The organism is Chryseobacterium sp. (assembly GCF_045629545.1).
In the GTDB taxonomy this organism is placed as follows: domain Bacteria; phylum Bacteroidota; class Bacteroidia; order Flavobacteriales; family Weeksellaceae; genus Chryseobacterium.
In genome coordinates, this window is record NZ_JAZQRK010000001.1 from 1 (window position 1) to 81855 (window position 81855).

Annotated in this window: 76 protein-coding genes, 1 tRNA gene and 1 pseudogene; 48 read left to right on the forward strand and 30 right to left on the reverse strand. The window is 33.4% G+C overall.

The annotated features are described in order from the left end of the window. Nucleotides 1-391: 391 nt before the first annotated feature. A complete protein-coding gene (locus ACKI42_RS00005; RefSeq protein ID WP_407401143.1) occupies nucleotides 392-652 on the reverse strand; it encodes a hypothetical protein in 261 nt (86 codons plus the stop codon). 119 nt (nucleotides 653-771) lie between these two features. Between ACKI42_RS00005 and ACKI42_RS00010 the strand changes: the two genes are divergently transcribed. The 3 genes and pseudogenes from ACKI42_RS00010 to tssD form a co-directional block, all read left to right on the forward strand. Then, nucleotides 772-1539 (forward strand): IS982 family transposase, encoded by a 768-nt coding sequence (locus tag ACKI42_RS00010; RefSeq protein WP_407401145.1) that lies wholly within the window; start codon nucleotides 772-774, stop codon nucleotides 1537-1539. A gap of 330 nt (nucleotides 1540-1869) precedes the next feature. Beyond that, nucleotides 1870-2523, forward strand: a complete 654-nt coding sequence (locus tag ACKI42_RS00015; RefSeq protein ID WP_407401147.1) for a ComF family protein — start codon at nucleotides 1870-1872, stop codon at nucleotides 2521-2523. Nucleotides 2524-2725: 202 nt separating this feature from the next. Further along, nucleotides 2726-3103, forward strand: a pseudogene (tssD, locus tag ACKI42_RS00020) (type VI secretion system tube protein TssD); the annotation flags it as partial. An 88-nt stretch (nucleotides 3104-3191) separates the two neighbouring features. On the opposite strand, the gene upp reads toward tssD, so the two are convergent. After that, on the reverse strand, nucleotides 3192-3842 hold the full coding sequence (gene upp / locus ACKI42_RS00025) for a uracil phosphoribosyltransferase (RefSeq protein ID WP_407401149.1): 651 nt from the start codon (nucleotides 3840-3842) through the stop codon (nucleotides 3192-3194). Between the two features lie 79 nt (nucleotides 3843-3921). Then, nucleotides 3922-5232 (reverse strand): ribosome biogenesis GTPase Der, encoded by a 1311-nt coding sequence (der, locus tag ACKI42_RS00030; protein ID WP_407401151.1) that lies wholly within the window; start codon nucleotides 5230-5232, stop codon nucleotides 3922-3924. Between the two features lie 236 nt (nucleotides 5233-5468). On the opposite strand from der, the gene ACKI42_RS00035 reads away from it, so the two are divergent. From ACKI42_RS00035 to murA, 3 genes are all read left to right on the forward strand, one after another. Further along, complete coding sequence (locus ACKI42_RS00035; protein ID WP_407401153.1) at nucleotides 5469-5927, forward strand: heme-binding domain-containing protein; 459 nt, start codon at nucleotides 5469-5471, stop codon at nucleotides 5925-5927. 145 nt (nucleotides 5928-6072) lie between these two features. After that, a complete protein-coding gene (locus tag ACKI42_RS00040) occupies nucleotides 6073-6726 on the forward strand; it encodes a DUF4290 domain-containing protein (protein ID WP_407401155.1) in 654 nt (217 codons plus the stop codon). Continuing rightward, nucleotides 6726-8033 (forward strand): UDP-N-acetylglucosamine 1-carboxyvinyltransferase, encoded by a 1308-nt coding sequence (gene murA / locus ACKI42_RS00045; RefSeq protein WP_407401157.1) that lies wholly within the window; start codon nucleotides 6726-6728, stop codon nucleotides 8031-8033. The genes ACKI42_RS00040 and murA overlap by 1 nt, the downstream gene beginning before the upstream one ends. An 89-nt stretch (nucleotides 8034-8122) precedes the next feature. Here murA and ACKI42_RS00050 read toward each other — a convergent pair whose 3' ends face one another. From ACKI42_RS00050 to ACKI42_RS00070, 5 genes are all read right to left on the reverse strand, one after another. Further along, a complete protein-coding gene (locus ACKI42_RS00050) occupies nucleotides 8123-10120 on the reverse strand; it encodes a DUF2207 domain-containing protein (RefSeq protein ID WP_407401159.1) in 1998 nt (665 codons plus the stop codon). Between the two features lie 3 nt (nucleotides 10121-10123). Next, complete coding sequence (locus ACKI42_RS00055; protein ID WP_407401161.1) at nucleotides 10124-10678, reverse strand: LemA family protein; 555 nt, start codon at nucleotides 10676-10678, stop codon at nucleotides 10124-10126. A 104-nt stretch (nucleotides 10679-10782) separates the two neighbouring features. Further along, nucleotides 10783-11088 (reverse strand): cysteine methyltransferase, encoded by a 306-nt coding sequence (locus ACKI42_RS00060; protein WP_407401163.1) that lies wholly within the window; start codon nucleotides 11086-11088, stop codon nucleotides 10783-10785. Between the two features lie 311 nt (nucleotides 11089-11399). After that, nucleotides 11400-12047, reverse strand: a complete 648-nt coding sequence (locus ACKI42_RS00065; protein WP_407401165.1) for a YiiX/YebB-like N1pC/P60 family cysteine hydrolase — start codon at nucleotides 12045-12047, stop codon at nucleotides 11400-11402. After that, the gene (locus tag ACKI42_RS00070; protein WP_407401167.1) at nucleotides 12025-12480 is read right to left on the reverse strand and encodes a DUF1801 domain-containing protein; all 456 of its coding nucleotides are present in this window, start codon (nucleotides 12478-12480) and stop codon (nucleotides 12025-12027) included. The genes ACKI42_RS00065 and ACKI42_RS00070 overlap by 23 nt, the downstream gene beginning before the upstream one ends. Nucleotides 12481-12601: 121 nt before the next feature. Here ACKI42_RS00070 and ACKI42_RS00075 point away from each other — a divergent pair, with 121 nt between their 5' ends. From ACKI42_RS00075 to ACKI42_RS00090, 4 genes are all read left to right on the forward strand, one after another. Then, nucleotides 12602-13807: a pyridoxal phosphate-dependent aminotransferase gene (locus ACKI42_RS00075; RefSeq protein WP_407401169.1), complete on the forward strand. Its 1206-nt coding sequence runs from the start codon at nucleotides 12602-12604 to the stop codon at nucleotides 13805-13807. 11 nt (nucleotides 13808-13818) lie between these two features. Next, on the forward strand, nucleotides 13819-14298 hold the full coding sequence (locus tag ACKI42_RS00080; RefSeq protein ID WP_407401171.1) for a hypothetical protein: 480 nt from the start codon (nucleotides 13819-13821) through the stop codon (nucleotides 14296-14298). A 75-nt stretch (nucleotides 14299-14373) separates the two neighbouring features. Next, nucleotides 14374-15393, forward strand: coding sequence for a UDP-N-acetylmuramate dehydrogenase (gene murB / locus ACKI42_RS00085; RefSeq protein ID WP_407401287.1), 1020 nt, complete (start codon nucleotides 14374-14376; stop codon nucleotides 15391-15393). Nucleotides 15394-15408: 15 nt separating this feature from the next. Further along, the gene (locus ACKI42_RS00090) at nucleotides 15409-15972 is read left to right on the forward strand and encodes a hypothetical protein (protein WP_407401173.1); all 564 of its coding nucleotides are present in this window, start codon (nucleotides 15409-15411) and stop codon (nucleotides 15970-15972) included. Nucleotides 15973-16054: 82 nt separating this feature from the next. Here ACKI42_RS00090 and ACKI42_RS00095 read toward each other — a convergent pair whose 3' ends face one another. Next, a complete protein-coding gene (locus ACKI42_RS00095; RefSeq protein WP_407401176.1) occupies nucleotides 16055-16498 on the reverse strand; it encodes a VanZ family protein in 444 nt (147 codons plus the stop codon). A 55-nt stretch (nucleotides 16499-16553) separates the two neighbouring features. On the opposite strand from ACKI42_RS00095, the gene lnt reads away from it, so the two are divergent. The 8 genes from lnt (at nucleotide 16554) to ACKI42_RS00135 (ending at nucleotide 23109) form a co-directional block, all read left to right on the forward strand. Continuing rightward, nucleotides 16554-18194: an apolipoprotein N-acyltransferase gene (lnt, locus tag ACKI42_RS00100; protein WP_407401178.1), complete on the forward strand. Its 1641-nt coding sequence runs from the start codon at nucleotides 16554-16556 to the stop codon at nucleotides 18192-18194. A gap of 204 nt (nucleotides 18195-18398) precedes the next feature. Continuing rightward, nucleotides 18399-18641: a 50S ribosomal protein L28 gene (gene rpmB / locus ACKI42_RS00105; protein WP_407401180.1), complete on the forward strand. Its 243-nt coding sequence runs from the start codon at nucleotides 18399-18401 to the stop codon at nucleotides 18639-18641. A 3-nt stretch (nucleotides 18642-18644) separates the two neighbouring features. After that, nucleotides 18645-18827, forward strand: coding sequence for a 50S ribosomal protein L33 (gene rpmG, locus ACKI42_RS00110; RefSeq protein WP_407401182.1), 183 nt, complete (start codon nucleotides 18645-18647; stop codon nucleotides 18825-18827). Between the two features lie 20 nt (nucleotides 18828-18847). Continuing rightward, the gene (locus ACKI42_RS00115) at nucleotides 18848-19000 is read left to right on the forward strand and encodes a DUF4295 family protein (protein ID WP_407401184.1); all 153 of its coding nucleotides are present in this window, start codon (nucleotides 18848-18850) and stop codon (nucleotides 18998-19000) included. 237 nt (nucleotides 19001-19237) lie between these two features. Further along, nucleotides 19238-21208 carry a CshA/CshB family fibrillar adhesin-related protein gene (locus tag ACKI42_RS00120; RefSeq protein WP_407401186.1) on the forward strand — a complete coding sequence of 657 codons (1971 nt, stop codon included), beginning with the start codon at nucleotides 19238-19240 and terminating at the stop codon, nucleotides 21206-21208. Between the two features lie 5 nt (nucleotides 21209-21213). Then, nucleotides 21214-21771, forward strand: coding sequence for a hypothetical protein (locus ACKI42_RS00125; RefSeq protein ID WP_407401188.1), 558 nt, complete (start codon nucleotides 21214-21216; stop codon nucleotides 21769-21771). 71 nt (nucleotides 21772-21842) lie between these two features. Next, nucleotides 21843-22796 carry a signal recognition particle-docking protein FtsY gene (ftsY, locus tag ACKI42_RS00130; protein ID WP_407401190.1) on the forward strand — a complete coding sequence of 318 codons (954 nt, stop codon included), beginning with the start codon at nucleotides 21843-21845 and terminating at the stop codon, nucleotides 22794-22796. A gap of 55 nt (nucleotides 22797-22851) precedes the next feature. Next, nucleotides 22852-23109 carry a GlsB/YeaQ/YmgE family stress response membrane protein gene (locus tag ACKI42_RS00135; protein WP_407401192.1) on the forward strand — a complete coding sequence of 86 codons (258 nt, stop codon included), beginning with the start codon at nucleotides 22852-22854 and terminating at the stop codon, nucleotides 23107-23109. Nucleotides 23110-23201: 92 nt separating this feature from the next. Here ACKI42_RS00135 and sppA read toward each other — a convergent pair whose 3' ends face one another. Further along, nucleotides 23202-24956: a signal peptide peptidase SppA gene (gene sppA, locus ACKI42_RS00140; RefSeq protein WP_407401195.1), complete on the reverse strand. Its 1755-nt coding sequence runs from the start codon at nucleotides 24954-24956 to the stop codon at nucleotides 23202-23204. Between the two features lie 20 nt (nucleotides 24957-24976). Between sppA and folK the strand changes: the two genes are divergently transcribed. From folK to fmt, 5 genes are all read left to right on the forward strand, one after another. Next, a complete protein-coding gene (gene folK / locus ACKI42_RS00145) occupies nucleotides 24977-25399 on the forward strand; it encodes a 2-amino-4-hydroxy-6-hydroxymethyldihydropteridine diphosphokinase (RefSeq protein WP_407401197.1) in 423 nt (140 codons plus the stop codon). Nucleotides 25400-25410: 11 nt separating this feature from the next. Beyond that, nucleotides 25411-26496, forward strand: coding sequence for an OmpA family protein (locus ACKI42_RS00150; RefSeq protein WP_407401199.1), 1086 nt, complete (start codon nucleotides 25411-25413; stop codon nucleotides 26494-26496). A 39-nt stretch (nucleotides 26497-26535) separates the two neighbouring features. Further along, nucleotides 26536-27990, forward strand: coding sequence for an OmpA family protein (locus ACKI42_RS00155; protein ID WP_407401201.1), 1455 nt, complete (start codon nucleotides 26536-26538; stop codon nucleotides 27988-27990). Nucleotides 27991-28067: 77 nt separating this feature from the next. Beyond that, the gene (locus ACKI42_RS00160) at nucleotides 28068-29969 is read left to right on the forward strand and encodes an ATP-dependent DNA helicase RecQ (protein WP_407401203.1); all 1902 of its coding nucleotides are present in this window, start codon (nucleotides 28068-28070) and stop codon (nucleotides 29967-29969) included. A gap of 59 nt (nucleotides 29970-30028) precedes the next feature. Continuing rightward, the gene (gene fmt / locus ACKI42_RS00165) at nucleotides 30029-30976 is read left to right on the forward strand and encodes a methionyl-tRNA formyltransferase (protein WP_407401205.1); all 948 of its coding nucleotides are present in this window, start codon (nucleotides 30029-30031) and stop codon (nucleotides 30974-30976) included. 77 nt (nucleotides 30977-31053) lie between these two features. On the opposite strand, the gene ribB is transcribed toward fmt, so the two are convergent. The 3 genes from ribB to ACKI42_RS00180 form a co-directional block, all read right to left on the reverse strand. Then, complete coding sequence (gene ribB, locus ACKI42_RS00170) at nucleotides 31054-32175, reverse strand: 3,4-dihydroxy-2-butanone-4-phosphate synthase (RefSeq protein ID WP_407401207.1); 1122 nt, start codon at nucleotides 32173-32175, stop codon at nucleotides 31054-31056. A gap of 66 nt (nucleotides 32176-32241) precedes the next feature. After that, nucleotides 32242-33246 carry an LLM class flavin-dependent oxidoreductase gene (locus ACKI42_RS00175; RefSeq protein ID WP_407401209.1) on the reverse strand — a complete coding sequence of 335 codons (1005 nt, stop codon included), beginning with the start codon at nucleotides 33244-33246 and terminating at the stop codon, nucleotides 32242-32244. A gap of 245 nt (nucleotides 33247-33491) precedes the next feature. After that, the gene (locus ACKI42_RS00180) at nucleotides 33492-35615 is read right to left on the reverse strand and encodes a helix-turn-helix domain-containing protein (RefSeq protein WP_407401289.1); all 2124 of its coding nucleotides are present in this window, start codon (nucleotides 35613-35615) and stop codon (nucleotides 33492-33494) included. Nucleotides 35616-35679: 64 nt separating this feature from the next. On the opposite strand from ACKI42_RS00180, the gene ACKI42_RS00185 reads away from it, so the two are divergent. Further along, nucleotides 35680-36123, forward strand: a complete 444-nt coding sequence (locus tag ACKI42_RS00185) for a hypothetical protein (RefSeq protein WP_407401211.1) — start codon at nucleotides 35680-35682, stop codon at nucleotides 36121-36123. 23 nt (nucleotides 36124-36146) lie between these two features. Here the strand turns inward: ACKI42_RS00185 and ACKI42_RS00190 are convergent, their stop codons facing one another. Beyond that, the gene (locus ACKI42_RS00190) at nucleotides 36147-36662 is read right to left on the reverse strand and encodes a gamma carbonic anhydrase family protein (RefSeq protein WP_407401213.1); all 516 of its coding nucleotides are present in this window, start codon (nucleotides 36660-36662) and stop codon (nucleotides 36147-36149) included. Nucleotides 36663-36814: 152 nt separating this feature from the next. Between ACKI42_RS00190 and ACKI42_RS00195 the strand changes: the two genes are divergently transcribed. Together ACKI42_RS00195 and hemH are read left to right on the forward strand one after the other, a co-directional pair. Continuing rightward, complete coding sequence (locus ACKI42_RS00195; protein WP_407401215.1) at nucleotides 36815-37693, forward strand: NifU family protein; 879 nt, start codon at nucleotides 36815-36817, stop codon at nucleotides 37691-37693. 176 nt (nucleotides 37694-37869) lie between these two features. Beyond that, on the forward strand, nucleotides 37870-38898 hold the full coding sequence (hemH, locus tag ACKI42_RS00200) for a ferrochelatase (protein ID WP_407401217.1): 1029 nt from the start codon (nucleotides 37870-37872) through the stop codon (nucleotides 38896-38898). Nucleotides 38899-38973: 75 nt separating this feature from the next. Here the strand turns inward: hemH and ACKI42_RS00205 are convergent, their stop codons facing one another. Then, nucleotides 38974-40185: a DUF5103 domain-containing protein gene (locus ACKI42_RS00205; protein ID WP_407401219.1), complete on the reverse strand. Its 1212-nt coding sequence runs from the start codon at nucleotides 40183-40185 to the stop codon at nucleotides 38974-38976. 72 nt (nucleotides 40186-40257) lie between these two features. Between ACKI42_RS00205 and ACKI42_RS00210 the strand changes: the two genes are divergently transcribed. Beyond that, nucleotides 40258-40896, forward strand: coding sequence for an MBL fold metallo-hydrolase (locus ACKI42_RS00210; protein ID WP_407401221.1), 639 nt, complete (start codon nucleotides 40258-40260; stop codon nucleotides 40894-40896). A 783-nt stretch (nucleotides 40897-41679) separates the two neighbouring features. Here the strand turns inward: ACKI42_RS00210 and ACKI42_RS00215 are convergent. Both ACKI42_RS00215 and miaA read right to left on the reverse strand, forming a co-directional pair. Next, nucleotides 41680-42237, reverse strand: coding sequence for a thioredoxin family protein (locus ACKI42_RS00215; protein WP_407401223.1), 558 nt, complete (start codon nucleotides 42235-42237; stop codon nucleotides 41680-41682). Between the two features lie 63 nt (nucleotides 42238-42300). Then, on the reverse strand, nucleotides 42301-43221 hold the full coding sequence (miaA, locus tag ACKI42_RS00220; protein WP_407401225.1) for a tRNA (adenosine(37)-N6)-dimethylallyltransferase MiaA: 921 nt from the start codon (nucleotides 43219-43221) through the stop codon (nucleotides 42301-42303). 95 nt (nucleotides 43222-43316) lie between these two features. Between miaA and ACKI42_RS00225 the strand changes: the two genes are divergently transcribed. The 4 genes from ACKI42_RS00225 to folB all read left to right on the forward strand — a co-directional run bounded on the left by ACKI42_RS00225 (nucleotide 43317) and on the right by folB (nucleotide 46452). Beyond that, nucleotides 43317-44174, forward strand: coding sequence for a YicC family protein (locus ACKI42_RS00225; protein WP_407401227.1), 858 nt, complete (start codon nucleotides 43317-43319; stop codon nucleotides 44172-44174). 77 nt (nucleotides 44175-44251) lie between these two features. After that, the gene (gmk, locus tag ACKI42_RS00230) at nucleotides 44252-44821 is read left to right on the forward strand and encodes a guanylate kinase (RefSeq protein ID WP_407401229.1); all 570 of its coding nucleotides are present in this window, start codon (nucleotides 44252-44254) and stop codon (nucleotides 44819-44821) included. 53 nt (nucleotides 44822-44874) lie between these two features. Beyond that, nucleotides 44875-45894 (forward strand): quinolinate synthase NadA, encoded by a 1020-nt coding sequence (gene nadA / locus ACKI42_RS00235; protein ID WP_407401231.1) that lies wholly within the window; start codon nucleotides 44875-44877, stop codon nucleotides 45892-45894. A gap of 198 nt (nucleotides 45895-46092) precedes the next feature. After that, nucleotides 46093-46452: a dihydroneopterin aldolase gene (gene folB / locus ACKI42_RS00240; protein ID WP_407401291.1), complete on the forward strand. Its 360-nt coding sequence runs from the start codon at nucleotides 46093-46095 to the stop codon at nucleotides 46450-46452. 5 nt (nucleotides 46453-46457) lie between these two features. Here folB and ACKI42_RS00245 read toward each other — a convergent pair whose 3' ends face one another. Genes ACKI42_RS00245 through ACKI42_RS00255 form a run of 3 tightly spaced genes read right to left on the reverse strand, consistent with a single transcriptional unit; the run spans nucleotide 46458 to nucleotide 48790 of the window. Then, nucleotides 46458-47234: a hypothetical protein gene (locus ACKI42_RS00245; protein ID WP_407401233.1), complete on the reverse strand. Its 777-nt coding sequence runs from the start codon at nucleotides 47232-47234 to the stop codon at nucleotides 46458-46460. 2 nt (nucleotides 47235-47236) lie between these two features. Further along, a complete protein-coding gene (locus tag ACKI42_RS00250) occupies nucleotides 47237-47995 on the reverse strand; it encodes a hypothetical protein (RefSeq protein ID WP_407401235.1) in 759 nt (252 codons plus the stop codon). A 3-nt stretch (nucleotides 47996-47998) separates the two neighbouring features. Continuing rightward, the gene (locus tag ACKI42_RS00255) at nucleotides 47999-48790 is read right to left on the reverse strand and encodes a hypothetical protein (RefSeq protein WP_407401237.1); all 792 of its coding nucleotides are present in this window, start codon (nucleotides 48788-48790) and stop codon (nucleotides 47999-48001) included. A gap of 172 nt (nucleotides 48791-48962) precedes the next feature. Here ACKI42_RS00255 and ACKI42_RS00260 point away from each other — a divergent pair, with 172 nt between their 5' ends. Continuing rightward, complete coding sequence (locus ACKI42_RS00260) at nucleotides 48963-50324, forward strand: DUF4403 family protein (RefSeq protein ID WP_407401239.1); 1362 nt, start codon at nucleotides 48963-48965, stop codon at nucleotides 50322-50324. Nucleotides 50325-50471: 147 nt separating this feature from the next. Beyond that, nucleotides 50472-50542: transfer RNA gene (locus ACKI42_RS00265), tRNA-Cys, on the forward strand. Nucleotides 50543-50612: 70 nt separating this feature from the next. On the opposite strand, the gene ACKI42_RS00270 is transcribed toward ACKI42_RS00265, so the two are convergent. Genes ACKI42_RS00270 through ACKI42_RS00280 form a run of 3 tightly spaced genes read right to left on the reverse strand, consistent with a single transcriptional unit; the run spans nucleotide 50613 to nucleotide 52468 of the window. Beyond that, nucleotides 50613-50870 carry a hypothetical protein gene (locus ACKI42_RS00270; RefSeq protein ID WP_407401241.1) on the reverse strand — a complete coding sequence of 86 codons (258 nt, stop codon included), beginning with the start codon at nucleotides 50868-50870 and terminating at the stop codon, nucleotides 50613-50615. Between the two features lie 60 nt (nucleotides 50871-50930). Beyond that, a complete protein-coding gene (locus ACKI42_RS00275) occupies nucleotides 50931-51917 on the reverse strand; it encodes an SDR family NAD(P)-dependent oxidoreductase (protein WP_407401243.1) in 987 nt (328 codons plus the stop codon). Between the two features lie 35 nt (nucleotides 51918-51952). Next, a complete protein-coding gene (locus ACKI42_RS00280) occupies nucleotides 51953-52468 on the reverse strand; it encodes a pyridoxamine 5'-phosphate oxidase family protein (protein ID WP_407401245.1) in 516 nt (171 codons plus the stop codon). 312 nt (nucleotides 52469-52780) lie between these two features. Between ACKI42_RS00280 and ACKI42_RS00285 the strand changes: the two genes are divergently transcribed. From ACKI42_RS00285 to ACKI42_RS00330, 10 genes are all read left to right on the forward strand, one after another. Beyond that, nucleotides 52781-53329 carry a YMGG-like glycine zipper-containing protein gene (locus tag ACKI42_RS00285; RefSeq protein WP_407401247.1) on the forward strand — a complete coding sequence of 183 codons (549 nt, stop codon included), beginning with the start codon at nucleotides 52781-52783 and terminating at the stop codon, nucleotides 53327-53329. Between the two features lie 62 nt (nucleotides 53330-53391). Beyond that, entirely contained in the window at nucleotides 53392-55032 is a 1641-nt protein-coding gene (locus ACKI42_RS00290) for an LIC_10190 family membrane protein (RefSeq protein WP_407401249.1), read from the forward strand. A gap of 47 nt (nucleotides 55033-55079) precedes the next feature. Further along, on the forward strand, nucleotides 55080-56150 hold the full coding sequence (gene aroC, locus ACKI42_RS00295) for a chorismate synthase (protein WP_407401251.1): 1071 nt from the start codon (nucleotides 55080-55082) through the stop codon (nucleotides 56148-56150). Nucleotides 56151-56204: 54 nt separating this feature from the next. Next, complete coding sequence (locus ACKI42_RS00300; protein WP_407401253.1) at nucleotides 56205-56768, forward strand: thioredoxin family protein; 564 nt, start codon at nucleotides 56205-56207, stop codon at nucleotides 56766-56768. Next, nucleotides 56765-57304 carry a TlpA family protein disulfide reductase gene (locus ACKI42_RS00305; protein ID WP_407401255.1) on the forward strand — a complete coding sequence of 180 codons (540 nt, stop codon included), beginning with the start codon at nucleotides 56765-56767 and terminating at the stop codon, nucleotides 57302-57304. Before ACKI42_RS00300 ends, ACKI42_RS00305 begins: the two co-directional genes overlap by 4 nt. 88 nt (nucleotides 57305-57392) lie before the next feature. Further along, nucleotides 57393-57740, forward strand: coding sequence for a YkvA family protein (locus ACKI42_RS00310; protein WP_407401257.1), 348 nt, complete (start codon nucleotides 57393-57395; stop codon nucleotides 57738-57740). A 114-nt stretch (nucleotides 57741-57854) separates the two neighbouring features. Beyond that, entirely contained in the window at nucleotides 57855-59213 is a 1359-nt protein-coding gene (gene pyrF, locus ACKI42_RS00315) for an orotidine-5'-phosphate decarboxylase (RefSeq protein ID WP_407401259.1), read from the forward strand. A 74-nt stretch (nucleotides 59214-59287) separates the two neighbouring features. After that, nucleotides 59288-62107 carry an aminopeptidase gene (locus tag ACKI42_RS00320; RefSeq protein ID WP_407401261.1) on the forward strand — a complete coding sequence of 940 codons (2820 nt, stop codon included), beginning with the start codon at nucleotides 59288-59290 and terminating at the stop codon, nucleotides 62105-62107. A 213-nt stretch (nucleotides 62108-62320) separates the two neighbouring features. Further along, nucleotides 62321-65506, forward strand: a complete 3186-nt coding sequence (locus ACKI42_RS00325) for a hypothetical protein (protein ID WP_407401263.1) — start codon at nucleotides 62321-62323, stop codon at nucleotides 65504-65506. 108 nt (nucleotides 65507-65614) lie between these two features. Continuing rightward, nucleotides 65615-66922 carry a M48 family metalloprotease gene (locus ACKI42_RS00330; protein ID WP_407401265.1) on the forward strand — a complete coding sequence of 436 codons (1308 nt, stop codon included), beginning with the start codon at nucleotides 65615-65617 and terminating at the stop codon, nucleotides 66920-66922. 22 nt (nucleotides 66923-66944) lie between these two features. On the opposite strand, the gene ACKI42_RS00335 is transcribed toward ACKI42_RS00330, so the two are convergent. Beyond that, complete coding sequence (locus tag ACKI42_RS00335) at nucleotides 66945-68480, reverse strand: hypothetical protein (RefSeq protein ID WP_407401267.1); 1536 nt, start codon at nucleotides 68478-68480, stop codon at nucleotides 66945-66947. Between the two features lie 242 nt (nucleotides 68481-68722). On the opposite strand from ACKI42_RS00335, the gene dusB reads away from it, so the two are divergent. Then, nucleotides 68723-69718 carry a tRNA dihydrouridine synthase DusB gene (dusB, locus tag ACKI42_RS00340; protein ID WP_407401269.1) on the forward strand — a complete coding sequence of 332 codons (996 nt, stop codon included), beginning with the start codon at nucleotides 68723-68725 and terminating at the stop codon, nucleotides 69716-69718. A 50-nt stretch (nucleotides 69719-69768) separates the two neighbouring features. Here the strand turns inward: dusB and deoC are convergent, their stop codons facing one another. The 5 genes from deoC to ACKI42_RS00365 form a co-directional block, all read right to left on the reverse strand. Then, on the reverse strand, nucleotides 69769-70515 hold the full coding sequence (deoC, locus tag ACKI42_RS00345) for a deoxyribose-phosphate aldolase (RefSeq protein WP_407401293.1): 747 nt from the start codon (nucleotides 70513-70515) through the stop codon (nucleotides 69769-69771). A 1-nt stretch (nucleotide 70516) separates the two neighbouring features. Next, nucleotides 70517-70987, reverse strand: coding sequence for an Lrp/AsnC ligand binding domain-containing protein (locus ACKI42_RS00350; protein WP_407401271.1), 471 nt, complete (start codon nucleotides 70985-70987; stop codon nucleotides 70517-70519). 19 nt (nucleotides 70988-71006) lie between these two features. Continuing rightward, nucleotides 71007-71951 (reverse strand): endonuclease, encoded by a 945-nt coding sequence (locus ACKI42_RS00355; protein ID WP_407401273.1) that lies wholly within the window; start codon nucleotides 71949-71951, stop codon nucleotides 71007-71009. 400 nt (nucleotides 71952-72351) lie between these two features. Further along, nucleotides 72352-73026 carry a tRNA (guanosine(37)-N1)-methyltransferase TrmD gene (gene trmD, locus ACKI42_RS00360; protein WP_407401275.1) on the reverse strand — a complete coding sequence of 225 codons (675 nt, stop codon included), beginning with the start codon at nucleotides 73024-73026 and terminating at the stop codon, nucleotides 72352-72354. Then, nucleotides 73023-74285: an NAD(P)/FAD-dependent oxidoreductase gene (locus tag ACKI42_RS00365; protein ID WP_407401277.1), complete on the reverse strand. Its 1263-nt coding sequence runs from the start codon at nucleotides 74283-74285 to the stop codon at nucleotides 73023-73025. Before ACKI42_RS00365 ends, trmD begins: the two co-directional genes overlap by 4 nt. A gap of 64 nt (nucleotides 74286-74349) precedes the next feature. Here ACKI42_RS00365 and ACKI42_RS00370 point away from each other — a divergent pair, with 64 nt between their 5' ends. Together ACKI42_RS00370 and ACKI42_RS00375 are read left to right on the forward strand one after the other, a co-directional pair. Further along, nucleotides 74350-75213, forward strand: a complete 864-nt coding sequence (locus ACKI42_RS00370) for a glycoside hydrolase family 25 protein (RefSeq protein ID WP_407401279.1) — start codon at nucleotides 74350-74352, stop codon at nucleotides 75211-75213. Between the two features lie 220 nt (nucleotides 75214-75433). Further along, nucleotides 75434-77323: an ABC-F family ATP-binding cassette domain-containing protein gene (locus ACKI42_RS00375; RefSeq protein WP_407401281.1), complete on the forward strand. Its 1890-nt coding sequence runs from the start codon at nucleotides 75434-75436 to the stop codon at nucleotides 77321-77323. A gap of 81 nt (nucleotides 77324-77404) precedes the next feature. Here ACKI42_RS00375 and ACKI42_RS00380 read toward each other — a convergent pair whose 3' ends face one another. After that, complete coding sequence (locus tag ACKI42_RS00380) at nucleotides 77405-78460, reverse strand: Gfo/Idh/MocA family oxidoreductase (RefSeq protein ID WP_407401295.1); 1056 nt, start codon at nucleotides 78458-78460, stop codon at nucleotides 77405-77407. A 260-nt stretch (nucleotides 78461-78720) separates the two neighbouring features. On the opposite strand from ACKI42_RS00380, the gene ACKI42_RS00385 reads away from it, so the two are divergent. Together ACKI42_RS00385 and ACKI42_RS00390 are read left to right on the forward strand one after the other, a co-directional pair. After that, complete coding sequence (locus tag ACKI42_RS00385) at nucleotides 78721-80946, forward strand: TonB-dependent siderophore receptor (RefSeq protein ID WP_407401283.1); 2226 nt, start codon at nucleotides 78721-78723, stop codon at nucleotides 80944-80946. Nucleotides 80947-81232: 286 nt separating this feature from the next. Next, on the forward strand, nucleotides 81233-81826 hold the full coding sequence (locus ACKI42_RS00390; RefSeq protein WP_407401285.1) for a hypothetical protein: 594 nt from the start codon (nucleotides 81233-81235) through the stop codon (nucleotides 81824-81826). Nucleotides 81827-81855 lie beyond the last annotated feature (29 nt).

Here is an 81855-nt window from a genome sequence, read left to right on the forward strand (position 1 = left end):
TAATTTACTGTAAATCAGAAAGTAAAAATGGATACAAAAGTTTAAATTCGGATTTTGAAGTTTTTATTGTTAGAATGTCTTTAAACCTCAAAGGGAATAAAGGGCTTATTTGGAATGAGAAGTTTTCGACACCTAAGTCATATAAAAAATAATTCTATGTTGGAGGAAGAGATCAGAAGTTTGGGAAATCTGAGATTTCCTGAAGGTTTAGAAAGCTACTTTCTTGTAACAATATACTTAAGATGACTTTTGTTGACTTCAAAAGGGACGAAAGAGGTTATTTCAATGGATAGTTTTAGACACATTAGTCATTTGAGATGTGTGATTCTATGTTCGAAGAAGAACACAGAAGTTTTGGAAATCTGGGATTTCCTGGATCTTGATATTATTATTAAAACTTAAAAGTTTTGAAAACCTTTGAGGTTTGGATATTTTCTAGAATTTGGTGTGGGTAAGCAATAGCCCGGATTGAACGGCTTGTTTGACTTCGTCCAATCACTTCGGCAGATTTGAGCTCTTTTTGTGGCGAGGATTTGCCGTGGACACAAAAAAGCGAGTAGTGAAAGCCGGAAATGGCTATGAAATTGGTTGATGGATGTCGTAAGATAGTAATTGGTGATTGGGCAAAATTGGCAGGGTCAAAGTTTTTCATCTGATCTTATGTTTACCTGAGTTCGGGATAAAAAATGAGATATAATTTGTAAAGAATAGCAATAATTCGTATATTTAAGTTTCTGTCATTCAAATATTTAAACGATTTATTGCTATGAATTGAAAGACCAAATTATAAATACTTTTTTACAAATTGATGATTTTTATAAAGAGTTTGATGCACAAATTAAAAAATTAAAGCTTGATGCTTTAGGAGACAACAAGAGGAGAAGGAACAGAAATTCAAAGATGCTTGATTCTGAAATTATCACAAGCATAATAGGTTTTCATTTGGGAGCTCACAAAACGTTTAAGCATTATTACAAAGAAATAGTTTGTGGGTATAGGAAAAATCTGTTTCCAAACAGTCTTTCCTACAACAGGTTTATCGAACTTCAACAAAGATGTTTTGATGTTTTTGCCATATTTTTAAAAGAAAAATGTCTGGGAAAATGCACAGGAATAAGCTTTATGGATAGTACAACTTTGAAAGTTTGCAGAAACCAAAGAATATATAATCATAAAGTTTTCAAAGGTCTGTCAGAACGCGGAAAATCCTCAATGGGCTGGTTTTACGGTTTCAAACTGCATTTGGTATGCAATGAAGAGGGAGAACTTTTATCTTTCTATGTGACAAAAGGAAATGTGGATGATCGAAATCCAACACACGTTAAGAAGATGACCAAGCAACTGTATGGGAAATTGTTTGCCGATAAAGGATACCATTCAAAAGCCCTGTGGGAGATGCTTTTTGCAGATGGAATTCAATTATTTACAAAGCTAAGAAAGAATATAAAAAATCATACTATGAATATGGAAAACGAGATTTTGCTCAGAAAAAGAGCCATCATTGAAACCATAAATGATGAATTGAAGAATCACTGTTAGGTTGAACACACCTGACATCGCAGTGTGAACAATTTTATAATGAATATTTTGGGAGGGCTGACAGCATACTGTTTATTTCCAAAAAATCCGTCACTTAATTGGAAAAAAGTAAATGACGATCAATTATTTTTAAATTTTGCTTAAACCGAACTCAGGTTTTGTTAAGTACTCAAAAGGATTTTCCATTAGAATAGTTAAACCCCATGAGATAAAAATTATGGCCTATATATAAGGACTGCTATTAAATAGCATGTGATTCTAATAAATAATATTTATTGATAAACCTATTTTGATCTTTATACACTATATTAGTCTGTAAATATAAGTATTATGTTTCTCGATCTATTTTTCCCCAATCGTTGTCTGCACTGCAACCGTATAATTGATGCGAAACTTATTGTTTGTGGAGTTTGTTTTGAGCAAATTCATTTTACGCATTTTGACTTTTCTGGTGAAAATGATCTTAAAAAAAAATGTAAACTTTTGTTTCCTGTGGAAAATGCTTATGCACTGATGAAATTTGAAAAAGAAAATCTAAGCAGAAAAATTATTCATGAGTTAAAATATAGAAGCAGAGAAATTGTTGGGAAAATATTATCAGAATGGACTATTGAGAGATTGAATTTTGGAACAGACAAACCTGATTTGATTGTTACAGTACCCTTGCATCCAAAAAAGCACAAAGAAAGAGGCTACAACCAACTTCATCTTTTTGCCAACGAAATAGCCAATTATTACAGAATCCCTATAGATCATGATTTGGTTGCCAGAAATAGATATAGTAAAGCACAGGCCTTAAGAGACAAAGTACAAAGATTAGGGAAAGAAAACACTTTTTCTCTAACCAAAGATATTTCGGGGAAACATATCTTGCTGATAGATGATGTCTTTACCACAGGAAACACACTAGCTACAATTGCCTGGGAATTGCTTTTTGATGAGAGTAATAAAATAAGCATTTTGGTTATGGCGGTAGATGAATAAAATTTCACACATCTAAAAATACAAAGGATTTATTTCTCTTTTTATACTGAAAGTAGTAATACTACAAGAAATCGTAATACTACTACAAAATTTGAAATAACTACGAAAATGTTTCACGGTAGCCACTAACGCTTCTATCTTTGCTAAACAAATACTATTATAATCACAAAATATTAATTTAAAATAAAAAGATTATGGCAGCAAATTCAATGGAAGTGAAGGGCAAAAATTACTAAAGCTAAATTATAGTGTATCTAGATCTACAGACGTTTCTGGACGTGTAGCTTCTGATCCCTCTAACGCAATTATTAAATTAACAATAGAAGCAACTGAGAAATCTGAAATCTTAGAAAGTCTATTGAACGGTAAATATAAGCCAACAACGGGTGAAATAACCTTCAACAAATCTCATGAAGAAGGAACTTTGATTACCCTAAATTGGGAAAACGGATACGTTATCCAGCACGAAGTTGACTTTGATGCAGTAGACCAAAATTCTGTGCTGATCAATTTTATCGTGTGTGCAGAAAAAATAAATTATGGTAATGCAGCTTACGAAGGAATTTGGCCTAGTGCATAATTTATGATATCACATACTATACAATTTAATATTATTTTCATTAGCGTTTTTCATAATAAACTAATTACTGTCAGAGATAATTTTGAAATTATCTCTGAAGTTTTTCCCCATAACTAAGATCTCCAGCATCCCCCAAACCGGGCGTAATATACCCTTTGGAAGTCAGCTGATCATCTATAGCACCCACCCAAATTTTGGCATTGGGATATGCTTTTTCTATCACTTCTATTCCTTGTTTTGACGCAATAGCCACTACCACGTGAAGTTGAGAAGGATTACCATTAGTAAGCAAATCTTTTATGGCTTCTATTAAAGAGGCGCCAGTTGCGAGCATTGGATCTGCAACAATAAGCGGTCTGCCTTCTATATTTGGGCAAGTAAGATAATCTTGCTTTATAGAAAAATAATCGTTAGCATCATGTTTTCTGTATGCCGCAACAAAACCACAATCTGCATGATCCAGATAATTAAGAATTCCTTGAAACAGAGGAACGCCAGCTCTAAGAATCGTTGTAATAACTGGCTGTACAGCTATTTCTTGAACTTTGATGGTATCTAAAGGAGTCTGAATTTCTATTTCCTTTTGTTCTAAACCTTTACTAATTTCAAAAGCGGCAATTTCGCCTATACGTTCCATATTTCTACGAAATCTCATTCGATCGTTTTGAACCTCTACATTTCGTAGTTCGTTGATCCATGTATTTACTAATGAAAATTGTTTTGATAATTCTACGGTCATCTTGTTGAATAACTTTTAATAAAATTAGGTGATATAAACAAATCCCTCTTAGACTAAATCTAAAAGGGATCGGTATTTTTTATTTTTGTCTGAAATAAATTTCAATAGGAACTCCGGTGAACCCGAATTCTTTTCTCAATTGGTTTTCTGTAAATCTTTTGTAACCTTCTTTCACGTATTGAGGCAAGTTGCAGAAAAACACAAATTGAGGAGAAGGCGTAGGAAGCTGTACACAATATTTAATTTTAATGTATTTCCCTTTGATAGCTGGCGGCGGAGTACGCTCGAAGATAGGAAGCATCACTTCATTTAATTTTGAAGTTTTGATTTTCTTTTTACGATCTTCGTAAACAACCATTGCCATATCTACGGCTTTCAGAATTCTCTGTTTTGTAAGTGCAGAAACAAAAAGAATAGGAATATCGCTAAACTGACCAATTTTTGCTCTAATAGATTGTTCGAAATCTCTAATCGTGTTGGTTTCTTTATCTTCGATCAGATCCCACTTGTTCACTACAATGACAATTCCTTTTCTATTTTTCTGCGCAAGACCAAAGATATTCATATCTTGAGATTCCCAACCTAATGTAGCATCTACCATGATGATAACAACGTCTGAAAATTCTATAGAACGGATAGATCTCATTACAGAGTAAAATTCTAGATCCTCGTTTACTTTAGATTTACGACGCATACCTGCAGTATCTACCAAAACAAACTCGTGTCCAAATTTGTTGTACAAAGTTTGGATACTATCTCTTGTGGTGCCTGCTACATCTGTCACAATGTTTCTATCTGCATCTAATAATGCATTGGTAAGTGTAGATTTCCCCACATTGGGTCTACCTGCAATGGTAATTTTTGGCAAACCTTCGAAAGGGTCATTATATTCTGTATTAGGAAAATCTCCCACTACAGCATCTAATATTTCTCCTGTACCAGAACCTGTAGCTGATGATAAGGTGTAATATTTTTCTATACCCAATTGGTAAAATTCGGTAGCTGCCAATTCTTCTTTATTGGTATCTACTTTATTGACAACAATATAAACTTTTTTGTTTGATCTTCTCAGCAATTCGTAGATTTCATGGTCTGTATCGGTAAGGCCTTCGTCCACGTTCATCATGAAGATAATAGAAGTAGCCTCATCTATAGCCAACTGTACTTGTTTACGGATTTCTTGTTCGAAAACATCATCTGTACCTACATCATATCCACCTGTATCAATAACAGTGAAGTCTACCCCATTCCAATCAGATTTTCCATAATGACGGTCTCTGGTAACACCTGCAGTAGAATCCACAATGGCTTCTCTTCTCTCTAAAAGACGATTAAAAAGTGTGGATTTCCCAACATTGGGACGTCCAACAATAGCAACAATATTTGACATAAAAATGTTTAATAATCCTTCGACAAAGCTTAGGATAAGATTATCAATGGGTTACTCCAACCATTGGAGCCCAATTTTTTGCAAAGGTACGGCTTTATTCTTTACTATAAAGAAATGATTTTTGGTAACCTTTTATTCTTAGGTTTAAATTATAATAAAATTTTTCATAAATTTAGTCAATCAATACGTTTTAAAGTAAAATAGACTCAAGTTATTAATTTTATTGTATTTGTATTATGAAAAAGTTTTTAGTTGTGCTATTAGTGGCATTTATAATTATCCAGTTTTTCCCTATTGATAAATCCAACCCCCCAATAGACAAAGGGATGGATTTTTTATCTATAAAAAATACGCCAGAACCTATTGCAAAAATCATAACTACTTCCTGTTATGATTGCCATTCTAATGAATCTAAATATCCTTGGTATTCTAATATTGCGCCTGCCTCCTGGCTTCTCCAAAACCATATTAAAGAGGGAAGAAAACACCTTAATTTTTCTACTTTTGCGATGTACGAACCAAAACGACAGATTAAAAAGATGGAAGAATGTGTGGAGATGATAGAAAAAAATGAAATGCCCTTAGAATCCTATTTTATCGGTCATCAGGATGCAAAAATAACAGAGGTACAGAGGCAAGACTTAATAAAGTATTTCAAGAGATCAATAGAAGATACAGAAATTAAAATGAGATAAATAACGTCTATATCAGTACTGTAACTATATTTATCTATGCTTGCTCCTATATTTTGTTCTTTCAAAATTATAAATTTTTATTAAAATATCACAAACCCTAAAGTTTTTTAATCGTTTTTTTTATTAATCCATATATTTGCAGACTATGGAATACAATACCCAAAAAACTCAGCTTAATATGCCAGAATATGGCAGAATTATACAAGAATTGGTTGAGCGTTGCAAAAAGCTTTCTACAAAAGAAGAGAGAAACGAAATGGCAATGGCGATTATCGATTTTATGGGACAAAGAAACCCACAACTAAGAGACGAAGACAATTATAAACATAAACTTTGGGACCATCTATATATCTTATCCAATCATGATTTGGATATAGACCCTACTTACCCTTTCCCGACAAAAGAAGAATTGGCAGAAAAACCAAAGAAAATGGATTACCCAAAACTTCAAGGTGATTTCAAATTTTACGGAAAAAGTATTCTTCAATTGATAGAGAAAGCAATAGAACTTGAGCCGGGTGATGAAAAAGAAGCCCTGATAGAAGTTATTGCTAATAATATGAAGAAGTCTTACAATGTTTATAATAAAGAACATGTAACGGACGATGTAATCTTTCGTCATCTAAAGACTTTGTCTGAAAACAGACTAGATCTTACCAATATTGAGAGTTTGGAAAAAAGCAAAATCTATTACGCAACTGCCAATAGAAATAACGCTAATAGAAACCTCAACCAAAATAGAAATCAAACAAATAAAAAAAGATTTAATAATAACAACAATAACCAGAATAGAAGATAATGAATGGTACATTTCAAATAAGAGGAGGAAAAAGACTGCATGGTGAAATCACTCCACAAGGTGCGAAAAATGAAGCTTTACAAATCTTATGCGCAGTATTATTAACAGATGAGGAGGTTAGAATAAAAAATATACCAGACATCCATGACGTCAACAGACTGATTGAAATCTTGGGGGATTTTGGAGTTAAAGTAACCAAAAATGCTCATGGCGATTTTACTTTCAGATCAGACAATGTAAATTTTGATTATATAAAATCTAATGAGTTCAAAAAAGACGGAGCAAAACTAAGAGGATCTATCATGCTGATGGGTCCAATGTTGGCAAGATATGGTGAGGCTTATATGCCAACACCTGGAGGCGACAAAATTGGAAGAAGAAGATTGGATACCCACTTTCAAGGATTAGTAGAACTTGGAGCCGAGTTTAAATATGATGAGGAAGAATATTTCTATTCTTTAAAAGCCAAAGAACTAAACGGAAAATTTATCCTTTTGGAAGAAGCTTCCGTTACTGGTACAGCCAACATTATTATGGCTGCTGTATTGGCGAAAGGTAAAACAAGAATCTACAACGCTGCTTGCGAACCCTACTTGCAACAACTTTGCAAAATGCTGAATAGAATGGGTGCGCAGATTTCGGGTATAGGATCTAATCTTGTAACAATAGAAGGAGTAAAGCACCTTGGAGGAACCGAGCATACAATGCTACCCGATATGGTAGAAATTGGATCTTGGATTGGTCTTGCTGCAATGACGAAATCTGAAATCACGATAAAAAATGTGAATTGGAACCAGCTAGGTGTAATCCCAAATACATTCAGAAAATTAGGAATTCAGCTAGAGCAAAGTGGTGATGATATCTATATTCCTTCTCAAGAGAGCTACAAAATTCAGAAATTTATAGATGGATCTATCCTTACAGTTTCAGATGCTCCTTGGCCAGGATTTACTCCAGATTTATTATCCATCATTTTGGTAGTAGCTACACAAGCAAAAGGAAGTTTATTAGTTCATCAAAAAATGTTCGAATCTAGATTATTTTTCGTTGATAAATTGATCGATATGGGTGCACAAATTATCCTATGTGATCCGCACAGAGCTACTGTTATTGGGATGAACCAAGAAAGTCCGCTAAGAGGTACTACTATGGTTTCTCCGGACATTAGAGCAGGAAATGCATTGCTTATTGCTGCTTTATCTGCAGAAGGAAAATCTATAATTCATAATATCGAACAAATAGATAGAGGATACGAAAACATTGATGGTAGACTAAAAGCCATTGGTGCTGATATCGAAAGAATTTAATTTAATTCAATTTAAATATAAAAAAATAGCGTTCAGGAAATTTCCCGAACGCTATTTTTATTGAGTGTTAAACCTCAGCGAAGAACGAATTACCATCCGCCGCCGCCTCCACCTCCACCACCACCGCCAGAAGAACCTCCGCCGCTAGAGCCCGAACTTCCGCTACCACCACTAGAAGAGCTAGATGAACTAGAAGGTTCTGTAGATGCATTGGATAAAGAATCTGTAAGCGAAGAATTGAGAGAACTTCCTAATGAAGATACATTCATCATTCCGCCCATATACCAACCTGTATTATAATCCATAGAGCTGTTTTGAAGCAGAGAAGCAAATCTTTCTCCCCAAATTTTGTCCACACCCAAAACAATGGCGTAAGGCAAATACTGCTCAAACAACTGAGGCGTAAAATTGGGTGGATTGTGGAATTTCAATTGTTCGTTTTCTGCTGCTCCCATATACATTTTGAAACCCTCTATCAAAGATTTTATTCTTAGTTTTTCTTCAGAAGGTCTTTTGATAAGGTAACTGTATATTACAAGAATAATACTTGATGTTATTAGAAACAGATAACAACATTTGAAGTTGGTGTCTACATCAGAATTAAAGCTAAACAAGAAAACAGGTAGAATAAAACTCAGTAGAAAACTTCCTATGAAAAAGCCAATAAATATGGTAATACATCCTACTTTGAACTTTTTACTCTTCGCATTTCTCATGATAGAAACTGCAATTGTTGTTAGTAGAGATACTGCCGCTAATAAAATAAGTCCTAGAAATACTTTTCCTATCTCATCTATATTGATCAGTAAGCTTCCCAAAAGTCCAACTAAATACAATCCAATTATTATGAATGCAGGTTTTGTAATTTTAACCAAATTGTTACCTTCCTTTAAAATTGGATTATAATTTCTCAACAAATCAGTTTCGAAATGACTCATCGCGCTTTCTATTCTACTATTATAACTTCCAGTGATAGTTACAACACTTTTTTTAGCAAAAAAATCATCAAAAAATGCAAGCTCTTCGGTTGCTAAAGTAGAATCTGAATTTTTAAGTTTAATTAATTTAAATATTTTATTTCTACCAATTCCAAAAATACCAGAATCTTGACTTTCTTCAATTCTTAAATACCCTTTAATCGCCAAATTGACGATGGAAGAAGTAACAAAATTACTTTGCAGTCTATCATGATGCAAATATCCCAATGCAGCTGGTGAAAGATTTTCTGGTACATTAAATTGTGGATACACAGTTGGCTTTTCTGGATCTACTCCATATTTTCTCCACTGACTATATAAGAAAGTTAACAATCCGAGAAATGCTGCTCCAAGAAAACATAAAATACCATATTTCTCCAGCATATTAGGCGGTGGTGGTGGCAAAAATACTCCTTTGTTGAAACCTGCAGCAATGGTAAGACCTTCATGGCTTCCCAATCCTTTTGCTTCCCAATACATCGTATGAGAATCTATAGACTTCGAGGTGCAATTTTTCTCTGTGCTTCCGAAAACTCCGGTATAACAAGAGTTTTGAATAATTGTTGCATCATTGGGAAGTGTAACTTGTGCAGAAATACTATCTATCGGGAAATCCCAATCTGTACCACTTACATTCCAATAAAATTCATCATAATTATCAAAAAATCCTATCTGCTTGGTTGTTGTGTACTTTATTTCGTAGTCATATACATTAGGCTCCAAAAAAATATCTTTGTCCCCAACATAAATCTTCAAAAAAAGGTTATCATCTTCTGTTTTATAAGGCTCCGTTTGTCCGTTCTTCAATACAGAAACGATTTTGTACTTGGCTTTAAGCTTTTTACCATTGATATTTAGCTTTAGAGGTAAAGATCTGAAAATCCCTCTCTTGATCTCATTACCATTAGCATATACTTTTATCTTCTCGGTAACAGTTACCAAGCCTTCTTTATCTATTACAATATCCGAATGGAAATTGTAGATTTTCTCGCTCTTGGTTTCCTGATAATCTTCTGCACTTACCGCGATGGTTTGATCTGCATAGTCGGTATCCTGAGCATGAAATAACGTAATCTGAAATAGAAACGCCAATATAAATTGCCATTTCATCCTTTAAAATTTTACAGTAGGAAATACTCTTTCTGCAACATTATCCAACTCGAAGAATTTTTGTTTTTCGAACTTGAATAAATTAGCAAAAATATTACTCGGGAAAGATTCTACTAATGTATTATTATCCCTAACTGTGCCGTTGTAATATCTTCTAGATTTTTCTATATCACCTTCTATTGAGGTAAGCTCGGCTTGTAATTGCTGGAAATTACTATTTGCTTTCAAATCTGGATACTGTTCGGCTACAGCAAATAGATTCATCATGGCTTGGTTTAAATTTTTCTCTGCCACTTCTTTGCCTTCCATCGTATTAGCTCCCAATGCTTGAGATCTAGCATTGATCACACCTTCTAGCGTAGATTTTTCATGTGTGGCGTAGCCCTTTACTGTTTCTACTAAATTGGGAATAAGGTCGTGACGCTTTTTCAGCATTACATCAATACTACTCCACGCTTCCTGAACAAGATTTTTTAGTTTTACAAGCTTATTATATATCGAAACTCCATACAGTATTGCGATTACAAAAAGGCCAACGATAATAATTGGTACGAACATAATTTGGTGTTTTTAATTTGTTTAAAAATAAGTTTTTTGGAATATATAAACGTAAAAAAAACGCTCAAATAATTGAGCGTCTTAAAAATATACAGTTTTACAAATCAAAAGTACTTCCTACACGTGTATTCCACCGTAGTATTTAGTAATTTATTTTTATTTAAGAAAAATTCCAATTGGCTATATTCTTCTGCCGTAACTTTTAGATACAACTGAAAAGAACCGAAATTTGCGCCATTTTTATACTCCACATTTGCACAAAGCACCTTATAATTGATACCCATTTGGATATGAATGCAATCTAAAAGATTTTCGAATTTCATTTTTCCATTAAGTTCTATTTCTATTACGAGTTCTTTTTTGATAGATGGTAAATTGCTTTGCAAAAATTGCGCGGTTGGCGTCGTCATAACTTCTTTTTTTGGGGTTAACTTCTCAAGTACATGAGCAGAAATTTTATTTAATTTCAAACAAATGTATTACAAATTATTAGTCTACCAAATTAGTAGACTATTATTTTTTGAAAAAAGTTTTTGGTGATGATGCTTTAAAAACCGCAAAAGTCTCAAAAGCTTTGTATAAAATTATAGCAGAATTAAATATTACAAAACATTATTTTAACTCCTCAAATCATTATTTTCAGAGATTTTCTTTGCAACTTTTATTGTTAAAATCAAACTAAATCTCCTGTATTAAATAAAAAAGAAGCTGTTACACTTCCTTATAATTCTTTTATTCGAAGTAAATTTTCCGAAGACGCCAATCCGTTTGGATTACAACCCAACTCACCTTCTGGTACAGCCAAATTTTTCTCTTTATAAAATTTTGCCCAAAAATTGTTTGTAATTCCTGTTTTTGGATCTTTAAATGTCATCGGTTCAAGCGTAAAAACTCCAAATTCTCTAAAAGCCCTTTCTATAAAATCTGAACAATAATAACTGTTATCATCCAAAATATAATTAAAATTGTAAGGCTTTCCCAACATACTTTCCGCATTTTGTAATGCTTTAGCAATATTTTTCTGATATGCTGATTTCAATCTGTAGACTACAATTTTCTGACCTTCAGCTTTTTGTTGAAACATAAAATCTTCTAACTTTTGTTTTTGAGAGCCACCTTTTGGTGCAGCGTGTAATATATATTGCGTTTTCCCTTCTTTCTTTAGAATTCCGATATGATCGAAAGCTGCCCTCTCACTTTTTTGTGTAACATCGTTTATCGCACCCGATAATCCTGTACTATTAGCAGTTACGAATAATAAATCTCCGTTCTTCAGATCATTGTTTATCGAATTTTTGCAACTGAAAAGTACTAGACCGATTACAATCAGAATATTTGGGATAAAACTATTTTTTATAATTGATTTCATATAAATTGATCCATTCTTCTACAGTCATTTTTTCACTCAGCTCGGCAATCAAATCAAAAGGAATATCTTCCATTTTTTTGAAACGGACACAAGATTTTCCAATATCCAATTTTTTCTTAGAATGTTTCGGAAACTCCTCTACAAACCAATCTAGCAATTCCTTTTTTGCATACAATCCCATATGATACAACGCGACAAAGTTTTTTTGAGAAGCCAAATTTATAAAAGGCAAAGCAGAACCTGGCGTACAATGATAACCTGCAGGATAAGTAGAAAGCGGCACTGCCCAACCTACCATACCAAAACTTACATTACTCTGGAAACCTGGTGGCAAATGAGCATCAATTGTTTGAAATAATTTCAGAAAAGATTCTTGTCTATCTTCTGGTATTTGCGAGATATAATCTTCTATAGAAGTGGATTTTATTTGCATAGAATTCAGTTTGAATTGAGTTTCTAAAGTAACAATTTTTAATATTATCCTTATACAAAATCTTTATAATTTCATTATTGACGAATTAAATACTATTTTTGTCATACAAATTTTAAAAACAATGCCAAATATCTCCAACAGAGCACAGAAAATGCCCGCTTCGCCGGTAAGAAAACTCGTTCCTTTTGCCATAAAAGCAAAACAAAGAGGAATGAAAGTATATCACCTGAACATCGGTCAGCCAGATATTGAAACTCCAGAAACGGCTCTTACAGCCTTAAAAAACATTGATTTAAAAGTACTAGAATATTCTCTTTCTGAAGGTAATATAGAATACAGAAAGGCACTTACAGAGTATTACCACACGCTAGATTTTACAGATCTTACGCCAGATAATTTCATTGTAACCAATGGTGGTTCTGAAGCGTTGAATTTCGCAATCTCTACTTTGTGTGATGATGGGGACGAAGTTATTATTCCAGAGCCTTATTATGCTAATTATAATGGTTTTACAAGTACCTTCAATGTAAATGTAGTAGCTGTGCCTTCTACTATTGATACTGGTTTTGCACTTCCTCCAATAGAAGATTTCGAAAAGAAAATCACTGCAAAAACAAGAGCTATAGTTATTTGTAACCCAGGAAATCCTACTGGTTACTTGTACACAAAAGAAGAACTTCAAAAATTAGCAGAAATTGCTCTTAAATATGATATCGTAGTTATTTCTGACGAAGTATACAGAGAATATGTATATGATGGAAAACAACAAGTTTCTATGTTGGCTTTCCCAGAACTAAGCGAAAACTGTATTATCATCGATTCTGAATCTAAGCGTTACTCTATGTGCGGTATCAGAATTGGATGTATGATTACTCGTTCTAAAAAAATACACGATGCTGCGATGCTTTTTGCACAAGCTAGGCTGAGTCCAGTATTATTAGGACAAATTGCAGCAACTGCAGCGCACCAAAACGATGGAGCTTACATACGCGCTGTAAGAGAAGAATATACACACCGTAGAAATGTTTTGGTAGATCTACTGAATGCTATACCAGGCGTTATCTGCCCAAAACCTAAAGGTGCTTTCTATTGTGTAGCAGAACTTCCTGTAGACGATACAGAAATTTTCGCACAATGGTTATTAGAAAAATACTCACTGAACAACGAGACCATTATGGTGGCGCCAGCTGGAGGTTTCTATAGCAACCCAGAATTGGGTAAAAAGCAAGTAAGAATTGCATACGTTCTTAAAGAAGAAGATTTAAGAAAAAGTGCAGCCATCTTAAAAGATGCTTTAGAAAAATATAAATTAGAATTTAATCTTTAATTTCTAAACTCATGTCAGCAATAAAAACAAGTATTTTGAAAGGTCTATTTTTAATGTTTTTATTGCTGACTTTTTTTTCTTGTTCTAAAGAAGAAAAAACTACTTCAAAAGCCGACCAAAAAGGTCCTGAAACCATTACTTTTATTGGGATGTCAACGGTTGGAGGAAGACTAGGAAATTACAATATCATTAAAATCACCCAAGATTCTATACATGTAGAAAAAGGGAATTCAAATCCTAAAAATCATAAGGAATTACACCAAGCACTACAGCCAAAAGATTGGCAAAAACTTACTTCCTCTTTCCTCATCGAAGATCTAAATCACATAAAAAGCTCTGAAAGCATACAAGCTATCGACGGAATGGATGAGACTTTTCAGATAAAAACTTCTAGAAAATCTCACGTTTATGTGAACACCTATAATGACTCCATACATTATCCACAATTCGAAAAATTTAAAATGAATTTAAATAAAATAATTCCACAATAATTTTATTCATAATTTGTCTGTATATTTCTATTCTTTTATAAAAAAGAAAATCTAAATTCAATATCGTTTTTTAACATCATTATGCTAAATAATTTTTCTCTTCTACCGTACAATACATTTGGTGTAGAAGCTACTACTACCTATTTTGCTGAGGCAAATACTGTGGAAGAATTGATACAAATTCTTACTACTTCAACTTCTCAAAAGCTTAAAATTTTATTTTTGGGTGGCGGAAGTAATATTTTGTTGACGGAGAATTTTGATGGATTGGCAATTAAATTAAATTTAAAAGGAATTTCTGAATTCAATATAAATGATAATGAAGTGTTAATCTCTGCTATGGCAGGGGAAAACTGGCATGAATTTGTACAATATTGCTTGGATAAAAACTATGGCGGACTAGAAAACCTTTCTCTTATTCCAGGAAATGTAGGAACTTGCCCAATACAGAATATTGGAGCGTACGGAACGGAAATAAAAGATCATTTCGTGTCGTGCAAAGCGCTGAATTTGGAAACATTGGAGATAGAAGATTTCGATCTAGAACGTTGCAAATTTGGATATAGAGATTCTATTTTCAAACAAGAGGGAAAAGGTAAGTATGTCATTATAGAGGTTACTTTTAAACTAACTACAAAAGATCATGCAATAAAATCTGAATATGGTGCTATACAATCTGAATTGGAAAATTTGGGCATTTCAAATCCAACTATTCAGGAGATTTCTAAAGCGGTAATCAACATTAGACATAGCAAACTTCCAGATCCTAAAAAAATAGGGAATGCAGGAAGCTTTTTTAAAAATCCTTCCATTCCGTTAGCACAATTTGAAGAATTAAAACGTACATTTGAAACTATACCAGGATATCCAAATGCAGAATATGTAAAAGTACCTGCAGGATGGTTGATAGAACAATGCGGCTGGAAAGGTAAACAAATAGGTAATGTTGCCACCCACGCTCTGCAAGCATTAGTTATCATCAATGCTTCTGGAAATGCTTCTGGAAAGGAAATATTTGATTTTTCTACGCTGATTATAGACTCAGTACAAGAAAAATTCGGGATAGAACTAGAAAGGGAAGTTAATATTTTATAAAAAAAATTAAATAACATGGGAAAAAAATTGTCAGAAAAAGATTTCAAAAGACTCATTCAATTGCATATTGACAAAAAAAATTACGTGAAAATTTTCCTTACTGAGGAAAGTCCTGAAGAAAGTGCTTCTGGTATAATCGTAAAGTTTTCTGATCAGTATGTAATGCTACAGGAAGTGTATGATTTTATGCTTGTTGGATTTAGAATTTTACCTTACGAGAGGATTTCTTCCATTCGATATAATGATAACGAGAAGGTTCACAAAAAAATACTTTCCGAAGAAGGATTGCTTTCTTTTAATCATAAAGTGATAGATTCTACATCACTAAAGAGCTCTGAAAAATTGTTCAAATCTTTACAAGAACAAAATTTTCATTGTATTATAGAAAGTGCTGATAAAAAACACGATTTTTTCACAATAGGAGAAATTACTAAGGTAAAAAATAAATCTGTGATGATTCATAACTATGATTCCACCGGAAAGCTAGATAATGAGCCTTGCAAAATCCCATATAAAGAGATTGAATTTATTAGTTTTAATGATAATTATTCTACTGTATTTAGAAAATATATTAAGTAAACTAATACTACTCTATTTTCACTCTTTGAATAAGCCTAGACAAATAATATAATTTTGTCTAGGCATTTTTGTTACAATAATTTTAATAAGAAGTATTGGGATTTTTATAGACAAATCTTTTCAACTTCACTTCTAATAGAATACATATATGAAACCCTATATAAACCCCAAAAGTGTTGATTATAATATCATCAATATCAAAAACACCCATTCGGCTAAAATATTGTAGTGCCTCTAAAATCGTAATTACAGATATAAAATTGAAAATGAGATATTTCAGGTTTCTGCATTTAGGCAAGATCCATCCTAAAAATCCATAAGGAATAAACATAACCAAATTTGCGAACACGATAAATAATGCTTCTGACACGTAATTGGCTTCTCTAATAAATTTTAAGGTAGAAAAAACAGGCACAATCCTTACAATATTATGCTCGTACTGCGATCTTTCCATCCCAACGAACATAAAATAAAGCATAGTTACCGTGTATGGTAATATTGCATATTTGAAAATGGACTTTAACATAGTTTGCAAAGTTATTCATTTCAAATACATTAAATTTGTGTCATAAATAAATTTAATGAAATACATATTACTTTCGCTCATTTCTGCGGTGTTATTATCGCTATCGTGGCCCACTTATGGCATTCCGTTTTTTATTTTCGTAGCACTTGTTCCTCTTTTAATGATGGAACACGAAATATCGAAATTTACTAAATACAAAAGAAAAGGGTGGATTATCTTTGGGTTATCCTATCTATGTTTTGTGATATGGAATATTGTGACCACAGGATGGTTGTATGGTGCAAAAAATCCTGATGGAAGTCACTCCTTGATGGCAGTTGTTTTTCCCGTGTTGGTGAATTCATTATTATATTCTTTAGTCTTCCAATGCTACCATTGGTACAAAAATGCACAAGGCACTTATTGGGGACTGGCATTTTTTGTAGCTATTTGGATGAGTTTTGAAAAGTTTCATCTCAATTGGGAATTTACTTGGCCATGGCTTAATCTAGGAAATGCATTCGCAGATTATCCGAGAATAATACAATGGTATGATACGTTAGGAGCAACGGGAGGTAGTTTTTGGATTTTAATTATTAATGTATTTATTTTCTATACGATTAGAACTTGGGAAGCAGGTAGAAAACGCAATGCTCTGATTAGAAATTCTTCCATTGTAGCATTACTTATTATCTTGCCTATGATGATTTCTTTGATTAGCTACAATAATTTCAACGAAAAGTCTGTTGGCGAAGTGGGTGTGCTATTACTACAGCCCGATCTAGATCCGTATGCTGAAAAATATGCTAAGGATAGTATTACTATACAAAACGAATTGCTTACGCTTGCAAATCAACATAGCCAAGGTAAGATAGATTATTATATTGCTCCAGAGACGGCATTACCCGGTAGAGGTTCTATTTCCGAAACGGCATTTGAGAAAAGTTTTTTAATGAATAATGTAAAATCATTTTTAGGAAAACATCCTCAATCTGTCTTTGCTACTGGTATATCTTCTCACCGGTTTTATTTGGATTCTAATCACCTTCCTAAAGAGGCTTACCAAATAAACCAAGAAATCTGGGTAGAAAATTATAATTCGGCAGTACAGATAGTACCCAACCAAAAGGTAGAAGTTTACCACAAAGGTAAACTAGTTCCTGGTGTAGAAATATTTCCTTACATGAGTGTTTTAAAACCTTTATTAGGAGATGCTATGCTCAATCTTGGAGGATCTGTAGTTTCATTAGGTACAGATAAAGAGAGAGTATCATTTTCTAATCCTTATAATAAAGGAAAAATGGCACCCATTATCTGTTACGAAAGTATCTATGGAGAATTTGTAACGGAATATGTGAAGAAAGGAGCTAATTTTCTTGCCATCATGACCAACGATTCTTGGTGGGGCGTATCACAAGGTCACCAACAACTTTTATCTTATGCAAAATTGAGAGCGATAGAAACACGTAGAGAAATAGCTAGAGCAGCTAATAGTGGGATCTCGGCTCATATTGATGCTAGAGGAGATATTGTAGAAGATACGATCTACGGAGACAAAACTGCTCTATACGCAAAAGTGAAATTGTATGATACCCAGACTTTCTATGTGAAATCTGGAGATCTGCTTACCCGATTTTCAATATTTGCTTTGGGATTTTTAATCGCTTATTTTTTTATTAAAAGAATACAAAACAGATTAGATAAAAATAAAAAGTAATTAACAATAAAATAGAGCGTTATCCTATTTAGGAATTATGAAAGGAGTAAAAGGGTTTCTAAGAGATTCTGAAGTCAATCTCTTGCCATTCAACATCAAGATACAGAAAGTTTTATTCTAAATATTTTCATAAAAACTTGTCTATATAAAAAATAATCCTTTATTTTGCAACCTCAAATATTATACAAATAAGAACATCGAGATATGTCAAGAATTTGCCAAATAACAGGAAAGCGTGCAATGGTTGGTAACAACGTTTCTCACGCTAATAACAAAACGAAGCGTCGTTTTGAAATTAACTTATTGGAGAAGAAATTTTACCTTCCAGAGCAAGATAAGCACGTAAAGTTAAAAGTTTCAGCTCATGGATTGAGAATAATTAACAAGATTGGGATCGAAGAGGCGATTGAAAGAGCCACTAGAAACGGATTGATTAAAAAGAACTAAATCATGGCAAAAAAAGGAAACAGAGTTCAAGTAATTCTTGAATGCACAGAACACAGAGAGAGCGGGCTAGCAGGAATGTCAAGATACATTTCTACTAAAAATAAAAAGAACACTACAGAGAGATTGGAGCTTAAGAAGTACAATCCAGTTCTTAAAAAAGTGACTTTACACAAAGAAATCAAGTAATTTATAAAATATAATTTACCATGGCAAAAAAAGTAGTAGCAACCCTACAAAGCGGACAGTCTAAAAAAATGACTAAAGTTGTGAAAATGGTGAAGTCATCTAAATCAGATGCTTACATTTTCGAAGAAAAAGTAATGAATGCAGACGAAGTGGATGTTTATTTGAAAAAATAATTCCCAACTTTATTTACAATATCAAACTACTCATTATTTGAGTAGTTTTTTTTATTTTAACTATATATAATTTTCGAAAATATTGATACTTACTAATCGTATTATAGTCAGCATCAGTTAACTATAGTTTAAAAACGTATTATGATTGATTATTTTTGCGTTATGAAATTATCGAATCATTTAAAATTTTTATGTATCACATTGTTGTATGGATTTGGTATATTGAATAGTCAGACCGTGTCTCTCGCACAACCTCAAGCTCTCAAAGCAACTACAGGTGAAGGTCTTCATAAAAATAAAATCTGGTGGATAAATTGGGATATTAATAATAATCTACAATCTGGAGATAACCTTACAAACGGCGTAGTTTCTACATTTGTTTCTCCCGCAGGCATCATCTATACTATTACGTTATCTAATATTAAGATTTTTACAAGTTCGGGCGTAGAGGTTATATCGGGAACGAATAAAGTTTTTAATTCTGCGAAAAGTGATAGCTATTTCTTAAATAATTTTCCTTTTGGATATGGTGGGTTTCCTCTTGCTGGAACGCCTAGTGCCCAGCAAAACGTTATAAGTTTATCTAATTTGGGTTCTTTCGGTGGTGGTGGAAACAGAGTGACTTTTCGAGTGACTGTTCAAGCCAGAGATCCCACAGGAATAGTGGGTAATTCTTCGGGTATCGTAATTGGAGGCACAGAATCTTTGGGAAGTCAGAGCGAATGGTATACTCTAACTACGCCATCAGGTAAAGTAAGACTGATCGATAAATATATTTACGATAATAATTGGGCTGATTTTGATATTAAGCTACATACTTCTAACGTTGGCAAAACCATAAAAGCTTCTAGAAATACAACGATTTCTGGTGATGCAAAAGGTGATGTAATGCTATTTGCAGAGGATGTACCATTTGTAGATATAGAAGTAAAAGGTGGCGGAGGACAGCATATTGCTGTGGGTTTTCTGGAAGAATTAGATTATTCAGATGCGCCATCTTCTTACGGCAATGCTTATCATACATTTGAAAATAAATTCTCTGGTGGTATATTTTCTGATGGAGATATCATCATTAACAAATTTACTTCAAACAAGCAAGATGCAGCAGCATCTAATGGGCAAATATCCAAAATTTCTATTCCTACATTAAGACTAGGTGCTGAGATTGATTCTGAAGAACAACCTACTCTTCCAATAGTTGGTAGTGAGCCAAATACTGATGATAATAAAAATATAGATGATGAAGATGCTTTACCAAACACTACTGTAGGTGTGAACGGCTATTTTGCAATTCCCTACGTTAATATTTCCCCTTTAGTATCTTATTTAACAATGTGGATTGATAAAAATAGAAACGGAGTTTTTGATGATAACGAAAAGATACAAAAAGTAATTCCGCCCAATAAAACTGGTAAAGCGATAATGGATATTACCAATCTTACTATCCCAATTGGCAATAACTACTATACAAGATTAAGATATAGCAGTAAGGCAAATCTGCATCCCACAGGCTATGCGCGAGATGGTGAAGTAGAAGATCATTTCATAAATATTGTAAATAACCAATTCAATATTCTTGGAAATGTATATCTAGACAGCGATTCTAATATTCCCAATGGAGATCCTTATTATCAAGTAAATGTAGAATTATATAATGCTGCAGGTACTACTCTGCTACAATCTGCGCAAACAAACTATGATGGAGCCTATATTTTTTCTGGTTTGTCTTCTGGTAATTATGTTGTAAAAGTTGTACTTCCTACTTCTCCTTCATTACAACACGTTTCATCTACTGATGCTACTCCACTAAATGGGCTGACAATAGTGAATGTAAACAATAATAATTATTTAAATAACAATTTTGGAGTTTACTTTTCTTTATGTTACAAAAATGCAAATACATCAACTGTGGGGAACCTACCAACAACCTTAGGGGTTACATCATTAGGCAGAGCGGGAAAAGAATCGGGCAATTGGCCAATGGTAAGAAATGGGGGGTGGATAGCTTTAGAATCAAAAACTAAGGGCTTTGTACTCAACAGAGTGGCAGCAAACTATAATTTGCCTTTAGATTACGGGCAAATACCTATCGTCACCAATCCTGTAAAAGGAATGCTGGTGTATGACACCACAAATAATTGCCTTAAATTTTATGATGGCGTTTCTTGGAAGTGTATCTCTGAACAAACCTGTCCCACTGTAAATTAATAAAAATGAAAACATACTTTTTAATAATATTATTATCAATTAGCAGCTTAGTAGTAAAAGCTCAGGTTGCTATAGGAAAAACAAGTACGTCTTCTCCTTCAGCATCTTTAGAATTCGGTTATACTCCTAATGATGTTACCAAACAAAGAGGAATTATTTTACCTTGGACTAATGCATCAAATACGCTTATAAACGTAGTACCTGGAACTATGATATTTGATTCTTCTGATAAAAAAATTAAATATTATAAAGGCACAGATGACCCCAATTCTATTGCAACTTGGGTAGACCTCACTATTAATGGAGATGGTACAGTAGATAAAAGCCTACAAGACAACCTCACCGAATCTGCTGTTGCTAAAGTATCAATAGGCGAGAAAACAAATACAGAAGGTATTTTAGTTTTAGAAGACAACAATAAGGCAATGGTATTACCTATGGTAGACAAATATTCGAGTGTGGTAAATCCTACCGCCGGAATGATGGTATATGATATGGCTAATAATATGATTTGCTTTTTCAACGGAACTGCCTGGACTTTCTGGAAAACGAGTAATACATAAAAAAAGAATATATTTAGCCTCTATTTTGTATCTTTGTTCAGATAATAGCAAGTTAAATCTCGGAATTTCAAATGAGTTGGTTCAAAAATATATTCAAAAAAGAAGAAAAGGAAACTTTAGACAAAGGTTTAGAAAAATCGAGTCATGGGTTCTTTGAAAAAATGACGAAAGCCGTAGTTGGCAAAAGCAAGGTAGATGATGAAGTATTAGATGACCTAGAAGAGATCCTTATTGCATCTGATGTTGGTGCTTCTACTACTATTAAAATTATACAAAGAATAGAAGAACGTGTAGCAAAGGACAAATATGTAAATATAGCTGAACTAGATCGTATTCTGCGCGAAGAAATCTCAGGCTTGTTACTAGAAAATCCACATGCTAGTACTGGGAACATAGATGTTACCAAAAAACCCTACGTTATTATGGTAGTGGGTGTAAATGGTGTAGGAAAAACTACCACAATTGGAAAATTGGCTCACCAGTTCAAATCTGAAGGTAAAAAAGTAGTTTTGGGAGCGGGTGATACATTCCGAGCTGCAGCCGTAGATCAACTTACCATATGGAGCGAGCGTGTGGGTGTAACCATAGTAAAACAGGAAATGGGCTCGGATCCTGCCTCTGTAGCTTTCGATACTGTGCAAAGTGCGGTAGCGCAAGATGCCGATGTTGTTATTATAGATACTGCAGGAAGACTTCACAATAAAATCAATTTGATGAATGAGCTTTCTAAAATTAAAAGAGTGATGCAAAAAGTTTTACCTGATGCACCCCATGAAATCTTATTAGTTTTAGATGGTTCTACAGGACAAAATGCTTTCGAACAAGCAAAACAGTTCACCGCGGCAACAGAAGTTAATGCTTTAGCAATCACCAAGTTAGATGGCACTGCAAAAGGTGGTGTAGTGATTGGAATATCAGATCAGTTTCAGATTCCGGTAAAATATATTGGTGTAGGTGAGAAAATGACCGACCTACAATTATTTAATGGTACAGAATTTGTAGATTCTTTTTTCAAGAAAAGGTGATTTTTATCATATTCTTGAAAATCAATCAAATTCATTAATATTAAATTTTAAAACTATGGGAATTTTAACTTGGATCGTATTTGGTCTTATCGCAGGAGCAATTGCAAAAATGATTATGCCTGGAACACAAGGTGGAGGATGGCTTATTACAATTATTTTGGGTATAATAGGAGCCTTCGTCGGAGGACTTATTGGTACTTATCTTTTAGGTTGGGGAGATGTAAACGGATTTAACTTCCGAAGCATGTTACTAGCTATTGGTGGTGCTTTAGTTGTTTTATGGGTATACGGAATGGCCTCTAGGAAGAGTTAAGAAAAGAATTTACTCAACAAGAAACATAAATAATCCGGGTTTGAATTTCAAATCCGGATTATTTTTTTTTAAATGACTTTAGATCTAAAAATTTAGTTGATGTTAATTTGAAAAGGCATTACCATTTTCACTTCAGATTTCAACTTCTCATCGGTGATTTGTTCTAGAACTTCATAGTTAGCCTTCCCAATTTTATTTTTAATTATTCGGGTAGATATTGCATCTTCATTGAAATCTTGAAATAACTGCTCAAACGTAGACATTTTTTTAGGATAAGAATTTACGCTATAAGATGTAAGACCTGCCTTCTGTGCCGCAAATTTTACAGCGTCTTCTATAGAGCCCAATTCATCTACTAGCCCAATTTGTTTGGCACGCGTACCACTCCACACTCTTCCTCCTCCTACATTATCAATCTCCTCAAACGTCTTTTTTCTATTTTGAGTTACAAAATGTACAAATCTTTTATAAGTACTTTCTACACTTCTCGTCATGAGATTTACACCATAAGGAGAAACACCTTGCAATGGAGAATAAAAGGCTGAATTGGCATTAGTAGATACAACATCAGAACGAACTCCATTTTTATTTGCAATATCTTTAAAGTAAGGCATCACTCCAAATACACCAATAGAACCAGTAATCGTGTTTGGCTCCGAATATATTTTATCAGCTGCCATAGCGATATAATATCCACCAGAAGCTGCGTAATCACCGAATGAAACGACCAAGGGTTTGTTTTTTTTAAGCTGTTGCAATTCAAATAAAATTTCGTCAGACGCATTTGCGCTTCCACCAGGCGAATTGATTCTAAGTACTACAGCTTTTACTTTCTCATCTTTTTGCAAATCATTGATATATTTAATATATTTTTCAGAATAGATTTCACTGTATTTATCTCCACTGTTAATGGCACCAGATGCATACAATACAGCTATTTTCTCTTCACTAGTATTTTTATGTGTATAAGAGTCTATATATTTATGCAAAGATATTTTATTGATAGGATCTTTAGCTTTAACACTTATTTTAGATTTTAATATTTGATCATACTCAGATTTCTGAATCAATTTGTCTGTCAATTTATATTTCAAACTTAGATCAGGTATCATTCCATATAAGCTATCAACTACAGTTTTAAATTCTGAGGCCTCAATTTTTCTAGATTTTGCAATTGAAGTTGAGGTATTTCCCCATAGATCATTCAACAAAGTACTTAGTTGTTCTTTATTTTCAGGCGATATATCATTTCTTAGATAAGGCTCCACTGCGGATTTGAATTTTCCATGACGTATCACTTCCACACCAATACCATATTTGTCTGCAAAATCTTTAAAATAAACGACCTCCGTAGATAGTCCCTTTAGCTCTATCCCACCTGCTGGATTCAGATAATATTGGTCTGCTACAGATCCTAAGTAATAGGAAGCTTGCGAAACGATATTTCCATAAGAATATACAAATTTTCCACTTTTCTTAAAATCTTCAATTGCACTTCTTATATCATCAATTTGAGTAATACCTGCATTCATATTATCCACTTCAATACTAATCCCTTTGATATTCTCATCGTTTTTAGCTTTTCTGATAGCCTCTACTGCATCATATATCAAAACATTAGTTGTTTTACTCCCCATTTCAAATAAATCAACTTCTTCCTCCGTTGGGCTGTCTATAATCTGTGTGGTCAAATTAATGGTTAATATTGAATTTTTCTTTACTAATACTGATTTTTCATTACTCATACTCCCGAATGCAATCATTATAATAAAAAAGAACAAAAATGCAACTCCAATTATAATAATTGCGAGTATATTTGCTAATACATTTTTAAAGAAACTTTTCATAAATAAATAATTTATCTAATATGTCGCAACATGAAGTAGTTTTGTTACTAGGGAGTAATATTGGAGACCAAAAAAAAAATATTGATGAAGCTCTAGAACGTCTCAATGAAGCGGGGAAAATTTCGCAACACACAGATTATTTATATACGGAACCTATTGAATTTGTTAGTTGTAATATTTTTTGTAATATTGCAGCAGTAATTTATACACAATTATCTCCAATTCAGTTACTAAACTTTATTAAAAAGACAGAAGTGGAAATGGGAAGAAATCAAGATTCTACGGTAACTTTAGGTTATACTGATCGGATTATTGATATAGATATTGTGAAGTATGATTATTTGAATTTTAGATCAAAAAGATTAGTTGTTCCTCACGAAAAACATCTTTTTTGTCGAGAATTTTCAAAATCTTTATTGAGAGAATTAAAATTAAACACATAAAAAAACATAATATGAAATTAGGTTTATTTTTACTAGCATTATTTCCTATTGCAACTTATGCACAGGATAGCCTTGCAGTATACACTTCAGACCAATATCCCAATACCTTTTCTTCTGGTTCTGCTGATATTAGAAAGTTTGATAACAATTCTAGAAAATATAATGACTGGTCTATCTCTATTGGAGGTGGTCCTGCATTTATGACTTTTGCAGATGTATCCTCTTTTTATGATGGTAAAATCAATTGGGGTTGGAATGCCTACGCAAGTTTAGACAAACAAATTTCTCATACTTTTGGATTGAGTTTACAGTACCAAACTGGAAAAACCAACCAAAAAGCTCAATTGCCAAACAATCCCGCAGCAGGTGTTGGTTCAGCATGGACGAAATTCCAGCAAGTATCTATACTAGGAGATATCAATTTATCTAATCTGATGAGACGTGTAGATAATCACTCTCCATACAGATGGGCGCTTCATGGATATCTTGGTGGTGGATTTATGGGATATAAAACAGAGTTAATTGATGGTGATGCTTCTAGATGGAGTACAAATCCTCCTAGAATTCCAATTATGATTGATCAAGAATTAGGTATTCAGTCATTTTTTATGCAGGCAGGTGTAGGTTTGAAATATAAAATTTCTAAACTTATAGATATAGAAGGTAGAGTAATGTACCTGAATAGTTTTGATGAAGAATATGATGGTGGTGGAGAAAGAAGAGAATACTCTGATAGAATTGATTATAATCTAATCAATGATTCTTATAGTGATGCTACCATGTCATTTAATATTGGGCTTTCATTCAAATTAGGAAAACATTCCTCTCATTTAGCTTGGCATGATCCTTTGCAAGAGGTATATTATAGAGCTCACGTCTTAGAAAATACAACACAGGATCTTGTAGTGTGTGAAAAGGGAGACATGGACAATGATGGTGTTTGTGACGACTGGGATAGAGAACTCACTACTCCTGCAGGTGCGAGAGTTGATGGATCAGGAATTGCATTGGATATGGATCTAGATAGTGTTATTGATTTGTATGACAATTGTGTAACAGTTCCGGGATCTGCTGATAATAACGGCTGTCCTAAATAATAAATAATAACAATTAATTAAATAACAAATACAAATATTATGAAATTAAGTTTAGCAATTGTTGCATTAGCACTAGCTGTACCTACAGTTGGTTTTGCACAGGACTCAACAGCAGTTTCGAATGGTGAATATCCGAACACTTTTTCTTCTGGATCTGCGAATGTATCTCCATTTACACAAAAATCGAAGAGATTCAATGATTGGGCGGTTTCATTCGGTGCAGGTGTACCCTTAGTACAATCAGCCGATCTTACATCTATTAAAAATGGTAATGGTAAAAACCTTCTTGGTTATTCTGCTTATGTAAGTATTGATAAAGCTATCACACATGCATTTGGTATTAATCTTCAATATGATAGAGGAGAAACTAGACAAGGATGGTTCAGTACGAAAGATCCTGCTCCTTCTGCAACTTCATACCAAGAAGTGGGTGCAAGAACTCAGTATGATGCAATCTCACTATTAGGAGACATCAATTTTTCTAATCTTCTAAGGAGAGTAGATAATAAGTCTACGTACAGATGGGCTTTACATGGATATGCTGGAGTAGGTACTTTAGCCTATAGAGCTTACCAAAAAGATGCAGCTGGACAAAGATTAATGACTGAGATAAAGCCATTTAAGCTAAATTCTTTATTTGGTCAAGCAGGTGCGGGTCTAAAATTTAAAGTAAATAATAGAATTGATCTTGAGGGTAGAGTAATGTATGTAGTTACTGGCGACGATTCATTTGACGGTGGTGGTGCTCAATACAGTGATATCAACAAGAGAGAAGATCAAATATCAGATAACTTCTTCAATGCAACTGTTGGTTTATCAGTAAAATTAGGAAAACACGAATCTCACCTAATGTGGCATGATCCATTACAAGAAATGTACTACAAATTGGATGTTCTTGCTAATAAAAACATGGATATCGAAGTTTGTAAAAAAGGAGATGCCGATAATGATGGAGTTTGTGACGATTGGGACAGACAGCTTAATACTCCTGCTGGTGCAAGAGTAGATGGAGCTGGTGTTGCATTAGATACTGATCTTGATGGTGTAATTGATCTGTACGATCAGTGTGTAACAGTGCCTGGACCTGTAGAAAACAACGGATGTCCTACAACTCCAGTAGCGCCTGCAGGTGTTGTAAAAGAAGAAACTACTTCTATGGAGGGTATTGAATTCGAGTTAAATTCTGACAGAATTTTACCATCTAACACGCCAATTCTTAATAACGCTGTAAGTTATATTAATTCTTCTAATGGTACTTATACTGTGATTGGTGCTACTGATACAAGAGCGTCTGATGCTTATAACCAAAAACTTTCTGAAAGAAGAGCTAATAGTGTAAAAGACTATTTAGTGAAAAATGGAGTAGAATCTTCTAAACTAAACGCAGAAGGAAGAGGTGAAAAAGATCTTAAATATCCTGAATGTGACCCTGCTACTAAGTGTCCAGAATGGAAAAACAAAGCAAACAGAAGAGTTTATTTCGAAGCGAAATAATAAACACTCTTTATATTTATAAGTCACGCATCTATTGCGTGACTTTTTTTGTTATATTAGAGTATCAATTTTCCATTATGATTTCTCGCGAAGATTTTCAAAATTTAAAAATAAAAACCCTTAAACATTTTTGGGGACATTCCACATTCAGAGATGCCCAAGAAGACATAATCGATTCTATTTTATCAGCCAAAGACACATTGGTACTTTTGCCAACTGGAGCAGGAAAATCTTTGTGCTTCCAATTGCCTGCGTTATTTCAAGAAGGCGTTTGCTTGGTAGTCTCTCCCCTATTAGCCTTGATGAAAGATCAGGTAAACCATCTAAAATACAAAGGGATAGAAGCGGAATACTTATCATCTGAGTTGGATGATTTCGATGCTGAAGTTATTTTCAATAGATGCAAAGATGGGCTTACCAAATTGCTTTATGTGTCGCCAGAAAGGCTTACCAACAAGTTTTTTATTCAAAATATAGAAGAGATTCAACTCTCATTTATTGCGGTGGATGAGGCACATTGTATTTCAGAATGGGGACAAGATTTTCGTCCGAGTTATCAAAACATTAAAGAATTTAGAAAAAATAATCCTAAGATCCCGTGTATAGCACTTACTGCAACTGCTACACCGAAGGTTTTAGATGAAATAAAAAATAAGCTAGAGCTTAAAAATCCTGCTATTTTCCAGAAAAGTTTTAAAAGAACTAATATTAAAATTTTTACAGAAGAACTTTCAGATAAGTATTCTCGAGTTTATACCATTTTGAAATATGCTACTGAACCCGGAATTATCTATGTTAGAACGAGAAAAGAGGCGGAACAGTTGACCGAATATTTACATAGAAATCAAATTTCGAATGTAGATTATTTTCACGCCGGAATTTCTACTAAGGACAAAAATGCTAAACAAAATTTTTGGAACAGTAGTACTAATAATGTACTGATTTCTACAAATGCGTTTGGGATGGGAATAGATAAAGACAATGTAAGATTTGTCATCCACTTCTCCCCTGCACAGTCTATAGAAAATTATTACCAAGAAATTGGTAGAGCGGGTAGAGACGGTAAAAGTAGCTATGGTTTTCTCCTATGGGATCAGCAAGAGCTGCTCAATTTTAATCAAATTTTAAAAAATCAAATTCCTAATAAAGCTGAATTTTTGAAAACCATTAGTTACCTCTACTCTATTTTTCAGGTAGCGGAATTTGAATTGCCCGAAAATTCATTTCAGCTGAATATGACGGGAATTCAAAATTTTACCAAGCTCTCTTTATCCAAAATAAAAAATATCCTCAATTTCCTACACACCCAGGAGATTATTTATTACAATAACAACAAAAGCTTATCCTCTTTAGAACTTCTCATCAAAGCTGATGAGATTGATCAACTTCCTAGAAAAGATGCCTACTTTATAGAACTTCTTTTGCGTTCAGTTTCTGGTATTACTACGCACAAAGTGATGTTTAGTGAACAAAACTTAAGTAACAAAATTGGTTCAAGCGTCCCATTAATAAAAGAAAGACTAAAAGAACTAATGCAAAACAAGTATCTAGAATATATAGATGGAGCGTTAGCGAGCGTGAAGTTTTTGAAACCTCGTGATGAACGAGCTATTGGTGGAATCTATTGGAATTTGTTTGAACATATTCAGAAAAATAAAATTCAAAAATGGGAAGAGATGAAGTATTTCATTGAGGATAATCATCATTGCAAAATGAAACTCATCCTTTCTTATTTTGGAGAAAAATTTACTAAAAATTGTGGTCACTGTTCGGTTTGTGTAAAAAATAAGCAAATCATATTTGGTAGAAATGTACATGATGCATTGCTCCACTTACTAGCTAAAAATCCTGCAACGATAGAGGAAATTACTGTTAAACTACATTATCACAGTAAAGAGAAAATACTAGAAAATCTAATTTATCTTTTAGATTCTGGCAAAATTAAAATGCTCAATTTCAGAACTTATGCAATCGCGTAAGAATTCTTCATTTACAATTGCTAGTTGAAATTATTTTGTAAAAGCCTTATCTTTGTAAAATGAAATCATTGAAAGTCGTTTTTTTTGGTACTCCAGAATTTGCAAAAACATCTTTGGAAGCCATTCATCAATCCAATCATGACGTTGTAGGCGTTGTAACCGTTGCTGATAAGGCAAGTGGCCGTGGACAAAAGATTAATCAATCTGCAGTGAAAATCTATGCTGTAGAAAATAATCTTACTGTTTTACAACCTGAAAAACTAAGAAATCCGGAATTTTTAGAACAAATAAAAAATTTAAACGCTGATATTTTTGTGGTGGTTGCCTTTAGGATGATGCCGAAAATATTATTTGAAATGCCTGAATTGGGAACTTTCAATCTACATGCTTCCCTACTTCCAGACTACAGAGGTGCGGCACCTATCAATTTTGCTGTGATTAATGGAGAGGAGAAAACGGGTGCAACTACTTTTTTCATTAATGAAAAAATAGATGAAGGAAATATTCTTCTGCAACAAGAATTGGATATTCTTCCTAACGAAAATGCTGGAAGTCTACACGATCGATTGATGGAAATGGGAGCCGGACTTATTGTAAAAACTTTGGACGGATTGGCGGAAAATTCTATCATAGAAAAACCTCAACCAGAAGTGGCTGAACCTAAAAATGCGTTTAAAATCTTTAAAGAGGATACAAAAATAGATTGGGCAAAATCTACGAAAGAAGTACATCAATTCATCTTGGGAATGTCTCCGTATCCTGCGGCTTTTACCACTTTAAAAATTGGCAACGATGATAAAGGATTAAAAATATACGATGGAAAATTTGAAATCTTAGAACACAATCAATCAGTTCCAAGTTTAGAAATTTCTAAAAGTGAGTTTAAAATTTTCACAAAAGATGGAGTTTATTTTCCACAAGAACTTCAATTGGAAGGCAAGAAAAGAATGAATGTAAAAGATTTCCTAAATGGTTTTAGAAATTTTGACGAGATAAGTTTGTCTTAAGTAAAGCGCTATCCTATAAAAATAGAAAAGCCTGAAAATAATTTCAGGCTTTTCTTGACTCTTGAGGTAATCTCAATTTATAATTGTACCATCTCCGTTACTTCCACATCGTAACCAGAAACTTGAGGTTTTATTGCAGGATTTTGTGTAATCACCTTGAATTTGTTGATTCCTAAGTTTTTCAGAATCTGAGTTCCTATACCATAATCTCTATAATTATAAGCCAAGGTAGGACGTTTTACTTGTCCGTCTTGGAAATTCAAAAATTGTTGTAATTTTCTCAGCGTGTTTTCAGAATTAGAAACATTATTAATGAAAATAAGTGCACCTTTACCTTCTGCGTTAATCATATTTGTTACTTTTTCCAACAATGGAGCTTCGCCATTATTCAGTCTAGTAAGAACATCAAAATAAGAATCTGAAGACTGTACTCTTACCATCACAGGTTCGTCTACTGCCCAGCTTCCTTTCGTTAAAGCAAAGTGTATTTGGTCTGTAGAAGTTTCTCTGAAAGCAAAAAAATCGAATTCACCGTAGTGAGTTTTTACTTTTCTTTCTTCAATTCTATCAATAAGATTTCCTTTCTTCAGTTGGTAATGAATAAGGTCTTCTATAGAAACAATCTTCATATTGTGTTTTTGTGCAAATGCAGATAATTCTGGCAAACGAGACATACTTCCATCTTCATTCATTATTTCACAGATAACACCACCTTCTTTCAATCCAGCAAGGCTTGTAAGATCAATGGCAGCTTCGGTATGGCCTGCTCTTTTCAGTACACCTCCTTTTTTTGCTCGCAACGGGAAGATGTGTCCTGGTCTCATAAAGTCTGTAGGTTTTGCCTTATCAGCCATAAGTGCCAAGATAGTTTTGGCTCTGTCTCCTGCAGAAATCCCTGTAGAAGTGCCGTCACCTAGAAGGTCTACAGAAACCGTAAATGCAGTTTCTTTTGGGTCGCTACTTCTGCTCACCATGATATCTAAACCTAGCTCATCACATCTTTTTTCTGGAAGTGGCATACAGATAAGCCCTCTACCGTGTAAAGCCATAAAGTTGATGATTTCTGGCGTTGTAAGTTCGGCAGCACAAAGAAAATCACCTTCATTCTCTCTATCTTCATCATCTACCACTATGATTATTTTACCATTTTTAAGGTCTTCTATAGCCTCTGCAATAGTATTTAATTTAATATCAGACATTTTTACTAAAAATTTAGACAAAGATACTTACAATAAAAGCATCTTCCAATTATTATCATTTGTTTGTTATGCAATTGACAATGCATCTACTGCATTTCTTATTATTTGGTAAGATTGTAATCTTTTCTCATGATCGAAAACGTGAGAATTTACCATCAATTCGTCTACCTGAAATTTTTCTTGAAAGCTTTTCAATTGTTCTTCAATTTCAGATTGATCACCAATGAAGCTTAATTTTAGCATTCTCAAAACCATTTGTTTTTCGGAAGTAGACCAGATATCATCCATATCTTCTATGGGAGCAGGGAAAGGCTTTCTATCGTTACGAATAATGTTTACAAAAGCTTGAAATAATGTGGTTGCCAAATAATGAGCTTCATCTGAAGTTTCAGCAGCTACAGCATTCACACAAGACATAATATAAGGTTTTTGAAGTTGTGCAGAAGGCTGAAAATGTTGTCTATAAATATTGAAGGCCATCTCCATCTGATCTGGCGCGAAATGTCCAGCAAAAGAATATGGCAAGCCCAACTCGGCAGCCAACCAAGCGCTATCTGTACTAGAACCCAAAATATAAATAGGAATATCTAAACCTTCTCCAGGAAAAGCTCGAACCAATGCCTCGCAATTTTCTTTGGAGAAATATCTTTGTAGTTCTAAAATTTGTCTAGGAAATTGCTCATTAATGCTCGCAGGATTTCTACCCAAAGCTTGAGCGGTAATTCCATCTGTACCAGGAGCTCTCCCAACACCCAAATCTATTCTCCCCGGAAAAAGAGATTCTAATGTACCGAATTGTTCGGCAATCACTAAGGAACTGTGGTTGGGCAACATAATACCGCCTGATCCTACTTTTATCTTTTTGGTACCATTAGCAATAAAACCTATAAGTACAGAGGTTGCAGAACTCGCAATACTTTCCATATTATGATGTTCTGCAAGCCAAAACCTTTTGTAGTCTAAAATTTCTGTAAAATTGGCAAGCGATAAGCTATCTTGAAATGTATGGTGAATGCTTTTACCTTGCTTTACGGGTGCAAGATCTAAAACAGATATATCGAATTTTTTCATTAAATTTTATCTTTTCATAAGAGAAAAAACATTTACAAATTTACCACTTCTTATTTTATTTGAAGCGTATTTATATTGATAACCTTAATGATGATATGCTGATGATAACTATCGAATTTAATAGTTTCTTTAAAAATTGTTTTGTGCTATATAATATTTTTAATAACCATCAAGTAGATTTTAAAATCTGTTAAATGTAAGAATTATCAAATCGATAAATCAAAAATCTTAAATCAAAAATACTCCTAATTTTTATTTTTCTGATAATTGTAATGATTGATTAAAATTCGGATTTCGCTAAATTCAAAATCATTAGGCAAAGCAGATTTCCATTCGGTCAGTGTTTCGTGTGGAGCGGTTTTAAATTCTTTTTCGAATATTTTAATTTTATCCGAAGTTATCACTCTAGAAATATCCAACAAACCTTGTTCTGCAAACCTCGCCAGATGACCAAACACGGTTTCCTTTACCAAACCTCTTTCTAAAGCAATTTCAGAAATTGTTTTTCCTTTTTCAAACAATTGAAATGTGAGAACCTGAGAGGGAACTTTTGCTATTTTCATGCTGACTTCCTTATCGTTTTTTTCCTCTAAAAGTTTAGTTTCCAAAAGGTAACTTCCCTTCAAACCATTCAGATAATCTTCGATATCTTCTAGCCAACTTCTGTATTCTTCGTTGTAATTTTTTAGACCTTTTACGCCTTTTATTTCAGCGTAAAATTCTTTTAAGGGACTAAAAATTTTACTCCTAATTTCATTGAAGAAGAAATTAACAGCACCCTTCGTCTTATTTTCAATTTCTATCCATTCCTCTTTTTTATGAATAAATAAATTGACTTTTTGAAATAGAATTTTTTCTAATTTTTCTGATATTTTCCCAAGCTGTGCGGTTTCATGTTTCAACTGAAGATACAATTGGTTGGTTCTTGTGGTATCAATACTTTTGGTAGCTAGAGAAAGTCTGTTCCACGCTTCTAATTCATTGAAGAGCCATCGAGAGTCTATCAACCTTAACACTTTTTTGATGCTGTAATCATACTTCTCTTGATCCAATATTTGTTCTACATGATCATTTGCCAAAGAACTATCTTGAAATTGTAAAATCCTATTGTCTTTAAAAATAACTTCAGGTGTAATTTTAGATTTCAAAACAATTCCTTCTAAAGTTCTACATCGAGATAAGGCAACATAAACTTGACCAGCGGTAAAACTTTTTCCTGCATCAATAATTACTTTATCAAAGGTTAATCCCTGACTTTTATGTATCGTAACCGCCCAAGCTAATTTTACAGGAAACTGTTCAAAGCTTCCTAAGACTTCTTCTTTAATATTTTTTTCGTTATCTAAAGAATATTTTTTTTGTTCCCAAACCTCTCTTTTTACGGTAATTTCTTGTTCGCTTCCTTCTAGGACTACTTTTATTTCATTTTCATCCAGACCAGAAATTTCACCCAATTTACCATTGAAGTATTTTTTATCGGGTGAGATATCATTTCGGATAAACATCACTTGAGCACCCATCTTAAGCTCCAAAAATTGCTCGTTGGGATATTGGTTTTCTTTGAATTCTCCAAATAATTTGGCTTCATATGTAGAAGGATCTACTTTTATTTCTGCCAATTTTTTCTGATTGATGTCGTCTGCCATTTTATTGTGAGAACACAAATAAACATAAGGTTCTTCACCAGCATCAAAATCAGGGTCGTATCTTTTGTTGAGTTCCTCAAAATCAATATTTCCTACTTCTCCATCTCGGATAGAATTAAGAATTTCTAGAAAATCTTCATCCGATTGTCTATACACTTTGGTAAGCTCTATGGTTACCAACGGAACTTCCTTCAATGCATGACTTTCAAAAAAGAATGGTGAGGGATAAAATTGTTTCATAACGTGCTCATCTCTTACCACAGGAGGAAGCTGATATAGATCTCCTATAAATAACATCTGTACACCACCAAATCTTTGGGCATCTCTGCGGATAAAACGCAAAGAAAAATCCATCATATCTAAAACGTCTGCGCGCAACATAGAAACCTCATCAATAATAAGAACTTCAACTTCTCGTAAAAGCTTCAACTTATCTTTTCGGTATTTGAAGTGCTGCATCAGATCAGCAATATTCATCGCAACGCTTCCATTTACACGATCTGTGGTAGGCAAAAAGGTACGCAAAGGCAGCCCAAACATAGAATGTATGGTAACGCCTCCAGCATTAATGGCAGCAATCCCCGTGGGAGCCACAACAATGTGCTTTTTCTTAGTTTTCTTTACAAATTCATTTAAGAATGTTGTCTTACCTGTTCCTGCTTTTCCTGTAAGAAAAACACTTCTATTGGTGTGCTCTATTAAGTCAAAAAAATGATTATTCATCATTGCAAACTTACGGAAAAACTGATGAAGGCATAAACTTTGATGCTTGTAAAAAAAATAATTTATGTATAATCGTATCGTCAAAACCACTTTTATCGGCCTATTCACAACACTATCCGTTATATCATGTTTTACTAAAAAAGGTATCGATCTAGACACTTTACCAAAAGATATTTCAGAGAAGCCACTTGATGAAACTGTTCAAAAGTTTCAATTAGGAGTATTAGAGCAGTTGGAGACAGATATAGAAAAGGAGATCAGTAAAGAAATTTGTAAAAGTTCTGCAGATTGGGCTATTTCTCCATTAGGTTCAAAGCCTTGTGGTGGTCCAGAAAAATATATTGCCTATCCTAAATATAAAGCGGTTTTATTATTACCAAAAATTGAAGCATACACTCATAAAATGCAAGAGTACAATACAAAATTTCAAATTACCTCAGATTGTGTAATGCCTGAAGAGCCAAAGGCAATTGTTTGTCAGGAAGGTGTTGCAGAATTAATTTATTAATCATTCTGCAACATTATAAAATTTTAATCTTTATACCAAGAAGAATACTTCACATAGTTATCCGCAATACGGTTCACTTCGCCTTCTAATAAAGCAGAAGATATATCTTTTATTTTTCTGGCAGGAACTCCACCCCAAACTTCACCCGATTTGATATGAGTTCCTTGTGTTACCACAGAACCTGCACCTACTATAGAATTTTCTTCTATCAAGCAATCGTCCATCACAATAGACCCCATCCCAATAAGCACATTGTCTTTGATAACGCATCCGTGTACAATGGCATTGTGCCCAATAGATACATTGTTACCAATCTCTAAAGGAAATTTTTCGAAAGTGCAATGCAACATCGCGTTGTCTTGTACATTCACTTTGTCTCCCAACTTGATAAAATTCACATCGCCACGTATCACAGCATTATACCAAATACTGCAATCTTTGCCCATTACAACATCACCAATAATGGTTGCCGTCTCAGCAAGAAATGCGTTCTCTCCGATTTGTGGAGTTTTTCCTAAAAGTTCTTTTATCAGTGCCATTTAATATTATTTTGAAAATTTAAAATGAGTCTATTTGAAAAAATAAATTCGGAATCATTACTTATAAATTATAGTTATAGCAAAAATCTAAATGTTATCTCTATACTTCTAACTTCTTATCCGTATTTTTGTATCTCAAATTTAAAGAAAAAATGCGTACGATTCTTATAGAACCAACAGAAAACCCAAAAGTGATGAAATTTGTAGCCGACTACAATTTGATTCCTGGGTCTTTAGAACTAGATAGAACTTCAGATATATCAGAGATTCCTCTTGCACAAGAGCTTTTCAACTATCCTTTTGTAGAAAGAGTTTTTATAACAGCCAACTTTGTTGCGATAGCAAAACAAGATACTGTAGAATGGGAACATGTAGTAGAAAGCTTGAAAAATGTAATTGAGGACGAACTATTGGCAAACCCAAGAATCTATCTTCAGAAGAAAAAAGAGATGTACCAAATCTATGCTGAAATGACACCAAACCCGAATGCAATGAAGTTTGTATCGAGCATGATGTTGATGGATGGTTTTGTGGAAGTAAAATCTCTAGAACAAGCGGAAGGTGTACCTTTGGCTGAAGCAATCTTGAAGGAATTTGATTTTGCTAAGGAAGTTTTCATTTCGGATAATTTTGTATCAGTAACTCGTGATAATTCTGTAGAATGGCACCAAGTGATGATGGCAGTACGTGGTTATATCGCAGAATACCTACAGAATGGTGGCGCAATATCTAATATTGTATCTCAGAAACACGAAAACCCAGTAGAGCAGATTATCAACAGAGATTATACAGAAGATGAACAAAAAATATCTGATGTATTGAACGAATACGTAGCACCAGCAGTAGAAAATGATGGGGGAAAAATCTCTTTGATGGAATATGTAAAAGAATCTAAAACGGCAAGAATGCTATTGCAAGGATCTTGCTCTGGATGCCCAAGTTCTACAGCTACTCTGAAAGGTGGTATAGAAAATATCTTGAAGCAATTTTTACCAGACTTGGTAGAAAAAGTGGAAGCGGTAAACGGATAAAATGGGTACAATGAGAAGTTTGAGGTAGAAAAATAGTTCTTACTAGAAAAACTTTCTTTGATAATAAATAAATGTAATGGTATTGCGCCCCGACTTGAACGAAGCTCTTTTTGTGTAGCGCAGCGAAACAAAAAAGCGGGAGTGGAAGGTGGAAAAGGCGCCCAAATAAATAAAATATGTCTAAAAAAGGAATTTTGTTGGTAAATCTGGGATCGCCAAAATCTACAGAGGTAAAGGATGTAAAAGAGTATCTTGACGAGTTTTTGATGGATGAAAAAGTGATCGATTACCGATGGTTTTTTCGTGCGCTCTTGGTACAAGGAATCATCTTGAACACCCGACCACCAAAATCTGCAGAGGCGTACAAAACCGTTTGGACTCCTGAAGGCTCACCTTTGATTGTAATTACAAAAAATATACAAAAAAAACTGCAAAATCTGGTAGATATTCCTGTAGAAATTGGGATGCGATATGCAGAACCGAGTATTGAATCGGGAATAAAAAAATTGGTAGACCAAGGTGTGACGGAGATTGTACTTTTCCCACTCTATCCGCAATACGCGATGAGTACTACAGAAACCGTGATTGATAAAGCGGAGGAAGTAAGAAAGAAAAAATTTAAGGACATCAAAATCAATTATGTGCAGCCTTTCTATAACCGCGAAATCTATCTAGATTGTTTGGCGGAAAGTATAAAGGAAAAATTGCCTGAGAATTATGATGCTTTGCAGTTTTCTTATCATGGCGTTCCAGAAAGACATATCTACAAAACCGACCCTACGAAAACGTGTAACCTGAACGATTGTTGTTCTAGAGAAAGTAATCCGAGTCACCAGTTTTGTTACCGTCACCAATGTTTCAAAACTACAGAATCTGTGATTGAAAGACTGAATATTTCTAAAGATAAAACCATTGTATCGTTTCAGTCGAGATTGGGTAATGACAAATGGATGGAGCCTTATACAGACGAAACTTTGATGAATATTTCTAAAAAAGGAGTGAAAAATCTTGTGGTGGTTTGCCCAGCTTTCGTTTCAGATTGTCTAGAAACTTTGGAAGAAATTTCAGTAGAAGGAAAAGAACAGTTTTTGCACGGAGGCGGAGAAAACTTCCATTATATCCCTTGTCTTAATGATGAAGACCGATGGATAGACGTAGTAAAAACATTGTGTGAAGAAAAATTGGCTGAGTTTTATTTGGCTTAAAAATACTTCACTTTATAATAACAGAAATGGCACTTGATTTATCGAGTGCCATTTTTTATGTTTAAACAAAATCTTTTATTTCACAGGCGTTCGGAATTCTCCGTAACCAAGCAATCCATCATAATTTCTACCAAATGGTTTGTAATACAAAAACCCTTGATATAGATTTTCTGTTTGCCAAAAATTACCGTTGATTTCACCCAAATTCAGCTTTCCATTGCTCTCTTTAGTTGCCAAAATATAATTATAAAATCCTTGTTTAAGATATAATTTTGCAACATATTTTTTAGCTGTTTCATCATAAATCATCAAGTTCTCTTGGCTAGCTTTAAAATCATTAAAACCACCAACTACGTAGATTTCCTTCCCAATAGGATCTGAATCTAAAGAAAAGTAAACCCAAGCATAATCTGCCTCACGTTCTGCATTTCTCTCCAATCCAAGATCATTTCTACGGAAATAGTACGCACCATTAACGTCTGGTTGATACTGATAATTAAGGGGAAAAGCCCAAACAGGATGCAAAAAAGTGTGATTCACTCCATCTTTTTCACCTGTTTCTCTCACCATATCTGCAGCCATTTTCATGTTTTTATTGTCGAAATAATAAAACTCATTATTACCAGGAAAAGCCAAATTCATCTGCTGGAAAAGCAATTGACTTCCCAATGTTGAACTAGGTTTTAAGTTTTCTACTGTTGCTGACATATTGTTGTTTTGGGCAACATTCAGCGTCATAGAATTTACATTAGACGTCAAATCTCCACCTTTGGAAGTTACTTGTACTTCTACCCTTTGGTTGATATTAGGATTTTTGGCATCCGAAATTCTAGATACCTTTAGACCAACATTGGCTTGGTCTTCTACTACATAAAATCTCTTGGTCAGTATGGGTCTATCCACAGATTCTTTGTACACTATAATCTCAAAATTTCCAGATATTTTGGGCTGAATTTTTTCATTTGGAAACTTCAAGGTATAATGCGTGTACGCTTGCATTGTATTGAATGAATATTGAAATTGATCTAGCAAAGCATTCATGCTTCCATTTGCAATTTCTGTAAAAAACAAGTGGTCTTCCTGCCAATTCCTATCATAATGCTTGAAGGTATATCGGTAGATTTCGCTAGAATTAGTAAGATCATCAAAACTTAAAACCAACTGTTGATTCATCGTAATCACAGGCGTTTCGTCATTAGTCTGAGGATTAAATAATTGTATACTTTGGATTTTTTGCCCAAATGAAAGACTTCCAATAGTACATAAAATAAGTGATAATGTTTTCATTTCTACGAAGATAGAGAAAAATAGCCATTTTGGTAAGATTATCGTACTTTTGATGATAAAAAATAATCACTTATGTTTCAAATACAAGCTTTTGTATGCAATTTCGCAAGCGAAAATACCTACATCTTATTTAATGAAAACAAAAATGCATGGCTGATAGATCCAGGTAATATGAATGAGCAAGAAACAAAACGCATTGCGGATTTCATTACAGAAAATGAGCTGAAAATCAATAAAATACTTCTTACTCACGCTCATATCGATCACGTTTTGGGCTTACAATGGGCTTTCGACACTTACAAAGTTCCTGTAACGATGCATAAGGACGACCAAGAAGTTTTGGATATGTTGCAAGCGAGTGGCATTAGATTTGGCTTTCAGGTTCCTGCCGTAAAAGTAAACATAGAATATATAAATGAAGGTGAAACATTAGATTTCGATGGCGAAAAATTCAATATTTATCACGTTCCAGGGCATTCACCAGGAAGTATTGTTTACCACAACAAAACTCAAAATTTTATGATTTCTGGTGATGTTTTGTTTGAAGGAAGCATTGGTAGAACAGATTTGTACAAAGGAGATTACGATTTGCTAATCAACGGAATTAAAACTAAATTATTCGTTTTAGAGGACTCTACACAAGTTTTCTCTGGACATGGAAATCCAACTTCCATTGGTTTTGAAAAACTACACAATCCGTTTTTAAAATAAATACAAATCCCCAACTAACATACAAAAAGCTGAGATTATTTCGATAACTCAGCTTTTATTGGGAGCTATTCGTGCTTTCTGCTGTATCTTTTTTTGGTTTCTTCGGCTCCGCTCAGCCACCTAAAAAAGGATGCCGCGCCAATCACGGCTAAAATAAATACACTACGATGTCATTCCAACGAATGAAGAAATCTAAAAAGATTCTTCGCTCCACTCCGTTTCGCTCTGAATGACAAAATTATTTCTCACACACGTTGTCATTCCGACGAAGGAGGAATCTCATTAATTAATAATTTAAACACGCACAGATTGACTTAGGATGCGAAGGCATTAAGAAATTGGAAATCAGTTTCGTTAAGAAATTCCTACTGTTTGAAGAACCGCAATAATGTATTGGGTTCATCCAAAAGTTAATTCCGTTTAAAACCTAGCGAAGTGGTTCGACGACCATCGGGAATCAATATTGGGAATTTTAGAAAATGAGTTTCATTTTTAGACTGAGTTTTCAGTCTTGAAATCGAAGATTCGCCGATTCAAAATTTTAAAAAATAAAAAAGCTGAGGCAATTTTGATTCTTTTGTTTCAAGACAAAAGAATAATTATTAAAAAAAGAGAAAGATTCTTCGCTCCATTGCATTACGCTCTGAATGACAAAATTATTTCTTACACACGTTGTCATTCCGACGAAGGAGGAATCTAAATAAGATTCTTCACATTACAATCTGAAAAACAAAAAAAACCGTCAGAGATTTCTGACGGTTTTCTATTTTTATAAGCTAAAGGCTATTTCCACTTGATATTGCAACCCATGCTTGGTCTTTGGATTTCCTCCTGAGGCTCTTCCAACAATAAGTTTTCGAAAGCAATAATAAGATCTTCACCTGTAATATCTTTGTTATTTCCTGGTCTAGAATCGTCCATTTGTCCTCTGTAGATAAGGTCTAATTTATCATCAAAGAAAAAGAAATCTGGCGTGCAAGCTGCTTCGTAAGCTTTTGCAACTGCCTGACTTTCGTCTAATAAATAAGGGAAATCAAAGTTTCTTTCAATCTGGAATTCAATCATTTTTTCTGGAGAATCTGCAGGATACTTTTCAAAGTCATTAGAATTTATAGCAATAAACTCTATCCCTCTCTCGTTGTAATCTTCATACAATTCATTCAACTTATCAATTATATGAAGTACAAATGGACAATGATTACACATGAAAATTACCAACGTTCCTTTTTCTCCTTTCAAATCTTCAAGAGATTGTACATCGTTAGATTTTGAAGGATTAGGAAGTTCGAAAAATGGAGCTTTCGTACCCAAAGCTAACATATTAGAAGCTGTATCTGACATAATATTTTAATTTTAAAATTGAATAAAAAAACAAAAAAACATCGAGGTAAAATTACTATTTTCCTACAAAATTTTATGCTTTAGCAAAGATAATGATTCTTGTAATGGATTTTCATAGTTCACCCAAGATATATTTTCTTCTTTTCTATACCAAGTAAGTTGACGTTTTGCAAATCTTCTAGAGTTTTTTTGAATTTCAGAAATAGCAAAATCCAAATCCCATTCGCCATCGAAATATTTGAAAATTTCAGAATATCCAACGGTATTCAGTGAAGCCAAACCTCTTCCTTCCTTAGATTTTCTAAGAGTATCCAGTTTTGTAACTTCATCCAAAAGTCCCTTTTCCATCATTTTTTCTACCCTAAGATTTATTCTTTCATATATTTTTTCGCGTGGCGCTTGTATACCAATTCTTGTGGTAACAAAATTTCTTGTTGCTTTTGGCTTTGCTATATTTTCAGAATAAGTTTGTCCCGTTTGCCAAATAATATCTATCGCTCTGAAAAGTCTTCTCGGATTATGAATATCTACTTCATTATAATATTCTGGATCTAGCTCTTCAAGCATTTCTTGCAATTTTTCTATGCCTTGCTCATCAAAGATAGATTCTAATTTTTGTTGATTTTCAGCATTCGATTCTGGCAAATCATTTAAACCTTCAATTACCGCTTTTTCGTACATCATGCTTCCACCTACCATAACAACAACATCGTAAGTAAGAAATAATTTTTCTAATTTTTGCAATGCATCTTTCTCAAACTGACCGATAGAATAGTAATCTTGTACAGACAAATGGCTAATGAAATGATGAGGCGCCGCAGAAAGTTCTTCTGATGATGGCGTAGCGGTCCCAATTTTCATTTCTTTGAAAAACTGACGAGAGTCGCAAGAGATAATTTCTGTATTGTAATGTTGGGCAAGATCTATCGCCAATTTTGTTTTTCCAATACCAGTAGTTCCTACTACAGAAATCAAATTTTTCATGAGCTGATAATCGTTTTTTTATAAATATAATGGAATCCTTTTGAGATTTCACAGTGCTAATTTAAATGTTTATCTTTGTAAGACAATAAAAAACTATGATTTTATCAATGACCGGCTTTGGTAGAGCTGAAGATGTTTTTGAAGGAAAAAAAATCTCAATAGATATTAAATCACTGAACAGCAAGAGCTTTGATTTGAATATAAAAGTTCCTTTAAGATATAAAGAAAAAGAATTTGAAATAAGAAAAATTCTTAACGACAAAATAATTAGAGGAAAAGTAGATTGCTATATCAACTTAGAAAATCTTGAAGAATCCAACGATGTGAAAATCAATAAAAACCTTATTGATTCTTATATGAATGAGCTTCGTTCTATCGCGTCTGACGCACCAGAATTTGAATATCTAAAAATGGCAGTACGTTTGCCTGATGCCATCTCTTCTAGACCAGACGAGCTGAATGAAGGCGAATGGGAAGCGCTTGCTAAAATTGTAAATACGGCAGTAGAAAAGTTCTTGGAATTCAGACAGACGGAAGGCAAAATTTTGCACGAAGAACTAGAAAAGAATATTCTGAATATCGACAAATATCTTTCTGAGGTAATTCCTTATGAAGAAGCTAGAGTAAATGCTGTAAGAGAGCGTTACCAAAAAACATTGAAAGAGTTTGAAAATATTGATGAAACCCGTTTTTACCAAGAAATGGCTTACTACACAGAAAAATTGGATATTTCTGAAGAGAAAGTAAGATTGGCGCAGCATCTTAAATATTATACTGAGGTAATGCAAAATGAAAACTTTAATGGTAAAAAACTAGGATTTATCTCTCAGGAAATTGGTAGAGAAATCAATACACTAGGATCTAAAGCGAACCATGCAGAAATCCAAAAATTGGTGGTGATGATGAAAGATGATCTAGAAAAAATAAAAGAACAAACGTTAAACGTATTATAATGGTTTGAAAGTTTTTTAGTTGATGATCTTTTGGCTTGTCTAAAATTGTCAAATAAAAAACATAACCGAACAAGTATATGAATAAAGTTATTATATTTTCTGCCCCATCAGGAAGTGGAAAAACAACCTTAGTAAAGCATTCTCTAGAAGTAATTCCGGAGCTAGAATTTTCTATATCCTGTACGACAAGACAGCCAAGAGGCACGGAAGTACATATGGTAGATTATCATTTTATTTCGCCTGAAGATTTTAGACAAAAAATAGCTGAAGATGCTTTTGTAGAATTCGAAGAAGTGTATACCGACAAGTATTACGGAACTTTGAAAGCTGAAGTAGAAAAAATTTGGCAGCAAGGTAAGGTGGTTATTTTTGATGTAGATGTAAAAGGTGGAATTTCTTTGAAAAAGTATTTTAAAAACCAAGCTTTATCTATCTTTATAGAACCGCCTTCTATAGAAGAATTGGAACGAAGATTGATTACAAGAAATACCGACGATGCAGAAACCATAAAAACCCGTGTAGAAAAGGCTGAAGAAGAACTGAGCTATGCAGGAGAATTCGACAAAATTGTAGTGAATTCTGATTTGGATGTTGCAAAAGAAGAAATAGAAAGTTTAATAAAAAATTTTATAGCAGATAAGGGATAGTTGATTCTCTTATTTTAAAAAAATCTATAATCACTGAAACACTACCATTGAAAATGAGTACTGAAACATTTGACAAAGCAAAAGCTAACCTTCCTGTAAAAGGGTTTTTGGATATAAAGGATTTTATGATTCCTCAAGGTGAAGATTTGGTGAAAGCTATTCTTCAACTTAAAGAAGAAAAAAATGCTATTATTTTGGCGCATTATTACCAACCAGGAGAGATACAAGATATCGCAGATTTCTTGGGAGATTCTTTACAGTTGGCTAGACAAGCCAAAGATACCAACGCAGACATGATTGTTTTCTGTGGGGTACACTTTATGGCTGAGGCTGCAAAAATTCTTAATCCAACTAAAAAAGTAGTTTTACCTGATACTAGCGCTGGATGCTCTCTAGCAGACGGATGTAGCGGAGAAGGATTAAGAAAAATGCGTGCAGAACATCCTAATGCTCTTGTGGCAACTTACATCAACTGTAATGCTGAAACAAAAGCTGAAAGCGATATTATTGTAACGAGTTCTAATGCTGAAACCATCATTGAAGCATTGCCTACAGACAGACCCATTATTTTTGCTCCAGATAAAAACTTAGGAAGATATTTGGCTCAAAAAACGGGTCGCGATATGATTCTTTGGGACGGAAGCTGTATTGTACACGAGGCTTTCTCTATGGAAAGAATTGCACAACAAATGGCAGAAAACCAAGATGCAAAACTAATTGCACATCCAGAAAGTGAAGAAGCAGTATTGAAGTTGGCTCATTTTATTGGATCTACTTCTGCTCTTCTAGACTATGTAGAAAAAGATGATTGTCAGAAATTTATCATTGCTACAGAAGAAGGTATTCTTCACGAGATGAAAAAGAGAGCTCCTCAAAAAGAGTTAATTCCTGCTTTGGTTTTTGACGAAAGTTGCAATTGTTCTGAATGTTTCTACATGAAACGCAATACAATGGAAAAATTGTATTTGTGTATGAAATACGAACTTCCAGAAATCATCATTGATGAAGAATTGAGATTGAAAGCACTAAAGCCGATTGAGGCGATGCTAGATTTATCTAAATCTATAAAATAATCTAAAGCGAGTTTTCTAAACTCGCTTTTTTTCTAGAATAAAGAGAATATTACTTTTAAGAGCCTCTACTCTAGCCCCGATTGCAGCGGCATCCTTTTTTGGGTAGCTGAGCGGAGCCGAAGCTACCCAAAAAAGATACAGCGGAAAGCGGGAAAAAGCTCCTAAAAAATTCTTTAATTTGTACACTTTAAATTTAAAATTATGAGCAAAATCTTTTTAGAAGATGTAAATATATATGCCTATCACGGTGTTTTACCAGAAGAAAATAAAATTGGAACGTATTATTTTCTAAATTTGGAAGTACATACCGACTTGTGGAAAGCGGCTGAATCTGATGACCTGAATGATACGATAAGTTATGCCGACATTAATGCTATTTTGCATGATGAAATGAGTATACCATCTCAATTGCTAGAACATGTTGCAGGAAGAATTATTAATAAAATACAATCAACATTTCCAACAATTACTTTTGCAAAGTTGAAACTTACAAAAACGGCTCCTCCCATGAAAGGTGAAATGAAAGGAGCAAGTATTGAGTTGGAGAAGCATTTTTAAAAATATTACTCCATAAGTATAACATTATAACCGTGATTTGCCGCCCATGCATTGAGCCTTAAATCCACTCTAGATAAACTTAATAGCAGCTCGTTGGTGGTAGAATTATACGAAACAATGGAAGCTGCTATATTATCAGAGTAATTTCCGGAAAGTTGAGGTGATATATAGATACTTTTGGGAACAAAATCTAGTGCAGTAGCAAGTTTAACTCTATAGATAAAATTACTTTTTACCTGATGAGTATCATTAGCTTCATTATAAGAAATAATGTAATCACTATTGGCATCATTATCTATTGAAACATTACCTGCTCTTGCATAATAGGCATTTGCAGAATTTTTATGATAAGAAAACAATCCTGTATAATTGATATTATTGTAAGGAGTAGAACTTGATCCATAATAGGGTGAGTTAGAAGAACTTGATATTTCCCCAAAATAAACCGTTATATTGTCTTTGGTTGCTGGATCTGTTGCAGTTGTATAGCCTGTTAAAAAATTTATTATATTTTGAGAGGTTTCTCTAAAATACATTGTACTTACAAAATACTTTTTCTTATTATAATCTGAATATTTTACCAATTCTTTATTAGAAGGTTCATACCCTACATAGGAAATTGTTGTTGCATATGAAGCTGGTACAGGTAGAGTTGCTACTCGCATATTTCCGTTGACATGCAATTCTCTCTGAGGAGTATATGTATTGATGCCAACATATTTTTGGGCATTTACTAAAGAAAAAGTGGATATCGCAGTTATATAAAATATTTTTTTTATCATAATTATTGTTTTATAAATAAAGCATTCACATAAAAATCATTTTCTTCCCAATAATTAAAATGATGATCTATTCTTGAAACTTTTATGTTAAAATTATTCGGGTTTGGCTGTACTCCAGCCACTGCTGTAGTAGCCCAATCTGTCGCATTACTTACAGTAAGTACCTTATTTGAATTTGTAGTTTCTGCTGAAAACATAGAGAATGAAGGTTTAAAAGGTAACAATGCTGGTGTAGTACGAGCTGCATCAGAAAATACCAAAATATTTACTGATAAAGTTGCATTGTATTGCTTGAGATCTTTATTCTGATAAACAGTGTTAGTTAAATCAAAAATACCTGGAGCATATACACTTCCTACAGTATTATTTGTAGCATTTGTCCTTGTACTAAGATAGTAGGTTACTCCTTTATATACAAAACTTCCAGCGTCTACTACGGTAAGACGATCTGTGGATGTTATGGTTTTGGGAGTAACTACACCGGTAGTTTGATTCTTAAATTGCAATGCAGGAATTTTAAATTTAAAAACTAACTTTTCTAATACTGCACTATTTAAAATTTCTGCTTGTAAGTCTCCCGAACTGTTAATTTGTAATGGTCTTAAATAATCTGTAGCTGTAGAAGGAGTGAGTTCTTGTACAATTGCAGAACCTACCACATGTAAATCTCTAACAGGTGTAGTTGTATTAATACCTATATTTTGAGCAAATAGGAAATTAACTAATAAAATTCCTGTGGTTGCAAATAATTTTTTCATCATAATCTACAAGTTTTTTATAAGCATTACATCAACAACAGCTGGATACTTCCATCCTAAAATCATATGATCTGTACGCGTAATATTAAGCACAAATTCGCCAGAGTTTTCATCTATAGATTTTAATGTCGACTGCAAAACGGTTGGTAAATTAACATCATCAACTACGTAATTTTTATAATCTAATTTAGCTGCTAAAAATCGATATAGCGGAGTGAAAGGTATTTTTACTGGAGTGGTAAATACTGCATCAGAATACAATTTGTATTTTACAGTCATTACAGTACTTTTATTATTATTGGTAAGCTCGTTTTGGGGAAAAGCGACAGCATCGGTATAACTTACACCTCCATAAGTAATCGCTGATCTATTTTGTAAATTTAAATTACCAACAATAAACTCTGTAACTTCATATTTTACAAAGTAGTTTTTATCTATATATTGATTGGTACTAGAATCGTAAATAGCATATTTAAAAGTCCCTGCACTTCCAATAAAAGAAGCAGGAAATGGTGCTAAAGAGTTTGAATTTTTTAATAAAGCATAACTATGAGCTTCTGGAACAGCCACAGAAAAACTTACATTCTCTTTCCTAAATTCTAAGGGGATTTCTCTAAGGATATTATCATTTCCATATCCTAAAGGTCTATTAGTAGCTGGATTTCCAATAGGTAAGTTGGTAATTCTAACAGCTCCATTTACATCCAACGTTGCTGCAGGTGTTGTAGTATTAATCCCTACCTGAGCATAATTGAATACAAATCCGAGCAATGAAAAGATTGCGAATATACATTTCATTCTTGTACTTTTTGCTAAAATCTGCAATAATTAAGCCATATTAAGCCTAATAATTTAAATATACCTATAAATAGTGATAATTTTATTTTGTATTGATTTTTACTAAAATATCCTAAATTGCTTCACAAAATTTAAACATTGCCTATTTTTCCAAATACAATATATTATCCTGATGAAACAAAAAATAGCCATCATACTCCTACTTCTATTTTTATCAATAAAAGCTCAAAATAATAGTACTGAAGCTGTATATCCGAAGATAAAATCGAACATCACTTTGCCTATTACTATCCCTATTTCGGAGATTAGCAATATCATTAATGAATCTGTGAAGGATTTGATTTTTCAAGATGATTCATTTACAGATAATGACAATGATCAGTTTAAAGTAAAAGTTTGGAAAACCAAACCCATCCGTTTGGTAGGTGATTCTAACGGAAATATCTTCACCGAAGTTCCTCTGAAAATTTGGGCTCAGAAAGGAATTGGAACCTTAGGAATCTACAGTTATCAAGAAACAACTTTTGAAACCATAATGTATTTTAAGTCTGGAATTACCTTAAATAATAATTGGACAGTAAGTACTTTTACACAACCTATGGGTTTCAAATGGGTAAAAAAGCCTGTTCTGGATTTTGGAAAAATAAAAATTCCCATTACGGCATTATTAGAAAATAGCCTAAAAGATCAACAGTATAAATTTAGTAAGAATATTGATGGCCAAATAGCTACACAGCTCAATTTTCAGCAATATGCAGTTTTGGCTTGGAATAGTTTTAGTCAACCCTTTTCCATCTCCGAAGAATATGCTACGTGGTTGAAAGTAACCCCAATTTCTGTAAATGTAACTCCACTAAAAATATACGGAAACCAAATCAACACCAATATCGGAATAGATTTGTTTTCAGAAACCATTACTGGATCTAAACCGAATTCGTCGCCTATTACTAAATCTGTGATGAATTTCAACTTTGTACAATCACTTGCCAACGAATTTTTGCTTCAAACCACTGCAAACATTCCGTTTACTGAGGCTACGGCAATTGCCAGAAAAAGTTTTCTTAATAAAGAGTTTGATCTCAACAATTCTAAAGTAAAAATAACGGACATCAAAGTATATGATGAAAGTGAAAAAATAATGATAGAAGCAGATTTGGATGGTTATGTAAGGGGAAAAGTTTTTATTTCTGGAATTCCTGTTTATGATGAAATTCAAAAGAAAATTGTTTTATCTGATACCAAATTTAAACTAAAGACAATGAATATTCTTCAGAAAACAGCTTCTGTATTATTCAAATCGAAAATCGTAAAAACCATAGAAACTGAGTACGGAATACCTATTAGCGATCTGGAAGTTTTATCTAAAAAAAGCGCAGAAGATGCTTTCAATAAAGAATATTACAAAGGTTTGAAAATGTCTGGTAAAGTTATAAAACTTAAGCCAAGTCAAATATTATTAAATGCTTCTGGTATTACAGCGGTAATTGATATCAGTGCAAATTTAAATTTAACATTAAAAGATTTTTTAAACTAGAAACCCTACCTCAATGGTAATTGATTTTGAGATACATAGTGCTCAATAGGCTATGGAAACAGATTTGGAGTCTATAGGAAAGAAATAATTTTTGTAAAAACATTTGTATATTATAGAAATTTTCTTATATTTGCACCACATAAAAACGGTACTTTGGCCGAGTGGCTAGGCAGTGGTCTGCAACACCATCTACAGCGGTTCGAATCCGCTAGGTACCTCATCATTAAACCCCTATATTAACTTTAATTTAGGGGTTTTTGATTTTACTCTTAGGTTAATAATCATAATTTATAATATACTATTATTTTTACTGAGAGTTACATCATCTTTTTCGTGAGGAAAACAATTCCTTTCTTCGTTAATATGATAAGTAAAATTGGTACAAACAATTACATCATTAGAATCGAAATGTTTTACAATTCCATTTTTTTCTAAAGCAACTACCCAGCAAGAATTTTGGTGCATACCATAATCTATGATGAAAATTGTGTGTCCTTTCCCTAGTGGGGTGTCTACTAATATTGTAGGATTCAACTGGATAACCATAGCATTTAAATTTAATATTAAACAATAAATTTGTAGTTGCCTATTACTAGCAATTAATAATTATATACTACTTTTAGATTTCCCAAAAGTTTTTAACACAAGTAATCCAACGCCTACTATCAAAGCTGCAGAAATGATATTTTTTGTAGATTTTGATGGTACTGGCATACTTGTCTCACCGTAGATTTGAAGTGGATCTTGCGATGGCTTTAGGACATTTCCATCTGTAGGTTCTCCATCTTTTAACTTCATCATTACGCGCATGCTCGTTGATGTGGCATTTGTAATAAATTTTGGAAATAATGTATATACAGAGTTTAATAGAAAGGAGGTTTTATCCGGGAAATTATCTTTTTTAGGAGATTTGGCTAATTTCAATATTAAAGCTGCTGTATCTTTCGGATCCGCAGCAAAAGGTGGAACTTTAAAAGCCAATCCTGAATATTTTGCAGAATGAGAATTTCCTGTAGATTGTTGAACTTGTGGATATATGTTACAGATATGAATATTAGGAAAGTTTGAAACTTCCCCTTGTATCCCATTCATCATACCTCTTATTCCATGCTTTGTAGCAGTATATATAGCACTATAAGGTGCTGGCATATAACCTGCTATAGAAACATTATTAATGAGAATGCCTTTTTTTTGATTTTTAAAAATAGGTAAAACATAGTAAGCACCATGCATATATCCCATCAAATTGGTTTTTATAACTTGCTCACAAATAACCATTGGAATTTCTTCGAACTTTCCACTTGCCATTACCCCTGCATTATTAATCCAAACATCTATTTCCCCAAATTTCACAATTGCCTTATTGACTAGCATTTCTACATCTTCTGCCTTAGCCATATCTGTGGGGACTGCTAACACTTCGGCTCCCAATGCGATACATCTATCGGCAGCTTTCTCTAATCCTTCTGCTCCACGTGCAGCAATTACCAAATTATAGCCAGCAGTTGCAAATGCTTCTGCAGTTGCCAAACCTACGCCACTAGAAGCACCAGTAACAATCGCTGTTTTCACAGTTTCCCTATTATTCATCATTCATAATTTTTGAAGGGTTAGTAGTTTCTGATTTTTTATAGACTTAATTTGCCTTCTACACCACCGTCTTCAATAGAACTTCCAGTTACAGCTGCAAAGATCATTTTAGACATGGCAACAATTTTATTTTCCTTAGTTTCATAATAGTATCCATCGGTAGGTGTCACCTTTATCAAACTTACTTTAGGATCATCTTTTCCATCAAACCAGGCATTAGCAAAATTACTCCAATACTTTTCAATCAAAGTTTTATCTTGTGTAATAGAAGCTTTTCCTTTTACAAAAACATATTCATACTTAGAATTATTCATAAAATAGAGTTGTACTTCAGGATCAGAACCTATCTCTTTATTCTTATCACTCGTTACATCGCTTAGAAACCATAGATCTCCATTTTCGTCTACACTTTGTAGCGCCATAGGTCTACTTTTGGTATCAACCTTAATATGAGTACTAAAAAAACAAGTGCCAGCTGCTTCTGCAAGAGATTTTATTTTCTCAATAGCGGTATTACCATTTAAATTTTCTGTGGGAGATTGCGCATTTGCCATATTATTATTTTTATTTGGTTAAATAAAAATCTACAACAATTATGCCTAATATTCCATCATTACCTTATAAGATTTATATAAATAATAGAAAAAATCGTTTTGAACTCTAATAAAAATTCAAAATTTATCAGATTTTGTTCCTTCAATTTTTAATAAAATTTTAATATAACTGGAGATTTTATAGAAAATTACCCAAATAAAGATATTTCAATTGAAAAATTTTAACATTTCTTTAACTTACAATTGGCTTCATAATTGAAACCCTACTTAACACAAACTGAGAAGTTGATATTAATCTTAAAAATGTGAGTTATGAAAAATTTAATAATAGCGGGTTTTGTGGCAGTAATTACGCTGACGGCTTGTAAAAAAGATAATCAGGTTGCAGAAAAGTCTATAGAACAGCAAAAATTGGAGTTTCAAGCGAGACAATTAGATATTGAAAAACAAAAATTGGCTATAGAAAAGGAAAGATTCGCATATGAGACACAGAAGAGAACTGATAGCATCGCAGAGGTTGAAAAATCTAAAAAATTAGCGACTGCAGCATCTGCACCGCAAGTTATAAAAGAAACTAAAACAATTTATAAGAATAGTTCTTCTAATGCCAATAATAATAATGGTAGTTACGCTAGTACGGACAATGGCTCTTCAACTACCGGAACTACTACTGCCAAGAAAAAAGGTATGAGTAAAGCAGCAAAAGGTACAATAATCGGTACTGTTGGTGGTGCAGCAGCTGGAGCTGTTATCAGTAAGAAAAATAGAGGGCTTGGTGCTGTAATCGGTGGTGTTGTAGGTGGTGCTACAGGGTATACAATTGGTAGATCTGGCGACAGAAAAGACGGCAGAGTACAATAAGACAAGTAACAAATTTTATATATTTCAAGGAAAGATTGCTTATTTTTAGGCAATCTTTTTTTATGATTTCAATTCTACTTACCTTACTATTACTTCTTCCTTGTTTACTTGGATTGGGCAAATTGTTTTCCGTAATGATCAAAAAATCAATTTTTGATGGTATAGCTAATTTAGCATTAATGGGCATATTCAGTGTAAGTATCGTCTGGACTATCTTAGCATTTTTTGTTCCGCTCAATTTTTATGTTGAAATACCTACTCTCCTATTGGGTATTTTTTTCTTTGTAAAATATAAGATGTATTCACTTTTCACCAAATTTACACGGAAGGACCTTATCATCATAACTCTGATCACCTTTGCAATTCTCTATTGTGGGTCATTCCCACCCTATATTTTAGATCACTTTGGATATTATGTTCCCAGCATACAATGGCTCACGGAGTATGGTTTGGTAAAAGGAATTTCCAATTTGGATATTGTACTTGGACAGATGACTGTTTGGCATATTTTTCAAGCTGGATTTTCGAATTTCTCAGATCCATTTCTTAGGATTAATGTTTTATTACTACTCATTTATTTATTATATATCGTTGAAAAGAAAAATTGGATACAATTTTGTTTGCTCCCCATTCTATTCTTATTTTCTCAATCTCCAAGTCCAGATTTACCAGTCATCATATTTTCTTTAATTTTGCTAAACGAGATTTTAAAAGGCAATAAAAATGCAAGTTCTTTATTTGCATATTCGGTATTCGTTTTCATTATAAAGCCAACAATGATTTGGTTACCGATACTAAGTTTCTTATACTTTATTTTCATTATTAAAATGAAATTGAAAGGTCTAGTTTTCGGTATTTGTCTTTTGCTTTTATTTATTATTAAAAATATCTGGACCTTTGGATATCCAATATTTCCTGTTTCTATACTAGATCTTGGCGTTAGCTGGAAACCGAATTCAGAATTGATGAAATCTTCTTCGCAATTTGCCATCATGAAAACATACGATATGCAATACTCTCACGAGGAAATAATGCAATTTTCTGGGCTCGATTATATTAAAAATTGGCTTTTCTTGAGTGGTATTAAATCGGTTATCAATATTTTATTCGTGATCACATTATTGGCTTTCATGATTTTTACATTAATTAAAAAGAATAAAATCATCACCTTTATATATATTTCCATCATTATAAAAAGTCTTTTAGTACTCTCGTTCTCGGCGCAATACCGATTTTTCATTGATGTATTTTTTGTGGCATTTTTCGTGATGATGTATCCTTTTTTTACGAGGAAAAGATCTCTGTATTTCTTTACTGTTTTTTCTTTTGTAGTCATTAGTTACATCACCTTGCCAATGCTTGTAGGTCAATATGTTTCTAGCTACAGGATGTCTGCATTCATGGGGAAATTTACTTTTAAACAAATGTATAAACCTACAAGCTATACTTATAATAAATACAAAACTTATCGTGTAGGTAATCTCACATTTCATGTTTCAGATCACTATTCATTTAATTTTGATACGCCTACTCCAGCCATTTCAGATAGTTTTATTTTAGATTATCAAGCAGCAGGAATTTTCCCCCAACTTATTGATGAAAAAGATATCCGTAAAGGTTTCGTTTGGAAAAAAATGAATAAACAGGAAGTTCTAGAAGTAGAAAAAATCATAACCAAAATAAAAGAATCTTATAAAGAGTAAACTCGCAAAGTGTTTATTATTTGGATAAAAAAAGGTAATTTTGTAATATGCTCAATACCTTAGGAAATCTACTCAGTCTCACCACATTCGGCGAAAGCCATGGTTTGGCCTACGGAGGAATTATCAATAATTTCCCTGCAGGTTTGTATATCGATTTAGAAAAAATACAATTAGAGTTAGACCGTAGAAAACCCGGTCAGTCTGCTATTGTTACGCAAAGAAAAGAATCTGATATTGTAAAATTTTTATCAGGGATTTTTGATGGAAAGACTACGGGTACTCCTATTGGTTTCATCATTGAAAATGAAAACCAAAAATTCAAAGATTACGATCACATAGCACAGTCTTATCGTCCTAGTCATGCAGATTTCACTTATGATAAAAAATTTGGTATTAGAGATTATCGCGGAGGCGGAAAATCTTCGGCTAGAGAAACCATCAATTGGGTGGTTGCAGGCGCTCTTGCCAAACAACTTTTGCCAAATATAGAGTTCCATGCTTATGTATCTTCTGTGGGTGAAATCTTCTGTGAAAAACCATATCAGGTTTTAGATTTTTCCAAAATAGAAAGCAATATTGTACGTTGTCCAGATGCCGAAACCGCAGATAGGATGATTGCTAAAATTAAGGAAATAAAAAAACAAGGAAATACGATTGGAGGAACAATTACCTGCGTGATAAAAAATGTTCCTACAGGTATTGGCGAACCCGTATTTTCTAAACTACAAGCAGAATTAGCTAAGGCAATGCTCAACATCAATGCCTGTAAAGGTTTTGAATATGGCAGTGGATTTTGCGGAGCAAAAATGACGGGTAGCGAACATAATGACGAATTTAATACAGATTTTTCTACCAAGACCAACCTTTCGGGTGGTATTCAAGGTGGAATTTCTAACGGTATGGACATTTATTTCAGGGTAGCTTTTAAACCTGTAGCAACCATTATAAGACCTCAAAATTCTATAGATAAGGAAGGGAATCCTGTTAATGTAGAAGGAAAAGGCAGGCATGATCCTTGTGTGGTTCCTAGAGCTGTACCTATAGTAGAAAGCCTTGCAGCCTTTGTCCTTGCAGATTTATTTTTAATTGATAAAACGAGAAATATTGCTCAATTGTAAATTGAAAATAATAATTGCCTAAAAATAATAATTTAAATAATATAAAAATTTAACATGAAAAAATACTGGGACCATGCAATCGATTTTGATGATTATCTACAGATTGCCCATCAAAGATTAAATAACCCACAAACAGAAAAGGACGTAGAGTTCAAACCTTATTATGAACTTGGAATTCATAGAATGGATAGAACGCTAAAGAAATTTGAAGCAGATGAAGAGCAAATAAAAAACTTGGTCTCCAAAAATTTCAAGGGTAAGATTCTGATTATATCTGAAGCTTGGTGCGGTGACGCAAGTGCTTCTGTTCCTGCGATTGTAGAGTTTTTCAAAGGTCAAAATGAGGTGAAAATATTTTTAAGAGACAGTGACTCTTCCTTAATAGATCAGTATCTAACGAACGGAACTCAATCTATTCCGAAGGTTTTAATTTTAAATGAAAATTTTGAAGTTATTAATGCTTGGGGCCCAAGACCTAAACATGGCCATGAACTATTATTAAAATATAAAGCAGATCCTGAGCATTATACCAAAGATCAATTCTATAATGATCTTCAAGTTTATTATTCAAGAAATAGAGGAAAAGATACTATCCAAGAAATTGTAGAACTGCTATGAAAAGGAATATAATATACGTTGTAGTTTTAGCGATTGTAGCTGCTGTATTTCTGATTCCGGGATTAAAGGACACTTTGAAAGAACAATTTTTACCCGTTGCTACTATAGAAAATGCTGTCCATATTGCACCAGAAGATTATGATGTAGACCTGAAAGGCATTAATGTGCCTAGTACCAATTTGAAAAACTTCAAAGACAAAATAGTTTTTCTCAATTTTTGGGGAACTTGGTGTCCTCCTTGCATCAAAGAATGGCCATCTATCCAAAACCTGTATGATAGTAAGAAAGATAAGATAGACTTCGTACTGATCGCCATGAAAGATGAAGAGGAAAAGGTGAGAAATTTTTTAAAAGAAAATAACTACAATGTACCAGTGTATATTGCACAAAGTCCTATTTCTGAAAAAATTCTACCAAAAGCATTTCCTACGACATTTCTTTTAGATAAAGAAGGTAGAATTTTGCTAAAAGAAGATGCATACAAAGATTGGAATTCTGAGTCATCACTTCAATTTATAAATACAATTGTTAAATAATTTTTTTTAACTTAATTTAATATTTATTGGTACACAATTTGTGAATTTCAATGTGTTATAAAATTATTTTTTATGACCCAACGCAAAAATGAAATATTCAAAACTAAGTCTTGCCAAGCAAGCAATAAGTCATAAAGGATTTGTAAAAAAAATTCCAGATATATTCAGGATGGTAAAAATGTGGAAATCTGGATCTTATATTACCAATTCTATTGATATAATTTTACCATTATTGGGACTCATTTATGTAATTTCTCCTATTGATTTGTTACCAGATTTTGCACTTCCTATACTGGGTGTTTTAGATGACTTTGCTGTTTTATCTATTACTATTCCAAAACTTATAAAAGAAGTTGACAAATTTCTACTATGGGAAGCAGAAGTGAAATACAGCGATGAACCTCCAAAAATAATAGATGCTAAAATTGTAAAATAAATAGCGAAATAAAAGTAATGAGCCATTCTTATAAATTTAGGAATGGCTTTTTTTGTGTTTAAACTTTCAAGCATAATTTCAAATTGTTAAATTTGCGTTATCTAATAAAAAATAATGGAAAGTAAAAAAGAATTCTTTTTAGAATGCTACAAGCTAGGTATCATTAAATTCGGAAGATTCACCTTGAAAAGTGGGATAGAGAGTCCGTTCTATGTAGACCTTAGACCGCTAGCATCGGATCCTAAAATATTAAAAAATTTGGCTAATTACCTGCTGGAAATGCTTCCTTTAGATAATTTCGATTTGATTTGTGGAGTTCCTTACGCTGCACTTCCTATGGCAACATCTATGTCTTTGGAAAGCTACATTCCATTAATTATAAAAAGAAAAGAAGCTAAAGAGTATGGAACCAAAAAAATGATTGAAGGAATTTACCAAAAAGGACAAAATTGTCTATTGGTAGAAGACGTTATCACATCTGGAAAATCTTTGGTAGAAACCATTGCTGAAGTAGAACAAGAGGATCTAAAAGTATCTGATATCGTAGTGGTGCTTGATAGAGAGCAAGGTGGAAAGCAATTGCTAGAAAGTAAAGGTTTCAACGTACATACTCTATTTAATATCTCTGAGGTTTGTGACATTCTACAAGAAACTGGAGATTTATCAGACGATGAAGTTAATAGAATTCAGGATTTCCTACAAGGAAACCACGTTCAGTTTGAAGAAAAAGTAAAATCAACTTACGAAACAAAGCTAGAATTACTAAATCATTCAGTTTCCATAAAATTATTGGAAACAGCTATCTCAAAAAAATCCAACCTTATTGCTTCGGCTGATGTTACTACAACGGAAGAACTATTGGCTTTGGCTGAAAAAGTGGGTCCCCATATTATTGCCCTAAAAACTCACATCGATATCATATCCGATTTTGAATATACTAAAACAATAGTTCCTCTAAAAGCATTGGCTGCAAAACATCAGTTCTTATTGATGGAAGACCGTAAGTTTGCTGACATCGGAAACACACAAGAACTACAATTTACCAGTGGAGTTTTCAAAATTACAGATTGGGCAGATTTTGTTACCTCTCAAGTTATTGGTGGTTATGATTCTCTTAATTGTTTTAAAAATGTAGGCGTAGTAGCGATTGTTGGGATGTCTTCTAAAGGTACACTTACAAGCAATAACTACAGAGAAGAAGCTCTGAAAGTTGCACTTTCTCATCCAAATGTGATTGGTGCGGTTTCTCAAAATACAATTCCAGAAGAAATTTTATTATTCACACCAGGAGTTAATTTGGCTGATTCTGGAGACGGAAAAGGCCAGCAGTACAATACGCCAGAACATGTATTTTCTAAGTTACATACAGATTTCATCATTGTTGGAAGAGGTATCTACCAATCAGAAAATCCAGAGCTAGCTGCCATTGAATATAAAAATGCAGGCTGGGATGCGTATTTAAAATCTTTATAAAAATTTCTTGATCGAGTAAAATATCTACTATAATTTATTTAAAAATAGTTTATATTTGATGCTTTATCACTATTTTGAAGAAGTTAAGTTTTTGTTTTATACTATTTTGTGGAGCAGCCATAGTTTCTGCACAGAAAGACAGCATCTCAATTGAGGCACGATTTTCTACGGACCAAAAATCAGTAGAAATAAACCAAACAATCACTTATTACAATCTTTCTGACAAAGATCTTACGCGTATAAAATTGCTCAACTGGACAGCCGCTTACCAAAATAAAGGGACTGCATTAGTGATGCGCAAATTGGAAGACCGAAATAATAGCCTTCATTTTTCCACAGAGAAAGAAGGCGGAAAGATTGCTGATCTTACCGTAAAAAGTGCTGAAAGAAAGCTGGTAACTACCAATCTTCTTACAGACGAAAATCTTTTTTATGATCTGGATCAGCCCTTAAAGGTGGGTGATAGTATACGGCTACAACTTCATTATTGGGTAAACTTACCTCCAAAAAAATATACTGGCTATGGTGTTTCAGAGGAAAATATAGCCTTAAAATATTTCTTTATTGTTCCGGATCATTTTGATCCGGACAATATTTCTAAAAGAAGTTATCTAGATATGGAAGAATCTGTAAATTTCAATACCCATTGGAATGTACAAATAAATCTTCCGAATAATACTTTTGCAGAAAGTAATCTAGAAAAAATTTCGGACAATACTTTTGTTGGAGATTTGGACACAGATCCCGAATTTATTATTTCCAAACAAAAATTCCACTCCACTTCCATTTATACAGATGATATGGAAACCAATATCAAATTTGGTTATGCTTTATCAGCATCAGAAATTCAGAATCTTGAGTTTTTCCTTCCATTGCATTTAAATTTTATTAAAGAAAAGCTTGGCTTTGTTCCGAAAGAAATTTTTATCTCTGAAAAATTTAGAAAGAAAGAAGATTTTTTCGGGAATAATGATATTAAATTATGGAAATATCAATTCAAACTTTTCTCTGATGCCGAGCAAATAGATTTAGACTATTTTGGAATCATTGCAAAGAAAATTTTGGATGATGCGGTAATTGCTGATAAATCTGATGATCATTGGTTTAAAAACGGAATAAAAACCTATCTAGAAATACAATACCTACAAAAGTTTTATAAAGACACCAATCTCTTAGGTAAATTGCCAGAAACTAAAGTCTTAGGTATAAAACCATTAAAATTATTTCATGCTTCAAAAGTAAAATTAATTGATCGTTATGGATTAGCGTATCAATATATAATGTCGCAAAATCTAGATCAGAAGATAGATGAACCGTTCTCAGCGCTCAGCAATTTCAATGATATGGCGATAAGTCAATTTGAAATGGGAACGTTGTTCAAATTTTCTGCGGATAAAATGGGTGACAAAAATTTTGATTCTTTGCTAAAAGATTATATTTCAAACAATGTACATCAACCTATAAATCCTGAGGAATTTTTGAGTAAAATTGCTGAAAAAGAAAGTTCATTGGCTTATCTTTCAGAGTATATTCAACATAAAAATAGAATTAATTTTAATATTAAAAATTTTCGTAAAAAAGAAGATTCATTAGAAATAAAAATAGCGAAGAATACTATTCATGCCATACCAGTAAAGGTAGAAACAGAAACCAAAAGTGGAGAAAAAACTTCTTTCTGGGTAGACACCAAAGAAAACGAAAGGATAAAAACTATTTCCGTTCCTTCTGATGAGGTCTATAAAATTACTTTGAATGATGATTATTCTTTCCCAGAAAATAATTTTAGAGATAATTACATCTACACGCACGGATTTTTTTCTCATGCTAAAAAGATTAAACTTAAATTTATAAAGGACATTCCCAACCCTGAATACAACGAAATTTATCTGAATCCTAGAATTAAATTTTCAAATACGTATGATAAATTTTTGATTGGTATTAATTTTAAAAATCAATCTTTATTCGATCAGAAGTTTTTGTATTCCATCACGCCATCTTTTAGTACAGGAACAGGAAAGCTGACGGGTTCTGGAGCGGTCTCCTACTCTTTTTTGCCTGCTGAAAGTATTTTCCGAAGCATCACCTTCGGAGTTTCTGGTTCTTACTTCCATTACAATTACGATTTGGCGTATAGAAAAGGATCACTATATACCACATTCAATTTCAGAAAAAACCCTAGAAGTACGGTAAGCAGAGGAATTAGCGCTTCTTATAATTATTTTGAAAGAGATCTGAGTGATACAATGATCGCCAATAAAGATTATGACAAATATAATCTTTGGTCACTAGGTTATGGTTTTACGGATAATCAAATGATCCACGAAAAAAGTTTTAGCATCAGTACACAAGGTATGGAAGATTTTAACAAAATAAATGCTGAAGCCTTCTATAGATGGGAATTTGCTCCGAAACAAAAACTGAGCATCAGGCTTTTTGCTGGCTATTTTCTACGAAATGATACCCGAAATAATACGTTCGATTACGGGATTTCTAGAGTATCCAACTACTCCTTTTCTTATAATCTTCTGGGAGAAAGTGCTAATAGTGGAATATTATCACAACAATTTTTGTTGGCTGATGGAGGATTCAAATCCTTTTTGCCAGGAACTGTAAATCATTGGCTTACCTCTCTAAATGTTGATACCAGCGTTTGGAAAATATTTCATCTCTATGCAGATGCTGGATTCTACAAAAATAAAAACAACCCAACAGAATTTATTTGGGACAGTGGCGTAAAGGTAAGATTGATACCTGATTTTCTGGAAATTTACCTTCCTGTACAATCTTCTCTAGGCTTCGAACCAGGTTTTAAAGACTACGGAAAGCGCATTAGATATACCTTAATTCTAAATTTAAGTACCATCATCAACGCGGCTAGACGTGGTTGGTATTAATACATCAATTCATCAAAAGACTTTGTGGATATTTTCGATATTAATTTCATATTACTGAAATTTCAATTTTATCATTTTCAAATACTATCTTCCTTCTGATTCTCAGGTTTAAAAAGAGGACTGTTCATATATTTTAATTATTTTTACCAATTATTGTATAGGACGTTGCGGATTTCATTTTTTACATTTTTGTTTTTACTATTGAGCTTACAAATGAGTAATGCACAAATCTTCTCATGGAAAAACCCCAACCTTCCAAAAGACAGCCTCAAAAAAGATAGTGTGCTCGCCTCAAGATTAGAGAGAGATATTTTTGCCAAAGACACGATGGATTTTGTAAAAACCAGCAATCGTATTATTGTAGATGAAGCTGTTTTGGCAAAAAATGACAGTAAACGTTTTTTGGGTGAACTGAATTCTAAAGGTTCCATTATCCGTGGAATTACGTTTGGTAACAACCAAGGACAATCTGTACAAAGTTCTATGGACCTTCAGATTTCTGGTAAGCTTTCTAAAGATGTAACAATATTGGCAAGTATCTCAGATCACAATTTGCCGATACAAGCAGATGGATATACACAAACTCTAGAAGAGTTTGATAAAATCTATATGCAACTGAACATCAAAGACAAATCGATATTGAGAGCTGGACATCTAGATTTGTTGGATGATAAAAACTACTTTGCCAAATACCAAAGGCGAAGTATGGGACTTCAATTTCAGACACAATTTGGTACAGACAACAAAACTTCTGTAGACGTATCGATGGGTGTTGCACGAAGTGAATTTCATAGAATTCGTTTCCAAGGAGCTGAAGGTAACCAAGGTCCTTATCGTCTTACCGGTAAAAATGGCGAACAATTCATTACACTGATTTCAGGTTCTGAGCAAGTTTTCATTGATGGTATTTTGATGAAACGTGGAGAAAACCAAGACTACGTAATCAACTACAATACTGGGGAAGTTACTTTTACCAGTTTTAGACCTATTTTCCAACAAAATTATATTACCATTTCTTTTAATTATACCAATAGGAATTATTCTCGTTATCTCTTTACAGGAAAGCTAGAACACAAAAGAGAAAAACTAAAATTGGGTCTGAATTGGTTTATGGAAAATGATAATAAAAATGCTCCTTTAGCTTTAAATTTATCCAAAGAAGACGAACAAATATTAGCAGAAGCAGGTAACGATACCAACTTGATGTATGCACCTTCTGGCGTGGTAACAGAATACGATGTCAACAAAATCTTGTACAGCATCGTTGCAGATCCTGCTGGTAATTATTATCAGTTTTCTACAGATCCTACCCAAACTTTGTATACAGTATCCTTTACTTATTTTGGAGCGAATTTAGGAGATTATAAACTGACGCAAACTACTAACAATGGTAGAGTTTTCGAGTATGTAGGTCCGAATATGGGAGATTATAGAGCCGTGAGAAAACTACCTTCACCACAAAAAGCGCAAGTGTACAGCTTTACTTCAGAATATCTATTAAAAGAGGGGAAAATAGGAGCAGATATCTCTCTGAGTAATTATGATCTCAATTTGTTTTCTTCCAAAGATTCGGATCAGAATATTGGCTATGCTGCTAGAATTTTTGGGAACAAAACCTTCACAAAAAACAATTGGAAAGGAACACCAAGTTTTGAATATCAATATATTGATAGACAGTTTCACATCTTAGATCGCATCAATGATGTAGAATTTTCTAGAGACTTTAACTTAGCACAAGAATTCAGCGGAAGGACGCAAAACCGATTTATTTTTAGTTTTTTAAACAAATGGAACAATAAATCACTCCTCAACTATCGCATCAATTATCTAGAAGAACAAGACGCATACAAAGGGATGAAAAACGAATTGGATTTCGGTTGGATAAAAGGGAAATTTAATACAAAAGGTAACTTATCTTACCTGAATACTAATGCAACGCTGCAAGACACTAAGTTTATCCGTGGAGGCGCTACTAGCGAGTATACAGGCAAAAAAGGGAGTTGGGCTGTGGGAGGAAGTATGGAGCACAATGAGAAAAAGTACAATGATACTCAGCTCATGGATGTTACAAGTTTTAGCTGGAGAGAACTCTTCGTTCAGAAAAAAATTGGCGATAGTTCTAGAGTGAAACTTTTATCTAAAATGTACGTGAGAGATAATGATTCTGTACGTGATAATAGATTGCAAAGCATGAATAGAATTTTAGGATTTATGGCAGAAAGTCAGTTGATTAAAAATGAAAAAACTTCCCTAAATGCGTTAATTCATTACAGAAAATTCTTGTACAAAACGGATGATATTAGTACCCTACAAAATAAAGATTTCGTAGTGGGAAATATCTTATACAACCAACAGCTTTTTAAAAACGGAATGCGCTTGCAAGCTTTCTATGAGCTAGGAAACGGACAAGAAGCACAAAGAGAATTCCAGTACATTAAAGTAACCGATGGACAAGGAATATACAAATGGACCGACTATAATGGTGATGGCGTACAGCAATTGGACGAGTTTGAGATTGCAGAATATTCGGATTTGGCACAATATATCAGGATCTACACGAACTCTGTGAGATATATCCCATCCAACAAAAACAAGTTACAGTTGGCTTTATTTGTAAATCCTTCTGTGGTTTTCAATTCTGAAAATAAGTTTTTGAAACGTTGGAATTTTAATGTTTCACTAAATTCTCAAAACTCCTACTATAAAAAAGAAAAAGTTTTGGTACTCAATCCTTTTCAGAAAAGTGATGATCAGATTTTGAAAAATCAAAATATACTTACATCCGTACAGTTTAATCCAACGGAGAAGTCTGGATGGAACGGAAATTACCGTTTCATTGCCAATGATAATCTCATCAATGCCAATTTTAGTAATGAAGAAAGAAAACAGAAGTCACATTTTGTGAATTTGGGCTACTTGTTTAATAAAGAATTCAGGATAGATTGGGAAAACTCTAAGCATGATCTAGAAAACTCCTCACAGTTATTCGCTACGAGAGATTATGTACTTAGCAATTTTGAAACTAAGCCAAAGGCAACTTATAAATTTACAGATGCCGTGCAAGCTGAGTTCTCATCGGCCTATCGCGAGAAGAAACGTGTAGATGGAGAAGAACTTTTAAAGGCATTTGATATCACAGGATCTGTACAATGGGAACGCAAGAAAACTTCTATTAGAGCCAATTTCTCGTTTATTAATAACGATTTTTCGGGGAATAATTTTAGTATCGTAGGAAACCAAATGTTAGATGGTTTGAAGCCCGGAAAAAACCAAGTTTGGAGTGTTTTTATACAACAAGCAATTAATTCTTTTCTACAATTTAATTTTAATTATGAAGGAAGAAATTCTGGCGAAAGGACCATCCATATAGGAAGTATGCAAGTGAAAGCGAGTTTCTAAAAAATTTTTTTGCGAAAAAAATTTAAAATATATTATCTTTTCCTGCGCTTCCGCTAAAGATTTATGTAATAAAAAATCACCTTTTAAAAACACAAAAAAAATATAATCATGAAGAAAATCTATTATCTATTTTTCCTCCTTATCACGCACTTTGCACTTGCCCAAACTTACAAACCTATGGACACCGCAGACTACAGAGAAAGAAAAATATTTTTGCAAAATTACAACATCAATAATGATGCTTTTTCAAAAAACATAAAATCTCATTACGAGGGAGAACTAAGCAGACATCTCAATAGGAATTATGATGTTTTTCAAAAAGAATTTAGAAAAAAAGTACAAAGCAAAGATTTTCATCACAAGTCACAATTTAATTCTTATATCCAGACCCTTATCACAAAGCTTAATGAAAAAAACGCAAGCATACCTGCAAAATTGATAGTTTTGATAGAGAAAGATAACACTCCAAATGCAGCATCTGTAGGTGATGGCACTTTGATTGTGAATATGGGCTTATTCAATTGGTTGGGTAATGAAGATCAAATGCTTGCCGTCTTGAGCCACGAAATCGCACATCAAATACTTATGCATTCTTTGAAATATCAGACTAAAAAATTTGAGGCTACAAAAAGTTCTAAATCTCAAGTTTCTGAGATTAATAGATTTGCCACTGATGCACCAGAAAAAGCTTTAAAATTATTCAAAAATATCGTTTATAATAATAGTGAGGAGCGTAGAAAAAATGAAAAGCAAGCAGATTCTCTAGGATATATACTCTTTAAAAATGCTAGTAATTTTCCGTTTGAATACCAAAATGCACTGAAAAATCTGCAACTTTTTGATACCCTATCACCAAAGATAGTAGATAAAAGTTTTTACGAAAAAACATTCAATCTTCCCAATGCACCATTTAAAGAAAACTGGATGAAAATGGAAGATTTCTCCAACTACAATTATACTCATTACAACGAAAGATATAATAAGGATTCTCTTTCTACGCATCCAGAAATGGAAATAAGGATTGCAAGACTAGCCGAACTAAATCCCGAACTCAGGATCAATAAACCTGCAACAAAAAGTGAAAATACAGTGTTTACCCATCTAAAAGAAGTTGCGCGTTGGGAAGTTGCTCCTAATTATTTTTACGCTGAAGAGTATGGTTTGGGCATTTATTCTCTCTTACAAGAGAAAAGTAATGAGAGCCTGAAGGATCAAAACTATTTTGACACATGGCTAGGTAAATATTTTGATAAAATATATTGGGCAAGAAAAGAATATAAACTCAATCGATATTTGGAGCGTCTTGAGCCACAAAAACAAGATAAAAGTTATCAGCAATTCCTAAGTTTCATGTGGAATTTGAGTTTAGAAGACATCAAGAATATTGCGGAGTACTACCAAAAGAAAAGTTCCTAATTTGTATTAGGAACTTTTTAATTTAGAAGTTGAGCCTTTCTAGTCTGATGTTGTTGAATTTTTCTTTTTTGTTGTATTCTCGCAGTAATATATATCCTTCTTTCCCTATATACGGACTTACATAAAAGTCGTCTTTTGCAGAGATGGGTACAATTTCTTGCTTAAATTTTCCATCGATTAGGGTATTGATAAAAAGGTTCCATTTTTTCTCTCCTGCTCCTTCTTCTTTTTGGTAATCTCTATAAAAGAAAACTACATCTTTACCCTGATTAATATATTGTGAAAACAAGTAATCCGAATTGGACCATTTGGATTTTTCCTTCTCGAAAATTTTCACAGACGGGTTGAAATTTTTGTCGGTGTAGATATACACCATATCTGTAGTTTTGGGAGCGTTATACTGCCCTTCTGCTTTGTATTTTTCTAATAATATACCTACACTTCCATCTTGAAGAAAGAAAAAATCCCGCGGATCCAAAAAGTATCCTGCTTCCACCGTACCATAATTTCCTAACTTGGGAATTTGAGATTTTAGACTTTCATATGTGATTTCTTTGGTATCTATCTCAAAATTATTTTTATTGATGACTAATCTTGCAAAACCAGTATATTTATTGTTATCGTCTATATTTCTACCTACCAACACAATTTTATCATTCAGCGTCTTAGAATTATCGAGTGTACCGAAACTAAATGTTTTCACAGAATTAATCTTGTCTAGCGTATTTTTCGGCAGTCCGGAAATTGGTTTTTTCACGATTTCCTTTCCTGTTTTCATATCCAAAACCAAGAGTTGAAAGTTTTTTTCTTTACCTGCATTATTTTGAAGGATGCAATAAACCTTATCGTCATCTTTTTCTATAAGAGTAAGGCTTTCGTTATTTTTTTTGTCGCCACTTGTATTATATCTGTACTTCCAATTCTCTTTCTTGTCATCATCAAATTTTATAAGAGAATTATTATTACTATAAGATTTATAATCTCGGTATTCTAGTGCCAAATATCCACCTTGCTTTATCTCATATACCAAAGATTCGTACATATATCCTTTACTCTTCCTTTCTATTTTGTCTTCTTTGTATTGGGCTAATATATTCTTTGGTTGATCTAGTTTTGTGAATTTTCCATCCTCCTCATATTCAAAATAATCCTTATTTTTGATAGAATTATCTTGCAAAGAAATAATCTTGGTTCTGGGGATTACTATATCTTTTAGTTTGAATATATTCAGTTGGGTACGATCCAACTTCGGACTTAGAACAATATTTTCTCTAAAATCCATAAAAGCAGAATATCCACCCGCAAATTTATCACCTTCGAAATCTTTGTTGGCAATAGGATTAAGATTTTTATCTAAAATTACATATTCAAATTTTTTGGCAGTATCGCTTGTTTTGCCGTAATTGTAAATACCAACATAGCCAAAAAGATTTTCTTTTTGATCATAGATAGCATTGAAGTTTACCATCTCCCCATTCGCCAATTTAGCAAGGTTTTGACTCTGAGAAAATGCCAATGAAGAGGCAAGAATGAATGTAGAATATAAAATTTTTTTCATATAAAAATTTGGATTAGATTGTAGAATGTTAAAGTATAAAATGTTTTGATATAATTTTAAAAAAAGTTCATATATCTGTATTTTTTCTTTTATCTTAATGATATCACTCTGAATATTGAATAATAATCAAATCAGATAGCGAACAGAAGTGAATTTAATATAAGACAAAAAGTTTCCTGTTTCAATAAAATAGAGGAAAAAATTTAATTTTCAGAAAATTATAGAATACGTATCTTTGCACCATGATAAAAATAGGCAATATAGAACTGCCGGAATTTCCGCTTTTATTGGCTCCCATGGAAGATGTGAGCGATCCACCTTACAGACGTTTGTGCAAACTACATGGCGCAGATTTGATGTATTCAGAGTTTATTTCTTCTGAAGGACTCATCCGTGATGCCATGAAAAGCCGAAAGAAATTAGATATTTTCGATTACGAAAGACCTGTAGGTATACAAATTTTTGGTGGTGATGAAGAGGCTATGGCAATGTCTGCAAGAATTGTAGAAACAGTAAATCCAGATTTAGTAGATATCAACTTTGGCTGTCCTGTAAAAAAAGTAGTCTGTAAAGGCGCTGGTGCAGGTGTACTGAAAGACGTAGATATGATGGTACGTCTTACCAAAGCCGTAGTAAGCTCTACTTCTCTTCCTGTAACGGTGAAAACTCGTTTGGGTTGGGATAGTAATAGCATCAATATAGATGAAGTAGCAGAAAGACTACAAGAAACTGGCATCAAAGCATTAACGATCCATGCGAGAACACGTGGACAAATGTACAAGGGAGAAGCCGATTGGGAACATATTTCTAGAATAAAACAAAATCCTAATATTGAAATTCCTATTTTTGGAAACGGAGACATAGATTCTCCACAGAAAGCCTTAGAATATAAAAACAAATACGCCTGCGATGGTATTATGGTTGGTCGTGCGGCTATTGGCTATCCTTGGATCTTTAATGAAATAAAACATTTTTTTGAAACAGGGGAAACACTTGCGCCGCCTACAATTGGTGATAGATTGTTAGCGGTACGTCAACACGCCGAGTGGAGCGCCGAATGGAAGGGTGAGAAATTGGGTCTGATAGAGATGAGACAACATTACGGAAATTACTTCCGTGGAGTACCTCATTTCAAAGATTTTAGAAGAAAATTTTTATCTGTGTATACCATAGAAGAGATGGATGTAGTAATCAAAGAAACACAAGAATTCTACGAAAACTATCAAGAACAAGATTAAAAAGAAGCGCCATCAACAAAGTTGATGGCGCTTCTTTTTGGTTGAATATCTTAATATCCTTCAGATGAAGATTCGTTTTTGATAAGGGCAAGAGCAGAGGAAGTCCCTATTCTCTTTACACCCAGATTGATCATTTTTTCGGCGTCTTCCGGAGACCTTACTCCGCCAGCGGCTTTTACAGGGAGCTTGCCTGCATTGTCCAGCATGATTTTTATTCCCTCGAAGGTTGCACCATTAGGTTTACCATCAGTAGTTTTATAAAATCCTGTAGAAGACTTAACGAAAATTTTAGATAAATCTTTTTCTTCAAAATTTTCTTCTGCCCATGTAGAAATCTGCTTGGTAAGATCTGCAATTTGTGCATTATCCAAAGCTGCAATTTCTATAATCCATTTAGTTACTCTTCCGTTCTTGATACCCAAATTGGTACCTTGCAAAAATTCTTCTCTTACCAAAGCGATATTACCATTGATGTAAGCCATGTAGTTGATGACAAAGTCCAATTCGTCTGCGCCATCCTCAATTGCTTTTTCTGCTTCAGCTAATTTTTCTGCAATGGTATAAGTACCCTCATGAAAACCAATTACAGTTCCCAAAACAACCTCAGCATTCCTTTCTTTAAGATATTTTTTTATCTCAGAAATATAATCTGGTCTTATCATCACTGCAAAAAGATGATGATCTATTGCTTCTTGAGTAAGATTTTTTACAATTTGTAAGGTTTCTTGTTCCGAAATACCAGCTTCCGAAGGTTTTTTCAAATACGTTGAGTCTAAATATTGGGCAATATGCATGATGTTATACTTTGAGTTGTCTATAAATACTTTGTTCTAATGATATAAAAGTTTCTGTTCTTGTCACTCCCTTTAGCTTTTGAAGTTTACTAAGAATCTCCATCAGGTGATCATTATCCTTACAAAGAACCTTTATAAAAATGGTATAATTACCTGTTGTGTAGTGTGCTTCTACTACTTCATTCACCTCATTAAGAGCTTTTACTAATTCTGGATAATGGCTTGGCTGATCCAAAAACATTCCGATATATGAAACCACTTTGTATCCTATCTTTCTAGGATTAAGGAAAGAGATAGAGTTTTCAATAACACCTGCATGTTCCAATTTTTTTATTCTTTGGTGTACTGCAGTAGTAGAAATCCCAACTTGTTTTGAAATGTATGCCAAAGAACTTTTTGCGCTATCCATTAGCATATAAATAATTTCCTTGTCTAGAGCATCTAGATGATACGTAGTGTTGTTTGAATTTTTCATTTCTTAGTTATTCTTTTAGTTAGTTAGTTTTTCTATTTTTTAATACCGCAAAAACCGGAAAATGGTCGCTATAGCCTCCCAGATATCGAGTTCCTGCATAGGTACGGAATGGTCTATCGTTATACATCTTACTTCGGCTTCTTATTTTTTCTGGCTTAAAGATTTTGGCATCTTCAAAAACCAATACAGAATCTTCCTCGAAGAAAGATTTTGATAGTATAATTTGATCAAATAACATCCCCGACTTATAGTGGAAAGAAGAATAATTACCCGTAGAATAAAGTTCTAAAAATGGGTTTTCTAATACTTTATTTTGTTGGTCATCATAAAGTACATTTAGCAAATTCTCCTCATCTGGATTTTCATTGAAATCCCCACACAATATTACTTTTTCGTCATCTTTTTTAATTATGTTTAAGATTTTTTCTCTTGTCTCCTTTAGGATAAAGTTCCTTTTGGGCTGGTTAATATCTCGCTTTCTCTTAGAAGGCAAATGCGTTACAAAAACATTGATGATTTCTTCTTTGAATTTTACTTTCGCAAACAAAACATCACGCGTAGTATCATAGTTTTCCGGATTTTTATCTTCTATTTCAAAAAAGAATGTAATAGGTTCCGAATCTAAAACCTCCACTTTAGACAAATCATAAAGCAAAGCTACATCTACCTTTCTTTCGTCCATAGAATTGTAATGTACAATCCCATATTTAGAATTAAAAGGTTCTGTTTTTATTAGATCTTCTAATACTTGTCTACCTGAAACCTCGGATAGACCAATCATACAAGGCAAAACACCTGTTTCCTCCTTCATCAATTGAAATACATGACCTATTTTAAGAATTTTGTCGTGATATTTTCTTTCATCCCAATTTTTCAAACCAGAACGACTAGGATCTAGTCTATGTACCGGCGTAGGATCAGGTAAAAACAAGTTTTCTACATTGTAGAAAGCGAATAACTCCATTTATATTTTCTTTAAAACATTAAAATTGATATTCTGGCAGTAAATTTATTCTTTTTTTTATAATAATAAGAATAAAAAACCATTTTTTTCAAACAAAACCCTAAAAATTTACAATAAAAACAACCATACGCCATTATTTAAATTAATAATTTAAAAAAATAAGAATAATTCTCTAAATTACAAAGATTTACGATGCAACATAAGCAATTTTCCGGCTATAGCAGTAATAAAAACAATGAACTTTTAAATTTTATATGAAAAATTAAATGTAACATCATTCTACAAATTTTGTATTGTTGGGTAAGAAAGCTAATGTATTACATTTAAAGTAAATCTCAACAAAAAAAACTTCGAAAAGCTTAATGCTTTTCGAAGATAATTATTTTCGCTAGAGACTCTTCTAATCTAGCAAGTCGGGTCTTTTCTCTTCTGTAATTCGTACCGCTTCTTCATGCCTCCATTCTTCTATCTTCCCGAAATTACCACTTAGCAAAATTTTCGGAACTTCCAGACCTTTATATACTTCAGGCCTAGTGTAGATGGGTGGTGATAATAGATCATCCTGAAAGCTATCTGTAAGCGCACTTTGTTCATCATTCAGGACACCAGGTACTAATCTTATGATAGAATCTGCCAAGACGCAAGCTGCCAATTCTCCACCCGTCAGTACAAAATCACCGATGGAAATCTCTTTGGTAATATGCAACTCTCTCACACGTTGATCTATCCCTTTATAATGGCCACATAGGAAAATAAGATTTTTCTTGATAGAAAGTGTATTTGCAATCTTTTGGTTTAGGGTAACGCCATCTGGGGTTAGATAGATTATCTCATCATAATCTCGTTGTGACTTTAGCTCCGAAATACATTTATCTATAGGCTCTATCATCATCACCATACCAGCGCCTCCACCATAGGGTTCGTCATCTATTTGTTTATGTTTATTGATAGACCAATCTCTCAATTGGTGAAAATGTACTTCTACAATCCCTTTATCCACAGCTCTTTTTAGTATAGACGTTCTGAACGGACTTTCCATTAGCTCTGGAAGAACGCTTATTATATCAATTCTCATTGTTGGGTATTATTTTTGTTGTTTGGCGCAATAATCAATCTTAGGGAAGAATCTTTATTAAAGTAACTCCACATCCAATTGAAGAAGACCGCTATTTTATTTCTAACGCTCAAAATAAGCATTAAATGTAAAAACATCCAAAAATACCACGCTAAAAATCCTTGAAATTTTAAATAAGGTAAATCTACTACAGCTCTATGTTTCCCAATGGTGGCTAGAGATCCTTTATCATCATACTCAAACTCAGACCATTCGCTTTTATTTTTCTTTAAAATATTTTTGCCTAAATTTTTTGCTTGATTTATCGCTACATTAGCAACTTGAGGATGTCCTTTATCGTATTTTGGAGTTTCCATATAACAGATATCTCCTACTGCAAAAATATTATTATAACCTACTACTCTATTGTAACGATCTACAATATATCTATTTTTCATTAATGCTTCAGCAGGAAAACCATTGATAACATTCCCTGTAACGCCTGCTGCCCATATTACGTTATTGGAAGGGATCACTTTACCACTTTTCATGAGAACACGGTTGCCATCGTAGTCTACCACATACTCTCCACTCCAAAAATCGACGCCCAATTCTTTTAGATATTGTTCAGATTTTTCTTGAGCTTCTGGACTCATCACCGCTAAAGGTTTTTCGGTAGAACTGATTAATATAATTTTCAACTGATCAAAATTCATATAAGGATAATCTCTCGGTAAGATATCCTTTTTCATTTCAGAGAATGCTCCCGCCAGCTCTACGCCTGTTGCTCCACTTCCTACGATAACAATATTCCAGTTTCCGTCGTCACTTCTACTTTTTTCTAAAATCAACTTTTCGAAAGTAAGTAAGATATTATTTCTAATACTTATCGCTTCCTGGGTATTTTTCATAGCATATGCCTTGCTTTCTAGATCATCATTACCAAAAAAATTGGTTTTACAGCCTGTGGCAATAATTAATTTATCATAGCTAAATTCTGCTTCTTTGGTAATCACTTTATTTTGCGAAGGAATAATCTCCTGAACATCTGTAAGACGAAACTGCGTATTTCTAGATTGCTGAAAAATTTTCCTGAATGGAAACGAAATATTAGAAGGCTCTATACGTCCACACGCCACTTGATAAAATAATGGCTGGAACATATGATGATTCACACGATCAAGAACAATTACTTTTTTATTCTTATTATTTAAAGTTTTGGCAAGTTGAAGTCCTGCAAAACCACCTCCTATTATGATAATTTTCTCGCGTGTTTCCATAGTATACAAATTTACTAAAATCGTTAGTATTATTTGGTTTAAAAAATTAGTTTTGTAAAACTTTATGAACCAAAAAAAGTACACCAAAAACGTAGCCAAACGTACAGTTACCGCAAGACGCAAAAAAAATAATTTGCGCCGAAAAATTGTTTTGGCGATTTTGGTATTTGCACTATTAGGAACAGGTTTATACTTAAAACAGACGATTAGCTACTATTATGCGTTATATTTTGACAAAACGCATCACAAAAAACTTAAAAATAGCGAATTTGAAACGAAAAGAATTCAAAAAATCATAAGTAATAATCTTGATAAAACCTATGGTTTTGATATTTCTCATTACCAAAATACACACGATATCAATTGGGATAGTTTAAGCATTGGGAATAAAATAATTCCCTTACAATTTGTGGTTATGCGCGCCACAATGGGTAATAAGAATGCAGATAAAAACTTTGAAGAATTTTGGCAGATGGCGCAAAAACACAATCTCATAAGAGGCGCTTATCATTTTTACAGAGCCGACGAAGATCCCATTATTCAGGCTAATAATTTTTTAAATAATGTACGATTAGAAACTGGAGATTTGCCACCCGTTTTGGATATTGAAAAAATTCCAAACAAGAAATCTAAAGAAAAATTGGTAGCTGATCTCAAAATTTGGTGCAAAATTGTGGAAGATGCTTACGGCAAAAAACCTATTATCTACACCTATTATCATTATTATAAAGATTATTTGAAAGGCGAATTTGATGATTATCCTTTGTGGCTAGCCAACTATAATGATGTTACTACTCCATCGCCTGATGATTCTTGGGATTTTTGGCAATTCACAGAGAAAGGCATTGTACATGGCGTGAATGCAAAGATAGACCTGAACATCTACAACGGCGGCATTTGGTCTTTAAAAAATATGACTTTAGATTAAATTTTTATTTTGTCAAATTCTTATTGGCTATCCTAATGTATTTAAATTTAATTTGAATTTAAACTAAAAAATCAAGCAATAATCCAATCAAACTTATAGTTAGAAAAAGTTTTTTCTACTGTATTTTTAGCTCATTTAAACTTAAAAAAGGGTTAAAACGAGTTTTGGCATTTAATAGTTTTAATATTCGTATTTTTGCGCTACAAAAATTTGTATATTAATGAACTACGTTACTGCCGAGAATCTTACAAAATCTTATGGTGTAAAAACCTTATTCAAAAACATCAATTTTAACATCAACGAAGGAGACAAAATTGCTATTGTTGCCAAAAATGGAAGCGGAAAATCTACTTTACTAAAAATATTGATGGGAAAAGAAATTGCAGACAGCGGTACTGTAATTATTAACAAAGATATTCAGGTGGTATTATTCGATCAAGAAATTGAATTTGATTCTGATCTTACCATAGAAGAATTCATGATGACTTTGGATTCTAAGCCTATCCAAGCCCTAAAAAATTATCATAAATCTCTACTTTCTACCGACTACGACTTTATGGAGAAAGCGCTTGCCGAGATGGAAATCCACAAGGCTTGGGATCTAGAAAATGAGATGACACAAATTCTATCGCAGCTGAAAATAGTAGATTTGAGTGCGAAAATGGGAATGCTTTCTGGTGGACAAATAAAGCGTGTTGCCCTAGCCAAACTTCTCACAGAAACCAGAGCAGAGCACCGTCATACCCTGATTATTATGGATGAGCCTACCAACCACTTGGATGTGGAAATGGTAGAATGGCTAGAAAACTATCTGAACAAAGCAAAAATCACGTTACTACTGGTAACGCACGATAGGTATTTCTTGGATGCTGTTTGTGGTATCGTTTGGGAAATGGAAGATAACAATCTTTATTTCCACAACGGTTCTTATGCAACCTATCTAGAGAATAAAATGATCCGTGAGGATAATATGAATTCTACTATCGATAAAGCCAACAATCTTTATAGGAAAGAACTGGAATGGATGCGCAGACAGCCAAAAGCAAGAACTACGAAATCTAAATCTAGACAAGACGACTTCTACGAAACCGAAAAAATAGCAAAAACCGATACTAGAAAAGAATCTTTGGAGCTGGATTTTGAAATGAAGAGATTGGGTAACAAAATTTTGGAATTGAGAAATATTTCAAAAAGTTATGGCGAAAAATTATTACTAAAAGATTTCTCTTACCAATTTCAAAGAGGTGAAAAAGTAGGAATTGTAGGTAAAAATGGTGCCGGAAAATCTACCCTTCTAAATATTATCCAAGGTTATGAACCTAAAGATTCTGGAGAAATAGAAACCGGAGAAACGATTAAATTTGGATATTTTTCTCAAAAAGGATTGAAATATAAAGAAGACGAAAGAGTAATCGATTTTATAAAAGAAATCGGAGAAAACTTCCCATTAGCCAATGGTAGAACCATTTCTGCGTCTCAATTTTTAAGACTTTTCTTATTTGATGATCAAACTCAATATTCGCCTATTTCTAAACTTTCGGGAGGAGAAAAAAGAAGATTGCACTTGATGTATATCTTGTACCAAAATCCTAATTTCCTAATTTTTGATGAGCCTACCAATGATCTAGATCTTCCTACACTTACGGTATTAGAAAATTTCTTACTGAATTTCCAAGGAAGTTTAATCATCGTTTCTCACGATAGATACTTTATGGACAGAATTGTAGATCACGTTTTGGCATTCGAAGGCGAAGGAAAAATAAGAGATTTCATCGGTACTTTCTCAGAATATAGAGAAAACTTGAAGTTGGAAGAGAAAAATCCTAAACCGGTAGTGGTGGAGAAAAAAGTAGAAGCTCCAAAACCAACTCCTGCAATAGCTGTGACGGCTACAAAGAAAAAATTATCCTTCAAAGAGCAAAGAGAATTGGAAACTATAGAAAAAGAAATTCCAGAATTGGAAGGGAAACGTGCCGAAATTATGGCAAAACTAAACAACGAAACAGAATATGAAAAAATAGCTGTTTTGTCTGCAGAATTGGAAAAAATATCTGATCAATTGGAAAACCATGAATTGAAATGGCTAGAATTTCAAGAGATGCTAGCGTAAGCAATAAGATTTTAAAATAAAATATAAACTTCGGAATAGGCTTTCAAATAAAGTAATTCCGAAGTTTTTTTATGTTTAAATTTATAATTGAACCACTTTCTGTTGTACATTGCTTTCTAATGCAGCTTCTATAATTTTCATGTTTTGAATAATCTCTTCACCAGGCGAAGGCAAGGCGTAACCAAACACAATATGCTCATAGATTTGCTGGTAATAGTTCATATAATTTCCTGGTTCGCTACATAATAAAACTCTTTCTGTTTCTGCATTATCATTCAGAAAATTGAGAATTCCATCTTCCTTACATAGTGATAGCATCCAGTCTTTACCATACGTTGGGATTGTACCACTTGCCAATTCATTTTCTTGGTTATCGGATCTTTTTTGAAGAAAACTTCCTCTATCGCCATGCAAAATATAGGCATAATGAGCCTCCTTACTGAAAACTGAAGATTTCAAACGAACTCTAAGTTGATCTTTATAATAAAGCAAAAGTTCAAAATAATCATTGGCATATTCAGAACCTTTCATAGTAAAGATATCTCCAAAAACTTTTTCGGGAATTCCAAATAATTGGGTTGCTTGATCTATTAGATGAGAGCCCAAATCATGCAAAGTACCTGATCCTTTTTGTTGTGGATTTTCTTTGTGATCTTTCCCACTAGGTTCGGTTCTGAAACGATCGAAACGTATTTCTACCTCTTTGATTTTTCCTAAAGAACCCTGTTGCAATACTTTCTGTACTTGGATAAAATCTCTATCGAATCTTCTGTTTTGGTAAACGCTCAGGAACAAATTTTTAGCATTTGCCAATTTTACCAACTGCTCAGCTTCAGAAGCGTTTACCGTAAATGGTTTTTCTACAATTACATTTTTACCTGCTTCCAAACTCATTTTCACGTATTCATAATGAGTTTGCACAGGCGTATTTACAACAACGACGTCTATATCTGCCTTTTCCAACATCTCTTTCACCGAGGTGTAACGTGTAGCTTTAGGATATTGATCTTGAGATTCGTTTTTGGTACGTTCTACAATTGCCGAGAGAAAAAATCCGGGATGCTCTTTAAGAAAAGGCGCATGAAAAACTTTTCCGCTCATCCCAAAGGCACACATTCCTATTTTTACCAATTGCATCATTTTAATTATTTAAAACAAATATATTCAAACTTTAATGAATTTGATTTAAAATTATTGAGATATATTAAATTACAAAATACTTAAATTTTATTGAAATCCTTTTAAATAGGTACTTTTAAGCAAATTTGAAATGCCATGAAATCTTAAAATCAAATAAATTTAATAAAACATATAAAATTATTTTTAATTAATCTAAATAAAGTAAACATTTTAATTACATTTGCACTCTATTTACATTTACTCTAATTAAAGATAAGATGAGAAAACAAATAATCACTTTAGGATTTATCATTGTAGTAACCAATCTAAGTGCACAAAGAAAACAGAATATAGACTCTGATACCATCAAAATACAAACTATTGAGGATGTTAATTTGCACAAAAAAGGCAACCCTAATAAGGCAACATCTACAACGATAAAGTCTAATCTCACCATTATGGAGACGCCACAGCCGATTGCAATAGTGACTCATGAAATTATAGAGCAACAGCAGGCGAAACAATTGAGTGATGTATTACAGAATGTAAATGGAGTGTATATAACATCATCAAGAGGAAATTCCCAAGATAGTTTTGGTGGACGTGGCTTCGCTTTGGGTAATGACAATATCTTTAAAAATGGAACGAGAGTAAATAGTGGTGTTTTCCCTGAAGTTTCCGGATTAGAAAGAGTGGAGGTTCTGAAAGGGGCAAACGCTATGGCCTACGGAAATACCGCAGCAGGTGGAGTGATAAACATGATTACAAAAAAACCTAGATTCAATTTCGGAGGAAGTGTAGGTATGAACGCTGGAAGCTGGAATTCTTACAAACCTACCGTTGATATCTATGGGCCACTTACAGATAAAATTGCATTTCGTGTCAATGGAGCGTATGAAAATGCAGAAAGCTTCAGAGATGTGGTGAAATCTGAGAAATACTACTTCAACCCATCATTTCTATTTAATTTAGGCACAAAATCACAATTGATAGTGGAAGCAGATTATCTTAAAAACGATTTCACTCCTGATTTTGGTTTAGGCGGAATTACAGCAAAAGACCAAAGCTTCAGCATCAATGACAGAGTAGACAAAGCTACTTTCTACGGTACAGACTGGCAATACCAAAATGTACAACAATTGGGAACCAATATCACCTTCAATACACAGCTTAATGAAAAGTGGACCCTGAATGCGGTAGGTTCTTACCAAAATTACACTAGAGATTACTTCTCTACCGAAAGAGTGCAATGGGGATATCTTACCACCAACCCAAAAGCAGATCCTAATCGTCTCGCATGGGCAACACCCTTCAATAAAACCTATAACGAACAAAATTACGGATCTTTCCAAGTGAACCTGAATGGAGAATTCAAAACAGGGAAAATTTCTCATAAAGTATTGGTAGGCGCAGATACAGATTACGGACAAAGCGATTCTTATAGTTACAACCTTATTGATGCTCCTACAAGCATTTTATATCTAGATGATCCATCAACTTGGAATAACGGAAATATTGCAATGCCAAATTCTACCCTTAGTGCTAATAACAGAACAAGAACAAGAAGAGTTGGTGTATATGCACAAGACTTCATTAGCTTGACTAAAGAATTGAAGGTGATTGCAGGTTTGCGATGGTCTTATCTAGAAAACATGCCTACAATAAACACCAATTTTGCAAAAAACACCAAATCATTTACGGATAATTCTTCCACATCAGACCAAGCATTATCTCCAAAATTAGGACTAGTTTATATGCCGAATGATAATTTATCAGTATTCGCCACTTATACCAATTCTTTCTCTGCAAACACAGGAACTGATATTTATTTCAACGCTTTGAAACCTACCACTATCGATCAATATGAAGTAGGTTTGAAAAAGAACCTTTGGAATAACGGATTATCATTCAATGTTTCATTGTACCAAATCATGTACAATAATTACTACGGACAAGCAGAATTTGATGCAAATGGTAATGCAAATTCATTAGCAACTATAAAAGAGCACATTGGTAAAATGAGCAGTAAAGGTGTAGAAGTAGATATCACAGGAAATCCTACGCAAAACCTGTCTATCATTGGAGGTTTCTCTTACAACCACTCTGTGTACAAAGACACGCCAGATGTAAAAAATGCCTATGTAGAAGATCAGCGTTTGGTAAGAACCCCAGCTACTACAGCCAATCTATCATTATTCTACAAATTCACCAATACGCTTACAGGTCTTAGGTTAGGAGCTGGTGCATACTATGTAGGAAGCAGATTTGCAGGATGGAATGATACCAAAGCAACTGTAGTTTCTAGAAAAATTGTTACAAGAATGTTTGAGGTAGATCCTTACATTACTCTATCATTCAGCGTGGGATATGATTGGAAAAGATTCAGTATTCAAGGAAAACTGAATAATATCCTAGATGCAGAAAGTTATAATGTACACGAAAACTACTCTGTAAACCCTATTACTCCTCGTAATGTATATGTGACATTTACTTACAAACTATAAAAATTTCATTATTATATACTTTCCTTTTTATGAAGTGGAGATTACCAAGTGTAATTTCCATTTTTTTTGTTTTTTAAACCTATTTCTTATTGATTAGATTGAAGTGTACAAAACGACATTCAACTATAATTATTTTACGAAAATATATCAATATTATCATAATTTTTATTAAAATGATTTCTATTTTAACACATTATTCCTACTCTAATTTAAAGCCAATCCTAAGTATTGGCACATTTATTGAATTTAAGTCATTATCAAAATAAAAACATTAAAATTAAATATTATGAAAAAATTAATCTTTGCAGGAATTTTTGCTACTGCAGGAGTTTTGGGTACTGCTAGTGCTCAGATTCAGAAAGGAAACTGGTTGGTAGGAAGTAGTTTGGTAACTAGTAATTTCGGACTTAATACGGGTGGAGGTTACAATATCGGAATTCAACCAAAAGGTGCTTATTTTATTGAAGATAACTTAGCTGTTGGTGGATATGTAGATTTAGGAATTAGCAAAGTTACTAATGGTAGCCCATCAGAATTTAGATATGCTGTAGGTGGTTTGGGAAGATATTATTTATCACCAGGTGAAAAAGGAGTTGATAACTTACTCAATCATGGACGTTGGTTCTTCGAAGGTAATGTAGGTATTGGTGGACGTTCTGTAGAAAATGGAAACTCTACAACAGGATTAGATTTCGGTGTAGGCCCAGGATATTCATACTTTATTACTCCAAATATCGGACTTGAAGGATTAGTAAAATACCAAGGACAATCTGGATTTGGAAATGAAGGTTTAAACTCTAACATCTCATTCAATGTAGGATTTAGTATATATTTACCTACTTCAAAAGGGAAACAAGTGGTAAACGACTTGAAAAACTAAGTATTTTTCAAAAATATTATATAAAAAGC

Coding starts and splice junctions, on each gene's coding strand:
- ACKI42_RS00245 (WP_407401233.1), bottom strand. CDS start 47,234: ATGATAAAAAAAATATTTTATATAACTGCGATATCCACTTTTTCTTTA.
- der (WP_407401151.1), bottom strand. CDS start 5,232: ATGTCAAATATTGTTGCTATTGTTGGACGTCCCAATGTTGGGAAATCC.
- folK (WP_407401197.1), top strand. CDS start 24,977: ATGTCGCAACATGAAGTAGTTTTGTTACTAGGGAGTAATATTGGAGAC.
- hemH (WP_407401217.1), top strand. CDS start 37,870: ATGTCTAAAAAAGGAATTTTGTTGGTAAATCTGGGATCGCCAAAATCT.
- ACKI42_RS00385 (WP_407401283.1), top strand. CDS start 78,721: ATGAGAAAACAAATAATCACTTTAGGATTTATCATTGTAGTAACCAAT.
- ACKI42_RS00375 (WP_407401281.1), top strand. CDS start 75,434: ATGAACTACGTTACTGCCGAGAATCTTACAAAATCTTATGGTGTAAAA.
- ftsY (WP_407401190.1), top strand. CDS start 21,843: ATGAGTTGGTTCAAAAATATATTCAAAAAAGAAGAAAAGGAAACTTTA.
- trmD (WP_407401275.1), bottom strand. CDS start 73,026: ATGAGAATTGATATAATAAGCGTTCTTCCAGAGCTAATGGAAAGTCCG.
- aroC (WP_407401251.1), top strand. CDS start 55,080: ATGCTCAATACCTTAGGAAATCTACTCAGTCTCACCACATTCGGCGAA.
- ACKI42_RS00035 (WP_407401153.1), top strand. CDS start 5,469: ATGAAAAAGTTTTTAGTTGTGCTATTAGTGGCATTTATAATTATCCAG.
- ACKI42_RS00070 (WP_407401167.1), bottom strand. CDS start 12,480: ATGCAAATAAAATCCACTTCTATAGAAGATTATATCTCGCAAATACCA.
- ACKI42_RS00080 (WP_407401171.1), top strand. CDS start 13,819: ATGTCAGCAATAAAAACAAGTATTTTGAAAGGTCTATTTTTAATGTTT.
- ACKI42_RS00075 (WP_407401169.1), top strand. CDS start 12,602: ATGCCAAATATCTCCAACAGAGCACAGAAAATGCCCGCTTCGCCGGTA.
- ACKI42_RS00335 (WP_407401267.1), bottom strand. CDS start 68,480: ATGAAAAAAATTTTATATTCTACATTCATTCTTGCCTCTTCATTGGCA.
- miaA (WP_407401225.1), bottom strand. CDS start 43,221: ATGAAAAATTTGATTTCTGTAGTAGGAACTACTGGTATTGGAAAAACA.
- ACKI42_RS00210 (WP_407401221.1), top strand. CDS start 40,258: ATGTTTCAAATACAAGCTTTTGTATGCAATTTCGCAAGCGAAAATACC.
- ACKI42_RS00150 (WP_407401199.1), top strand. CDS start 25,411: ATGAAATTAGGTTTATTTTTACTAGCATTATTTCCTATTGCAACTTAT.
- ACKI42_RS00215 (WP_407401223.1), bottom strand. CDS start 42,237: ATGTCAGATACAGCTTCTAATATGTTAGCTTTGGGTACGAAAGCTCCA.
- ACKI42_RS00195 (WP_407401215.1), top strand. CDS start 36,815: ATGCGTACGATTCTTATAGAACCAACAGAAAACCCAAAAGTGATGAAA.
- pyrF (WP_407401259.1), top strand. CDS start 57,855: ATGGAAAGTAAAAAAGAATTCTTTTTAGAATGCTACAAGCTAGGTATC.
- ACKI42_RS00060 (WP_407401163.1), bottom strand. CDS start 11,088: ATGACGACGCCAACCGCGCAATTTTTGCAAAGCAATTTACCATCTATC.
- ACKI42_RS00290 (WP_407401249.1), top strand. CDS start 53,392: ATGATTTCAATTCTACTTACCTTACTATTACTTCTTCCTTGTTTACTT.
- ACKI42_RS00125 (WP_407401188.1), top strand. CDS start 21,214: ATGAAAACATACTTTTTAATAATATTATTATCAATTAGCAGCTTAGTA.
- upp (WP_407401149.1), bottom strand. CDS start 3,842: ATGACCGTAGAATTATCAAAACAATTTTCATTAGTAAATACATGGATC.
- lnt (WP_407401178.1), top strand. CDS start 16,554: ATGAAATACATATTACTTTCGCTCATTTCTGCGGTGTTATTATCGCTA.
- ACKI42_RS00285 (WP_407401247.1), top strand. CDS start 52,781: ATGAAAAATTTAATAATAGCGGGTTTTGTGGCAGTAATTACGCTGACG.
- ACKI42_RS00175 (WP_407401209.1), bottom strand. CDS start 33,246: ATGAAAAAATTCGATATATCTGTTTTAGATCTTGCACCCGTAAAGCAA.
- ACKI42_RS00090 (WP_407401173.1), top strand. CDS start 15,409: ATGGGAAAAAAATTGTCAGAAAAAGATTTCAAAAGACTCATTCAATTG.
- ACKI42_RS00055 (WP_407401161.1), bottom strand. CDS start 10,678: ATGTTCGTACCAATTATTATCGTTGGCCTTTTTGTAATCGCAATACTG.
- ACKI42_RS00040 (WP_407401155.1), top strand. CDS start 6,073: ATGGAATACAATACCCAAAAAACTCAGCTTAATATGCCAGAATATGGC.
- ACKI42_RS00310 (WP_407401257.1), top strand. CDS start 57,393: ATGAAATATTCAAAACTAAGTCTTGCCAAGCAAGCAATAAGTCATAAA.
- ACKI42_RS00050 (WP_407401159.1), bottom strand. CDS start 10,120: ATGAAATGGCAATTTATATTGGCGTTTCTATTTCAGATTACGTTATTT.
- ACKI42_RS00160 (WP_407401203.1), top strand. CDS start 28,068: ATGATTTCTCGCGAAGATTTTCAAAATTTAAAAATAAAAACCCTTAAA.
- ACKI42_RS00015 (WP_407401147.1), top strand. CDS start 1,870: ATGTTTCTCGATCTATTTTTCCCCAATCGTTGTCTGCACTGCAACCGT.
- rpmG (WP_407401182.1), top strand. CDS start 18,645: ATGGCAAAAAAAGGAAACAGAGTTCAAGTAATTCTTGAATGCACAGAA.
- ACKI42_RS00115 (WP_407401184.1), top strand. CDS start 18,848: ATGGCAAAAAAAGTAGTAGCAACCCTACAAAGCGGACAGTCTAAAAAA.
- ACKI42_RS00280 (WP_407401245.1), bottom strand. CDS start 52,468: ATGGCAAATGCGCAATCTCCCACAGAAAATTTAAATGGTAATACCGCT.
- ACKI42_RS00205 (WP_407401219.1), bottom strand. CDS start 40,185: ATGAAAACATTATCACTTATTTTATGTACTATTGGAAGTCTTTCATTT.
- ACKI42_RS00330 (WP_407401265.1), top strand. CDS start 65,615: ATGAAGAAAATCTATTATCTATTTTTCCTCCTTATCACGCACTTTGCA.
- fmt (WP_407401205.1), top strand. CDS start 30,029: ATGAAATCATTGAAAGTCGTTTTTTTTGGTACTCCAGAATTTGCAAAA.
- ACKI42_RS00250 (WP_407401235.1), bottom strand. CDS start 47,995: ATGATGAAAAAATTATTTGCAACCACAGGAATTTTATTAGTTAATTTC.
- rpmB (WP_407401180.1), top strand. CDS start 18,399: ATGTCAAGAATTTGCCAAATAACAGGAAAGCGTGCAATGGTTGGTAAC.
- ACKI42_RS00365 (WP_407401277.1), bottom strand. CDS start 74,285: ATGGAAACACGCGAGAAAATTATCATAATAGGAGGTGGTTTTGCAGGA.
- ACKI42_RS00185 (WP_407401211.1), top strand. CDS start 35,680: ATGTATAATCGTATCGTCAAAACCACTTTTATCGGCCTATTCACAACA.
- gmk (WP_407401229.1), top strand. CDS start 44,252: ATGAATAAAGTTATTATATTTTCTGCCCCATCAGGAAGTGGAAAAACA.
- ACKI42_RS00275 (WP_407401243.1), bottom strand. CDS start 51,917: ATGATGAATAATAGGGAAACTGTGAAAACAGCGATTGTTACTGGTGCT.
- ACKI42_RS00190 (WP_407401213.1), bottom strand. CDS start 36,662: ATGGCACTGATAAAAGAACTTTTAGGAAAAACTCCACAAATCGGAGAG.
- ACKI42_RS00325 (WP_407401263.1), top strand. CDS start 62,321: ATGAGTAATGCACAAATCTTCTCATGGAAAAACCCCAACCTTCCAAAA.
- ACKI42_RS00350 (WP_407401271.1), bottom strand. CDS start 70,987: ATGAAAAATTCAAACAACACTACGTATCATCTAGATGCTCTAGACAAG.
- ACKI42_RS00300 (WP_407401253.1), top strand. CDS start 56,205: ATGAAAAAATACTGGGACCATGCAATCGATTTTGATGATTATCTACAG.
- nadA (WP_407401231.1), top strand. CDS start 44,875: ATGAGTACTGAAACATTTGACAAAGCAAAAGCTAACCTTCCTGTAAAA.
- murA (WP_407401157.1), top strand. CDS start 6,726: ATGAATGGTACATTTCAAATAAGAGGAGGAAAAAGACTGCATGGTGAA.
- ACKI42_RS00225 (WP_407401227.1), top strand. CDS start 43,317: ATGATTTTATCAATGACCGGCTTTGGTAGAGCTGAAGATGTTTTTGAA.
- ACKI42_RS00355 (WP_407401273.1), bottom strand. CDS start 71,951: ATGGAGTTATTCGCTTTCTACAATGTAGAAAACTTGTTTTTACCTGAT.
- ACKI42_RS00255 (WP_407401237.1), bottom strand. CDS start 48,790: ATGAAATGTATATTCGCAATCTTTTCATTGCTCGGATTTGTATTCAAT.
- dusB (WP_407401269.1), top strand. CDS start 68,723: ATGATAAAAATAGGCAATATAGAACTGCCGGAATTTCCGCTTTTATTG.
- ACKI42_RS00380 (WP_407401295.1), bottom strand. CDS start 78,460: ATGCAATTGGTAAAAATAGGAATGTGTGCCTTTGGGATGAGCGGAAAA.
- ACKI42_RS00135 (WP_407401192.1), top strand. CDS start 22,852: ATGGGAATTTTAACTTGGATCGTATTTGGTCTTATCGCAGGAGCAATT.
- ACKI42_RS00005 (WP_407401143.1), bottom strand. CDS start 652: ATGAAAAACTTTGACCCTGCCAATTTTGCCCAATCACCAATTACTATC.
- ACKI42_RS00180 (WP_407401289.1), bottom strand. CDS start 35,615: ATGAATAATCATTTTTTTGACTTAATAGAGCACACCAATAGAAGTGTT.
- ACKI42_RS00370 (WP_407401279.1), top strand. CDS start 74,350: ATGAACCAAAAAAAGTACACCAAAAACGTAGCCAAACGTACAGTTACC.
- ACKI42_RS00155 (WP_407401201.1), top strand. CDS start 26,536: ATGAAATTAAGTTTAGCAATTGTTGCATTAGCACTAGCTGTACCTACA.
- ACKI42_RS00065 (WP_407401165.1), bottom strand. CDS start 12,047: ATGAAATCAATTATAAAAAATAGTTTTATCCCAAATATTCTGATTGTA.
- ACKI42_RS00270 (WP_407401241.1), bottom strand. CDS start 50,870: ATGGTTATCCAGTTGAATCCTACAATATTAGTAGACACCCCACTAGGG.
- ribB (WP_407401207.1), bottom strand. CDS start 32,175: ATGTCTGATATTAAATTAAATACTATTGCAGAGGCTATAGAAGACCTT.
- sppA (WP_407401195.1), bottom strand. CDS start 24,956: ATGAAAAGTTTCTTTAAAAATGTATTAGCAAATATACTCGCAATTATT.
- ACKI42_RS00260 (WP_407401239.1), top strand. CDS start 48,963: ATGAAACAAAAAATAGCCATCATACTCCTACTTCTATTTTTATCAATA.
- ACKI42_RS00305 (WP_407401255.1), top strand. CDS start 56,765: ATGAAAAGGAATATAATATACGTTGTAGTTTTAGCGATTGTAGCTGCT.
- ACKI42_RS00095 (WP_407401176.1), bottom strand. CDS start 16,498: ATGTTAAAGTCCATTTTCAAATATGCAATATTACCATACACGGTAACT.
- ACKI42_RS00390 (WP_407401285.1), top strand. CDS start 81,233: ATGAAAAAATTAATCTTTGCAGGAATTTTTGCTACTGCAGGAGTTTTG.